General features: G+C 71.5%; 103 protein-coding genes and 1 pseudogene (1 of these 104 running past the window's edge). 48 read left to right on the forward strand and 56 right to left on the reverse strand.

Going from position 1 to position 111,095, the window contains the following annotated elements:
* A pseudogene (locus B9O00_RS33125) lies at window positions 1-308 on the forward strand (IS481 family transposase); the annotation flags it as partial.
* Between the two features lie 52 nt (window positions 309-360).
* On the opposite strand, the gene B9O00_RS20645 reads toward B9O00_RS33125, so the two are convergent.
* The 12 genes from B9O00_RS20645 to B9O00_RS20700 all read right to left on the reverse strand — a co-directional run bounded on the left by B9O00_RS20645 (window position 361) and on the right by B9O00_RS20700 (window position 15,546).
* Window positions 361-1,869 carry an SRPBCC family protein gene (locus tag B9O00_RS20645; protein ID WP_085124627.1) on the reverse strand — a complete coding sequence of 503 codons (1,509 nt, stop codon included), beginning with the start codon at window positions 1,867-1,869 and terminating at the stop codon, window positions 361-363.
* A gap of 364 nt (window positions 1,870-2,233) precedes the next feature.
* Window positions 2,234-2,671 carry an SRPBCC family protein gene (locus B9O00_RS20650; protein WP_085124628.1) on the reverse strand — a complete coding sequence of 146 codons (438 nt, stop codon included), beginning with the start codon at window positions 2,669-2,671 and terminating at the stop codon, window positions 2,234-2,236.
* A 24-nt stretch (window positions 2,672-2,695) separates the two neighbouring features.
* Window positions 2,696-4,888 (reverse strand): flotillin family protein, encoded by a 2,193-nt coding sequence (locus B9O00_RS20655; protein WP_085124629.1) that lies wholly within the window; start codon window positions 4,886-4,888, stop codon window positions 2,696-2,698.
* 36 nt (window positions 4,889-4,924) lie between these two features.
* Window positions 4,925-5,758: a phosphoenolpyruvate hydrolase family protein gene (locus B9O00_RS20660; protein ID WP_085124630.1), complete on the reverse strand. Its 834-nt coding sequence runs from the start codon at window positions 5,756-5,758 to the stop codon at window positions 4,925-4,927.
* Window positions 5,759-5,762: 4 nt separating this feature from the next.
* Window positions 5,763-8,084 carry an ABC transporter permease gene (locus tag B9O00_RS20665; RefSeq protein WP_085124631.1) on the reverse strand — a complete coding sequence of 774 codons (2,322 nt, stop codon included), beginning with the start codon at window positions 8,082-8,084 and terminating at the stop codon, window positions 5,763-5,765.
* Window positions 8,077-8,796, reverse strand: coding sequence for an ABC transporter ATP-binding protein (locus B9O00_RS20670; protein ID WP_235017166.1), 720 nt, complete (start codon window positions 8,794-8,796; stop codon window positions 8,077-8,079). Before B9O00_RS20670 ends, B9O00_RS20665 begins: the two co-directional genes overlap by 8 nt.
* Before the next feature lie 127 nt (window positions 8,797-8,923).
* On the reverse strand, window positions 8,924-10,174 hold the full coding sequence (locus tag B9O00_RS20675; RefSeq protein ID WP_089229757.1) for an ABC transporter substrate-binding protein: 1,251 nt from the start codon (window positions 10,172-10,174) through the stop codon (window positions 8,924-8,926).
* An 85-nt stretch (window positions 10,175-10,259) separates the two neighbouring features.
* Window positions 10,260-11,306, reverse strand: coding sequence for a branched-chain amino acid ABC transporter permease (locus tag B9O00_RS20680; protein WP_085124634.1), 1,047 nt, complete (start codon window positions 11,304-11,306; stop codon window positions 10,260-10,262).
* Complete coding sequence (locus tag B9O00_RS20685) at window positions 11,306-12,355, reverse strand: branched-chain amino acid ABC transporter permease (RefSeq protein ID WP_322111209.1); 1,050 nt, start codon at window positions 12,353-12,355, stop codon at window positions 11,306-11,308. The genes B9O00_RS20680 and B9O00_RS20685 overlap by 1 nt, the downstream gene beginning before the upstream one ends.
* 11 nt (window positions 12,356-12,366) lie before the next feature.
* Window positions 12,367-13,683 (reverse strand): metal-dependent hydrolase family protein, encoded by a 1,317-nt coding sequence (locus tag B9O00_RS20690; protein WP_085124635.1) that lies wholly within the window; start codon window positions 13,681-13,683, stop codon window positions 12,367-12,369.
* Between the two features lie 108 nt (window positions 13,684-13,791).
* Entirely contained in the window at window positions 13,792-14,580 is a 789-nt protein-coding gene (locus tag B9O00_RS20695; protein WP_085124636.1) for an alpha/beta fold hydrolase, read from the reverse strand.
* A 60-nt stretch (window positions 14,581-14,640) separates the two neighbouring features.
* Window positions 14,641-15,546, reverse strand: a complete 906-nt coding sequence (locus tag B9O00_RS20700) for a fumarylacetoacetate hydrolase family protein (protein WP_085124637.1) — start codon at window positions 15,544-15,546, stop codon at window positions 14,641-14,643.
* A gap of 212 nt (window positions 15,547-15,758) precedes the next feature.
* Between B9O00_RS20700 and B9O00_RS20705 the strand changes: the two genes are divergently transcribed.
* Complete coding sequence (locus B9O00_RS20705; protein WP_159460277.1) at window positions 15,759-16,475, forward strand: FadR/GntR family transcriptional regulator; 717 nt, start codon at window positions 15,759-15,761, stop codon at window positions 16,473-16,475.
* 158 nt (window positions 16,476-16,633) lie between these two features.
* On the opposite strand, the gene B9O00_RS20710 is transcribed toward B9O00_RS20705, so the two are convergent.
* Window positions 16,634-18,001 (reverse strand): glutamine synthetase family protein, encoded by a 1,368-nt coding sequence (locus tag B9O00_RS20710; RefSeq protein ID WP_085124639.1) that lies wholly within the window; start codon window positions 17,999-18,001, stop codon window positions 16,634-16,636.
* 178 nt (window positions 18,002-18,179) lie between these two features.
* Between B9O00_RS20710 and B9O00_RS20715 the strand changes: the two genes are divergently transcribed.
* Complete coding sequence (locus B9O00_RS20715) at window positions 18,180-19,169, forward strand: NAD(P)-dependent oxidoreductase (RefSeq protein ID WP_085124640.1); 990 nt, start codon at window positions 18,180-18,182, stop codon at window positions 19,167-19,169.
* A gap of 239 nt (window positions 19,170-19,408) precedes the next feature.
* On the opposite strand, the gene B9O00_RS20720 is transcribed toward B9O00_RS20715, so the two are convergent.
* The gene (locus B9O00_RS20720) at window positions 19,409-20,164 is read right to left on the reverse strand and encodes an SDR family oxidoreductase (protein ID WP_085124641.1); all 756 of its coding nucleotides are present in this window, start codon (window positions 20,162-20,164) and stop codon (window positions 19,409-19,411) included.
* Between the two features lie 189 nt (window positions 20,165-20,353).
* On the opposite strand from B9O00_RS20720, the gene B9O00_RS20725 reads away from it, so the two are divergent.
* Genes B9O00_RS20725 through B9O00_RS20735 form a run of 3 tightly spaced genes read left to right on the forward strand, consistent with a single transcriptional unit; the run spans window position 20,354 to window position 24,755 of the window.
* On the forward strand, window positions 20,354-20,875 hold the full coding sequence (locus tag B9O00_RS20725; RefSeq protein WP_159460278.1) for a FecR family protein: 522 nt from the start codon (window positions 20,354-20,356) through the stop codon (window positions 20,873-20,875).
* Between the two features lie 3 nt (window positions 20,876-20,878).
* Window positions 20,879-21,913 (forward strand): OmpA family protein, encoded by a 1,035-nt coding sequence (locus B9O00_RS20730; RefSeq protein WP_085124643.1) that lies wholly within the window; start codon window positions 20,879-20,881, stop codon window positions 21,911-21,913.
* Between the two features lie 58 nt (window positions 21,914-21,971).
* Complete coding sequence (locus B9O00_RS20735; protein WP_159460279.1) at window positions 21,972-24,755, forward strand: CHASE2 domain-containing protein; 2,784 nt, start codon at window positions 21,972-21,974, stop codon at window positions 24,753-24,755.
* A 21-nt stretch (window positions 24,756-24,776) separates the two neighbouring features.
* Here the strand turns inward: B9O00_RS20735 and B9O00_RS20740 are convergent, their stop codons facing one another.
* Both B9O00_RS20740 and B9O00_RS20745 read right to left on the reverse strand, forming a co-directional pair.
* Window positions 24,777-25,274 carry a DUF2127 domain-containing protein gene (locus tag B9O00_RS20740; protein WP_085124645.1) on the reverse strand — a complete coding sequence of 166 codons (498 nt, stop codon included), beginning with the start codon at window positions 25,272-25,274 and terminating at the stop codon, window positions 24,777-24,779.
* 158 nt (window positions 25,275-25,432) lie between these two features.
* On the reverse strand, window positions 25,433-26,707 hold the full coding sequence (locus B9O00_RS20745; protein ID WP_085124646.1) for a metal-dependent hydrolase family protein: 1,275 nt from the start codon (window positions 26,705-26,707) through the stop codon (window positions 25,433-25,435).
* Window positions 26,708-27,051: 344 nt separating this feature from the next.
* Here B9O00_RS20745 and B9O00_RS20750 point away from each other — a divergent pair, with 344 nt between their 5' ends.
* The 12 genes from B9O00_RS20750 to dhaK all read left to right on the forward strand — a co-directional run bounded on the left by B9O00_RS20750 (window position 27,052) and on the right by dhaK (window position 37,537).
* Entirely contained in the window at window positions 27,052-28,383 is a 1,332-nt protein-coding gene (locus B9O00_RS20750) for an ABC transporter substrate-binding protein (RefSeq protein WP_085124647.1), read from the forward strand.
* 209 nt (window positions 28,384-28,592) lie between these two features.
* Window positions 28,593-29,558 carry a carbohydrate ABC transporter permease gene (locus tag B9O00_RS20755; protein WP_200808602.1) on the forward strand — a complete coding sequence of 322 codons (966 nt, stop codon included), beginning with the start codon at window positions 28,593-28,595 and terminating at the stop codon, window positions 29,556-29,558.
* On the forward strand, window positions 29,555-30,508 hold the full coding sequence (locus B9O00_RS20760; protein ID WP_085124648.1) for a carbohydrate ABC transporter permease: 954 nt from the start codon (window positions 29,555-29,557) through the stop codon (window positions 30,506-30,508). The genes B9O00_RS20755 and B9O00_RS20760 overlap by 4 nt, the downstream gene beginning before the upstream one ends.
* Window positions 30,505-30,744 (forward strand): hypothetical protein, encoded by a 240-nt coding sequence (locus tag B9O00_RS20765; RefSeq protein ID WP_085124649.1) that lies wholly within the window; start codon window positions 30,505-30,507, stop codon window positions 30,742-30,744. Before B9O00_RS20760 ends, B9O00_RS20765 begins: the two co-directional genes overlap by 4 nt.
* Before the next feature lie 4 nt (window positions 30,745-30,748).
* Window positions 30,749-31,867: an ABC transporter ATP-binding protein gene (locus B9O00_RS20770; RefSeq protein WP_085124650.1), complete on the forward strand. Its 1,119-nt coding sequence runs from the start codon at window positions 30,749-30,751 to the stop codon at window positions 31,865-31,867.
* Window positions 31,860-32,915: an ABC transporter ATP-binding protein gene (locus B9O00_RS20775; protein ID WP_085124651.1), complete on the forward strand. Its 1,056-nt coding sequence runs from the start codon at window positions 31,860-31,862 to the stop codon at window positions 32,913-32,915. Before B9O00_RS20770 ends, B9O00_RS20775 begins: the two co-directional genes overlap by 8 nt.
* Window positions 32,905-33,534, forward strand: coding sequence for a dihydroxyacetone kinase subunit DhaL (gene dhaL, locus B9O00_RS20780; RefSeq protein ID WP_085124652.1), 630 nt, complete (start codon window positions 32,905-32,907; stop codon window positions 33,532-33,534). The genes B9O00_RS20775 and dhaL overlap by 11 nt, the downstream gene beginning before the upstream one ends.
* Window positions 33,531-33,920, forward strand: a complete 390-nt coding sequence (gene dhaM, locus B9O00_RS20785) for a dihydroxyacetone kinase phosphoryl donor subunit DhaM (protein WP_085124653.1) — start codon at window positions 33,531-33,533, stop codon at window positions 33,918-33,920. Before dhaL ends, dhaM begins: the two co-directional genes overlap by 4 nt.
* Window positions 33,917-34,225, forward strand: a complete 309-nt coding sequence (locus tag B9O00_RS20790; protein ID WP_200808603.1) for an HPr family phosphocarrier protein — start codon at window positions 33,917-33,919, stop codon at window positions 34,223-34,225. Before dhaM ends, B9O00_RS20790 begins: the two co-directional genes overlap by 4 nt.
* Before the next feature lie 5 nt (window positions 34,226-34,230).
* Window positions 34,231-35,868, forward strand: a complete 1,638-nt coding sequence (gene ptsP, locus B9O00_RS20795; protein WP_085124654.1) for a phosphoenolpyruvate--protein phosphotransferase — start codon at window positions 34,231-34,233, stop codon at window positions 35,866-35,868.
* Between the two features lie 10 nt (window positions 35,869-35,878).
* Window positions 35,879-36,373: a hypothetical protein gene (locus B9O00_RS20800; protein WP_200808604.1), complete on the forward strand. Its 495-nt coding sequence runs from the start codon at window positions 35,879-35,881 to the stop codon at window positions 36,371-36,373.
* 162 nt (window positions 36,374-36,535) lie between these two features.
* A complete protein-coding gene (gene dhaK, locus B9O00_RS20805; RefSeq protein WP_085124655.1) occupies window positions 36,536-37,537 on the forward strand; it encodes a dihydroxyacetone kinase subunit DhaK in 1,002 nt (333 codons plus the stop codon).
* Between the two features lie 171 nt (window positions 37,538-37,708).
* Here dhaK and B9O00_RS20810 read toward each other — a convergent pair whose 3' ends face one another.
* Genes B9O00_RS20810 through B9O00_RS20850 form a run of 9 tightly spaced genes read right to left on the reverse strand, consistent with a single transcriptional unit; the run spans window position 37,709 to window position 47,149 of the window.
* The gene (locus B9O00_RS20810; protein WP_085124656.1) at window positions 37,709-38,440 is read right to left on the reverse strand and encodes an HAD-IA family hydrolase; all 732 of its coding nucleotides are present in this window, start codon (window positions 38,438-38,440) and stop codon (window positions 37,709-37,711) included.
* The gene (rpe, locus tag B9O00_RS20815; protein ID WP_085124657.1) at window positions 38,437-39,126 is read right to left on the reverse strand and encodes a ribulose-phosphate 3-epimerase; all 690 of its coding nucleotides are present in this window, start codon (window positions 39,124-39,126) and stop codon (window positions 38,437-38,439) included. The genes B9O00_RS20810 and rpe overlap by 4 nt, the downstream gene beginning before the upstream one ends.
* Window positions 39,123-40,067 carry a CbbX protein gene (gene cbbX, locus B9O00_RS20820; RefSeq protein ID WP_085124658.1) on the reverse strand — a complete coding sequence of 315 codons (945 nt, stop codon included), beginning with the start codon at window positions 40,065-40,067 and terminating at the stop codon, window positions 39,123-39,125. Before cbbX ends, rpe begins: the two co-directional genes overlap by 4 nt.
* Window positions 40,068-40,072: 5 nt before the next feature.
* The gene (locus tag B9O00_RS20825; RefSeq protein WP_085124659.1) at window positions 40,073-40,492 is read right to left on the reverse strand and encodes a ribulose bisphosphate carboxylase small subunit; all 420 of its coding nucleotides are present in this window, start codon (window positions 40,490-40,492) and stop codon (window positions 40,073-40,075) included.
* A gap of 35 nt (window positions 40,493-40,527) precedes the next feature.
* Entirely contained in the window at window positions 40,528-41,988 is a 1,461-nt protein-coding gene (locus B9O00_RS20830) for a form I ribulose bisphosphate carboxylase large subunit (protein ID WP_085124660.1), read from the reverse strand.
* 29 nt (window positions 41,989-42,017) lie between these two features.
* The gene (gene fba / locus B9O00_RS20835; protein ID WP_085124661.1) at window positions 42,018-43,097 is read right to left on the reverse strand and encodes a class II fructose-bisphosphate aldolase; all 1,080 of its coding nucleotides are present in this window, start codon (window positions 43,095-43,097) and stop codon (window positions 42,018-42,020) included.
* 14 nt (window positions 43,098-43,111) lie between these two features.
* A complete protein-coding gene (gene tkt / locus B9O00_RS20840) occupies window positions 43,112-45,130 on the reverse strand; it encodes a transketolase (protein ID WP_085124662.1) in 2,019 nt (672 codons plus the stop codon).
* 41 nt (window positions 45,131-45,171) lie between these two features.
* Window positions 45,172-46,047, reverse strand: a complete 876-nt coding sequence (locus B9O00_RS20845) for a phosphoribulokinase (RefSeq protein ID WP_085124663.1) — start codon at window positions 46,045-46,047, stop codon at window positions 45,172-45,174.
* A 16-nt stretch (window positions 46,048-46,063) separates the two neighbouring features.
* On the reverse strand, window positions 46,064-47,149 hold the full coding sequence (locus B9O00_RS20850) for a class 1 fructose-bisphosphatase (RefSeq protein WP_085124664.1): 1,086 nt from the start codon (window positions 47,147-47,149) through the stop codon (window positions 46,064-46,066).
* 156 nt (window positions 47,150-47,305) lie between these two features.
* Here B9O00_RS20850 and B9O00_RS20855 point away from each other — a divergent pair, with 156 nt between their 5' ends.
* The 3 genes from B9O00_RS20855 to B9O00_RS20865 all read left to right on the forward strand — a co-directional run bounded on the left by B9O00_RS20855 (window position 47,306) and on the right by B9O00_RS20865 (window position 49,166).
* Window positions 47,306-48,253, forward strand: a complete 948-nt coding sequence (locus B9O00_RS20855; protein WP_179243974.1) for a LysR family transcriptional regulator — start codon at window positions 47,306-47,308, stop codon at window positions 48,251-48,253.
* A 137-nt stretch (window positions 48,254-48,390) separates the two neighbouring features.
* Complete coding sequence (locus B9O00_RS20860; RefSeq protein ID WP_089229755.1) at window positions 48,391-48,978, forward strand: HdeD family acid-resistance protein; 588 nt, start codon at window positions 48,391-48,393, stop codon at window positions 48,976-48,978.
* Window positions 48,979-49,028: 50 nt separating this feature from the next.
* A complete protein-coding gene (locus B9O00_RS20865) occupies window positions 49,029-49,166 on the forward strand; it encodes a DUF3096 domain-containing protein (protein ID WP_085124666.1) in 138 nt (45 codons plus the stop codon).
* A gap of 9 nt (window positions 49,167-49,175) precedes the next feature.
* Here the strand turns inward: B9O00_RS20865 and B9O00_RS20870 are convergent, their stop codons facing one another.
* The 4 genes from B9O00_RS20870 to B9O00_RS20885 form a co-directional block, all read right to left on the reverse strand.
* Window positions 49,176-51,932, reverse strand: a complete 2,757-nt coding sequence (locus B9O00_RS20870; protein WP_085124667.1) for a sensor histidine kinase — start codon at window positions 51,930-51,932, stop codon at window positions 49,176-49,178.
* Window positions 51,932-52,180 (reverse strand): hypothetical protein, encoded by a 249-nt coding sequence (locus B9O00_RS20875; RefSeq protein ID WP_085124668.1) that lies wholly within the window; start codon window positions 52,178-52,180, stop codon window positions 51,932-51,934. Before B9O00_RS20875 ends, B9O00_RS20870 begins: the two co-directional genes overlap by 1 nt.
* A 69-nt stretch (window positions 52,181-52,249) precedes the next feature.
* Window positions 52,250-52,618 carry a response regulator transcription factor gene (locus B9O00_RS20880; protein ID WP_085124669.1) on the reverse strand — a complete coding sequence of 123 codons (369 nt, stop codon included), beginning with the start codon at window positions 52,616-52,618 and terminating at the stop codon, window positions 52,250-52,252.
* A gap of 78 nt (window positions 52,619-52,696) precedes the next feature.
* Complete coding sequence (locus B9O00_RS20885) at window positions 52,697-54,343, reverse strand: helix-turn-helix domain-containing protein (protein ID WP_085124670.1); 1,647 nt, start codon at window positions 54,341-54,343, stop codon at window positions 52,697-52,699.
* Between the two features lie 250 nt (window positions 54,344-54,593).
* Here B9O00_RS20885 and B9O00_RS20890 point away from each other — a divergent pair, with 250 nt between their 5' ends.
* The 5 genes from B9O00_RS20890 (at window position 54,594) to B9O00_RS20910 (ending at window position 59,785) form a co-directional block, all read left to right on the forward strand.
* A complete protein-coding gene (locus B9O00_RS20890) occupies window positions 54,594-55,937 on the forward strand; it encodes a substrate-binding protein (RefSeq protein ID WP_179243975.1) in 1,344 nt (447 codons plus the stop codon).
* Between the two features lie 141 nt (window positions 55,938-56,078).
* A complete protein-coding gene (locus B9O00_RS20895; protein WP_085124671.1) occupies window positions 56,079-57,095 on the forward strand; it encodes a branched-chain amino acid ABC transporter permease in 1,017 nt (338 codons plus the stop codon).
* Window positions 57,096-57,099: 4 nt separating this feature from the next.
* The gene (locus B9O00_RS20900; RefSeq protein WP_085124672.1) at window positions 57,100-58,263 is read left to right on the forward strand and encodes a branched-chain amino acid ABC transporter permease; all 1,164 of its coding nucleotides are present in this window, start codon (window positions 57,100-57,102) and stop codon (window positions 58,261-58,263) included.
* Window positions 58,264-58,268: 5 nt separating this feature from the next.
* Window positions 58,269-59,024 (forward strand): ABC transporter ATP-binding protein, encoded by a 756-nt coding sequence (locus tag B9O00_RS20905; RefSeq protein ID WP_085124673.1) that lies wholly within the window; start codon window positions 58,269-58,271, stop codon window positions 59,022-59,024.
* Entirely contained in the window at window positions 59,021-59,785 is a 765-nt protein-coding gene (locus B9O00_RS20910; RefSeq protein ID WP_085124674.1) for an ABC transporter ATP-binding protein, read from the forward strand. The genes B9O00_RS20905 and B9O00_RS20910 overlap by 4 nt, the downstream gene beginning before the upstream one ends.
* Window positions 59,786-59,804: 19 nt before the next feature.
* Here B9O00_RS20910 and B9O00_RS20915 read toward each other — a convergent pair whose 3' ends face one another.
* The 3 genes from B9O00_RS20915 to B9O00_RS20925 form a co-directional block, all read right to left on the reverse strand.
* Window positions 59,805-59,999, reverse strand: coding sequence for a hypothetical protein (locus B9O00_RS20915; protein WP_085124675.1), 195 nt, complete (start codon window positions 59,997-59,999; stop codon window positions 59,805-59,807).
* A 70-nt stretch (window positions 60,000-60,069) separates the two neighbouring features.
* Window positions 60,070-60,375, reverse strand: coding sequence for an ATP-dependent Clp protease adapter ClpS (gene clpS, locus B9O00_RS20920; RefSeq protein WP_085124676.1), 306 nt, complete (start codon window positions 60,373-60,375; stop codon window positions 60,070-60,072).
* A gap of 98 nt (window positions 60,376-60,473) precedes the next feature.
* Window positions 60,474-60,863: a winged helix-turn-helix transcriptional regulator gene (locus B9O00_RS20925; RefSeq protein ID WP_085124677.1), complete on the reverse strand. Its 390-nt coding sequence runs from the start codon at window positions 60,861-60,863 to the stop codon at window positions 60,474-60,476.
* Window positions 60,864-61,175: 312 nt separating this feature from the next.
* Here B9O00_RS20925 and B9O00_RS20930 point away from each other — a divergent pair, with 312 nt between their 5' ends.
* The 11 genes from B9O00_RS20930 to B9O00_RS20980 all read left to right on the forward strand — a co-directional run bounded on the left by B9O00_RS20930 (window position 61,176) and on the right by B9O00_RS20980 (window position 73,920).
* A complete protein-coding gene (locus B9O00_RS20930; RefSeq protein WP_085124678.1) occupies window positions 61,176-62,375 on the forward strand; it encodes an efflux RND transporter periplasmic adaptor subunit in 1,200 nt (399 codons plus the stop codon).
* Between the two features lie 31 nt (window positions 62,376-62,406).
* Window positions 62,407-65,571 carry an efflux RND transporter permease subunit gene (locus B9O00_RS20935; protein WP_085124679.1) on the forward strand — a complete coding sequence of 1,055 codons (3,165 nt, stop codon included), beginning with the start codon at window positions 62,407-62,409 and terminating at the stop codon, window positions 65,569-65,571.
* Between the two features lie 60 nt (window positions 65,572-65,631).
* Complete coding sequence (locus B9O00_RS20940) at window positions 65,632-66,609, forward strand: LysR family transcriptional regulator (protein ID WP_085124680.1); 978 nt, start codon at window positions 65,632-65,634, stop codon at window positions 66,607-66,609.
* Between the two features lie 119 nt (window positions 66,610-66,728).
* Complete coding sequence (locus tag B9O00_RS20945) at window positions 66,729-67,325, forward strand: glutathione S-transferase N-terminal domain-containing protein (RefSeq protein WP_085124681.1); 597 nt, start codon at window positions 66,729-66,731, stop codon at window positions 67,323-67,325.
* 92 nt (window positions 67,326-67,417) lie between these two features.
* Window positions 67,418-68,452 (forward strand): TRAP transporter substrate-binding protein, encoded by a 1,035-nt coding sequence (locus B9O00_RS20950; protein ID WP_200808605.1) that lies wholly within the window; start codon window positions 67,418-67,420, stop codon window positions 68,450-68,452.
* A 38-nt stretch (window positions 68,453-68,490) separates the two neighbouring features.
* The gene (locus B9O00_RS20955; RefSeq protein WP_085124682.1) at window positions 68,491-69,036 is read left to right on the forward strand and encodes a TRAP transporter small permease subunit; all 546 of its coding nucleotides are present in this window, start codon (window positions 68,491-68,493) and stop codon (window positions 69,034-69,036) included.
* On the forward strand, window positions 69,033-70,331 hold the full coding sequence (locus tag B9O00_RS20960; protein WP_085124683.1) for a TRAP transporter large permease: 1,299 nt from the start codon (window positions 69,033-69,035) through the stop codon (window positions 70,329-70,331). The genes B9O00_RS20955 and B9O00_RS20960 overlap by 4 nt, the downstream gene beginning before the upstream one ends.
* Before the next feature lie 46 nt (window positions 70,332-70,377).
* Entirely contained in the window at window positions 70,378-71,244 is an 867-nt protein-coding gene (locus B9O00_RS20965; RefSeq protein ID WP_085124684.1) for a fumarylacetoacetate hydrolase family protein, read from the forward strand.
* The gene (locus tag B9O00_RS20970) at window positions 71,241-72,374 is read left to right on the forward strand and encodes an Ldh family oxidoreductase (protein WP_085124685.1); all 1,134 of its coding nucleotides are present in this window, start codon (window positions 71,241-71,243) and stop codon (window positions 72,372-72,374) included. The genes B9O00_RS20965 and B9O00_RS20970 overlap by 4 nt, the downstream gene beginning before the upstream one ends.
* 13 nt (window positions 72,375-72,387) lie before the next feature.
* Window positions 72,388-73,281: a TauD/TfdA dioxygenase family protein gene (locus tag B9O00_RS20975; RefSeq protein WP_085124686.1), complete on the forward strand. Its 894-nt coding sequence runs from the start codon at window positions 72,388-72,390 to the stop codon at window positions 73,279-73,281.
* An 18-nt stretch (window positions 73,282-73,299) separates the two neighbouring features.
* The gene (locus B9O00_RS20980) at window positions 73,300-73,920 is read left to right on the forward strand and encodes a flavin reductase family protein (RefSeq protein WP_085124687.1); all 621 of its coding nucleotides are present in this window, start codon (window positions 73,300-73,302) and stop codon (window positions 73,918-73,920) included.
* 18 nt (window positions 73,921-73,938) lie between these two features.
* Here B9O00_RS20980 and B9O00_RS20985 read toward each other — a convergent pair whose 3' ends face one another.
* Genes B9O00_RS20985 through B9O00_RS21010 form a run of 6 tightly spaced genes read right to left on the reverse strand, consistent with a single transcriptional unit; the run spans window position 73,939 to window position 81,578 of the window.
* The gene (locus B9O00_RS20985; RefSeq protein ID WP_143598803.1) at window positions 73,939-74,451 is read right to left on the reverse strand and encodes a phasin family protein; all 513 of its coding nucleotides are present in this window, start codon (window positions 74,449-74,451) and stop codon (window positions 73,939-73,941) included.
* Between the two features lie 39 nt (window positions 74,452-74,490).
* Complete coding sequence (gene atzF, locus B9O00_RS20990) at window positions 74,491-76,320, reverse strand: allophanate hydrolase (protein WP_085124689.1); 1,830 nt, start codon at window positions 76,318-76,320, stop codon at window positions 74,491-74,493.
* A 23-nt stretch (window positions 76,321-76,343) separates the two neighbouring features.
* Window positions 76,344-78,011, reverse strand: a complete 1,668-nt coding sequence (locus B9O00_RS20995) for a dipeptide ABC transporter ATP-binding protein (protein WP_322111210.1) — start codon at window positions 78,009-78,011, stop codon at window positions 76,344-76,346.
* Window positions 78,012-78,031: 20 nt separating this feature from the next.
* Window positions 78,032-78,910: an ABC transporter permease gene (locus B9O00_RS21000; RefSeq protein WP_085124690.1), complete on the reverse strand. Its 879-nt coding sequence runs from the start codon at window positions 78,908-78,910 to the stop codon at window positions 78,032-78,034.
* Complete coding sequence (locus B9O00_RS21005; protein WP_085124691.1) at window positions 78,907-79,932, reverse strand: ABC transporter permease; 1,026 nt, start codon at window positions 79,930-79,932, stop codon at window positions 78,907-78,909. The genes B9O00_RS21000 and B9O00_RS21005 overlap by 4 nt, the downstream gene beginning before the upstream one ends.
* A 5-nt stretch (window positions 79,933-79,937) precedes the next feature.
* Window positions 79,938-81,578, reverse strand: a complete 1,641-nt coding sequence (locus tag B9O00_RS21010) for an ABC transporter substrate-binding protein (RefSeq protein ID WP_085124692.1) — start codon at window positions 81,576-81,578, stop codon at window positions 79,938-79,940.
* Between the two features lie 150 nt (window positions 81,579-81,728).
* On the opposite strand from B9O00_RS21010, the gene B9O00_RS21015 reads away from it, so the two are divergent.
* Entirely contained in the window at window positions 81,729-82,637 is a 909-nt protein-coding gene (locus B9O00_RS21015) for a LysR family transcriptional regulator (protein ID WP_085124693.1), read from the forward strand.
* Window positions 82,638-82,669: 32 nt separating this feature from the next.
* On the opposite strand, the gene B9O00_RS21020 is transcribed toward B9O00_RS21015, so the two are convergent.
* The 6 genes from B9O00_RS21020 to B9O00_RS21045 form a co-directional block, all read right to left on the reverse strand.
* Window positions 82,670-83,581 carry a substrate-binding domain-containing protein gene (locus B9O00_RS21020; RefSeq protein WP_085124694.1) on the reverse strand — a complete coding sequence of 304 codons (912 nt, stop codon included), beginning with the start codon at window positions 83,579-83,581 and terminating at the stop codon, window positions 82,670-82,672.
* Window positions 83,582-83,797: 216 nt separating this feature from the next.
* Entirely contained in the window at window positions 83,798-84,391 is a 594-nt protein-coding gene (gene fdh3B, locus B9O00_RS21025) for a formate dehydrogenase FDH3 subunit beta (RefSeq protein WP_085124695.1), read from the reverse strand.
* A 14-nt stretch (window positions 84,392-84,405) separates the two neighbouring features.
* Complete coding sequence (locus B9O00_RS21030; protein WP_085124696.1) at window positions 84,406-87,309, reverse strand: molybdopterin-dependent oxidoreductase; 2,904 nt, start codon at window positions 87,307-87,309, stop codon at window positions 84,406-84,408.
* 32 nt (window positions 87,310-87,341) lie between these two features.
* Window positions 87,342-87,560 carry a hypothetical protein gene (locus B9O00_RS33130; RefSeq protein ID WP_085124697.1) on the reverse strand — a complete coding sequence of 73 codons (219 nt, stop codon included), beginning with the start codon at window positions 87,558-87,560 and terminating at the stop codon, window positions 87,342-87,344.
* A 344-nt stretch (window positions 87,561-87,904) separates the two neighbouring features.
* Entirely contained in the window at window positions 87,905-88,564 is a 660-nt protein-coding gene (locus B9O00_RS21040; protein ID WP_085124698.1) for a TorD/DmsD family molecular chaperone, read from the reverse strand.
* A complete protein-coding gene (locus B9O00_RS21045) occupies window positions 88,561-89,154 on the reverse strand; it encodes a DUF3306 domain-containing protein (RefSeq protein WP_085124699.1) in 594 nt (197 codons plus the stop codon). The genes B9O00_RS21040 and B9O00_RS21045 overlap by 4 nt, the downstream gene beginning before the upstream one ends.
* Window positions 89,155-89,352: 198 nt before the next feature.
* On the opposite strand from B9O00_RS21045, the gene fdhD reads away from it, so the two are divergent.
* Window positions 89,353-90,261: a formate dehydrogenase accessory sulfurtransferase FdhD gene (gene fdhD, locus B9O00_RS21050; protein WP_218822903.1), complete on the forward strand. Its 909-nt coding sequence runs from the start codon at window positions 89,353-89,355 to the stop codon at window positions 90,259-90,261.
* Window positions 90,262-90,310: 49 nt separating this feature from the next.
* On the opposite strand, the gene B9O00_RS21055 is transcribed toward fdhD, so the two are convergent.
* The 5 genes from B9O00_RS21055 to B9O00_RS33135 form a co-directional block, all read right to left on the reverse strand.
* Complete coding sequence (locus B9O00_RS21055; RefSeq protein ID WP_085124700.1) at window positions 90,311-92,428, reverse strand: discoidin domain-containing protein; 2,118 nt, start codon at window positions 92,426-92,428, stop codon at window positions 90,311-90,313.
* The gene (locus tag B9O00_RS21060) at window positions 92,386-93,132 is read right to left on the reverse strand and encodes a glycosyltransferase family 2 protein (RefSeq protein WP_085124701.1); all 747 of its coding nucleotides are present in this window, start codon (window positions 93,130-93,132) and stop codon (window positions 92,386-92,388) included. Before B9O00_RS21060 ends, B9O00_RS21055 begins: the two co-directional genes overlap by 43 nt.
* A gap of 22 nt (window positions 93,133-93,154) precedes the next feature.
* Window positions 93,155-93,526 (reverse strand): TVP38/TMEM64 family protein, encoded by a 372-nt coding sequence (locus B9O00_RS21065; protein ID WP_085124702.1) that lies wholly within the window; start codon window positions 93,524-93,526, stop codon window positions 93,155-93,157.
* Between the two features lie 288 nt (window positions 93,527-93,814).
* Entirely contained in the window at window positions 93,815-94,972 is a 1,158-nt protein-coding gene (locus tag B9O00_RS21070; protein WP_085124703.1) for a putative sulfate/molybdate transporter, read from the reverse strand.
* Between the two features lie 284 nt (window positions 94,973-95,256).
* The gene (locus tag B9O00_RS33135) at window positions 95,257-95,430 is read right to left on the reverse strand and encodes a hypothetical protein (RefSeq protein ID WP_159460280.1); all 174 of its coding nucleotides are present in this window, start codon (window positions 95,428-95,430) and stop codon (window positions 95,257-95,259) included.
* A gap of 240 nt (window positions 95,431-95,670) precedes the next feature.
* Here B9O00_RS33135 and B9O00_RS21075 point away from each other — a divergent pair, with 240 nt between their 5' ends.
* From B9O00_RS21075 to B9O00_RS21085, 3 genes are all read left to right on the forward strand, one after another.
* The gene (locus B9O00_RS21075; protein ID WP_085124738.1) at window positions 95,671-96,957 is read left to right on the forward strand and encodes a nucleotide disphospho-sugar-binding domain-containing protein; all 1,287 of its coding nucleotides are present in this window, start codon (window positions 95,671-95,673) and stop codon (window positions 96,955-96,957) included.
* 175 nt (window positions 96,958-97,132) lie between these two features.
* The gene (locus B9O00_RS21080; RefSeq protein ID WP_085124739.1) at window positions 97,133-97,477 is read left to right on the forward strand and encodes a cupin domain-containing protein; all 345 of its coding nucleotides are present in this window, start codon (window positions 97,133-97,135) and stop codon (window positions 97,475-97,477) included.
* Window positions 97,474-98,997 carry an aldehyde dehydrogenase family protein gene (locus tag B9O00_RS21085; RefSeq protein WP_200808608.1) on the forward strand — a complete coding sequence of 508 codons (1,524 nt, stop codon included), beginning with the start codon at window positions 97,474-97,476 and terminating at the stop codon, window positions 98,995-98,997. The genes B9O00_RS21080 and B9O00_RS21085 overlap by 4 nt, the downstream gene beginning before the upstream one ends.
* Window positions 98,998-99,060: 63 nt before the next feature.
* Here B9O00_RS21085 and B9O00_RS21090 read toward each other — a convergent pair whose 3' ends face one another.
* A complete protein-coding gene (locus B9O00_RS21090; RefSeq protein ID WP_085124705.1) occupies window positions 99,061-99,798 on the reverse strand; it encodes a glucose 1-dehydrogenase in 738 nt (245 codons plus the stop codon).
* Complete coding sequence (locus B9O00_RS21095) at window positions 99,795-101,090, reverse strand: MFS transporter (RefSeq protein WP_085124706.1); 1,296 nt, start codon at window positions 101,088-101,090, stop codon at window positions 99,795-99,797. The genes B9O00_RS21090 and B9O00_RS21095 overlap by 4 nt, the downstream gene beginning before the upstream one ends.
* Before the next feature lie 122 nt (window positions 101,091-101,212).
* Here B9O00_RS21095 and B9O00_RS21100 point away from each other — a divergent pair, with 122 nt between their 5' ends.
* The 6 genes from B9O00_RS21100 (at window position 101,213) to B9O00_RS21125 (ending at window position 106,806) form a co-directional block, all read left to right on the forward strand.
* Entirely contained in the window at window positions 101,213-102,235 is a 1,023-nt protein-coding gene (locus B9O00_RS21100; protein WP_085124707.1) for an NAD(P)-dependent oxidoreductase, read from the forward strand.
* Window positions 102,232-103,101: a LysR family transcriptional regulator gene (locus B9O00_RS21105; RefSeq protein ID WP_085124708.1), complete on the forward strand. Its 870-nt coding sequence runs from the start codon at window positions 102,232-102,234 to the stop codon at window positions 103,099-103,101. The genes B9O00_RS21100 and B9O00_RS21105 overlap by 4 nt, the downstream gene beginning before the upstream one ends.
* On the forward strand, window positions 103,098-103,688 hold the full coding sequence (locus B9O00_RS21110; protein ID WP_200808609.1) for a GNAT family N-acetyltransferase: 591 nt from the start codon (window positions 103,098-103,100) through the stop codon (window positions 103,686-103,688). The genes B9O00_RS21105 and B9O00_RS21110 overlap by 4 nt, the downstream gene beginning before the upstream one ends.
* A 3-nt stretch (window positions 103,689-103,691) precedes the next feature.
* Window positions 103,692-104,576, forward strand: coding sequence for a transcriptional regulator GcvA (gene gcvA / locus B9O00_RS21115; protein ID WP_085124710.1), 885 nt, complete (start codon window positions 103,692-103,694; stop codon window positions 104,574-104,576).
* Between the two features lie 95 nt (window positions 104,577-104,671).
* A complete protein-coding gene (locus tag B9O00_RS21120; RefSeq protein ID WP_085124711.1) occupies window positions 104,672-105,487 on the forward strand; it encodes a crotonase/enoyl-CoA hydratase family protein in 816 nt (271 codons plus the stop codon).
* A 74-nt stretch (window positions 105,488-105,561) separates the two neighbouring features.
* Complete coding sequence (locus B9O00_RS21125; protein ID WP_235017167.1) at window positions 105,562-106,806, forward strand: MFS transporter; 1,245 nt, start codon at window positions 105,562-105,564, stop codon at window positions 106,804-106,806.
* Here B9O00_RS21125 and B9O00_RS21130 read toward each other — a convergent pair.
* The 5 genes in view from B9O00_RS21130 to B9O00_RS21150 are tightly spaced (at most 13 nt apart) and all read right to left on the reverse strand, a layout consistent with a single transcriptional unit that may run on beyond the window.
* A complete protein-coding gene (locus tag B9O00_RS21130) occupies window positions 106,803-107,786 on the reverse strand; it encodes a branched-chain amino acid ABC transporter permease (protein ID WP_085124712.1) in 984 nt (327 codons plus the stop codon). The genes B9O00_RS21125 and B9O00_RS21130 overlap by 4 nt on opposite strands.
* Window positions 107,783-108,661 (reverse strand): branched-chain amino acid ABC transporter permease, encoded by an 879-nt coding sequence (locus B9O00_RS21135; RefSeq protein WP_085124713.1) that lies wholly within the window; start codon window positions 108,659-108,661, stop codon window positions 107,783-107,785. Before B9O00_RS21135 ends, B9O00_RS21130 begins: the two co-directional genes overlap by 4 nt.
* Window positions 108,662-108,665: 4 nt before the next feature.
* Window positions 108,666-109,379: an ABC transporter ATP-binding protein gene (locus B9O00_RS21140; protein ID WP_085124714.1), complete on the reverse strand. Its 714-nt coding sequence runs from the start codon at window positions 109,377-109,379 to the stop codon at window positions 108,666-108,668.
* Window positions 109,376-110,176, reverse strand: a complete 801-nt coding sequence (locus B9O00_RS21145) for an ABC transporter ATP-binding protein (RefSeq protein ID WP_085124715.1) — start codon at window positions 110,174-110,176, stop codon at window positions 109,376-109,378. Before B9O00_RS21145 ends, B9O00_RS21140 begins: the two co-directional genes overlap by 4 nt.
* A 13-nt stretch (window positions 110,177-110,189) precedes the next feature.
* On the reverse strand, window positions 110,190-111,095 hold the 3' portion of the coding sequence (locus B9O00_RS21150; RefSeq protein WP_085124716.1) for an ABC transporter substrate-binding protein. The gene runs 420 nt beyond the window's last position; the window shows 906 of its 1,326 coding nt (coding positions 421-1,326); its start codon lies off the right edge, out of view; it ends in the stop codon at window positions 110,190-110,192.

The raw sequence follows: 111,095 nt of genomic DNA on the forward strand, positions 1-111,095 counted from the left end.
TCCCCGTCGAGCGCTACCAGCCCAGCCGGCGGGCCTTGCCCGAGCGCCTGCCGGCGATCGAGTACGAGCCCGAGGACGTCGTGCGCTGGGTCGACCAGAACGGCTGGATCAGCTACCGCGGGCGGCGCCGCAAGATCGGCAAGGCCTTCCGTGGCACCCCGGTCGCCCTGCGCCCCACCCAGATCGACGGACGCCTCGACATCTTCTTCTGCCATCAGAAGCTGGCGTCCCTCGACCTCACCGAGCAGACTGAGCTCAAACCCGTCCACAATGTCCCCGAACGGGTGTCCACTATGTCCCCGGTCTGAACAGCTTGTCGAAGGGCGAAGCGAATTGGGAGCGTGGAGGACCGTTGCCCCCCTACGGCAGCAGGATCGTCGAGCCCGTGGTCTCGCGTGCCTCCAGGGCGCGGTGGGCCTCGGCGGCAGCGCGCAGCGGGAAGGCGCGCGGTGGCTCGAGCTTCAGGATGCCGCGCTCCAGGGCCTCGAAGAGCCGGCCGGCGAGGCCGCGCAGCTCGGCGGGGTCGGAGGTGTAGTGGCCGAAGTTGGGGCGCGAGAGGCGCGCCGACTTCGCGGCATAGCCGGCGACGTCCTGGGGCGGGATCGGGCCGGAGGCCTGGCCGTAGGAGACCAGGTGGCCGCGGATCGCCAGGGCCTCGAAGGAGCGCGCCAAGTTGTCGCCGCCGACCGCGTCGTAGACCACGTCGCAGCCGCGGCCCCGGGTGATGTCGAGCACCGCCTCGACGAAGTCCTGGCGGCTGTAGACAATCGGGAAGGTGCAGCCGTTGGCCCGCGCGATCCGGGCCTTCTCGTCGCTGCCGACCGTGCCGATCACCGTGGCGCCCAGGTGGCGGGCCCACTGGCAGAGCAGCGTGCCGACGCCGCCGGCCGCGGCGTGGACCAGGACGGTGTCGCCCTCCTTCACCGTGTGCACCCGGTGCAGCAGGAACTCGGCGGTCATGCCCTTGAGCAGCACGGCCGCCGCCGTCGCGTCGTCGAGCCAGTCGGGCAGCGGCACCAGCAGGCCGGCGTCCATGGTGCGCAGGCGCGCGTAGGCGCCGGGCGGCGCGCAGGCGTAGCCGACCCGGTCGCCGGGCATCAGGCCGTGGACGCCCGGCCCGACCTCGGTGACCACGCCGGCCGCCTCCATGCCCAGGATGCCGGGCGGCTCGACCAGGCCGAAGTAGCCGGTTCGGCAGTAGACGTCGATGTAGTTGAGGCCGATCGCGCCGTGGCGCAGGCGGACCTGGCCGCGGCCCGGCGGCGGCACCGGAACCTCGCGCCAGGCCAGGGCCTCGGGCCCGCCGTAACGCTCCAGCACCACCGCCTCGGTCGTGCCCGCGGTGCCGGCGGGCGGCTCCGCGCGCGCCTCGGCGGGCGCCCGCCGGGGGGCCGGCGCGGGGGCCGGCCGCACGGCCCGCCCCGGCCGTCGCAGGCCGAGGCGCTCGGCGACGGCGCGGAAGCCGGCCTCGTAGATGCCCTCGCCGACCAGCGCGGTCAGCTCGCCAGCGCGCGCCGGCGGGCAGTCGAACTCGCTGCGCCATTCCCAGAAGGTGCGTCGGCCGTCGGTCACCGGCTTCAGGCGGACATGGGCGACGTAGCCCTCCAGCGGGATCGGCGCTTCGAGCAGGCAGTAGCTGAAGGCATGCTCGCGGTCGTCGAGCGCCAGCAGCTGCTCGCGGATCTCGCCCGAGCCGTCGGCCAGCGCGAAGAGCCGGACGCAGCCGACCTGGTCGCCGCGCCGGCCGCCCTCGATGACACTGCGCGCGACCGCGGGATGCCAGTCCTCGTGGCCGTTGAAGTCCCGGATCACCGACCAGACCGCCTCGACGGGGGCGTCGAGGACGGTCGACTTCACGACGCGGGGCATGGGGATGCCCCGTGATCTGCCGCTCCGCGGCCGCCGTCTGGGTCACCCTTCCCCCTGTCGTCCCCGCCTCTCTTTCCGTCATCCCTGCGAAAGCAGGGATCCAGAGGAAAGGGCCGTCCTCGCGAGCCTTCGGCCGTCCGTGCGAGCGGCGTCGTTCTCTGGATCCCTGCTTTCGCAGGGATGACGGCGGAGAATGTGGGGATGAGGCGGGAAAGGGTAGGCACGATGAAGAGAAGGCGTGCGATGACGGAAGAACAGCCGCCGAAGGAAGGGGCCGCTCCTCTGCGGCCCCGCCCCTCACCCGAAAGCCGCAAGCGGCTTTCGACCCCTCCCCCGAGGGGAGAGGTGACGGACCGCCCGATCCTCACCCGCCGAAGCGCTGCTTCAGGGCGTCGAAGCCGCCCTGGAAGACGCCGTTGCCGACCGTGGCGGCGAGCTCGGCCTCCTTGCCCGGAGGCGTGTCGAACTCGGCCGACCACTCCGCGAAGGTGCGGTTGCCGTCGGTCACCGGGGTCAGCTTCAGGGTCGCGACGTAGTTCGTGACGCCGAGCGGCGATTCCAGGATCGCGTAGGAGCAGGCCATGTCGAAGTCCGACAGGCTGAGCAGCCGCTCGCGGATGTTGCCGCCACCCTTCAGGTTGAAGTTGCGCACGCAGCCGATGCGGTCGCTCGGCAGGTCGCTCTCGATGCGGCTGTCGGCGATCGCCGGGTGCCAGTCCGGCAGGGCGTTGAAGTCCCGCACCACGCGCCAGACCTGCTCGGCGGGCGCACCGAAGACGCTCGAGACGTAGACCTTGATCATCGCTTCCTCCCCGATCCCGGTTGTTCACTCCTTCGGCTTTGTACCACCGTTGGCCGGTCCCAGGGCCGCGACCGGTCCGCCGACCGTCCCCAGCGGGTTGCTGAGCCGGCCGATGTCGCCGCCGTTGAGCCCGATCTCCTGCAGCAGCGAGTCGATCAGCGGCGCCTGGGCGCGGTAGCGCAGGGCCGAGTTGACGACCTGGTCGGAGAAGCCGCCGCCGCCGTAGTCGCCGCCGACGCCGCCGTGCCCGCCGCCGGAGCCGCCGCCGAGGCCGTCGACCTGGAGGATCTTGATGCCCTCGATCTTCTCCATCGGCTTGACGCTCTCGCGGATGATCGACTCCAGCTTGTCGATCAGGCGCAGGCGCGCCTCGGAGCCGCGCGACTGGTCGCTGAGCACGTTGAGCGCCTCGTTCATCTGGCGCCGGCCCTCGGCGTCGATCTCGTAGCGCAGCTTGGCGGCCAGCGCCCTGAGCTTCTCGGACTCGGCCTCGCCTTCGGCGAGCAGGCGCTGGGCCTCGGCCTTCTCGCCCGCGGTCAGCTTCTCGGTCTCGGCGGCCAGGCGCGCCCGGATGCCGTCGCGCTCGGCCTCCTGGCGGGCGACGACCAGCTCGATCGCCTTGCGCCGCTCGGCGATCTCCAGCTCGCGCGCCGAGAAGGTCCTCTCCTCGGCGACGATCGCCTTGGCGCGCACCGTCTCGGACTCGATCAGGGCCTCGGACTGCTCCCGGGACTTGCCGGCGATCTCGATCGTGCGGTCCAGCTCGGCGATCTCCAGGACCTTGCGGCGCTCGACCTCGAGGCGCCGGACCTCGCGATCCTGGACGATGCGCGCCTCCTCCAGCGCGGTCTCGGTCGCTATGCGCGCCCGCTCGACGTCCTCGCGGGCCGAGATCTCGGCCTCCTCCAGGGCCTGGCGGCGGCCGACCTCGAGGGACTGCAGCGCCTTCTCGCGGGCGATGCGGTCCTCCTCGAGCTGGCGGTCGCGCTGGATCCGCGCGCGCTCGACGGCGAGCAGGGCCAGCAGCGTCTCGCGCTCGGTCTCGGCATCGGCCTTGGCCTTCTGCCGGGCCTTCTCGGCCAGCGCGATGGCGCGGTCCTGCTCGGCCAGCTCGACGGTCTTGCGCCGCTCGATGTCCATCCGCTCGGTCTCGGCCTGGCTGGCGATGCGCTCCTCCTCCAGGGCCTTGTCGACGGCGATGCGGTCGCGCTCGGTCTCCTCGCGGGCGCGGATCTCGGCCTCCTCCAGGGCGCGGCGGCGCCGCACCTCCAGGGTCTGGGTGTCCTGCTCGCGCTCGATGCGGGCCTGGTCGAGCGCCCGCTCCTGCTCGATGCGCGCCCGCTCGGTGGCCAGGCGCGCCGAGATCTGCGCCTCCTCGGCCTCGTTCTCGCGCTCGGCGCGCTCGCGCTCGACCTCGGCGCGCTGGGCGGCGCGCCGCGCCTCGACGTCGCGCTGCTGCTCCAGCCGCGCGAACTCGCTGTCGCGCTCGATCTGCAGCGCCATCTTCTCGGCCTCGAGATTCTTGTTCCGAATCTCGATCATCGTGTCCTGCTCGATGTCGTTGCGGATCTTCTTGCGCCGCTCGATCTCCTCGGTCAGGCGCGTCAGGCCCTCGGCGTCGAAGGCGTTCGAGGGGTTGAAGTACTCCATGTTCGTCTGGTCCATGCCGGTCAGCGAGACCGCCTCCAGCTCCAGACCGTTGCCCGCCAGGTGTTCCGAGACCACGGTGCGGACGCGCTTGACGTACTCGCCGCGCTGCTCGTGCAGCTGCTCCATGGTGAACTCGGCGGCGACCGAGCGCAGGGAGTCGACGAAGCGGCCCTCGACCAGCTCGCGCAGGGCGTCCGGCTGCATGGTGCGCCGCCCCAGGGTCTGGCCGGCGAGCGAGATCGCCTGCTTGCTCTGGGCGACCCGCACGTAGAACTCCGCGACCACGTCGACGCGCATGCGGTTCTTGGTGATCAGCGCGGCCTCGCGGTCGCGCCGCACCTCCAGGCGCAGCGTGTTCATGTTGATCGGGATGACCTCGTGGACGATCGGCAGCACGAAGGCGCCGCCGTCCTTGACCACCTTCTCGCCGCCCCAGCCGGTGCGCACGAAGGCCGTCTCCTTGGTCGAGCGGCGATACAGCCAGTTGAGGAGCCACACCACCACGCCGATCACGACCACCAGGACGATCAGCCCCAGGACGATCCATCCGATCGTTGCACCCGACATCCTACCCTCCCTCGTACATGCGCGGCCGCGGCGGACTCAGCCGCGGCCGATCGCCTTGAACCTCTTGGTCTGCTCGGTCAGCGCCACCTCGGTCGGCAGCCGCTCCATCGAGGAGGCGCCGTAGAAGCCGTGGCATTCCCTGCAGTGCTTCAGGATGAACTCCGCGTCCCCGGGCTGCGCGATCGGTCCGCCGTGGCACAGCACGATCACGTCGCGCCGCGCCTTGAGCGCCGCCTCGGCCCAGGCGTCGATCTTCGGCACGCAGTCCTCCAGGGTCAGCGCCGTCTCGGCGCCGATCGCGCCGCCGGTGGTCAGGCCCAGGTGGCAGACCACGATGTCGGCGCCGGCCTTGGTCATCTCGGCGGCGTCGTCCTCCGAGAAGACGTAGGGCGTGGTCAGCAGGTCGAGCGCGCGGGCCTGGCGGATCATGTCGACCTCCAGGGCGTAGCCCATGCCGGTCTCCTCCAGGTTGGCCCGGAAGGTGCCGTCGATCAGCCCGACGGTCGGGAAGTTCTGCACGCCCGAGAAGCCGAGCTCGGCGAGCTGCTTCAGGAAGGGCCCGGTCAGCATGAAGGGGTCGGTGCCGTTGACCCCGGCCAGCACCGGCGTCGACCGGACGACCGGCAGCACCTCGCGGGCCATCTCGACGACGATCTCGTTGGCGTTGCCGTAGGCCAGCAGGCCGGCCAGCGAGCCGCGCCCGGCCATGCGGTAGCGCCCGGAGTTGTAGATCACGATCAGGTCGATGCCGCCGGCCTCCTCGCACTTGGCCGAGAGGCCGGTGCCCGCGCCGCCGCCGACGATCGGCCGTCCCTGGCGGATCATCGTGCGGAACCTGTCGAGGATGGCGCGGCGTTCGATTCTGGGCACGGGCTCAGCTTCCGGTGGTGGTTGCGGGACGGGTGGAGGCCGGACGGGCGGAGGTCGGACGGGCAGAGTCGGGGCGCGCGCGGCCGCGCGGCCCGGCGATCTCGCGGAAGGCCTCGACCAGGGCCCTGGAGAAGGCCGGGTCGTTGAGGTTGTGGGGCAGCCTGACCAGGCGCCGGTTGGCCGAGGGCCGGAAACCGCGCTCGATCGCCTGGAACAGGGCCTTGTCGGCCTCGGGGTCCCAGAAGGCCTGGCCCGGCGCGTCGAGCAGCGAGACGCCGCCCTCGGGGATCAGGAAGCGCAGAGGCCCCTCGCAGCGGTTCAGCCGCTCGGCGATCCAGCGGCCCAGCTCGGCGTTCTCCTCCGCCGTGGTCCGCATCAGGGTGACCTGCGGGTTGTGCTCGTAGAGGGTCCGGCGCCGGAACCTCTCCGGCACCGTGTCGTGGGCACCGAAGTTGACCATGTCGAGCGCGCCGCAGGAGCCGACGTAGGGGATGCGGCTGCGCGCGATCGCCCCGAAACGGTCCTCGGTGGCGGCGAAGACGCCGCCGACCAGCAGGTCGGCGACCTCGGTCGTGGTGATGTCGAGCACGCCGGCGAGCAGCCCGGAATCCGCCAGCTTCTCCATCGACTGGCCGCCGGTGCCGGTGGCGTGGAAGACCAGGCAGTCGAAGTCGCCCTCCAGGGCCTGGGCCACGGCCTGCACGCAGGGCGTCGTGACGCCGAACATGGTCAGGCCGATCGCCGGCTTCTCGTCGGCCGGCTCGTCGCGCCCGGCGCCGGCGATCATGCCGGCCAGGGCATGGGCGGCGTTGCCCAGGACCTGGCGCGAGATGCGGTTGATGCCCTGCACGTCGGTCACCGAATAGATCATGCAGATGTCGGTCGGCCCGACGTAGCGCCCGACGTTGCCCGAGGCGACGGTCGAGACCATGACCTTCGGCAGGCCGACCGGCAGGCGCTGCATCGCCGGGGTCGCCAGCGCCGTGCCGCCGGAGCCGCCGGCCGAGATCACCCCGCCCAGGTCGCGGCGGGTCGGCAGGAAGCGCGCGAAGGCCTCGGCCATGGCGGCGACCGACTGGCCGCGGTCGCCCGAGAAGACCGCCTGGCTGCCGCGCGGATGGTGGAAGGCGACCTCCTTCGGCCCGACGTCGGCGGTCGAGGGCCGGCCGCTCGTCGAGAGGTCGACGGTGACGACGCGCAGGCCGGCCTGGCGCAGGGCGCGCGCCAGGAAGCCGAGCTCGGTGCCCTTGGTGTCGAAGGTGCCGACGACGTAGGCGGCCCGGTCCAGGGCCTCGGCGGCGGAGAGGCGCGGCGCCTCGGGCGGCGCCTGGTCGAGGCGGTTGCGGCCGCCGTCGACCCAGCGGTCGCGCGGGTCCGGCTCCGGCGCCGGCGGGCGCGCCAGGGGGTTCGCCTGGCTCCAGCGCGTCGGCGCCGGCGTCGCCGGGGCGCCCGAGCCGGCGGCCAGGGACTCCGGCCCCTCGGCCCGGCGCACGCGGAAGACCCGGGTGCGCTCCTCGGCCGGCGGCGGTGCCTCGATCGCCGTGTCGGCCTCGCCCCCGTCACCTCCCAGGTCCCCGGCATCGTGGCGGCCGACGCCGAGCAGGCGCTGCTGCAGGGCGGTGTCGGCCTTCAGCTCGGCGGCCGGCATCTCGCGGGCGATGCGGCCGTTGATCATGACGCCGACGCGGCTCGCGATGTCGAGCGCGACGCCGATGTTCTGCTCGATCAGCAGCACCGCGATCTCGCCCTCGGCGGCGAGGTCGTGGATCATCCGCTCGACCTGCTCGACGATGACCGGGGCCAGGCCCTCGGTCGGCTCGTCCATGACCAGCAGCCTGGGATTGCTGAGCAGCGCGCGGCCGATCGCCAGCATCTGCTGCTCGCCGCCCGAGAGCTGGGCGCCGCCGCTGCGCTTGCGCTCGGCGAGGCGCGGGAAGGTCTCGTAGACCCGCTCGACGGTCCAGGCGGCGTCGCGGCCGCCGCGCGCGGCCAGGCGCAGCGTCTCGTCGACCGACAGCGAGGGCCAGACGCGGCGGCCCTGGGGCACGTAGCCGACGCCCATGCCGGAGATCTGATTGGGCGCGCGGCCGACCAGCTCGCGGCCCTGGAAGCGGATCGAGCCGGAGGTCGGGCGGACCAGGCCGGCGATCGCCATGCAGGTCGTGGTCTTGCCCATGCCGTTGCGGCCGACCACGGCGAAGACGCCCTCCTCGAGGGTCAGGTCGACGCCGTGCAGCGCCATGGCGTGGCCGTAGTGGACGACCAGCTCGCGGATCTGCAGCATCGGGGCCCTGGTCTTCGGCTCGGCGCCGGGATGCCTAGCCATGGCCGCCTCCCAGGTAGATCTGCTGCACCTGGGGATCGTTCTCGATCTCCCCGGGGGTGCCCTCTTTGAAGATCCGGCCGTTGTGCATCATCGTGACCCGGTCGACGACGCGCAGGGCGACGTCCAGGTCGTGCTCGATGATGATGTAGCCGATGTGCCGCGGCAGCGAGCGCAGGATCTCGATCAGCTCGCGCCGCTCGCGCGCCGACAGGCCGGCGGCCGGCTCGTCGAACAGCACCATGCGCGGCGCCCCGGCCAGCGCCATGCCGATCTCGAGCTGGCGCTGCTGGCCGTAGGCGAGGTTGGCGACGACGGTGCCGGCGACGTGGTCGAGGTGGACCAGATGGACCAGCTCCCGGGCCGAGCGCAGGGCCGCGTCGTCGCGGCGCGGCCGGCGGAAGGAGTAGCGGCCGCGCGAGACGCCGCGCACCGCGAGATAGAGGTTGTCGAGCACCGACAGGCCGCGGAACAGCAGCGAGTGCTGGTAGGTGCGCCGGAGGCCGCGGCGGATCCGCTCGTGGACCGGCAGGCTGGTGACGTCCTCGCCGAAGAACTGGATGCGCCCCGCGGTCGGCGGGAAGTCGCCGGTGATGGCGTTGAACAGCGTCGTCTTGCCCGCGCCGTTCGAGCCGAGCACGGCGCGGCGCTCGCCGGCCGTGACCTCGAGGTCGACGGCATCGAGCGCGACCAGCGCGCCGAAGTGCCGGCTCACGCCCTCCAGACGGAGGGCGTGAGCGACACCGGCCCCGGAAAGCCGGGCCCCGGAAAGCCCGGTCGCGGACAGGGACGACCGCTCGGCCATCACCGGCTCCTCGGGTTCCCGCGTTCCGTCCCGGCCGTCACGGGCAGGACGGGTTGTCGCGGCTGACCGGACCCATGGCCAGGAACTTGTCGCGGTCCATGCCCAGGGTCTGGTTCACCTGCGGGATGATCTTCACGACCTTGTTGAAGAGCTGGCCCTTGTCGTTCGCGGCCACCTCGGTCAGGAAGATGTCGGCGACCGCCTGGCGGTTCTGGTCCAGGTGGACCTTGCCGGTCGGCGTGTCGAACTCGTGGGTCGACATGTACTCGCGCAGCTTGGCCTGGTCGTTGGAGAGGTCACCCTTGACCGCGTCGAGGGACTCCAGGACCGCCAGGGTCGAGATGTAGTAGCCGTGCGCGAACAGCGAGGGGCTCGGGAAGCCGTCCGGGAAGGCGTCCTGATAGGCCTTCACGAACTTCTTCCATTCGGGATTGTCCCAGTTGTCGGCGATCGGGCCGGCCGAGGGCGTGCCGATCAGGTAGTCGCGCTTCTTGCCCTTGGTGCCGAGCACCGTCTGGTCGACGGTGATCGAGCCGCCGATCATCGGCTTGTCGCCGCCGGCCTGCTCGTACTGGGTCAGGAAGTTGACCGCGTCGGCGCCGCCCAGGGCGACGTAGATCGCGTCGACGTCGCTCGGGATCGAGTAGACGATCGAGGAGTAGTCCTTGTTGCCGATCGGCACCCAGAACTTGTCGACGACATGGCCGCCCAGGCGGCAGAAGTCGTTCATGAAGCCGAGCACCTGGGTGTAGGGGAAGGAATAGTCCTCGGCGACCGTGACGACCTTCTTGTAGCCCTTGTTCTTGAAGGCGTACTCGCCCAGGCCGGCCTGCCACTGGGCGCCGTCCGTCGTGAAGCGGAAGAAGTTCGGCGCCGGGTCGCGCAGCGTCGTGTCCTGGGCGGCCGAGGTGCCGTTGACGAAGCTCGTGCCCAGGTGCTCCTTGGCGTAGTCCTTGATCGCCAGGCCCTCGGAGCCCGACAGCGGGCCGACCAGGACGTCGACCTTGTCCTGCTCGACCAGCTTCTTGGCAGCGCGGATCGCGCTGTCCGGCGAGGCGTCGGACGAGCCCTCGATCAGCTCGATCTTCTTGCCGCCGGCCATGTAGTTGTGCTGCTGGAGCGCCAGCTTGACGCCGCGCATCGAGTCCTGGCCGAGCACCGCGAAGGCCCCTTCGAGGGTGGCCAGGGCGCCCATCTTGATCGTCTCCTGCGCCTGGGCCGGGCCCACGGCCCCCCAGGCCAGGACCGCCACCGCGGCGGCGGTCATCAGCGAACGTCTGGAAAGCATCGTCATCTCCTTGTTTCCTCCCTCCTCTGTGCACCGGCGGCGGCCGGGGTCTTCCGGCTTCTTCGTGGTCCGGCGGTCCTTCCGATCAGTCCCGTGGGCGGCGCTCCCTGGTCAGCGCGGCGCGCGCCTCCTCCCAGAGGCCGAGCAGGCCGTCGGGCGAGAACAGCACCACCGCCAGGAAGCAGAGGCCGATCACGGTGTTGAAGCGCTCGCGGTCGATCAGGTCGATCGCGAAGTTGTCGAGCAGCACGAAGGCCAGGGCGCCGACGAAGGGGCCGATCGGATGGCGCAGGCCGCCGAGCACGGCGATGATCAGGATGTCGATGACCGGGCCGACGCCGATCGTGCCCGGCGAGATCCGGGTGTTCAGCCAGACCAGCAGCAGGCCGCCGAGCGCCGCCATGAAGCCCGAGGCGGCGTAGGCCGCGACCTGGTGGCCGGTGACGTGATAGCCGAGCGCGCGCATGCGCCGCTGGTTGTCGCGCAGCGCCTGCACGGTCAGGCCGAAGGTCGAGCGGCGCAGATAGACGACGGCGGCGTAGCAGAGCGCCGAGACCACCAGGGTCAGGTAGAAGAAGGGCAGCGGCTGGCGCCAGTCGAGGCCGAAGAAATGCGGCGGCTCGACCTGGGCGAAGCCGTTGAAGCCGTTGAACAGGTCGTAGTTCTGCCGGGTGAAGTAGAAGAAGGCGACGGCGATCGCCAGGGTGATCATGATCGTGTAGATGCCGGCGGTGCGCGAGGCCAGCAGGCCGATCATGGTGGCGAAGGCGGTCGCGATCAGCAGGCTGAGCGGCAGGGTCAGCCAGGCGCTCCAGCCCAGGCTGATCGCCTCGGCCGAGCTGTGGCCCAGGATCGCGAAGAAGTAGGCGGCGCAGCCGGCGACCGACATCTGCGCCAGGCTGACCATGCCGCCGTAGCCGGCCAGGAACATCAGCGACAGCGCGATGATCCCGAGGATCATCGAGTAGGCGCCGATCTGCACGATCCAGAAGCCGTTGGCATAGAGCGGGAAGGTCAGCAGGACCAGGGCGAGCGGCAGGTAGGCCCAGCCCTTCGGCAGCCGCAGCGGCGCCCGCTCGACGGCGGCGCCGGGCGCCGCGGCACGCGCGCGGTCGTCGGAGATGCTGGCCATCAGCCGCCCCTCCCGAGCAGGCCCTGGGGCCGCCAGACCAGCACGCCGACCATGATCAGGAAGGTGTAGACCACGCCGTAGGTCGGGCTGTAGACGAGGCCGAGCTGCTCGGCGAGGCCGATCAGCACGGCGCCGACCGCGGCACCGGTGACGCTGCCCATGCCGCCGACGATGACCACGATCAGCGAGGCCAGCAGGTAGCGCGTGTCCTCGCCCGGGGCGATCGACAGCGCCGTGCCGCCGACCACCCCGGCGAAGCCGGCGAGCCCGGCGCCGACCGCGAAGACGACGCAGAAGACCAGCTGCACGTTGACGCCCGAGGCCGCCAGCATGTCGCGGTCGTCGACGCCGGCGCGGATCATCGTGCCGACCTTGGTCTTGTTGAGGAACAGCCAGAGCCCGACGCCGATCACCACGGCGGCCAGGAACAGGATCAGGCGGTACTCCGAATAGCCCATGCCGACCATCGGCAGCCTGACCGTGCCGTCGATCCAGTCGGGCGGGATGAACTGGTAGGTCTGGCCGCCCCACTGCCAGAGCATCAGGTCGGCGAGCACGATCGACAGGCCGATCGTGACCAGGGTCTGGCGCAGGTCCTGGCCCTCCATGCGGCGGAACACCAGGAGCTGCAGCGCCAGGCCGGCCAGCGCCATGGCCAGGAAGCCGATCGCGACGCCGAAGAACCAGCTGCCGGTCGCATCGGCCGCCGTCCAGCCGATGTAGGCGCCGGCGAGATAGAGCGAGCCGTGCGCCAGGTTGACGTTGCGCATCAGGCCGAAGACCAGGGTGAAGCCGCTGGCGACCAGGAAGTAGAGCGCGCCCAGGGTCAGGCCGTTCAGCACCGTCGCGATGAAGCGCTTGTCCTGGCCGGTCAGCTGCCACCAGCCGGCGCCGAGGCCGACGAGGAAGACCACGGCGACCAGCAGCGCCGCGAGCACGGCCGCCGCGATCCAGCGCTGTCGCCGGGTCAGCGGCAGCCGCCGGGGACCTGGAAGCCCTGGCGCGGAAAGGCCGCGCGGCAGGCCCGGATCTCGTGCGATGTCGGCCAAGGGAGGCTGCCTCAGCTGGCCCAGCGGATCTGCCGGCTCTGGGACGAGACCTCGGGCGCCCGGTGGAAGCTGCCGTCCTTCATCACCGCCAGGATCCGCTTCCGGTCCTGCAGGATGCGGATGTTCGACAGCGGGTCGCCGTCGACCAGGATCAGGTCGGCGAGGAAGCCCTCGCGGACCTGGCCCAGCTCGTCCGGCTTGCCCATGATCTGGCCGCCGTACCTGGTCGCCGAGACGATCGCCTCCATCGGCGACATGCCGATCATCTCGACGAAGTACTCCAGGTCCTTGGCATTGGTGCCGTGGGGCGTCCAGGCGAAGCCGTAGTCGCCGCCGGGCAGCACGCGGATGCCGCGGCGGTGCATCTTGCGCATGGTCTCGACCGCGGCCTCGAGCTCGCGCTTGTACATCAGCGCCAGCGGCCCGTTCGGGTCGATGCCCCACTTCTCGGCGTGGCTCGAGGTCATGACCAGCCAGGCGAGGCCGGGGGCGACGAAGAAGCGGTCCTTCTGCGCCTCCAGCATGTCCAGCGCCTCCTCGTCGGCGAAGGAGGCGTGGTAGACGATCTCGATGCCGTGGCGGACGCACATCTTCACCGATTCTGCCGAGCGGGCGTGGGCGCAGACCCGCTTGCCGCGGCGCCTGGCCTCCGAGACCGCGACCGCGGCCTCCTCGTCGGTCATCGGCGTCTCCTCGGCGCCGACGCCGGCGATCTCCTCGCCCGAGAGGTTCAGCTTCAAGAGGTCGACGCCGTACTTGATGAAGCGGCGCACGACCGCGCGCATCTCCTCGGCGCCGCTGACCACGACGCCGAACGACAGCTCGGGGATGTCGATGTGCGGCGGCGAGGTGTCGCCGAGGCCGCCGAGCGTGGCGATCTCCTGGCCGTTGGCGAGGTAGCGCGGCCCCGGGATCGTGCCGGCGTTGATCGCGTTGCGGATCACCACGTCGAGCCGCGGCTTGGCGGCGGCGGCGCCGACCGCGCTGGTGAAGCCCATGTCGAGGTAGGTCTTGGCGACGCCGGCGGAGAACAGGGTGTGCTCCTCCGGCGGCATGCGCTGGATCGCCTCCAGGCTGTCCTGGTCGTTCCAGCTGAAGTGGGCATGGGCGTCGCACAGACCCGGCATCAGGGTCGCGCCGGCGCCGTCGATCACAGTCTGCCCCCCAGATCCCCCGACGCCTCCGCTGCGGGCGCCGCCGGCCATGCCGCCATAGCCGCCGCGGCTGACCCGCCTGATGCGGTTGCCCTGAACCAGGACCTCGCCGGTCGCCGGCGCGTCGCCGCTGCCGTCCAGGATGCGAACGTTGGTGAACAGAACCTCGCCCATCCTCTCCTCCCTCCGCGCGCACCGGGGCGCGCTGCTTGGATCTTTTCCGTGCCGCCGGTCTGTCGCCGGCTTGCGGCACGCGCCCGAGCGGGCGCCCGTCCCTGGCGCCTAGCGCACCCGGGCCAGGAAGCTGCCGAGCTCGCGGCTGCACTCGGCCGCCTTCTCGATCGGCGTCCAGTGGCCGCAGCGGCCCAGCACCGTGGCGCTGCTGTCCTTCAGGGCCTGGTCCATGGCCCTGACCGTCGCCGGCGGCGCCACCCGGTCCTCGTCGCCGGTCATCAGCAGCACCGGGCAGCCGATCAGCGACAGGTCGGCGGCCTTCGCCTCGGCCAGCGCCTCGCAGGTCGCGCCGTAGCCCTCACCGGGCTGGCGCATCAGGCTCTCCCGCACGAAGGCCGCCGCCGCCGGGTTGTCGCTGCGCGTCGCCGCGGCGGTCGAGGCCTGCAGCGTCGCCTCGGCGATCTCCGCCATGCCCTCCCGGCGCGCCTTGGCGCCGCGCTCCCGGAGGCCCTGGCGATTGGCCTCGGGCGGCTCCGGGAAGGGGCCGAACAGCGCCAGGCTGCGGACCAGCGAGGGCCGGCGCGCCGCCAGGTGCTGGCAGAGGATCGTGCCCATCGAGTGGCCGACCAGGTGGGCGCGCGGCGCGCCGAGCACGCCGAGCAGCGCCTCCAGCTTCTCGACCAGCGCGTCGACCGTCAGCTTGCCGCCCTGCCCCGCCGGCAGCGGCGAGCGGCCGGAGCCCGGCAGGTCGGGGCGGATCATGCGGTAGCGGCCAGCGAGCGCCAGGACCTGCGGCGTCCAGCTGTTCGAGGTGCCGCCCAGGCCGTGCACGAAGAGCACGGGGTCGCCGGCACCCTCGACCTCGACGGCCAGGCCTTCGATCGTCTGCGTGCCCACTCGGCTCCCTCCCCTTCCCGCTCTCGTCTCTTGCCCGCCGGTCTCTTGCCCGCCGGCCGCTCAGGCGGCGGCCGAGGCCCTGGCGGCATCCCAGGCGACGACCGGGTTCTCCAGCTCGCCGATGCCGTCGATGGCGATGCGCACGCTGTCGCCGGCCTGGAGATAGCGCGGCGGGTCGAAGCCGATGCCGACGCCGGCCGGCGTGCCGGTCGCGATCAGGTCGCCGGGCTTCAGCGTGATGCCGGCCGAGATCGTCTCGATCAGGGTCGGCACGTCGAAGATCAGCTGCCTCATCGCCGCCTCCTGGCGCAGCTCGCCGTTGACCCAGCAGCGGATCATCGCGTCCTCCAGGTCGAAGGCGTCGGCGGTCGTCGCGACCGGGCCCATCGGGCAGAAGCCGTCCTGGGACTTGCCGATCAGCCACTGGCTGTGGCGGCCCTGCAGGTCGCGGGCCGTGACGTCGTTGACGATGGCGTAGCCCCAGACGTGGTCCAGCGCCTCGGCCTTGGGGATCGCGCGGCCGCCGCGGCCGACGATCACCGCCAGCTCGGCCTCGTAGTCGATCGCCTGCGAGACCTTCGGGTCGATCGGGATGCCGGCGCCGTGCGGCACGACGCAGTCGGGCAGCTTCGAGAAGACGATCGGCGCCTTCGGCACGGCGCCGGCGGCGGCGCTGGAATCGAAGCCGCTCTTCGAGAACTCCTCGGCGTGGTCGTAGTAGTTCTTGCCGACGCAGAAGATGTTGCGGATCGGCCGCGGCACGGCCGGCAGCGGCCGCAGCGACGCCGTCTCCAGGCGCTCGCCGGTCTCGGCGACCGGCCGTCCGGCGAGCTGCCGGTCGATCACCGCGAGCACGCCACGCGCCGCCTCGGCGCCCGGCAGGTCGAGCGGATGGACGGCCGCCGCGTCCTCCGACAGCCGGCCGACGCCGGTGGCCCCGGCCCTCTCGAACACGACGTAGCGCATGGCCCCTCCTCCCTCGGCATCGAGGCCGTTCCGCGCCGCTCCCGGCAGCTTCGCCTCGATTGAGCCAATTGATCCAAAACTGAACCAATTGCCCCCGTTGTTCGCCAGATACTCCAGACGAGCGGAATATCTGTCAATCAGATTCATCCTCAACGGAATTTTATTGCGGCGCAGCGGACCTTGGATCAGTATTGGTTCAGATGGAGATTGCCATGACCGATCTCGTGCTCGGCCGCTCGGCCGCCAAGGTGCTCGACGGCGTGCGCCAGCGCATCCAGGCCGGCGAGCTGACCGAAGGCGCGCAGCTGCCGACCGAGCGCGAGCTCGCCGCCGCCTTCGGCGTCGCCCGCAACACCGTGCGCCAGGCGCTCGACCGCCTGGAGAGCGACGGCATCCTGGTCCGCCAGGTCGGGCGCGGCACCTTCGTGCGCCAGGGCCTGCGCGGGCAGGCCTCCGCCCCCGCCCCGGCCCAGAGCCAGGGCGTCACGCTGAGCCAGCGGATGCGCGAGGCGAGCCCGGCCGACCTGATGGAGGTCCGCCTGATCATCGAGCCGCAGTCGGCGGCCCTGGCGGCCAACCGGGCCAGCTCCAACGACCTCGAGCGGATCCGCGAGGCGCTGCGCGCCTCGATCTCGGCGCGCGGCCTCGCCGAGTTCGAGCACTGGGACGCCCAGCTGCACCTGCGCGTCTTCGAGGCGACCAAGAACGCCGTGCTGATCGACTACTGCCGGGCGATCAACCGGGTGCGCGACGAGCCGGCCTGGTACCAGCTGAAGAAGCGCACCGTGACGCCCGAGCTGCGCACGGTCTACGACCGCCAGCACTCGAGCCTGGTCGAGGCGCTCGCCGAGCACGACCCCGAGGGCGCCCGCGAAGCGATGCGCGCGCACCTGCTGCGCGTCCGCCAGAATATGCTGGGCGAGGGGTAGCGCCCTTCGATTTCCCTCTCTGCCCCTCCGGGGCGGAGAGGGTCAGGGAGAGGTGGGGGTTGGGCCCTCTCCGGCCGCACCAGCGCTGGACGCGTGTCCCCCTCACCTCTCCCCGACCCTCTCCCCTCCCCAAGGGGAGCGGAGAGGGAGCTTCAGGGTCAGATGATCTCGAAGTAGCGCTGCAGCTCCCAGTCGGTGATCGCCTTGCGGAACTCGCGCTCCTCCCACTCGCGGGACTGGGCGTAGTGCTCGACGAAGTCGTCGCCGAACAGCTCGCGCGCGGCCTTCGAGCGGCGCAGCCGGCCGGCCGCCTCGTAGAGCGTCGCCGGCAGGCCCTGCTTCGCCGGCGTCTTGCGTGCGTAGGCGTTGCCCTCGAGCGGCGGGGTCGGCTCGATCCTGTGCTCGATGCCCCAGAGCCCCGAGCCGATCGCCGCGGCGATGGCGATGTAGGGATTGATGTCGGCGGCGGCGATCCGGTACTCGACGCGCTGCGACTTCGGCGCGCCGGGGATCGCGCGCAGGGCACAGGTCCGGTTCTCGACGCCCCAGGTCGCCGAGGTCGGCGCCCAGAAGCCGGGGATGAGGCGGCTGTAGCTGTTCACCGTCGAGGCGACCATGGCCAGGATCTCGGGCATCAGGGCCTGCTGGCCGCCGATGAACCAGCGCATCGTGTCGGAGATGTTCGAGGGCTTGGACGGGTCGTGGAACACCGCCTTGCCGCCCTTGCCCTTGAGCGAGATGTGGATATGGCCCGACTGGCCCGGCCAGTCGGGCGACCACTTGGCCATGAAGGTCGCCATCCAGCCGAGGCGCTGCGCCAGCACCTTGGTGAAGGTCTTGAAGAGCGCCGCCTTGTCGGCCGCCTTGAGCGCCTCGTCGTAGAGCAGCGCGGCCTCCAGCACGCCCGGGCCGGTCTCGGTGTGCAGGCCCTCGATCGGCATGTCCATGGCCACGCAGAACTCCAGCAGCTCGGCATAGAACTCGGCGTGCACCGAGTTGCGCAGCATCGAGTAGCCGTAGAAGCCCGGCGTGATGTTGGTCAGGTCGCGGTAGTGCTTCTCGCGCACCGAGTGCGGCGTCTCCTCGAACAGGAAGAACTCGAACTCGCAGGCGGCGCTGGCGGTGAAGCCCATGTCCTTGGCGCGGTCCAGGACCCGGCGCAGCAGGCCGCGCGGACAGAGCGCCTCGGCCCGGCCGGTGAACTCGGCGAGGAACAGCAGGGTCTCGGGCTCGAAGGGCAGCTCGCGGCAGGTCTCGGGCAGGATGCGCACCAGGGCGTCCGGGAAGGCGGTGTGCCAGCCGGTGAACTCCGCCGAGTCGTAGAGCTGGTCGTTGCTGTCCCAGCCCAGCACGACGTCGCAGAAGCCGAAGCCGCTCTCCAGCGCCGAGAGGAACTTGTCGCGCGCCATGTACTTGCCGCGCATCACCCCGTCGGCATCGAACACCCCGACCTTGAGGTACTTGAGGTCGCGCTCCTCGATGATCTTGCGGGCGTCCGCCGCGCTCTTCACTTCTCTCGCGTCCATCCCCTGTCTCCCCTTCTGCATCGCCCCGCGCGTACAGCCGGCCGCGGCGCAGCACTGTAGCGCGGCAGCACTGTAGCGCGATTGCCGGCCGCCGCCAGGGGGGTGCAGCAATACCTCACAGGACAGCCTGCCATTCCGCTCTTCCAGCGGGACCGTCGGCCGGCTATAGCCCGGCGCCATGACCCGCTGCCTGCTGACCGAGCCGATCCATCCCGAGGGCGTCGCCCGCCTGGAGGCCGCCGGCCTCGTCGTCGAGCGCCTGGCCGCCCCGGACCGCGCCCTGCTGGCCGAGGCGCTGCCGCGCGCCGAGGCGGTGATCACCCGGATCTTCGGCCTGACCGCCGGGGAGATCGCCCTCGCCGGCGGCCTCAGGGTGATCGGCAAGCACGGCGTCGGCTTCGACATGATCGACGTCGCCGCCGCCGCGCGCCGCGGCATCCCGGTGATCTTCACACCCGGCGCCAACGCCCGCAGCGTCGCCGAGGCCGCCCTCGCCTTCCTCTTCGCCCTGGCCCGCGAGCTGCTGCCGGCCGACCGGGCGCTGCGCGACGGCGACGCCGCCTACAAGGGCCGGGCCCGGCCAAGGGAGCTGGCCGGGCTGACCCTGGCGGTGCTCGGCTACGGCGCGACCGGCCGGACCCTCGCCGGCCTCGCCGCCGGTCTCGGACTGACGGTCAAGGTCTGGGCCCGACCGGGCCGCGCCGCGGCGATCGCCGCCGACGGCCACGCGCCCGCCGGCGACCTCGAGGCCCTGCTGGCCGAGGCCGACGCCGTCTCGCTGCACCTGCCGCTGACCGACGAGACCCGCGGCCTGATCTCGGCGGAGCGGCTGGCGCGGATGAAGCCCGACGCCTTCCTGATCAACACCAGCCGCGGCGGCCTGGTCGACGAGGCGGCCCTGGCCGCGGCCCTGACCGCGGGCCGGCTCGGCGGCGCCGGCCTCGACGACCTGACGCCGGCCATGGCCGCGCCCGGCTCGCCGCTGCTGCGGGCGCCGAACTGCCTGGTCAGCCCCCACACCGCCGCCTCGACCGACGGCGCGCTCAGGGCCATGAGCCTGGCCTGCGTCGAGCAGGTTCTGGCGGTGCTGGCCGGCCGGCGCCCGAGCCATCTCGTGGTCCCGGCGGTCTGGCCCGAGGGCGCTGAGGGTCCGCGGCCGGTCGGGTGAGCGGCGAGACGATCCGGCGCGAGCGGCCCCCTCACCCTCCCACGCTTCGCGTGGGCCCCTCCCTCTCCCCGAAGGGGCGAGGGATCGACAAGGGCGCTCGGTGCGTACCCTCGCCCCTCGGGGGAGAGGGAGGGGCCCGCGGCCGTCAGGCCGTGGGAGGGTGAGGGGGCCGCCGGCTACTCCCCGGCCAGCTCCAGCACCGCCTCCGCCTTGCGCCGCGCCCGCCTTCGCCGAAGCGCTCAGATCGTCCGCCCGCCGTCGACCGGGAAGACCACGCCGGTGACCATCGAGGCCTCGTCGGAGGCGAGGTAGAGCGCGGCGTTGGCGATGTCCTGGGGCTTGCTCATCCGGCCGAGCGGAATGGTCGCCAGGAACTTCGCCCGCAGCTCCGGGCTGTCGCCGCCCATGAAGGTCGTCGTCAGGCCGGTCTCGCCGATCACCGGCGCGATGCAGTTGACCCGGATGTTGTCCTTGGCCAGCTCGGCCGCCATCGACTGCGACAGGGTGTTCACCGCGCCCTTGGTCGCGTTGTACCAGCTGAGCCCCGCGCGCGGGCTGATGCCGGCGGTCGAGCCGATATTGACGACGACGCCGTGGCCCCGGGCGCGCATCACCGGCAGCGTCGCCCGGGTCATGTGGTAGATCGACTTGACGTTGACCGCGAAGACCTTGTCGAAGCTGGCCTCGTCGACCTCCAGCATCGGCTGGTTGCGGTGGCTCCAGCCGGCATTGTTGACGACAATGTCGACCCCGCCGAAGGTCGCCAGCATGCGCTCGACCGCGGCGGCGACCGCCGGGCCGGAGGTCACGTCGCACGTGATCGCGAGCGCCTTGCCGCCGTCCGCGGCGATCTCCGCGGCGACCCGCTCGGCGCCGGCCTTGTCGATGTCGAGCACCGCGACCTCCGCGCCCTCGCGCGCGAAGGTCTTCGCGATCGCCTCGCCGAAGCCGGACGCGGCCCCCGTGACCAGTGCCGTCTTGCCCTCGAGCCGCATGCCGCCGCCTCCCTCGCTCCGCTTGTGATGCGCCGTTCTACAGCGGGAAGTGCCGCGGGATCACCCCCCTCCGTCAGGGGCAGGCGAAACGGCGACCGGAGGTGGCGGTGGCGGCGGAAGGCAGCGCGGCGCCCCGGCCCGCAGGGCGCGAGACCGACCGGAACGAAACCCGGGACGGTCGAAGGCCGCTTGCCCGGCGCCGCGATCTGCGTCACGGTGCCACACAGGATGGGTGGGGGAAATCAACTTCTGCGCGCCGCCGCGGCGGCCTTCTTGGTGGTGGCATGCCTTTGGCAGCCGGTCGTCGATGCGCGCGCCGACAGCCTGCCGATCGGCGTCGTCAAGACCGCCCAGGGCAAGGTCGAGCTGCTTCGCGGCAGCGACTCTATCGTCGCCGAGGTCGGCTCCGACGTTCACCTGAAGGATCGCCTGCGCACCGGAGCGGACGGGTCCGTGGGCGTGACGCTCGACGACGGCACGCTGATCTCCCTCGGGCCGAACTCGCTCTTCGAGTTCAGCGAGTTCGAGTATGCGCCGCAGCGCGGAGCCTTCGGCTTCCTCGGCTCGGCACTCGGCGGGACCATGGTCTATTCCTCCGGCAAGGTCGGCAAGCTGGCGCCCGAGAAGACCCGGATCCGGACGCCGATCTCGGTGATCGCGGTCCGCGGCACGCGCTTCGCCGTGCGCCTGCCGGAAGCCTCGGGGAACTGAGCGATGGCCGGCGGCTCGCCCAGGCGCTCCGGCTTCGCGGCGCTCGTCGCGGCTCTCGCCCTGTCCGCCTGCACCGCCGGGCCGTTCGATGCCGGCCGCCTGGCGACCGCCAAGCCGCCCGAATCCGCTTTCGACCGCGTGCTCGTCCAGGAGTACGTCCAGCTCGGCGACCTCGAGCGGGCGGAGGAGGACTGGCAGGACGCGGCGGGCTTCTACCGGCGGGCCGAGCAGGTCGCCGCGGCCGAGCGCGTCGAGCCGGAAGCGCTGGAGGCGCGCGATCTCCCGGCGGCCGACCGACCGGTGCTGGCGGCGGCGCGCGACCGCCTGACCCGTGCGCTCGCGGGCGGCGCCCGGGCGCTGACCCCCGAGGCGGCGGCACGGGCCCAGGCCGGCTTCGACTGCTGGATGCAGGAGCAGGAGGAGGCGCACCAGCCCGACGACATCGCCGCCTGCCGGCAGGCCTTCGAGACCGCCATGGCGGAGGTCGAGCGGAGCCTCAACGGCGCGGTCGTCGTGCTGCTGGCCGATGCCCACGGCGCGGTCGGCGCCGTCGACCTGAGCAATGCCCGGGGCTCCGTGACGCTCTCGTCCCTGCGCGCCACCGCGGTCGTCCCGGGCGCCGGCGCGGCGCCGGACGCCGCCGGCACTCTCGCATCGCAGGACGTCGAGGAGATCTTCGGCCGCGCCCTTGCCGCCCAGCCGGCGGCACCGGTCACGGTCCGCCTCTACTTCGAGACCGGGACCGACCGCCTGACGCCGGCGTCGCAGGCCGAGCTGCCGGCGATCCTCGACCTGATCCGCAAGCGGGTCGTGCCCGGCGTCGAGATCGCCGGCCATACCGACCGGGTCGGCTCCGCGACGATCAACGATCGCCTCGCGCTGCGCCGCGCCGAGCTGGTCCGGGACATGGTCCTGAAGCTGGGGGTTCCGTCCCGCCTCGTGCGGGTCGAATCCTTCGGCGAACGCGATCCGGTGATACCGACCGCGGACGGCGTCGACGAGCCGCGCAATCGGCGTGTCGAAATAACCGTGCGCTGACCGGCCTGTCGTGATGCGGCGGCTCCAGCGGCGCATCCGGACCGACAGCGCGCCGGGCATGCCTGCCGCGCGGGCCGGTGCGTTCGGTCCCGAGCCGCCGCCGGTCACCCCGAAACGCAGCCCCCTGGTCGGCGCTGCGTTGCTGGCGATTCTCCTGCTCGCCTGGTCCGCCGACCTGACGCCGATCGCCGCCCTGCGGCTCTGGGGCTTCGATCTCGCCTCGTCGCTGCGCCCGGAAGCCGCCGGGAACCCGCAGGTGGCGGCGGTCGAGATCGACGACGAGAGCCTCGCCAGGGACGGCCGGTGGCCCTGGCCGCGCGACCTGCTCGGCAGGGTCGTGGCACGGCTGGCCGAGCAGGGCGCCGCCGCTGTCGTGCTCGACATCCTGCTGGCCGAACCCGACCGCCTGGGCGAGCGCGACGCCTCCCTGGCGTCGGCGATGGCGCTCCTGCCGGTGGTGTCGGGGGCCGCGGTCCCGGCCAGCCTTCCCCTGTCGGCGGAGCGCGACCCGATCGTCGGACGCTTCGCGACCCGCGGCGTGCCGGATCTCGCGCGCCTGCCCCACGCGAGCGCCATCCTGCGCGCCCTGCCGGTGCTCGAGGGCGCCGCCGCCGGCGTCGGGCTGGTCAACCTCTATCCGGATCTCGACGGCGCGACCCGGACGGTGCCCGGCGCCGTCGCCGTCGGCGCGAGGCTGGTCCCCGGCCTGGCGATCGAGGCGGTGCGCGTCGCCGCGGGCGCGCCGAACCTGATCCTCGAGATGCCGACGCGGCTGGGCGCGGAGGGCATAGCGATCGCCGGCCACCTGGTGCCGACCGACGCCCGCGGCCGGATCTGGATCGATTCCCGGAACCCCGACCGGATACCGGTCGTCGCCGCGCACCGGCTGCTGTCGGGCGAGACGCCGGACGCCGAGGTCGCCGGCCGAGTGGTCGTGCTGGGCGTCTCGGCCTCCGGCATCGCGGCCACGCTGCGGACCGCGTCCGGCAAGGGCGTGCCGAGCTCCCTGTTCCAGGCGATGGCGGTGGATTCGATTCTGTCCGGGACCGTGATGGAGCGGCCGCCGGTCATGCCGCTCGTCGAGGCCGGCGTCGCCGTGGCGCTCGGCTTGGCGATCGTGGCGGCCTCACCCTGGCTCAGCCTGCCCCTGCTCGCCGCGCTCGCCGCCGGGCTGGCGGCAGGGCTGGCGGCAGGGGCGGCCGCGCTGGCGCTCGGGACGGGCCTGCTGGCGGACGCGAGCTTTCCCCTGCTCACGGGCCTGGTGCTGACCGGCCAGGTCGCCGTCGTCCGGCTGCGCGAGCAGATCCTCATCCGACGCCAGCAGTCGGCGATCCTGGCGCGCCAGGATGCCTACATGCGGCAGGTCGTGGACGCGAGCTTCGACGCCATCGTCACGGTCGATGCCGAGGCCCGCATCCTCACGGCGAACGCCGGCGCCGAGCGGCTGTTCGGCGTCCCGCTGCGCGACCTGCCCGGCAGGCGCATCGACGAGCTGCTCACCGGCTTCTGGGCCGAGGCCATGGGCGACCAGGCCGACCAGCGGGCCCTGGGCGACGCGGCCCGCAGCCGGCAGGTGATCGCCGCGACCGCCGTCCACTCGCAGGGCGCGCGGATACCGGTCGAGATGACCATTGCCGAGACCGAGATGGAGCAGCCGGTCTTCGCGATCGTGCTGCGCGACATCAGCGCCCGGATCGGCGCCGAGGAGGCGGCGCGCCGGGCCGGCGAGCGGCTGCACGACGGCGTCGGGCGGATCACCGACGGCTTCGCCCTGTTCGGACCCGACCGGCGCCTGGTGGTCTGCAACGCCCGCTTCGTCGCGATGCTCGGCGAGGCCGGCGCCGACGCCGCGCCCGGCGTCCGCTACGACAGCCTGATGGCGCGCTACGCGCGCAGCGCCGGTGCGCCGGTTGATGCCGCGGCGCGGACCGACGCCTGGCTGTCGGAGCGCATGGAGGCCTTCTCGACCGGCCGACCGCCTCGGATCCAGGAGTGCCTCGACGGCCGCTGGTTCCGAATCGACGAGCGGCCGACCGCCGAAGGCGGCCTCGTCGGCGTCTATTCCGACATCACGGAGCTGAAGCGCCACGAGATGGAGATGGCGGAGGCCATGCACCGCGCCGAGGCCGCCAGCTTGGCGAAATCGGAGTTCCTGGCGAACATGAGCCACGAGCTGAGGACGCCGCTCAACGCCGTGATCGGCTTCGCGGACCTGATGAAGCGGGAGCTCTTCGGGCCGCTCGGCAACGAGCACTACCGCTCCTACGTGGCCGACATCATCGAGAGCGGCTCGAAGCTGCTGGCGATGATCGAGTCGATCCTGGAATTCGCACGGTCCGAGCAGAAGGAGCTCACCAGGCCTGCGGGGCAGAGCCGGCTGGACGAGGTCGTCGGCGCGGTGCTGCGCGACCTCCATCCGACGGCGCTGGAGCAGCGGGTCGATCTGCAGACCGACCTCGACGACGGCCTGCCGGCCCTGGCGGTCGACGCCTCGGTCCTCTACCAGATCCTGCAGAACCTGGTGTCGAACGCGATCAAGTTCTCGAAGCCCGGAACCGCGGTCCGCGTCCGGACCTTCGTCGATGCCGACGGCGGCCCCGCGATGGCGGTCAAGGATCGCGGGATCGGGATCCCGGCGGAGCTGATCGACCGGCTGACCCAGCCGTTCTGGCAGCGCCAGAGCGCGCTGGTCCGCTCCCACGAGGGCGTCGGACTGGGCCTCGCCATCGTCAAGTCGCACGTCGACAACCTGAAGGGAGAGCTGGTGTTCGAGAGCCGGGTCGGCGAAGGCACCACGGCGACCGTGCACCTGCCGGCGACCTGCCTGGCCGAGCCGGTCTGAGCGTGCGGACGGGGCCGCGGATCATCCGCCTCGCCGCGGCCCGGCCGGTGCCGCCGGATGCCGCCGCACCAGCCGCCACTCGTGCCAGATCAGCGCCATCACGAAGAGGTCGAAGACCGTCAGGACGATCAGCCCGAGCGAGTGGCTGTAGGAGTAGCGGTAGAGCTGGTAGGCGATGAAGCCCGCCAGGGCGGCCAGCGACGCCGGGTAGGCCCAGAGCCGGTTCCGCAGCAGCCCGACGACCAGCAGGATCTTCACCAGCCCGTGGCCGAGCAGATAGGCGGCATAGAAGGACTTGGTGCCGAGCGACAGATGCTGGGCCATCTCGAGCAGCCGGTTCGCCACGAAGTCGCGCGGGTCCTCGATCAGCTCGTCCTGGGTCAGCCGGCCGACCCAGTCGGCGATGGTCGCGGTGCTGACCAGATAGAGCGCGATGCCGCCCAGGCACTCGATCAGCGCGTGGGCGCCCTTGAGCAGCACGCTGATCTCGAAGACCTGGTGGATGCGGCGCTCGTTCACGGCCCGGCCTCGGCTATCGCCTCTCGAGGGCACACCGGCAGCCGCGGCGAGGCGGGAGCCTCCCGCCACGCCGCGCCCGCCCGCGACTCCTCGAGGCGAGCCTAGCCGACCCGCGGGCCGCGCCGAAGCGCCCGCGACGATCCGCGGAAGGCCGCCCCCTACTCCGCCGCGGCCCACTGGGCGCGGCGCGCGGCCGGGCGCTTGTGGAACTGGCCGTCCTTCATGATCGCCAGCAGCCGGTCCCTGTCCTGCAGGATCGAGACGTCCTTCGAGGGATCGCCGTCGACCAGCAGCAGGTCGGCCAGCCAGCCGTCCTTGACCAGGCCGATCTCGGCGCCGAACAGCTCGCCGCCGAACTTCGTCGCCGCGACGATCGCCTCCATCGGCGTCCAGTCCATGAGCTTGACGAAGTGCTCCAGGTCGCGGGCATTGGTGCCGATCGGGTTCCAGGCGAAGCCGTAGTCGCCGCCGGGTAGCACGCGCACGCCACGCCTCTTCAGGGCCTTCATGTTCTCGACGCCCTTCTCCAGCTCGGCGGCGAAGAAGCGCGCGACCGGGTGGTTCTCGTCGATGCCGTAGCCGCGGCCCTCGCCGATCGCGGTCACGTAGGCCATGCCGGCGGTCGGCGCGACGAAGACCTCGTCCTTGCGCGCCTCCAGCATGTCCAGCGCCTCTTCGTCCGACAGGGTCGCGTGGTAGACGACCCGGACGCCCTGGCGGCAGCACATCTTGACGCTCTCGGCCGAGCGGGCGTGGGCCGCGACGTTCTTGCCCCGGCTGCGCCCGACCTCGCAGACCGCGGCGACCTCGGCCTCGTTCATGATCGTCTCGTGGGCCCGGGCGAAGGGGATGAACTCGTCGCCGGCCGGGTTGATCTTCAGGGTGTCGACGCCCTCTCGCACCATGACCCGGGCCATCTTGCGGAACTCGTCCGGGCCGTCGCAGGGGATCGCGAAGGTCTCGCGGTGCATGTGCCAGCGGCGCACGTCGCCGAGGCCGCTGGTCGGCGTCAGCTCGGGGCTGGCGGCGCGCATGCGCGGACCCGGGATCTCGCCGGCGTCGATGGCGTTGCGGATCACGACGTCGAGCCGCGCCTTGGCCGCCGCCGCCGAGAACAGCGCGGTGAAGCCCTGGTCGAGCATCACCTTCGCGTACTTCATCGACTGCAGGGTGTGCTCCTCCGGCGGCACGTCGCCGAGCGACTCCAGGTCCGGGGTGTTGCAGAAGCTGATGTGGGCGTGGGCCTCGATCAGGCCCGGCATCAGGGTCGCGCCGCCGCCCTCGACGGCCTCTGCCCCGGCGGCCTCTGCCAGGGCCTCCCCGGCCCTGGCGACCTTGCGGATCCGGTTGCCGCGCACCAGCACCTGGCCGTCGAAGGGCTCAGCGCCGCTGCCGTCGATGACGCGCACCCCGGTGAACAGAACGTCGGTCATGGCTCTCCTCCTCCCGCCGCGGGAAGTGCGCCGCAGGTGCGCACAACCTCACTAAACTTTTCATTCCCTTCGCATTGCTGCGATGCAACGCCGATCCGCTGCATTGCAGAAATTTTCCTGCGTAGTCGCAAATCTTTCGCCCATCTTGCCACATAAATGAGCCAGATTACGCAGCTTTCTGTCGTTCCGACGCGCCGGAACGGTTGACAGAAGTTTAGTTCGAGAGTTTAGTTCGACTAAACCGGTGGGGAGAATCAGGGCCGTTCGGGGGTTCCGCCGGGTGCGCCTGCCTCGAGGCAGGCGCCGACAACAAGAGCCGGGACGGCCGATGATGGGAGGAACACATGCGGACAATGAGGGCCTGTCTCGCCGCCGCGCTCACGGCGGCCGGTTTTTTCGGCGCCGGCATCTCGGGCGCCGCCGCGCAGGACAAGCAGATCACCCTGTGCTGGGCTGCCTGGGATCCGGCCAACGCGCTGGTCGAGCTGTCCAAGGACTTCACGGCCAAGACCGGCATCCAGATGAAGTTCGAGTTCGTGCCCTGGACCAACTTCGCCGACCGCTTCCTCAACGAGCTCAACTCGCACGGCAAGCTGTGCGACCTGATGATCGGCGACAGCCAGTGGATCGGCGGCGCGGCGGAGAACGGCAACTACGTCAAGCTGAACGACTTCTTCGAGAAAGAAGGCATCAGCATGGACAACTTCATGCCGGCGACCGTCCTCGGCTATTCGGAATGGCCGAAGAACACGCCCAACTACTGGGCCTTGCCGGCCATGGGCGACGCCGAGGGCTGGACCTATCGCAAGGACTGGTTCTCGCGGCCCGAGCTCAAGGCCGAGTTCAAGAAGCAGTACGGCCGCGAGCTCGCCGTGCCGAAGACGCTCGACGAGCTGACCGACATCGCGAAGTTCTTCCAGGGCCGCGAGATCGACGGCAAGAAGGTCTACGGTGCCGCCATCTTCACCGAGCGCGGCTCGGAAGGCATCACCATGGGCGTCTCGAACTTCCTCTACCCCTACGGCTTCAAGTACGAGGACCCGAAGAAGCCCTACCACATGGACGGCTTCGTCAACTCGGCCGACTCGGTTAAGGGGCTCGAGGCCTACAAGAAGCTCTACGACTGCTGCACGCCGCCGGGGCACTCCAACGCCTACATGCAGGAGGATCTCGACGCCTTCAAGTCGGGTCAGGTGGCGCTCCAGATGAACTGGTTCGCCTTCTTCCCGGGGCTCTACAAGGACCCGAACGTCGGCGGCGACAAGATCGGCTTCTTCGTCAATCCGGGCGAGAAGACGGTCGGCTCCCAGCTCGGCGGCCAGGGCATCTCCGTGGTCGCCTACTCGGACCACAAGGAAGAGGCGCTGCAGTACATCAAGTGGTTCGCCTCCGACGCCGTGCAGAAGAAGTGGTGGCAGCTCGGCGGCTACTCCTGCGCCAAGTCGGTGCTCAACGATCCGAACTTCCCCAGCACGGCGCCTTTCGCCGCCGACTTCCTGAAGGCGATGGGCCAGGTGATCGACTTCTGGGCCGAGCCCTCCTACGCCCAGCTGCTCCAGGCCGAGCAGAAGCGCGTCCACGACTACGTGGTCGCCGGGCAGGGCACGGCGCAGGAGGCGCTCGACGGGCTCGTCAAGGACTGGACGGAGGTCTTCCAGGAGGACGGCAAGCTCTGACGCGACGACCGCGACAGGGGCTTCCGGGAGCCGCAGTGCCACGGCATGCGGCCCCGGAGCCCCGGCGGACCCGGGATGAAGCCCGCGCGGCGGCGATGCGACCGCCCTCCCCGGCTCCGCCAGCGGCCGGCCGGGACGATGGGGCAAGCAGGACCGCGCCCGCTCCCGCCCGGAGCGGGGCGAACGACCGAGATCGAAGCCAGGCAGCGATGATGGACGAGCTGAGCAATTCCCCGACGATCGCGCTCAAGGCCGCCGCGGCGACGCCCGACAGGGTCGCCCGCCGGCTCCAGGGACTTTCGGACCGCACGCTCGCCTGGCTGTTCATCTCGCCGACGGTCCTGCTGCTCCTGGCCATCAACATCTTCCCGCTGTTCTGGACGGTCTACCTCTCCTTCACGAACTACCGGGCCAACCGGCCGAACGCGCCGCTGCGCTGGTTCGGCGCCGAGTGGTACCACAGGATCCTGAGCGACCCCGACATCTGGGCGGCGATGCAGGTGACGGCGCGCTTCGTGGTCGCGACGATCGTCATCGAGACCGTGCTCGGCTTCGCGCTCGCCTGGCTGATCGACAAGAAGTTCCGCGGCCACGGCTTCTGGACCACGATGATCCTGCTGCCGATGATGCTGTCGCCGGCGGTGGTCGGAAACTTCTGGAAATTCCTGTACCAGCCGCAGATCGGGCTCTTCAACTACGCGATCTCGTTCCTGACCGGGGTCGATCCCTCGTCGTTCCAGATGCTGGGCGACGTGAGCCTCAGCCCCTGGGCGATCGTCATCGTCGATGTCTGGATGTGGACGCCCTACGTCATGCTCATCTGCCTGGCGGGGCTGCGCTCGATCCCCGACTACCTCTACGAGGCGGCCGAGGTCGACCGGGCGTCCAGCTGGCGCCAGTTCTGCTCGATCACGCTGCCCATGGCGCTGCCCTTCATCATGCTCGCCGTGCTGTTCCGCGGCATCGAGAACTTCAAGATGTTCGACATGGTGAACCTGCTGACCGGCGGCGGCCCGGGCTCGACGACGGAGGTCGCCTCCATCACCCTCAAGCGGCAGGCCTTCGAGGCCTGGCGCACGGGCTATTCCTCGGCCTTCGCCGTCATCCTGTTCGTGGCCGTCTTCGGGCTCGCCAACATCTACGTGAAGGCTCTCAACAGGGTGAAGAGCCGATGACCTCCGCCAACGCCGCCCACTCCGTCGTCGCGCCGCGGCCGCTCACCCAGCGCCTCGCCGGCGCGGCCGTCATCCTCTACGCGCTGGTGACGATGATACCGCTGGTCTGGATCGGGCTGACGTCGTTCAAGTCGCCGGAGGACTCGATCTCCTATCCGCCGAAGCTGCTGTTCCAGCCGACGCTCGAGGGCTACTGCAACCTCTTCACCACGCGCACGCGCCAGACGCCGGAGTTCATCGCGAAGCTGCCGCCGGCGACGAGCACCTGCGAGGTCATCTCGCGCTCGCGCAACATGGTCATCGCCGGCCCGTCGAACTACGTGCCGCGCTTCGTCAACTCGCTGATCATCGGCTTCGGCTCGACGGTTTTCGCCGTGGCGCTCGGCACCTTCGCGGCCTACGGCTTCTCGCGCTTCAAGGTGCCGCTCGCCGACGACCTGCTGTTCTTCATCCTGTCGACGCGGATGATGCCGCCGATCGCCGTCGCAATCCCGATCTATCTCATGTATCGCGAGCTCGGCCTCTCCGACACCAGGCTCGGGATGGTCCTGCTCTACACCGCGGTCAACGTCTCGCTCGCCGTCTGGCTGCTCAAGGGCTTCATCGACGAGATCCCGCGCGAGTACGAGGAGGCGGCGATGATCGACGGCTATTCGCGGCTCCGGGCCTTCTGGAAGGTCGTGCTGCCGCAGGCCACGACCGGCATTGCCGCAACGGCGATCTTCTGCCTGATCTTCGCCTGGAACGAGTACGCCTTCGCGGTGCTGCTCACCTCGGGCAACGCGCAGACGGAGCCGCCCTTCATCCCGATCATCATCGGCGAGGGTGGGCAGGACTGGCCGGCGGTGGCGGCCGGCACGACGATCTTCCTGGTGCCGATCCTCGTCTTCACCATTCTCCTGCGCAAACACCTGCTGCGCGGCATCACCTTCGGGGCGGTGCGCCGATGATCGGCCTGCCGACCCCCAGCGACCGCCCGACCGCCCTCGACCGCCCGGCGCCCGCCGCCCGCCGCTGGCCGCGCTGGCTGCGCCGCGGCCCGATGGAGGGCCTCGCGACCGCCCTGATCGCGTTCGGCATCTTCATGCTGATGCAGCCCGTCTCGCTGGCCCTCTACGGGCACTCCTTCGCGGTCATCCTGACCGGCACGCTGGCCTTTGTCGTGGTCAGCCACTTCCCGGAGTAGGACGATGGCCGAGATCCGCATCGAGCAGCTGCACAAGGCCTTCGGCGAGTTCGTCGCGGTCCGCGAGTCGAACTTCACCATCGCGGACGGCGAGTTCTTCGTCATGCTCGGCCCCTCGGGTTGCGGCAAGACGACGACGCTGCGCATGATCGCCGGGCTCGAGCTGCCGACCTCCGGGCGCATCCTGCTCGACGGCGAGGACGTCACCTTCCGGCGCGGCTCCGAGCGCGACATCGCCTTCGTGTTCCAGCTCTTCGCCCTCTATCCCCACATGAACGTGCGCCAGAACATCTCCTTCCCGCTGCGCGTCCAGCGCCTGCCGCGGCGCGAGGTCCGGCAGCGCACCGAGGAGGTCGCGCGCCTGCTGCGCATCGACCAGCTGCTCGAGCGGCCGGTCGGCGGGCTGTCGAGCGGCGACCGTCAGCGCGTCGCGCTCGGCCGGGCGATCGTGCGGCGCGCCAAGGCCTTCCTGATGGACGAGCCGCTCGGCGCGCTCGACGCCGAGTTCCGCGAGCTGATGTGCGAGGAGCTGCGCCTGCTGCACGGCCGGATCGGCGCGACCACGGTCTACGTCACCCACGACCAGATCGAGGCCATGTCGATGGCCGACCGGATCTGCGTCATGGACCGCGGCGAGGTGCTTCAGGTGGCACCGCCGATGGAGGTCTACGAGCGCCCGGCGACCCGCTTCGTCGCGGGCTTCATCGGCAGCCCCGCCATGAACTTCCTGCCGGCCCGGGGGGCGCTGGCACCGGGCCGCGACAGCATCGCGGTCAGCGGCCACGAGGTCCCCATGCCGCGCCTGCACGAAGGCCTGGTCGGCCCCGATGCCGTGCTCGGCGTGCGCCCCGAGCATATCCGGATCGGCGGCCCCGAGGGCCAGGACGCCCCGCTGCGCGGCCGCGTCTTCGGCGTCGAGTACATGGGCACGCGCCAGCTCGTCACGGTCGACACCGACGCCGGGCGGCTCAAGGTGCGCGCGCCCAACACCCTGAAGGTCGGCGACGGCGAGCTGGTCGGCCTGGCCTTCGAGCGCGAGCGCCTGGTGGTCTTCGATCCGGCCACCGACCGGGCGCTCAGGAGCGACCTCCACGCCGGCGCCGCGGGAGCCGCCCATGGCTGAGGTCCGCCTGGAGGGAGTCGGCAAGCGCTTCGGCGAGACCCAGGCGATCGCCGGGCTCGACCTGACCGTCGGCGACGGCGAGTTCGTCGTGCTGCTCGGCCCGACCGGCGCCGGCAAGACCACGACCCTGCGCCTGGTCGCCGGGCTGGAGCGGCCGGACGAGGGCCGGGTCGCGATCGGCGGGCAGGACGTCACGGGGGTCGCGCCGGCCGAGCGCGACGTCTGCTTCGTGTTCCAGCAGTACTCGCTCTATCCGCACTACAGCGTCTACGACAACCTGGCCTTCCCGCTGCGCGCGCCGGCCCGCCGCCTGCCGGCCGGGGAGATCGACAAGCGGGTGCGCGAGGTCGCCGAGCTGCTGCGCATCGGCGGCAAGCTGAAGAACCGGGCGACCCACCTGTCCGGCGGCGAGATGCAGCGCGTCGCGATCGGCCGGGCCCTGGTGCGGCGCCCGGCGATCTACCTGATGGACGAGCCGCTGTCCTCGCTGGACGCCAAGCTGCGCGAGGACCTGCGCATCGAGCTGAAGCGCATCCAGCGCGACCTCGGCGCGACGGTGCTCTACGTCACCCACGACCAGCTCGAGGCGATGACCCTGGCCGACCGGATCGGCGTGCTGGCCGAGGGCCGGCTGGTCCAGATCGGCACGCCGCGCGCGGTCTACGAGCGGCCCGACAGCCTCTACGTCGCGCGCCGCCTGGGCAGCCCGCAGATCACCGTGCTGCCGGCCGGCAGCCTGGGGGTGACCCGCCTGCCGCCGGGCACCGACCGGATCGGCGTCCGGGCCGAGGACCTGCTGCTGCACCAGCCGGGCGGCCTGGAGGCCGAGGCCCTGACCGTCGAGCACCTGGGGGTCGAGACGGTCGTGCTGCTGCGCGTCGGCGAGCTGCAGGTCCACGCCCTGCTCGGCGGCCAGGCACCGCTGCAGGCCGGCGAGCGCACGACCGTGGCGGTGCGCCCGGGTGCCGCCCTCGCCTTCGACGCCGAGGGCCGGCGCATCGAGACCCGGGGCAACGACGAGACACGGGAGGCCGCCTATGGCACCTGACGACCTCCGCGACCTGATCGCCCGCAGCGCCGCGACCATCGCTGCGCACGAGGAGGAGCTGACCAGCCTCGACCGGGCGATCGGCGACGGCGACCACGGCGCCAACATGAAGCGCGGCTTCTCGGCCGTCGCCGAGCAGGCCGACGCCCTGGCCGGGCTGCCGCTCGGCGAGGCGCTGCAGAAGGCCGGCATGACCCTGATCATGAAGGTCGGCGGCGCCTCCGGCCCGCTCTACGGCTCGCTGCTGATGGCCATGGGCAAGGCCCTGCCCGACGGCGGCCCGGCCGACCTCGCCGGGGTCGCCGCCATGCTGGCGGCCGGCGTCGAGGCGGTGAAGGCGCGCGGCAAGTCGGACGCCGGCGCCAAGACCATGCTCGACGTGCTGGTGCCGCTGGCCAGGGCCCTGCAGTCGGCGGATGCCGGGACCGCGGCCGCGGCGGCGATCGCGACGGCGCGCCGCACCGCCGACGAAGCGCTGGCCGCGACCCGCGACATGAAGGCAACCAAGGGCCGCGCCTCGTTCCTGGGCGAGCGCTCGATCGGCCACCTCGACCCCGGGGCGCGCTCCAGCGCCCTGCTCGTCCACGCCGCCTGCGACTTTCTAGAGGACCGTTCATGACCGACTGCGTCGCCATCGTCATCGTTTCCCACTCGCTCGACGTCGCCAGGGGCGCCGCCGACATGGTCCGCGAGATGGTCGGGAACGAGGTGCCGGTCGCCTTCTGCGGCGGCAATCCGGCGGGCGGCCTGGGCACCGACGTCGCGGCGATCCAGGCGGCGATCGAGTCGGTCTACCGGCCGAAGGGCGTCGCGCTGCTGGTCGACCTGGGCGGCGCCGAGACCAACAGCGAGGTCGCCATCGAGCTGCTGCCGGAGGCGATGCGCGGCCACGTCACGATCTGCAACGCGCCGATCGTCGAGGGCGCGGTGATGGCTGCGACCGAGGCCGCCGGCGGCGCCAGCCTGGAGACCGTGCGGGCGACCGCCGAGGAGTTCCTGTCGTGACCGAGGGCGCCGGCGGCGCGGCCGCGGCCACCCCGATCGCCGAGGGCAGCGCGACCCTCGGCGACCCGACCGGCCTGCACGCCCGGCCCGCGGTCAAGCTGACCAAGCAGGCCAAGGGCTTCGAGGCCGAGGTCCAGGTCCGCGCCGGCGAGGCCGGCACCTGGGTCAACGCCAAGTCGCCGAACGCCGTGATGAAGCTCAAGGCCGGCCATGGCGAGCGCCTCTTCTTCCGCGCCGACGGCGCCGATGCCGAGGCGGCGGTCGCCGCCCTGGTCGCGCTGGTCGAGCGCGACTTCGCCGGATAGCGCCGATGGCCCGGACCACCGAGGGGGCCGCCGAGACGGTGTTCGCCGGCCAGCGCGCCGCCGAGGGACTGGCGGTCGGCCGCCTGCTGGTCGAGCGCGCGGCCGCGGCCGAGGTGGCGCGCGCGGCGGCGTCTCCGGCCGAGGAAGGCCGGGCCTTCGAGCAGGCCCTGGAGCGGGCGCGCGGGCAGATCGCCGCGCTGGTCGAGACCGCCGACGCGCTGGGCGCCGAGATCCTGGAGTTCCAGGAGGCGCTGCTGGAGGACGACGAGCTGCTCGATCCCGTGCGGGCGGCAATCGACGCCGGGCAGTCCGCGGCGGCGGCCTGGATCGGCCACCTCGACGGCGAGATCGAGACCTACCGGGCCGGCGACGACGAGTACCTCTCGGCCCGCGCCGAGGATCTCGCCGACCTGCAGCAGCGGGTGCTGCGCGCCCTCGTCGCCGCAGGCGAGGCCGCGGGCGGCGAGACGCAGCCGGAAGGCGCGATCCTGGTCTCGGCCGACCTCACGCCCTCGCGCTTCCTGGAGCTCGACTGGAGCCGGCTCGCGGGCGCCGCGATCGCCGGCGGCAGCCCGACCAGCCACGTCTCGATCCTGGCGCGCGCGCGCGGCGTGCCGCTGATCGTCGGGCTGGAGGCCGACCCGGCACTGCTGCCGGCCGGTCGCCTGGCCGTGCTCGACGCCGAGGCGGCGCGCCTGATCGTCGAGCCGAGTTCGGCGACCCTCGACGCGGTCGAGACCCGGCTCGCGCGGCGCGCCGAGGAATCGAGCGTGATCGCCGAGCTGATCGGCCGGCCGGCGCGGACCGCGGCCGGCGAGACCGTCGAGCTGCTGATCAACGTCGACGAGCCCGGCCTGCTCGACTCGCTGTCGCCGGAGAGCTGCGACGGCATCGGCCTCGCGCGCACCGAGTTCCTGTTCCACGGCGGCCGCCTGCCCGACGAGGAGGCCCAGCGCGCCGTCTACCGCCGCCTGCTCGACTGGGCCGGCGGCCGGCCGGTGACGATCCGCACCCTCGACGCCGGCGGCGACAAGCCGATCCCCGGCGTGACGCCCGAGGACGAGGCCAATCCCTTCCTCGGCGTGCGCGGCCTGCGCCTGTCGCTGCGCCATCCCGAGCTGCTGCGCGTCCAGCTCCGCGCCCTGGCCCGCGCCGGCGCCGATCGGCCGCTCAAGGTCATGGTGCCGATGGTCACCGCCCCGGCCGAGTTCGAGCGCGCCCGGGCCCTGTTCGACGCGGTGCTGCGCGAGCTCGCCGACGAGGGCCTGGAGCATGGCCGGCCGCCGCTCGGCATGATGGTCGAGGTGCCGGCCGCGGCGCTGACCGCCGAGCGCTTCGCCTGCGACTTCTACTCGATCGGCTCCAACGACCTGGTCCAGTACACGACGGCCTGCGCGCGCGACAACCCGGCGCTGGCCGAGCTCGCCGACCCGGCCAGTCCGGCGGTCGTCGAGCTGATCGCCCGCACGGTCGCCGCCGCCGGCCGGCGCGGCGTCGAGGCCAGCCTGTGCGGCGACATGGCATCGGATCCGCGGCTGGTGCCGGTGCTGCTGGAGTGCGGCCTCAGGCGCCTCTCGGTGGCCCCGGCCCAGGTCGGGCGCGTCAAGCTGGCGATCCGGCGCTATGGTGGCGCCCCGGAATGACCGCAGAGCCATGACCGACCAGCCCGACCTGCGCCCCGAGACCCGCCCCGAGACCCGCCCCGAGCCCCGCGGAGAGACCCGCGCCGAGACGCGCGCCGAGAGCGAGCAGGCGATCGCCGCCTACAAGCGCATCCTCAAGGCCTGCCTCGACAAGCGGCCCTCGGGCACGCGCCAGCGCCTGGCGCTCGCGCTCGGCACCCACAAGTCCTTCGTCTCGCAGATCACCAGCCCGACCTACCGGGTGCCGCTGCCGGCCCAGCACCTGCCGACGATCTTCCGGCTCTGCCACTTCTCGCCCGACGAGCGGCGGCGCTTCCTCGAGGCCTACCGCCAGGCCCATCCCGGCCAGGCGCTGCCCGGCGAGGCCGCGGGCGAGCCCGGCAGCCGCCTGCTGGAGATCGAGATTCCGCCCTTCGACGACCCGCGCCGCCAGCAGGAGCTGGTCGAGGCGATCCGCGAGACCGCCCAGCGCATGATCGCGCTGGCGCAGCACGACAAGGACTAGAGGAGGAGGCCGGTAGGCGACGCCGGTGCCCGATCGGGCTTCGCCCTTCGACAGGCTCAGGGTGAAGCCCGTCCCTGAAACCGGGGGCGACCTTGTCCGTCGCTTCATGGTGAGCCTGTCGAACCACGAAGCGTGAAGGCACCGCCCAGGGGGAAACAGCCCATGAAGAAACTGATCAACGGCATCGACGGCATCCTGAGCGAGAGCCTGCGGGGCTTCGGCGCGGCGCACGCCGACCTCGTCGCGGTCAGCCTCGACCCGAAGTACGTCCTGCGCGCCACCCCGAAGGCGCGCGGCAAGGTCGCGCTGGTCTCCGGCGGCGGCTCGGGCCACGAGCCGCTGCACGCCGGCTTCGTCGGCGCTGGCATGCTCGACGCCGCCTGCCCCGGCGAGGTCTTCACCTCGCCGACGCCGGACCAGATGCTGGCCGCCGCCCAGGCGGCCGACGCCGGCGGCGGGCTGCTGTTCGTCGTCAAGAACTATTCCGGCGACGTCATGAACTTCGAGATGGCCGCCGAGATGCTGGCCGACGCGCCGGGCGGCGTCGCGACCGTGCTGACCAACGACGACGTCGCCGTCGAGGACTCGACCTTCAGCCAGGGCCGCCGCGGCGTCGCCGGCACGGTGATCGTCGAGAAGATCGTCGGCGCCGCCGCGGAGCGCGGCGCGGACCTCGCCGCCTGCCAGGCGCTTGGCGAGCGGGTCAACAAGGCGACCGGCAGCCTCGGCGTCGCCCTGACCAGCTGCACCGTGCCCGCGGCCGGCCGGCCGACCTTCGACCTCGGCGAGGACGAGATGGAGCTCGGCGTCGGCATCCACGGCGAGCCCGGCCGGCGCCGCGTGCCGCTGATGCCGGCCGACGAGATCGCCGAGGCGATGGTCTCGGCGATCTGCGAATCGACCGGGCCGAAGCCCGGCGAGCCGCTGCTGCTGCTGCTCAACGGCATGGGCGCCTCGCCGCAGATGGAGCTCTACCTGATGTACGAGGCGGCCCGCCGGCTCTGCGAGGACCGCGGCCTGGCCGTGGCGCGCAGCCTGGTCGGCAACTACTGCACCTCGCTCGACATGGCCGGCTGCTCCCTGACCCTGACCCGGATGGACGAGGCGCTGCTCGACCTCTGGGACGCGCCGGTGCACACGGCGGCGCTGCGCTGGGGCATGTGAGGGTCCGAGCGGTCAGGACTCGCGTCACCCCTCACCCTCCCACGGCCTGACGGCCGCGGGCCCCTCCCTCTCCCCCAAGGGGCGAGGGTTCACCTGAGCGCCCTGTTCAATCCCTCGCCCCTTCGGGGAGAGGGAGGGGCCCACGCAAAGCGTGGGAGGGTGAGGGGTACGCTACGCGAGGCCCACAACGGCTTGCGCCGGGACCAGCGCTTCCAGCTCTCCCAGCCCCACCGCCTCCAGCGAGGGCGCGACGAGCGACGCCCCCACGAAGTCCTGGCCGTCCGTATAGAGCCCTGGCGTCACCACCGTCGCCAGCCCGGCGCCGAGTGCCGCCTTCAGTCCGTTCGCCGAATCCTCGAAGGCGAGGCAGGCCCCGGCCGGCAGGCCGAGCCGGCCGAGGGCCAGGCGGTAGACCTCGGGATCGGGCTTCTTGCGGGCGACCGCATCGCCCGCCGCGACGACCTCGAAGAGCGCCGTCGCCGGCCGGCCGAAGGCGATGCGGATCAGCGCCTCGACGTTGGCCGGGGTCGTCGTCGTCGCGACCGCCAGGCGCAGGCCGGCGGCACGGGCCTCGCCGAGCAGGCGGCGCACGCCGGGGCGCAGGGCGCCGCCCTCGGCGGCCAGTAGGGCGTGGTAGCGCGCGGTCTTCTCAGCGTGGATCTCGGCGACCAGGGTGCGGCCGCGTTCGGCGGCGGCCGGCCGGTCGGTCTCGAGGAAATGCAGCAGCCGCTCCTTGCCGCCGGTGACGGCGAGCAGCGCCCGGTAGCGCTCGCGGCTCCAGGACCAGGGCAGGCCCCAGGCCCGGAAGGCGGCGTTGAAGGCGCGCCGGTGCAGCTCCTCGGTCTCCGCCAGCGTGCCGTCGACGTCGAAGATCAGCGCTTCCAGGGGCGCCCGGGGCCTCATGCCGCGCTGCGCCGGCGGGCGCCCTCGGCAGCGGTGCGCAGGGCCGCCAGGTTGCGGGCATAGGCCTCGCGCGTGCCGCCCTTGAAGACCGCCGAGCCGGCGACCAGCACGTTGGCACCGGCCTCGACGACCAGCGGCGCGGTCTCGGGCGCGACGCCGCCGTCGACCTCGATCTCGATCGGCCGGCTGCCGATCAGCGATCGCACGCGGCGCAGCTTCTCGACCACCGCCGGAATGAAGGCCTGGCCGCCGAAGCCCGGATTGACGCTCATCAGCAGCACCAGGTCGAGGCGGTCGAGGACGTACTCGATCACGCTCTCCGGCGTCGCCGGGTTGAGCGACACGCCCGCCTTCCGGCCGAGGTCGCGGATCGCCTGGAGCGTCCGGTCGAGGTGCCGGCAGGCCTCGGCATGGACCGTGATGACGTCGGCGCCGGCCTCGGCGAAGGCCGCGAGATAGGGATCGGCCGGCTCGATCATCAGGTGCACGTCGAAGGTCTTCGCCGAATGCCGCCGCAGCGCCTTCACGACCGGCGGCCCGAAGGTGATGTTGGGCACGAAGTGGCCGTCCATCACGTCGAGGTGGATCCAGTCGGCGCCGGCCGCCTCGACGTCGGCCAGCTCCCGGCCGAGCTCGGCGAAGTCGGCCGAGAGCAGCGAGGGCGCGAGCAGCAGCGGCCGGGTCACGACCCGCCCTCCCCGTCCCCGATCCGCTCCTCCGGAAGGCCGAACACCCGGCTGGCCAGGATGTCCCCGCCCGAGAGGGTGGAGAGCGCGGCGGCGTCGAGCGGCCCCTCGGCGGTCTCGAACAGGCGGCTGGCCTGGCGCAGGCGGGCGCGGTCGAGGGCGTTGCGGATCGAGCGGGCATTGGCGAAGTGCGGCTGGGTCCGGCGCCGCGGGATGTAGCGCTCGAGCGCCGCCCGCGCCTCGGGCGCCAGGCGGTAGCCCTGCCGCTCCAGGATCAGCTCGGCGATGGCCAGCAGCTCGCCGTCCCCGTAGTCGGGAAAGTCGACGTGGTGGGCGATGCGCGAGCGGAAGCCGGGGTTGCTGGCGAAGAAGCGCTCCATGCGGTCGGCGTAGCCGGCCAGGATCACCACCAGGTCGTCGCGCTGGTTCTCCATGACCTGGAGCAGGATCTCGATCGCCTCCTGGCCGTAGTCGCGCTCGTTCTCCGGCCGGTAGAGGTAGTAGGCCTCGTCGATGAACAGCACGCCGCCCATCGCCTTCTTCAGCACCTCCTTGGTCTTGGGCGCCGTGTGGCCGATGTACTGGCCGACCAGGTCGTCGCGGGTGACGCTGACCAGGTGGCCCCTGCGGACGTAGCCGAGGCGGTGCAGCAGCTCGGCCATCCTGAGCGCGACCGTCGTCTTGCCGGTGCCGGGATTGCCGGTGAAGGACATGTGCAGGCTCGGCGCCTCGTGGGCGAGGCCGAGCCGGCGCCGCGCCCGCTCGACCAGCAGCAGCGCCGAGATCTCGCGGATCCGCCGCTTGACCGGTGCGAGGCCGACCAGCGTCCGGTCCAGCTCCTCCAGCACCGCCTTGACGCCGGATTCCTCGAACTCGCGCCTGAGGTCGACGGCGGTCTCCGCCGCCTCGACCGGCTCCTCCCTGGCCGCCTCGCCCGCCATGGCCGTCAGCCGTAGCGCTGGCCGGCCGGCCGCTCGGTCGCGTAGCTGCGCGTCGTGTAGCGCAGGCGGCGGCCCTCAGCCTCCTCACGGACCAGGTGGAAGCCCGGCTCCTCGGCCGGCCGGCCGACGATGAAGGACAGGCGGATCGTCTCCCAGCCGTGGCTGGCGTCGAAGGCCGAGAGGCGGATGTAGCGCTCGCCGAAGACCTTGCGGCACTCGGCCAGCTCCAGCATGACGCCGGCCGCGTCGGCGACGTCGAACATCGGCTGGCCCCAGAGGTCCCAGTAGGTGTTGCGCGGGTGCGGGTCGTCGGTGGTCTCGATGTTGACGGCCCAGCCCTGGTCGAGGGCGTACTGGACCTGCCGGGCGATCTGCGCGTCGGTCAGGTCGGGCAGGAAGGAGAAGGTGCCTTGGGTCAGTCTCATGGGGTCTCTCCCTGGTACGGGCGCCGTTGCGGGCGTCACTCGGCCGCCGTGGCGGTCGGCACGAAGTCGGGCGTGTCGGTCGAGGCGTAGTCGAAGGTCACGTCCTTCCAGGTCTCCAGCGCCGCGGCCAGGGGCGTGCAGTGGCGCGCCGCCGCCGCCAGGATCTCCGGGCCCTCGGCCAGGTAGTCTCGGCCCTCGTTGCGGGCCAGGATCATCGCCTCGAGCGCGACCCGGTTGGCCGTGGCGCCGGCGGCGATGCCCATCGGATGGCCGATCGTGCCGCCACCGAACTGCAGCACCACGTCCTCGCCCAGGTGGTGGATCAGCTGGTGCATCTGCCCCGCGTGGATGCCGCCCGAGGCGACCGGCATCAGCTTGTTGAGGCTGGCCCAGGGCTGGTCGAAGAAGATGCCGTTCTCCAGGCGCATCGGATTGAAGTCCTCGCGGCAGATGTCGTAGTAGCCGCGCGTCGTCGCCGGGTCGCCCTCCAGCTTGCCGACCACCGTGCCGGCGTGGATGTGGTCGACGCCGGCGAGGCGCATCCACTTGGAGATCACCCGGAACGAGACGCCGTGGCTCTTCTGCCGGGTGTAGGTCGAATGGCCGGCGCGGTGCAGGTGCAGGATCATGTCGTTGCGCCGCGCCCACCTGGCCATCGACTGGATCGCCGTGTAGCCGATCACCAGGTCGATCATGACGACGCAGGAGCCGATCTCCTTGGCGAACTCGGCGCGCTCGTACATCTCCTCCATCGTCGCCGCGGTGACGTTGAGGTAGGTGCCCTTCATCTCGCCGGTCTCGGCCTGGGCCTTGTTGACCGCCTCCATGCAGTAGAGGAAGCGCTCGCGCCAGTGCATGAAGGGCTGCGAGTTGATGTTCTCGTCGTCCTTGGTGAAGTCGAGCCCGCCCTTCAGGGCCTCGTAGACGACGCGGCCGTAGTTGCGCCCGGACAGGCCGAGCTTCGGCTTGACCGTGGCGCCGAGCAGCGGCCGGCCGAACTTGTCGAGCCGCTCGCGCTCGACGACGATGCCGGTCGCCGGGCCCTGGAAGGTCTTCACGTAGGCCGTCGGCAGGCGCATGTCCTCGAGCCGCAGCGCCTTCAGGGGCTTGAAGCCGAAGACGTTGCCGATGATCGAGGCGGTCAGGTTGGCGATCGAGCCGGGCTCGAAGAGGTCCAGGTCGTAGGCGATGTAGGCGAAGTACTGGCCCTCGGCGCCGGGCACCGGGTCGACCCGGTAGCACTTGGCCCGGTACTTCTCGCAGGCGGTCAGGCGGTCGGTCCAGACCACCGTCCAGGTCGCCGTCGAGGACTCGCCGGCGACCGCCGCGGAGGCCTCGACCGGGTCGACGCCGTCCTGGGGCGTGACCCGGAAGACCGCGATGACGTCGGTCTCCTTCGGCTCGTAGTCGGGCTCCCAGTAGCCCATCTTCTTGTATTCCATGACACCGGACTTGTAGCGGTCCTTGCCGGTGACGGTCCTGGCTCGGTCGTCCATGGTGTTTCCTCGCTTTCTCGAAGTCGTTGTCAGGCTGCGCGGGCCGCGGCGACCCGCGGGGCGAGCGCGCCGGCGGCGTAGCGCCGGGCCATCTCGTCGAGCGGCAGCGGCCTGATCTTCCCGGCCCGGCCGGCGGCGCCGAACTGCTCGAAGCGCTCGCGGCAGAGCGCGGACATCGCCTCCATCGCCGGCTTCAGGAACTTGCGCGGATCGAACTCGGCCCGGTTCTCGCTGGCGACCTTGCGGAACATGGCGGCCATCGCGAGGCGGCAGTCGGTGTCGATGTTGATCTTGCGCACGCCGTGGCGGATGCCGCGCACGATCTCCTCGACCGGCACGCCCCAGGTCTGCGGCATCTCCCCGCCGTAGGCGTTGAAGAGGTCCTGCAGGGCCTGGGGCACCGAGGAGGAGCCGTGCATCACCAGGTGCGTGTCCGGCAGCTTCTGGTGGATCGCCTCGATGACGTCCATGGCCAGGATCTCGCCGTCCGGCCGCCGCGAGAACTTGTAGGCGCCGTGGCTGGTGCCCATGGCGATGGCCAGGGCGTCGACCTGGGTGCGGGCGACGAAGTCGACGGCCTGGTCGGGGTCGGTCAGCAGCTGCTCGCGGGCCAGCTTGCCCGCGGCGCCGTGGCCGTCCTCCTGGTCGCCCTCGCCGGTCTCCAGCGAGCCGAGCACGCCGAGCTCGCCCTCGACCGAGGCGCCGACCGCGTGCGCCAGCTCGGCGACCCGCGCCGTGATCGCGACGTTCTCCTCGTAGCCGGCCGGCGTCCTGCCGTCGGCCTTCAGCGAGCCGTCCATCATCACCGAGGTGAAGCCGTGGCGGATCGCCGAGAGGCAGGTCGCCTCGCTGTTGCCGTGGTCCTGGTGCAGGCAGAGCGGGATGCCCGGGTAGAGCTCGACCAGGGCATCGACCATGCGCGCCAGCATGACGTCCTTGGCGTAGCTGCGCGCGCCGCGGCTGGCCTGGATGATGACCGGCGCCTCGACCGCCTCGGCGGCCGCCAGGATCGCCAGCGCCTGCTCCATGTTGTTGATGTTGAAGGCCGGCACGCCGTAGCCGTGCTCGGCGGCGTGGTCCAGCAGCTGGCGCAGGGTGATGCGGGCCATGGCGTCCTCCTCGATCAGGCGTGGCAGAGGCCGCGGGCGGCCTCGGCGACCGCCTCCGCGGTGATGCCGAAGTGGCGGTAGAGCGCGCCGGCCGGCGCCGAGGCGCCGAAGCCCGGCATGCCGACGAAGCGGCCGCCCTCGCCGAGCCAGCGGTCCCAGCCGAAGCGGGCCGCGGCCTCGACCGCGACGCGCGGCGCATTGCCCAGGACCAGGGCCCGGTAGGCCTCGTCCTGCTCCTCGAACCGCTCCCAGCAGGGCATCGAGACGACGGCCGCGGCGATGTCCTCGGCGGCCAGCAGCTCGGCGGCCGCGAGCGCGATCGCGACCTCGGAGCCGGTGGCCAGCAGCGTCACGTCTCGGCCCCACTCGGGCTGGCGCAGAAGATAGGCGCCGCGCGCCGAGCGGTTGGGGGAGTCCGCCTCGGTGCGCAGCGCCGGCAGCCCCTGGCGCGACAGGGCGAGCACCGAGGGCCGCTTGCGATCGGCCAGCGCGAGCTCCCAGCATTCGACGGTCTCGACCGCGTCCGCCGGGCGGTAGACCGCCAGGTTCGGGGTCGCCCGCAGCATCGCCAGGTGCTCGACCGGCTGGTGGGTCGGGCCGTCCTCGCCGAGCCCGATGGAGTCGTGGGTCATCACGTAGACCACGCCCCGGCCCATCAGGGCCGACAGGCGGATCGCGCCGCGGGCGTAGTCGGAGAAGACCAGGAAGGTGCCGCCGTAGGGGATGAAGCCGCCGTGCAGCGACAGGCCGTTCATGACCGCCGCCATGGCGTGCTCGCGCACGCCGTAGTGCAGGTAGCGGCCGGCGAAGCGGCCCGGCGCGACCGGCTCCAGCCCCTTGGTGATGGTCAGGTTCGAGTGGGTCAGGTCCGCCGAGCCGCCGACCGTCAGGTCGGTCGCGCCGTTGATCGCGGCCAGCGCCAGCTCGGAGGCCTTGCGGGTCGCGAGCGCCGGCTTCTCGTCGGCGAGCCGGCGGCGCAGTCCGGTCAGGGCCTCGCCGACCTCGTCCGGCAGCCGGCCGGCGACGGTCCGCTCGAAGTCGGCGCGGCGCGGCGAGCGGGCCAGCCGAGCCTGCCAGGCCTCGCGGGCGTCGCGGCCGCGCCGCGTGGCGGCGCGCCAGACGTCGCGGATCGCCTCCGGCACCTCGAAGGCCGGCCAGGGCCAGCCGAGCCGGTCGCGGGCCGCGGCGACCTCGTCGGCGCCGAGCGGCGCGCCGTGGGTCGCCTCCGTGCCCTGCTTGCCGGGGGCGCCGTAGCCGATGATCGTGCGGCAGGCGATCAGCGACGGCCGCTGGCTGCGCCGGGCGCGCTCCAGGGCTGCCGCGACCGCCTCGGGATCGTGGCCGTCGACCCGCGCGACCTGCCAGCCGGCGGCGCGGAAGCGCGCCAGCTGGTCGGTCGAGGTCGACAGACTCGTCGAGCCGTCGATCGAGATCGCGTTGTCGTCCCACAGCACGACCAGCCGGCCGAGGCGCAGGTGCCCGGCGAGGTCGATCGCCTCGTGGCTGATGCCCTCCATCAGGCAGCCGTCGCCGGCGATCACCCAGGTGTGGTGGTCGACCAGGCCGCGGCCGAAGCGGGCCGCCATCATGCGCTCGGCGAGCGCGAGGCCGACCGCCGTGGCCAGGCCCTGTCCGAGCGGGCCGGTCGTCGTCTCGACGCCCAGGGTGTGGCCGTACTCCGGATGGCCCGGCGTCTTCGAGCCGAGCTGGCGGAAGCGTTCGAGCTCCTCGATCGGCAGGTCCGCGTAGCCGAGCAGATGCTGCACCGCGTACTGCAGCATCGAGCCGTGGCCGGCCGACAGCACGAAGCGGTCGCGGTCCGGCCAGTCGGGCCGGCTCGGATCGAGCTTGGCGAATCGCGTGAACAGCACGGTCGCGACGTCGGCCATGCCCATCGGCATGCCGGGATGGCCGGAGTTGGCCTGCTGCACCGCGTCCATGGCGAGCGCCCTCAGGGCGTTCGCAACGTCGCGCGGGCCGGCCACGGCGAGCGGGCCGTCGAAGGCGTCGAGGTCTGGCGCATAGAGGCTCATGGCGGCTCCCATTACGGTTCGGACGTGCATCGGACGCCCCATCAGACGGCCCGGCGCCGACGCTCGACGAGGCGCTGGATCATCGGCGTCAGGATCAGCTGCATGGCGAGGTCGAGCTTGCCGCCGGGGATGACGATCGAGTTCGCCCGGGACATGAAGCTGTCGTGGATCATCGAGACCAGGTAGGGGAAGTCGATGCCGCGCGGGTTGCGGAAGCGGATCACGACCAGGGATTCGTCGGCGGTCGGGATCCAGCGGGCGATGAAGGGGTTCGAGGTGTCGACCGTCGGAACCCGCTGGAAGTTGATGTCGGTGTTGGTGAACTGCGGGCAGATGCAATGCACGTAGGCGTGCATGCGCCTGAGGATCACGTCGGTCACCGCCTCGGTCGAATAGCCGCGCAGCGCCTTGTCGCGATGGATCTTCTGGGTCCACTCGAGGTTGATCACCGGCACCACGCCGATCTTCAGGTCGGCCTGGTCGGCGATCTTGATCGTCTCCGTCGAGACGGCGCCGTGCAGCCCCTCGTAGAACAGCAGGTCGCTGTCTTCCTCGAAGGGCAGCCAGTCGGTGAAGCAGCCCTCGGCGACGCCGTAGCGCGCCGCCTCCTCGGCGTCGTGGACGTAGTGCCGGGTCTGGCCGCAGCCGGTCCCGGCGTAGTCGCGGAACACCCTCTCCAGCGCCGCCAGGTCGTTGGCGTCGTAGCTGAAGTGGCTGAAGGTGTGGTCGCCGGCGGCGTTGCGCGCCTCGATCTCGCGCTTCATGCCCAGGCGGTCGTAGCGGTGGAAGGCGTCGCCCTCGATCGACACCGCCTTGACGTCCTCGCGCCGGAAGATCTGGTCGAAGGTGTGCTTGACCGTGGTCGTGCCGGCGCCCGAGGAGCCGGTGACGGAGATGATCGGATGGCGGACCGACATGCCCTCGCGCTCCCCGTCAGGCCCGGAACAGGCCGCGCCGGCCGAACAGCGGCGAGGCTTCGCCGAGGCCGGGCGGATCGCTGTGGTAGCGGGCGACCCGCTCGACCTTGTCGCGCGAGCCGAAGACGAGCGGCGTGCGCTGGTGCAGCGCGTGCGGCTCGATCGAGCGGATCGGGCTGACGCCGTCGGTCGCCGCCCCGCCGGCCTGCTCGACGATGAAGGCGATCGGGTTGGCCTCGTAGACCAGGCGCAGGCGGCCCTCGCCGTAGCCGGGGCGCGCGTCGCGCGGATAGAGGAAGATGCCGCCGCGCTGCAGGACCCGGTAGGCCTCGGCGACCAGGGAGGCGATCCAGCGCATGTTGAAGTTCTCGCCGCGCGGCCCCTCGGCGCCGGCGATGCAGTCGTCGATGTAGCTCTGGATCGCCGGATCCCAGAAGCGGTAGTTCGAGGCGTTGATCGCGTACTCGCGGCGGCCGAGCGGGATGGCGAGGTCGCGGCGGGTCCGGCGGAAGGTCCGCGCGGCACGGTCGAGGGTGAAGACCTGGGTGCCGGCGCCCAGCGTCACGGCCAGCGCCGTGTGCGGCCCGTAGACCACGAAGCCGGCGGCGAGCTGGCTGCTGCCCGGCTGCAGCAGCGGATGGCGCGCCGCGCCCCCGAGCGCCGTCGGGGTCGCCGCGGGCAGGGCCGGCAGGATCGAGAAGATCGTGCCGACCGAGACGTCGGTATCGAGGTTCGAGGAGCCGTCGAGCGGGTCAATGGCGACGGCCAGCGGCGCGTCGGGCCTGAGCGCGATCGGCGACTCGCTCTCCTCCGAGCCCAGCCAGGCGACCGGCGCGCCGGCGAGGGCGGCCAGTACCAGCTCGTGCGCCTGGAGGTCGAGCGTCGCCTGGCTGTCGCCATCGGCGTTGCGCCCGACGGCCCCGCCGAGCGGACCGTCCAGCTCGCCGCGGCCGAGGCGCTCGGCGATCTCGACGATCGCCTGTCCCAGGACCTCGACCGTCTCCGCGACCGCCCGGCGCAGCGGATCGTCGCCGCTCCAGCCCGCCAGGTACTGGGCCAGGGTCGCTGGATCGGTCGCAGGATTGGTCGCAGGATCGCTCATTGCCGCCCTCCTCCCGCATCCGGGCCCCGCCGCGCGGGTCCCGCTGCCGTTCATTGGCGGTCGTCTTGCCGCCTTTCCTGTCGGAGGGCCTGCCCTCCCACGACAGCGAGGCTGACGGCCTTGGCGGCTTCAGTAAATTTGAATATTCTGTTGGTGATGAAAGATAATCTAAAAGTCGACCTGCGCAGCGTCACCCTCAAGCAGCTGCGCGCCCTCGCCGGCCTGCAGCGCAGCGGCTCGGTCAGCGCGACGGCGCAGGAACTGGGCGTGACGCCGCCCGCCGTCACCATGCAGCTGAAGCAGCTCGAAGCGGCGGCGGCGTTGCCGCTGGTCGAGCGCTCGGCGCAGGGCTTCGCCGTGACCCAGGCCGGCGCCGAGCTGGTCGAGACAGCGCGACGCATCGAGGAGGCGCTGCGCGACGGCACCGAGGCCCTGACGCTGCTCAAGCGGGCCGGCGGCGGTCACGTCGCTGTCGGCGTGGTCAGCACCGCGAAGTACTTCGCGCCGCGCGTCCTCGCCGCCTTCGCCGCGATCCATCCCGGCGTCGAGATCCGCCTCGACGTCGGCAACCGCAGCGAGACCCTGGCGGCGCTGCGCGAGCACGAGCTCGACATCGCGGTCATGGGCCGGCCGCCGGAAGACTTCGAGATCGACCAGGCGACGATCGGCGACCATCCGCACATCATCGTGGCGCCGCCGGACCATCCGCTGGCCGAGGCCCGGGACCTGCCGCTCGAGGCCCTGGCCGGCGAGACCTTCCTGCTGCGCGAGGAGGGCTCTGGCACCCGCGCCCTGACCCTGCGCCTCTTCGCCCGGGCCGGCTTCGCACCGCGCTTCGGCATGGCGGTCAACAGCAACGAGACGATCAAGCAGGCGGTCATGGCCGGCCTGGGCATCGCCATGATCTCCGGCCACACGGTCGGCGCGGAGCTGGAGCACGGCCGGCTCTGCGCGCTCGACGTCGAGGGCCTGCCGGTGGTGCGCCAGTGGTTCGTCGCCAAGCGCCACGACAAGCGCCTGCTGCCGGCGGCCCGGGCGCTCTGGGACTTCTTCGCCGATCGGGGCGCGGGCTTCCTGCCCGAGGTCGCGACCCGGCGCGACTGACGCGCCCGGGCGGGCGCCGTCCCGCGGCGCCAAGCCCTGCAACAACCGCGCGGCTCGCGCGTTGTCGCGAATGATCTGTCATGCTGCCGGCGCCGTCGGAACGGCGCTCCCGTCGCAGCAGAAGGAATCGGAAGGCCATGAGCGGAGTCGACCCGAGAGACCCGGAGGCGCTGCGCGCGGCGATCGCCGCCGCGATCCGCACCCACTGGAAGCTCTATCTCGGCCAGGGCCTGTTCCTGATGCTGCTCGGCCTCGCCGCCGCCGCCCTGCCCCAGCTCTCGACCCTGGCGATCACCGTGCTGATCGGCGTGCTGTTCCTGGTCGGCGGCTCGGTGCGCCTGGTCGTGCTGACGAGAAGCCGGCACAGCCCGGGCCATCGCTGGTCGCTGCTGACCTCGCTGCTCGCGATCGTGCTCGGCCTGGTGCTGCTGATCGCGCCGCTGCAGGGCGTCCTGACCCTGACGCTGATCGTGGTCGCCCTGCTGCTGCTCCAGGGAGCGGCCTCGATCGCCGTCGCCCTGGAGTACCGGAAGCACCTGCGCAACTGGGGCTGGCTGCTGGTCAGCGGCCTGGTCGACCTGCTGCTGTCCTTCCTGATCTGGGCCGGCTGGCCGGCCACGGCGGCCTGGGCGATCGGCCTGCTGGTCGGCCTCTCGATCTTCTTCCTGGGCCTCGCGCTGGTCATGACCGCGCTGGCCGCCCGCACGCTCGGGCCTCCCGCCTGAGCCGCCGCCGCCGGCCGCAGCCGCCGGCCGTTCGAAGAGAAGGACCCGCCATGCCCTCCCCCCTGCTGCATCCGATCATCGCGATCATCGCCGGCATCCTGATCCTGATCCGGCCGGCGCTGCTCGCCTACATCGTCGCCATCTACCTGATCATCGTCGGCGTGCTCGAACTGGCGGTGATCTACTGAGCCGTCCGGTCACTCGCCCGCGCGCCGCTCCAGCTCGCCGGCCGGCGCCGCCTGGCCGCGGGCCAGCGGCAGGCTGACCCGGAAGCGCGCGCCGACGCCGCTGCCCGGCCGCCCGGCCGGCAGCAGCTCGACGTCGCCGTGCATCTTGCGGGCGATGGCGCGGCTGATCGCGAGGCCCAGGCCGGCGCCGGCGTCGCGCGGCCGCGACTGGGTCCAGGCGCGCGAGAACTTGGTGAAGATGCGGTCCCGGGCCTCGGCGGGCACGCCCTCGCCGTTGTCCTCGAAGGTCACCTGGTAGCGCCCCTCGGCGATCGCGCTGGACACGGTGACGACCGGCGCCCGGCTGCGGTTGTGCTTGATGGCGTTGGAGATCAGGTTGATGAAGACCTGATTGAGCCGGTCCTCGTGCCCCATCACCCGGACCGACCCGGCGCGCGGCCCGACGACGAGCTGCACGTCGGCCGAGGCGGCCATGCCGCGGCAGGTCTCGATCGCCCGGTCGAGCACTGCCTCGGCGTCGAGCGGCTGCAGGCTCCAGGCGAGCTCGCCGCGCTCCAGGTGGCTGAGGTCGAGGATCTCGTCGAGCAGGCGGGTCAGGCGCAGCGTCTCGTCGTGGATGATCGACAGGAAGCGCGTCGCCTGCTCGCTCTCCAGGTCCCGGGTCTCCAGCAGGATCTCGGAGAAGGAGCGGATCGAGGCCATGGGCGTGCGCACCTCGTGGCTGACCTGGCTCAGGAAGTCGTCCTTCTGGGCGTCGAGCAGCCGCAGGCGCTCGTTGGCCTCGCGCAGCTGGCGCGCCGTGACCTGCAGCTGCTGCGACTTCTGCTCGAGCTGCTGGCTGTACTCGATGACCTGCTGGGTCTCGTCGACCAGGCGCATCATCTCGCCGAGGCTGATGGTCTCGCCGGTCACCACCTGGGAGATCATGACCCGGGCCGAGGCGGCGCCGATCGAGCCGGCGAACTGGCGCTCGAGCTGGGCGATGAACTCGGTCGAGGGCCGCGGCAGCCCCTCCTCGATGCCCTGGCGCCGGGCGTAGTCGCGGAACAGCAGGTAGGCCTGCTCGGCGCCGAGGATGCGCTGGGCCAGGACGAAGAGGTCGTCGATCGCCGCCGAGCGATGGATGAAGCGCGATTCCTTGTCGGCCGGGTTGCGGAAGACGTCGACGAACAGCGTCGACTGCAGCCGCTCCAGCGGGTTCTGGTCCTTGATCAGCGAGATCAAGACGAACAGGCCGGCGTTGAGGCTGAGGCTCCAGAACAGGGCGTGGACCAGCGGGTCCATGCCGCCGGCGCCGAACAGTGCCTCGGGCCGCAGCAGCGCGATGCCCCAGGGGCCGTCGCTGAACAGGCTGGCCGGCACCGCGCCGCCCTCGAAGCTGGGCAGCAGCAGGGTGTAGGCCCAGGTCACGAAGCCGATCAGCAGGCCGGCGAAGGCGCCGCCCTTGGAGGCGCGGTGCCAGTAGAGTCCGCCGATCAGGCAGGGCAGGAACTGGGCGACGCCGGCGAAGGCGATCAGGCCGATCTTGGCCAGCGCGTCGGAGTGGGCGCTGAACACGAAGTAGACGAAGCCGAGCGACAGGATGAGGGCGATCGAGATGCGTCGGCTGACCAGCAGCAGCGACTTGACGTCGCCGCTGACACCGCGCGACAGCCAGGCGAGGCGGAGCGCGATCGGCATGACGATGTGGTTGGAGACCATGATCGACAGCGCGATCGAGGCGACGATGACCATCGAGGTCGCCGAGGAGAAGCCGCCGATGAAGACCAGCAGCGAGAGCGCGCTGCGGTCGTGCAGCATCGGCAGGGTCAGCACGTACATGTCGGGATTCGAGCCGGCCGGCATGGTGGCCAGGCCGGTGATCGCGATCGGCAGGGTGAAGAGGCAGGTCAGGAAGAGATAGAGCGGGAACAGCCAGGCCGCCGTCCTCAGGTGCTCCTCGTCGGCGTTCTCGACCACGGTGATCTGGAACTGCCGGGGCAGGCAGACGATCGCGGTCGCCGACAGGAAGGTCAGCGCCACCCAGCGCGGCCCGAAGACCTCGGCGCCGAGCACCTTGGCGCTGGCCGGCAGCGCGAAGACCTCGCCGACGCCGCCGCCGATCGCGAAGACGACGTAGAGGCCGACGGCGATCAGCGCGAAGAGCTTGACCAGGGCCTCGAGCGCGATCGCCGCGACGACGCCGTGATGGTGCTCGTTGGCGTCGATGTTGCGGGTGCCGAACAGGATGGTGAAGACCGCCATGCCGACCGCGACCCAGAAGCCGGTGCGGAGGTCGAGGTCGGCCTCGGGGATGCCGAGCAGCGCCGTGTGGGTGGTCGAGGCGACGACCTGGAAGGAGGTCGTCACGGCCTTGAGCTGCAGGGCGATGTAGGGCGTCGTGCCGATCACCGCGATGACCGTGACCAGCACGGCGAGCGACATCGACTTGCCGTAGCGCGAGGAGATCAGGTCGGCGATCGAGGAGGCGCGGTGCACCCGGCCGATGCGCACCAGCTTGCGCAGCAGGAACCACCAGCCGACGAAGACCAGGGTCGGCCCCAGGTAGATGGTCGCGAACTCCAGGCCGTTGCGCGCCGCCGAGCCGACCGCGCCGTAGAAGGTCCAGGAGGTGCAGTAGACCGAGATCGACAGGGTGTAGACGATCGGCGAGCGGACCAGGCCGAGCCAGCCGCGCCGCGCCCGCCGGTCGCTGAAGAAGGCGACGACGAAGAGCAGCGCGACATAGGCGAGCGCGGTGAAGAGGACGACGTTGGCCGAGAGCATCAGTCGGACTCGTCGGGACGCCGGGGCAGGCCCGGCAGATGGCCCTGGTCGGGCGGCAGGCGGCGCGCCAGCACGGCGGTGCCGACGATCAGCAGCAGCCAGACGCCGAACAGGTAGAGCACCAGAACCGGCACGCCGAACAGCTCGGCCGGCCGCACGAACAGCGAGATGACCGGCGGCATCAGCAGCCAGATGCCGAGCACGAGGAGCGCCAGCACGCTGTCTCCGCCCCGGCGCAGCGGTCTCATGACAGCGGTCTCATGGCAGCGGTCTCATGGCAGCACTCTCATGGCATCGGTCCCCACGAGGCCGTGTCCTCAGAGTCCCGCCAGGCGCTTGATGCGGTCGACCACGTCCCGGTTGGAGAAGGGCTTCGTGACGAAGGCATCGGCGCCGAGCTGCTCGGCGGTCTTGCGGTCTCGCTCCTGGCCCTTGGCGGTCAGCACCAGGACCGGGATGCCGGTCAGGCGCGGATCCGAGCGGATCGCCTTCAGCACGTCGAAGCCGTTCCGCTTGGGCAGCATGACGTCCAGCACCAGCACGTCGGGCAGGCCGTCGCGCAGGCGCTCCAGCACCGCCTCGCCGTCGAAAACCGCCGAGACCTCGCAGCCCTCCCGGCGCAGGATGAAGCTCAGCGATTCGACGAGATTAGGCTCGTCCTCGGCGATCAAGACGGTGGCGGCCACCCGTTTCCCCCATCACGCTCTCCACGACGGTCCGGCCGCGCGGCGGCCGCGTCCTCGGCGTTTTGCCGCAGTCTAGCCTCAAGAGGCCGTCCGCGGAACGTTCTCGTTCCGGGCATCCCCCGGCCGCAGCGAGCGGGCCGCGCTGACGATCGGCGCCTCGGCGCGATGCAGGCAGGACGGCCGCGGGCAGAGCCGGCAGGCCGGGCCGACCGGCGTCGCCGTCTGGGGCGCGGCCAGGTCGAGGCCGTCGGCGTAGACCGTGCGGTCGGCATGGATCTCCTCGCAGGCCAGCATCACGGCGTGCAGGAAGGGCTGCTCCTGGAAGGTCGCCGGCTGCTTGGTGACGGTGCGCGCGATGAAGAGGTAGCGCGAGCCGTCCGGGAAGGCCGCGAGCTGGCGCACGACCCGTCCCGGCGTCTGGAACGAGCCGTAGATCGCCCACAGCGGGCAGGCGTGGCCGTGGCGCGTCAGCGGCAGGCCGGGCAGCGGGAAGCGCTTGGTCGTGAAGCCGGCGGGATTGGCGCGCAGGAAGGCGAAGGGCACGCCCTCGCGGCCCGGCCGGCGCAGCGTCACCAGGCGGTGGCAGACCTGCTCGAAGGAGGCGTCGTAGCGCTGGCGCAGGATCTCGACGTCGTAGCGCGCCTGCTCGGCGTCGGCGTGGAAGCGCTCGTAGGGCAGCAGGAGGGCGCTCGCGACGTAGGAGGCGAGCGCCCGGAAGGCCTGGGCGCGGGCCGCGTCCGAAGGCAGCCGCGGATCGTCGGTCTCGCGCTCGAGCCGCTCGCGCCAGCCGAGCTCGGCGGCGAGGCGGGCGAGCTGGAAGCGCCGGGTCGAGATCGAGGCGTTGTCGAGGAACACCAGGGTGCGCGCCGCCGCGTCGAAATGGCAGAGGTTGCGGTAGCCCGACTCCGCCGCGCGGACGACCTCGTGCGGCGGCCGGCTGACCACGTCGACGTCGAAGCGCGAGCCGAGATAGTCGATCAGCGAGCTCATCGGCGTGTCGCCGCGGCCGCGCAACGCCTGGCGCAGCTCGTCGGCGGCGGCCTCCAGCGCCTCGAAGTAGTTGCCGCGCTCGATGATGAAGTCGTCGACCTCCTCGCCGGCGGTCACCGGCCGCGTGTCAGCCTGGCCGCTGCCGAGGAAGTCGGCGAGGCCCTGGGCGACGCCGGACAGGCGCAGGCTCTCCTCGGCGACGATCTCGGTGAAGCGGCGCCGGGCCTCGGGCTCGAGGTCCTCGACGCTCTGCAGGATCTCGGCGGTCGAGCGCAGGGTCGCGATCTGGCCGAGGATCTGGTGCAGCGAGTCGCGCAGGAAGGGGTCGCGCTGCAGCCGCTCGGACAGCGCGGAGACGGCCAGCGACTGCTCGCGGTGGGCACGGTGCAGGCCGAGCAGGGCCTGGGCCCAGCCCGGATGGCGTCCGACCAGGTCGCCGGCCGCGCGCTCGTCGAGGTCCCGGCCGCCGGGCAGCGCGCGGACCAGGGGATCGGCGGCCAGCTCGACCAGGTCGTCGACCAGGCGGCGCTCGCTGGCCCCGGTCAGCGCGTCGCTCTCGAGGCCCAGCACCTCGGCGATGCGGCGCAGCAGGCCGCCGGCGATCGGCCGCTTGTTGTGCTCGATCAGGTTCAGATAGGAGGCCGAGATGCCGATCTCGGCGGCCGCCGCGACCTGGCTGAGCCCGAGCTCGCGCCGCCGCTCGCGGATCCTGAAGCCGGCCATCTGCCGCGTCATGACTCCTCCCGCCGTCCCGCCCCGCCCCTCTCCCGAGGCGGGCGCGCCGGGCCATCCTTGTCACAACTTGACAGAGAGAGCAAGTTTCACAGCGGAAGTTTTACAAAAGATGCAAGCAATTCCAGTATCTTATTGACATATTTTCACAGCAGCTTAGCGTGTTCGCCATAACAGCAGACCGAACGAGACGGCCGCGCAGCGAACGAGGCCGCAGAACCGCCTTCGGCTCACTCAAACGGGAGGAAGAAAGATGCCGATCTTCGACGGTAAGTTTACCCGCCGCCGCGTGCTGCAGAGCGGCCTGGTGGTCGGCGCCGGCCTGGCGGCGCCGATGGTCATGCGCAAGCGCGCCTGGGCCGAGACGTTCCGCAACGATCCGGGCAACAACCCGAACATCGTGTTCGGCTGGAACGTGCCGCAGACCGGCCCCTATGCCGACGAGGGCGCCGACGAGCTGAAGGCCTACCAGCTCGCCGTCAAGCACCTCAACGGCGAGGGCGACGGCGGCCTGATGAACACCATGAAGCCCTGCTCGCTGAAGGGCAACGGCGTGCTCGGCAAGAAGGTCACCTACGTGACCGGCGACACCCAGACCAAGTCCGACGCGGCGCGCGCCTCCGCCAAGCGCATGATCGAGAAGGACGGCGTCATCATGTTCTCGGGCGGCTCGTCCTCGGGCGTCGCCGTCGCCGTGCAGTCGCTGGCCCAGGAGATGGGCGTCATCTTCATGTGCGGCCTGACCCACTCCAACGACACCACGGGCAAGGACAAGAAGCGCTACGGCTTCCGCCACTTCTTCAACGCCTACATGACCGGCAAGGCGCTGGGCCCGGTGCTCAAGGAAGAGATGGGCACCGACCGCAAGGCCTATCACCTGACCGCCGACTACACCTGGGGCTGGACCCAGGAGGAGTCGATCAAGGAGACCACCGAGGCGATGGGCTGGAAGACGGTCGCCGCCGTGCGCACCCCGCTCGGCGCCGGCGACTTCTCGCAGTACATCACGCCGGTGCTGAACTCCGGCGCCGACGTGCTGATCCTGAACCACTACGGCAAGGACATGGTCAACTCCTTGACCCAGGCGGTGCAGTTCGGCCTCAAGGACAAGATGGTCAACGGCAAGAAGTTCGAGATCATCGTGCCGCTGTTCTCGCGCCTGATGGCGCGCGGCGCCGGCGACGCGATCAAGGGCATCCTGGGCACGACCAACTGGAACTGGTCGCTGCAGGACGAGGGCTCGAAGGCCTTCGTGAAGTCGTTCGGCCAGGAGTACGGCTTCCCGCCGTCGCAGGCCGCGCAGACCTGCTACGTCCAGGCCCTGCTCTACGCCAACGCCTGCGAGATGGCCGGCACCTTCTATCCGCCGGAGGTCATCAAGGCGCTGGAGGACTTCCAGTTCGACGGCATGGGCAACGGCCCGACCCTCTACCGCGGCGCCGATCACCAGTGCTTCAAGCAGGTCCTGGTGGTGCGCGGCAACGAGAACCCGAGCAGCCAGTTCGACCTGCTGCGGGTGATCAAGGAAGTGCCGGCGAGCGAGGTCACCTACGATCCCAAGATCTTCGGTGGCGAGCTCGGCCCCTACAAGGTCTGATCTCCTTGTAACCTCCGTGCCGGCCGCCCCGGTCCGCCATCGTCGGGCCCGTGGGCGGCCGGCCGGTTTTCGGGTGATCGGGCTCCGATCCGATCGGCGCCCGGGTTAGAGTCGAGCGGAACAACCCGGACGCGGGACGCCATGGACGCAATCGTTCTCCAGATCCTCAACGGCCTCGACAAGGGCGGTGCCTACGCGCTGATCGCCCTGGGCCTGACCCTGATCTTCGGCACGCTGGGGGTGGTGAACTTCGCCCACGGCGCGCTCTTCATGCTCGGCGCCTTCTGCTCGGTCGCGCTGCAGAAGCTGCTGACCCTGTCGATGAAGGTGAAGGACCCGAGCGTCACCTTCTTCGACGCCTACAAGCAGATCCCCTATCTGGAGATCTGGCTGGGCGACACCGGCAAGGCGATCATCGACTACGCCGTGCCGCTGTCGATCCTGGTCGCCATCCCGGTCATGCTGCTGATCGGCCTCGCCATGGAGCGCGGCCTGATCCGGCATTTCTACAAGCGCAGCCACGCCGAGCAGATCCTGGTGACCTTCGGCCTGGCGATCGTGCTGCAGGAGATCGTCAAGCACTTCTTCGGCGCCAACCCGGTGCCGGTGCCGGCGCCCGCCACGGTGGCCGGCAGCGCCGACGTCGGCGCCCTGCTCGGCCTCGGCAGCTCGGTGATCTATCCCTGGTGGCGCCTGATCTACCTCGGCTTCTCGCTGGTCGTGATCGCCATCGTCTTCGCCTTCCTGCAGTTCACCACCTTCGGCATGGTGGTGCGCGCCGGCATGGCGGACCGCGAGGCGGTCGGGCTGCTCGGCATCAACATCCAGCGGCGCTTCACCATCGTCTTCGGCATCGCGGCGATCGTCGCCGGCCTAGCCGGCGTCATGTACACGCCGATCCTGCCGCCGGACTACCACATCGGCATGGACTTCCTGGTGCTGTCCTTCGTCGTCGTCGTGGTCGGCGGCATGGGCTCGCTGCCCGGCGCGGTGACCGCCGGCTTCCTGCTCGGCATCCTGCAGTCCTTCGCCTCGATGACCGAGGTCAAGTCCCTGCTGCCCGGCATCGATCAGATCATCATCTACCTCGTCGCGGTGGTGATCCTGCTGGTCAGGCCGCGCGGCCTGCTCGGCCGCAAGGGCGTGATGGAGGGCTGAGCCGATGCAGGACAACACCCCGCGCAACGACCTGATCCTGTTCGCCTGCTTCTCGATCGCCGTCCTGGCGATGCCGCTCTGGACCGCGCCGTTCGGCGCCGACTATCCGGACCTGCTGCAGAAGTTCGCGATCTACGGGATCTTCGCGATCGGCTTCAACATCCTGTTCGGCCTGACCGGCTACCTGTCGTTCGGCCACGCCGCCTTCCTGGGCGTCGGCTCCTACACGGCGGTCTGGGCCTTCAAGCTCCTGACCATGAACGTCCTGCCGGCGGTGCTGTTCGGCGTGATCTTCGCCGGCATCTTCGCCGCGGCGATCGGCTTCCTCAGCCTGCGCCGCACCGGCATCTACTTCTCGATCCTGACGCTCGCCTTCGCGCAGATGTCCTACAACCTCGCCTACTCGGTGCTGACCCCGCTGACCAACGGCGAGACCGGCCTGCAGCTCAGGGGCACCGACCCGCGCCTGCTCGACAGCCTGCTCGGCGTCGCGACGCCCGACGGCCTGCCGTCGCCGAACCTCTTCGGCTTCGAGCTGCTCGGCTATCCCTCCTTCTACTTCTGCGCCGTGATGCTGATCATCGCCTTCTACCTGGCGCTCCGGATCACCCGCTCGCCCTTCGGCACGATGCTGCGCGCGATCAAGTCGAACCAGAACCGGCTCAGCTACACCGGCGTCAACACCCGGCCCTACGCCATGGCGGCCTTCGTGATCTCGGGCATGTACGCCGGCCTCGCCGGGTCGCTGCTGGCGGTCACCGACCCGCTGGCCGGCGCCGAGCGCATGCAGTGGACGGCTTCCGGCGAGGTCGTGCTGATGACCATCCTGGGCGGCGCGGGCACGATGCTGGGCCCGATCCTCGGCGCCGGCATCATCAAGTACTTCGAGAACATCTTCTCGGCCTTCAACGACGCCACGCTGCACTCGATCTTCGGCTTCCTGCCGCACTGGCTGAGCGACCCGCTGGTCGCGGTGCTCGGCCTGTTCGTCGGCGACGGCTGGCAGCTGACCCTGGGCGCGCTGTTCATGGTCATCGTGATCTTCCTGCCGGGCGGCCTGATGGAGGGCGCCACCCGCCTGATCCAGCTGACGCGGCGAAAGCGCCCGGACGGCGGCTCGTCCGAGGACGCGGCCGGCTCCCGCCGCGCCTTCCACGCCGGGGAGTGAGCGCCATGTCGATCCTGCAGGTGCAGAACGTCAACAAGTCCTTCAGCGGCCTGCGCGCCCTCAACAACGTCAACCTGACGGTCGAGGAAGGCCACGTCCACGCGATCATCGGCCCGAACGGCGCCGGCAAGTCGACGCTGCTCAACTGCTTCGTCGGCCGCCTGACCCCGGACACCGGCACGGTGACCTTCAACGGCACCTCGCTGGTCGGCAAGAGCCCGCACGAGATCAACCAGGTCGGCGTCGCGCGCGTGTTCCAGACGCCGGAGATCTTCGGCGACCTGACGCTGCTCGAGAACGTCATGATCCCGACCCTGGCCAAGCGCGACGGCGCCTTCGCGCTCAACGCCTGGGCACGCGTCGACGGCGAGCGCGCGGTCATCGAGAAGGCCGAGCACCTGCTCGAGGACGTCGGCCTCGCCGACAAGCGGGACGTGCTGGCGAACTCCCTGTCGCGCGGCGACAAGCGGCGCCTGGAGCTGGCCATGTGCCTGGTCCAGGATCCCAAGCTGCTGCTGCTCGACGAGCCGACCGCCGGCATGTCGCGCGCCGACACCAACGCGACGATCGACCTGCTGAAGCGGATCGGCGAGCGCGGCATCACCAAGATCGTCATCGAGCACGACATGCACGTCGTCTTCTCGCTGGCCCACAAGATCTCCGTGCTCGCCCAGGGCACGGTGATCGCCGAGGGCAAGCCCGACGACATCAAGGGCGACCCGCGCGTGCAGGAAGCCTATCTGGGGGGCGCGCACCTATGAGCACCGTCGACACCGCGGCCGAAACCGGGGCGCGGCCGGCCGGCGCCGGGGCCGCGCCGGCGTTCTTCTCCGCCCAGGGCCTGCAGTCCTACTACGGCGAGAGCTATATCGTTCAGGACGTCTCCTTCGAGATCCGCAAGAGCGAGATCGTCGCCCTGCTCGGCCGCAACGGTGCCGGCAAGACCTCGACGCTCCGGACCATCGCGCGCACCGCCAACCCGGAGCTGAAGCACGGCACGATCACGCTCGACGGCGAGCGCATCGACACCATGAAGGACTGGCAGGCGGCGCAGCACGGTGTCGGCCTGGTGCCCGAGGACCGGCGCATCATCCCGGGCCTCTCGGTCGAGGAGAACCTGGAGCTGGCGCAGATCGCCGAGCCGAAGGGCTGGGAGCTGCAGCGCATCTACGACCACTTCCCGCGCCTCGCCGAGCGCCGCCGGCAGGAGGGCGTGACGCTCTCCGGCGGCGAGCAGCAGATGCTGGCGGTCGCCCGCGTGCTGGCCCGCGACGTCAAGCTGCTGCTGCTCGACGAGCCCTACGAGGGCCTGGCCCCGGTCATCGTCCAGGAGATCGAGAAGATCCTGCGCGAGATCAAGGAGCTGGGCCTGACCACGATCATCGTCGAGCAGAACGCCGTCGCCGCCCTGCAGCTCGCCGACCGCGCGCTGATCCTCGACATGGGCCAGATCGTCTTCGACGGCACCGCCCAGGAGGTGCTCGAGAACGTCGAGCTGAGGCACCAGTACCTGGCGATCTGACGGCACGAAGCCTCGACGGTCAGCGGCGCTCCTTCGGCGGCCGATGGATCCAGAAGGGCACCAGGAAGACCAGGCAGGCGAGCAGGAACAGCACGCTGGCGATCAGGCCGACCGTGTCGCCGGCGCGCAGGGTGCTGATGATGGAGGCGACCGCCGAGCCGGCGAACAGCAGCCAGCCGGCGAAGTTGAACGCCCATACGGTCCGCGGCGCCACGGTCGGGCCCTTCCGCCAAAACCGAACTCCCCAGCACTGGCCCGATGCCGGCCTGTCGGCAAGCCTCCCCCTACTCCTCCGGCTCCGTCGTGAAGAGCAGCGGGTAGCCCTGGCGCCGCCCCGCGTCGGTGGCGCTGGTCGCCTTGGTCTCGGCGACGTCCTTCGGGAAGACGGCGACGACGCAGGCGCCGCGGCGGTGGGCGGTCATCATGACGCGGTTGGCCTGCTCCTCGGCCAGGCGGAACTCGGCCTTCAGCACCGTCACCACGAACTCGCGGGGCGTGTAGTCGTCGTTGACCAGGATGACCTTGTGCAGCCGCGGCCGCTCGACCTTGAGCTGCGGTTTCGTGCGGGGCGTGGTCTTGACGTCACCCATCGCAGGGGCCGCTCCCGACGGCAGCGCTGAGGCGGGGCACGGCCCGCAGTCTGCCACGGCCGCGGGGCGGCCGTCCACGCGGCCGGACGACGGGCCCGTCAGGCGTCCACCCTCTCGCGCTTCGCCTCTTCCCGGGCCTCGTGGGCGCGGCGGCAGGCGTCGATCCGCTCGATGTGCTCCTGGCCCCAGGCGCAGAGCGGCGCCAGGGCGGCGCAGAGCGAGTGGCCGAAGGCGGTCATGGCGTAGTCGACGCGCGGCGGCACTTCCTTGTGGTCGGTGCGCGTCACGATGCCGTCGGCCTCCATCTCCTTCAGGTTCTGGATCAGCATCTTCTCGCTGATCCCCGGGATCTGCCGGCGCAGCTCGCCGAAGCGCAGCGGCCCGGAGCCGAGCGTCCAGAGGATCAGCACCTTCCACTTGCCGCCGACGACCTCGAGGGCCGCCTCCAGGCCGCAGCTGTACTGCCGGGGCTTCGAACCGTCGCCCATCGTCTCGTCCCTTCCCTTCCGGCTGCCGGGGCCTGCTGCAGGGAGACCACGCTCCCGAGCTTTTTCACACTTACCAGAAGGTAGGTATTTGCCCAAGGGAAATCACCCCCGACCTCTTGGATCCGAAGCGAGGCCCCTGCCCGACGCTTTGACAGGGCCCTTTTTGACAAGACTGGGCAAAAAACGGGGGGCATCGCGCTAAGCGGTCGCAGCGACCGCCGACATCTGAAGGGGCGCGCCGCCGCACCGGCCCGGCGCGCCGAGAAGGCCGGCCCGCCTCGGCGGGCCCGCGGGGTGAGAAGGGGTGATCCGATGACTTTCCGATTCCGTCGTCTGCTGCAGGGTTCCGCCGTCCTGGGCGCGGTCGCCGCGCTCGGCGTCGCCGCCGCCCTCCACCTCCTCCGGCCGGACGAGGCCGGCGGCAGAGCCGCGGCCGCCGCGCCGCCGCAGGCCGTGCCGGTCGCGGTGCGCACCCTGGAGCCTCGGAAGGTGCGCGCCTGGTCGGCCTTCTCCGGCCGCCTCCACGCCGTCGACGCCGCCGAGATCCGCCCGGAGGTCGGCGGCCGCATCACCGAGGTGCTGTTCGAGGACGGCCAGAACGTCGAGGCCGGCGACATCCTCTTCGTCATCGACCCGCGGCCCTACCAGGCGGCGGTCGCGCGCGCCGAGGCGGCCCTCGCCTCGGCCAGGGCCAACGTCGCCTTCACCAAGACGGACCTGGGCCGCGCCGCGGCCCTGGTCGGCAAGCACGCCGTCTCGCAGCGCTTCTACGACGAGCGCAGCAACGCCGCCCGGGTCGCCGAGGCGGCGGTCGAGACCGCCCAGGCGGAGCTCGACCAGGCCCGGCTCGACCTGGAGCACGCCTACGTGCGGGCGCCGATCTCGGGGCGCGCCGGCCGGGTCGAGCTGACCGTCGGCAACCTGGTCGCGGCCGGCCCCTCGGCGCCGCTGCTGACCAGCGTCGTCGCCGACAAGGCCGTCTACGCCGACTTCGAGGTCGACGAGCAGACCTACCTGGACTCGATCCGCGAGCAGGCCGTCGGCCGGGCCGCCGAGCGCGAGGTCCCGGTCGAGCTGTCGGTCGGCGAGGCCGGCGGCCGCGTCTACCGCGGCCACATCTACAGCTTCGACAACCGCATCGACCCGGCGAGCGGGACGATCCGCGCCCGCGCCCGCTTCGACAACGCCGACGGCACGCTGCTGCCCGGCATGTTCGTGACGGTGCGCCTGGGCGACGCCGCCGAGCGCGAGGCGCTGCTGCTGCCCGAGCGCGCGATCGGCTTCGACCAGAGCAAGACCTTCGTCTACCTCGTCGACGGCGCCGGCAAGGTCGCCTACCGCGAGGTCTCGCTCGGCCGGCAGATCGGCGCCGGGCGGGTCGTCCGCCGGGGCCTCGAGCCGGGCGACCGGGTCATCGTCGACGGGCTGCAGCACGTCCGGCCCGAGATGCTCGTCGCGGCCAGCGAAGCCCCCGCGCCGGCGGCGGCGCAGCAGGCCGCGGCCGCGAACTGAGCGCGCCGCCCTTCCGATCGGGCCCGAAGCCATGAACCTGTCCCGCTTCTTCATCGACCGGCCGATCTTCGCCGGCGTCATCTCGGTCGTCATCGTCCTGGCCGGCCTGGTCTCGCTGACCCAGCTGCCGATCTCGGAGTATCCCGAGGTCGTGCCGCCGACCGTGGTGGTGAAGGCACAGTTCCCCGGCGCCAACCCCAAGGTCATCGCCGAGACCGTGGCCTCGCCGCTGGAGGAGCAGATCAGCGGCACCGAGAACATGCTCTACATGTTCTCCCAGGCCTCGTCGGACGGCCTGCTGACCCTGACCGTGACCTTCAAGCTGGGCACCGACCCGGACCTGGCCCAGCAGCTGGTGCAGAACCGGGTCAACCAGGCCCTGCCGCGCCTGCCGGAGGTCACGCGCAGCCTCGGCGTCACCACGGTCAAGAGCTCGCCCGACCTGACCATGGTCGTGCACCTGACCTCGCCGAACCGGCGCTACGACATGCTGTACCTGCGCAACTACGCGGTGCTGAACGTCAAGGACCAGCTGGCCAAGATCCAGGGCGTCGGCAGCGTCCAGCTGTTCGGCTCGGGCGACTACGCGATGCGCATCTGGCTCAACCCGCGCAAGGTCGCCGAGCGCGGCCTGACGCCCCAGGACGTGGTCGCCGCGGTGCGCAGCCAGAACCAGCAGGTCTCGGCCGGCGTGATCGGCGGCCCGCCCTACGGCGAGGGCGTCGAGCTGCAGCTGCCGCTCAACGTCCAGGGCCGGCTCGACGACGCCGAGCAGTTCGGCCAGATGATCGTCAAGCGCGACGCCTCGGGCGCCGTGACGCGCCTCAGGGACGTCGCGCGCATCGAGATCGACGCCGCCCAGTACGGCCTGCGCTCGCTGCTCGACAACCAGCCCGCCGTCGCCATCCCGATCTTCCAGTCGCCGGGCTCGAACGCGATCGAGATCTCCGACCAGGTCCGCGCGACCATGGCGGAGCTGTCGAAGAGCTTCCCCGAGGGCGTCTCCTACTCGGTGGTCTACGACCCGACGGTCTTCGTGCGCGGCTCGATCGAGGCGGTGATCCACACCCTGCTCGAGGCGCTGGTCCTGGTCGTGCTGGTCGTCGTCGTGTTCCTGCAGACCTGGCGCGCCTCGATCATCCCGCTGCTCGCCGTGCCGGTCTCGATCGTCGGCACCTTCGCGGTCATGCTGGCCTTCGGCTTCTCGATCAACGCGCTGTCGCTGTTCGGCCTGGTGCTGGCGGTCGGCATCGTCGTCGACGACGCGATCGTCGTGGTCGAGAACGTCGAGCGCAACATCGAGAACGGGCTCGGCGCGCGCGACGCGGCGGTCCGCGCCATGACCGAGGTCACCAGCCCGATCGTCGCCATCACCCTGGTGCTCTGCGCGGTCTTCGTGCCGATCGCCTTCGTGACCGGCCTGACCGGCCAGTTCTATCGCCAGTTCGCCCTGACCATCGCGATCTCGACGGTGATCTCGGCCTTCAACTCGCTGACCCTCAGCCCGGCCCTGGCGGCGATCCTGCTGAAGCCGCACGGCGCGCCGAAGGACTGGCTGACCCGCGCCATCGACCGGGTCTTCGGCGGCTTCTTCCGCCGCTTCAACCAGGTCTTCCGGCGCGGCTCCGAGCACTACGGCGGCGGCGTCGCCCGGACCTTCCGCCACAAGGCGGTGGCGCTGCTGGTCTACGGCCTGCTGCTCGGCGGCGCCTATGCCGGCTTCCAGGCCGTGCCGCCGGGCTTCGTGCCGGTCCAGGACAAGCAGTACCTGGTCAGCTTCGCCCAGCTGCCGGACGGCGCCACCCTCGACCGCACCGAGCGGGTGATCCGCGAGATGTCGGAGATCGCCGACCGCGAGCCCGGGGTCGAGAGCGCCGTCGCCTTCCCGGGCCTGTCGATCAACGGCTTCATCAACAGCGCCAGCGCCGGCATCGTCTTCGTCACGCTGAAGCCCTTCGACCAGCGCCGCTCGGCCGACCTCTCGGGCTTCGCCATCGCACAGAAGCTGCAGGCCAGGTACGCCGGCATCAAGGACGCCTTCGTCGCGATCTTCCCGCCGCCCCCGGTCCAGGGCCTGGGCACGATCGGCGGCTTCAAGCTGCAGGTCGAGGACCGCCGGGACGTCGGCTACGAGGCGCTCGACACGGTCATGAAGCAGGTCGTCGCCAAGGCCCGCCAGGCGCCGGAGCTGGCCGGGGTGTTCACCAGCTACGCGATCAACGCGCCGCAGCTCTATGCCGATCTCGACCGCACCCGGGCGCGCCAGCTCGGCGTCGAGGTCGAGAATGTCTTCGCCGCGCTGCAGATCTACCTCGGCTCGCTCTATGTCAACGACTTCAACAAGTTCGGCCGGACCTACCAGGTCATCGCCCAGGCCGACGGCCAGTTCCGCGCGCATCCCGACGACATCCTGCGGCTGGAGACGCGCAGCAACGACGGCAGGATGGTGCCGCTCGGCGCGCTGCTCCGGGTCAGCAGCACGACCGGGCCGGAGAGCGCCATGCGCTACAACGGCTTCCGCTCCGCCGACCTCAACGGCGGCCCGGCGCCGGGCTACTCCAGCGGCCAGGCCCAGCAGGCGATGGTCAGGATCCTGAAGGAGACGCTGCCGCCGGGCATGGGCTTCGAGTGGACGGAGCTGACCTACCAGCAGGAGATCGCGGGCAACACGGCGATCATCGTCTTCCCGATCTGCGTGCTGCTGGTCTTCCTGGTGCTGGCCGCCAGGTACGAGAGCCTGCTGCTGCCGCTGGCGATCATCCTGATCGTGCCGCTCTGCCTGCTCTCGGCGATCGCCGGCGTCTGGCTGGCCGGCGGCGACAACAACATCTTCACCCAGATCGGCCTCTTCGTGCTGGTCGGCCTGGCCTGCAAGAACGCCATCCTGATCGTCGAGTTCGCCCGCGAGATCGAGGCCCGCGGCCAGAGCACGATCGCCGCAGCGGTCGAGGCGGCGCGCCTGCGCCTGCGGCCGATCCTGATGACCTCCTTCGCCTTCATCATGGGCGTCGTGCCGCTGGTCGTCTCGAGCGGCGCCGGCGCCGAGATGCGCCACGCCATGGGCGTCGCCGTCTTCTCCGGCATGCTCGGCGTCACGGTCTTCGGCCTGTTCCTGACGCCGCTCTTCTACGTCCTGCTGCGCGGCCTGGAGAAGCGGGTCACCGGCGAGGCGCGGGTGCCGGTGGCGGCGGAGTGACGGGCCGAGGGCGGATCCGGCCGATTGGATCGAAGCGGCCCCCCGTGCTTCACTCAGGCCATGGCCCTCCGCCCCTCGCTCGCCTCACGCTCGATCATCGGGCATCTCGCAACCTTCATCGCGGTCGCGGAGACCCGCTCGTTCCGGGCGGCGGCGGAGCAGATCGGGCGCTCGCAGCCGGCGGTGACGGCGCAGATCGCGCAGCTGGAGGAGCTGCTCGGGGTCAAGCTCTTCACCCGCACGACCCGGCAGGTCACGCCGACCCTGGCCGGGCGCGAGCTCCTGGAGCGCGCCAAGCGCCTGGTCGTCGAGACCGAGGAGCTGGTCCGCGACTTCCAGAGCGAGGACGCGCTGACCCGCGGCCGGGTCAGCGTCTCGGCCTCGCCGACCGTGGCGATCGGCCTGATGTCGCGCGCCCTGGTCCACTTCGAGCGCGAGTATCCCGGGATCTCCGTCTCGATCCGCGAGGACTTCGCCGACGAGATGTTCGAGGCGCTGCTGACCGGCCACGTCGAGATCGGTGTCGGGCCCTTCGCCCACGTGCCCGAGCGGCTCACCTTCGAGCCGATCCTGGAGCAGCCCTTCTACCTGATCCTGCCGCGCGGCCATGGCCTGGCCCGGCGCCGCCGGGTCCGCTTCGGCGAGATCGAGGGCCTGCCGCTGGTGCTGCCGGCCAAGGGGACGACCGCCCGGGCCCTGGTCGAGCGGACCGCCCGCCAGGCCGGCTTCCTGCCGCACATCAAGTGCGACGCCATGCAGTACCAGACCATCGCCACCATGGTCGCCGCCGGCCTGGGCATCACCGTGATGCCGATGGTCGACCGCCGCATGCTGTCGGCGCTGGAGCTGGTCGCGCTGCCCTTCGCCGACCTCGCCCCCTACCGCGAGGTCGGCATCCTGGCGCGGCGCAGCGAGCCCTGCTCGGCCGCGACCCGGGCCTTCCTGGACCTGCTGGGGCTGCTCTGCGCCAACCAGGCCGACCTCGGCGAGATCGGCCTCAGGCCGCTGTCCGGGCGTCCGACGGCGGCAGCCCGCTGATCGGATTTCCTGATCAATTAATCACCCTTTTGAGTTTGTCGCTGATCAGTAACCGCCCCTAAGCTTTCTCCAGTGAACCGACGGGCCGGCAGAGCCCGCGGCGGCCGGAGGAAGACTTCTTGCGATTCTACTGGAACGGCACCTCGCCCTTCGTGCGAAAGGTCTCGGTCGTGCTGATCGAGCTCGGCCTGTGGGACGCGGTCGAGCGCGTCCAGACCAATCCGCGCGACCAGGCCAGCGGCTTCTGGGACAGGAACCCGCTGGCCAAGGTGCCGGCCTTCGAGCTGGACGACGGCCAGGTGCTGTTCGACTCGCCGGTGATCTGCGCCTGGCTCGACGAGACCCACGGCGGCGGCCGGCTGTCGGGCACCGGCGAACGTCGCTGGCGCATCCAGACCCTGTCGGCGCTCGCCGACGGCGCCATCGAGGGCGGCCTGCTGGCGCGCCAGGAGACGATGCGGCCGGAGGGCGAGCAGTCGCCGGCCTGGATCGACAAGCAGCTGGCGATCGCCCAGCGCGGGCTGGACCGGCTGGACGCCTCGGTCGCGGAGCTCGCCGGCGAGCCGAACCTGGCGGCGATCGGGGCCGCCTGCGGCATCGCCTGGCTGGGCTTCCGTCATTCCCGGATCGACTGGCTGCAGGGGCGGCCCCGCCTCGCCGAATGGTACGCCGGCTTCGCCGAGCGCCCCTCGATGACCGGAACCCTGCCCGGCTGAGGCCGCGGCACGCAAGCAAACCACCAAGAGGCCGCGGACAGAAGCAACGGCCCGGACAAATCAGAACCGAACCAAGACGGGAGGAACGTCGGATGAAGAAGGTAGATCGCCGCAAGGTGCTGGCCGGCATGAGCGCGGGCGCGCTCGCGCTCGGCCTCGGGGCCCGCCCGCTGCGTGCCGCCAAGATCGAGGTCACGGTCGCGCACGGCAGCCCTCTGAAGCACGTCATCGCGGCCCAGGGCGTGCAGCCCTGGATGGACCGGGTGACCGAGCTGACCGGCGGCGCGGTCAAGTTCAACTACTACCCGGCCGGCCAGATCGCCAAGCTGAAGGAGCTGCTCTCGGCCCTGCAGAGCGGCGTCGCCGACTTCGTGCCGGTGCCGGTCGGCTACGTCTCCGACAAGCTGCCGCTCAACGGCGTGTCGATGCTGCCGGGCCTCGGCGGCTCGTCCCAGGCGATCGTCACGGCGCACAGCGACCAGCTGGCCGACGGCGGCGCGCTGGCCAAGGAGTTCGCCTCGCAGGACTGCGATCCGCTCTGGGTCATGGCCTTCCCGCCCTACCAGATCGTCTCCACCGGCGACCCGATCAAGACGGTCGACGACTTCAAGGGCAAGGTCATCCGCTCGGCCGGCGGCTCGATGAACCTGGTGATCAACGCGCTCGGCGCCTCGCCGGCCGAGATCCCGGTCAGCGACATGTACGTGGCCCTGGAGCGCGGCACGGTCGGCGCGACGATCTCGGCGCTGTCCAGCCTCAAGCCCTACAAGGTCGACGAGATCATGAAGGCGGCCAGCACCAACGGCTCGTTCGGCACCTTCGTCAACATCTTCTGCGGCAACGCCAAGAAGATGGCCAGCCTGCCGAAGGAGATCCGGGACGCCATGGTCCAGGCCGGCAAGGACACGCAGACCTCGGCCTCGACCTTCATGGACAACGAGGTCGGCGGCCTGATCAAGGAGTTCGAGGGCGCGGGCAAGACGATGTACGCCTTCGCACCGGACCAGCTGAAGGCGATCAACGCCGAGCTCGCCAAGGTCCAGGACGAGTGGGTCAAGCGGCTCGCGGACCGCGGCCTGCCGGCCGACAAGGTGCTGGCGAAGTTCCGCGAGCTGACCGCGAGCTGAGCGGCCGGCCCGATCGAAACGGCTGAGGCGAGGCGGCGATGGCCTACGCGCACTGGCACGCACGCACCGACCGGGTGCTCTGCGTCGTCGAGAACGTCGCGGCCGTCGCCGCCGGCGCCGTCCTGGTGGCGATCATGGTGCTGGTCTCGCTCGACGCGATCCTGCGCCATGCCTTCGCCGCGCCGCTGACCTTCCAGCTGACCCTGACCGAGGACTACCTGCTGGTCGCCATGGTCCTGCTGGCCCTGCCCTGGGGCTACCGCAAGGGCGGCGCGATCCAGGTGCGCCTGCTGCTCGACAGCTGCCCGGCGGCCTTCAACCAGATGGTGATCCGGCTCGGCCTGCTCGCCGCCGCGGTCTACCTGGCGGCGCTCGCCTGGTTCTCCTGGGGGCGCTTCCTCGACGCACTGGTCAACGACGAGGTGACCATGGGCGTGATCGACTGGCCGGTCGACTGGTCCTGGGTCTGGGTGCCGCTCGGGCTCGGGCTGCTGGCCCTCCGGGTGCTGCTCGACGCCGTCGCCCCGACCCTCAAGCCGATCGGCAGCGACCACGAGGTCGAAGAAGGACCTGAGCACCCATGACCATCCTGCTCGGTGTCGGCCTGCTGCTGGTGCTGATCGCCCTCGGCCTGCCGATCGGCTTCGCACTCGGCATCGCCGGCACGATCTGCCTGCTCGTCATCGCGCCCGCGCCGGTCGTGCCGGGGCTGATGGAGAGCGTCGTCCACCACACGACCGCGAACTTCGTGCTGCTGACCATCCCGATGTTCGTGCTGATGAGCGAGCTGCTCAGCGCCGGCGGCGTCGCCCGCGACCTGATGCTGGCCTGCGGCCGCCTGCTGCGCCGGGTGCGCGGCGGCCTCGCGGTCACCGCGGTCCTGGCCGGCGCCGTGCTGGCCGCCGCCTCGGGCAGCAGCACCGCGGCGGTCGCGGCGATCGCCCGCTCGACCTTCCCGACCATGAAGGCGCTCGGCTACAAGCCCGGCTTCGCGGTCGGCACGATCTCGGTCGCCGGCACGCTGGCGATCATGATCCCGCCCTCGATCGCCTTCGTCGTCTACGGCATCATCTCCGAGGAATCGATCGGCAAGCTGTTCATCGCCGGCATCCTGCCCGGCCTGCTGACCGCGCTCGGCTACATCGTCACGATCTCGCTCTGCGTCTGGCGCCGGCCCGAGCTGGCGCCGGCCCCGAAGGCCCGGCCGGCCTCGCTCGGCGCGGCGGCGGCGCCGGAGGAGCGCGGCCGGGTCTGGCCGGTGATGATCCTGATCGTCCTGGTGCTCGGCGCGCTCTACAGCGGCACGGCGACGCCCAGCGAGGTCGGCGCGATCGGCGCGATCGGCGCCCTGCTGATCACCGTGGTCATGGGCCGGCTCGACCGCCGCGCCTTCGGCGAGGCGATCGGCCACACGCTGCGCACCACGACGATGATCGTGACGATCATCTTCGGCGCCGTGCTGTTCGGCTACTTCATGGCCTTCACCCAGATGACCGGAGCGATCCTGGACTGGATCGCGGCCAGCAACCTGTCACCGCACGCCGTGCTGGCCCTGATCCTGGTCTTCTACGTGCTGCTCGGCATGTTCATGGACCAGTTCGCGATCATCGTGCTGACCGTGCCGATCACCCACGCCATCGCGACCGGCCTGGGCTTCGACGGCATCTGGTTCGGGGTGCTGATCGTCAAGACCGCCGAGATCGGCCTGATCACGCCGCCGGTCGGCCTCAACATCTTCATCGCCTCGGCCTCGACCGGCGTGCCGACGCGCCAGGGCTTCTCCGGCGTGCTGCCCTTCGTGCTGACCGAGCTGATCCTGCTGGTCGTCCTGGTCGCCTTCCCCTCGATCACGCTCACCCTGCCGAGCCTGATGCGCTGAGCAGCCGCGCCGTGCCCGTCCTCCCCGCCCCTTCAGAGAGTCCTTCATGAAGCTCGTTACCTACGAAGCCGCTGGCCGGATCCGGGTCGGCCTGTTGAACGCCGGTCAGGTCGTCGACCTCGCCGACCTGCTGGACCCGGCGCCGGCCGACATGCTGGCGCTGCTGCAGGGCGGCCTGGAGCGGCTGCGCGCGGTCGCCGCGGAGGCGCTGCCGGAGGGCGAGCCGCTGGCCGCCGTCAGGCTGCTGGCGCCGGTTCCGCGGCCTGGCAAGGTGATCGGCGTCGGCCGCAACTACGGCGCCCACGCCGCCGAGGGCGGCCTGGAGGCGCAGGAGCAGCCGCGGCTCTTCACCAAGGTGCCCTCCTCGGTGGTCGGGCCCGGCGCGGCGATCGAGAAGCCGGCCGCCGTCACCCGCCTGGACTGGGAGGCCGAGCTGGCCGTCGTCGTCGGCCGCACGATGCGCGACGTGCCGGAGGCCGAGGCGCTCGACTTCGTCGCCGGCTACACGCTGCTCAACGACGTCTCGGCGCGCGAATTCCAGTTCGACGTCAAGCCGCCGCAGACCAGCTTCGCGAAATCGATGGACGGCTTCTGCCCGATGGGCCCCTGCCTGGTCACGGCGGACGAGATCCCCGACCCCGGCCACCTGCAGGTCCGCTGCCGGGTCAACGGCAAAGTCATGCAGGACGGCAACACCCACGACATGATCTTCCCGGTGCCCACCGTGCTGTCCTACGTCAGCCGCTACCTGACCCTGGAGCCGGGCGACGTCATCGCGACCGGCACGCCCGAGGGCGTCGGCGTGTTCCGCAAGCCGCCGGTCTACCTCGTGCCCGGCGACCGGGTCGAGGTCGAGATCCCCGGGATCGGCGTGCTGGAGAACCCGGTGGTGCTGCGCGGAGCCGGGGCATGAGCGCCGCGGCCGAGACCCCGCGCTTTCCGGAGGGCGTGGTGCGCCGCCAGTGCGCGGCGATCCTCGCCGGCTGGGGCCTGGCGGGCGAGAACCTCGAGGCCAGCGTCGACGCCCTGACCGACTGCGACCTGCGCGGCATCGACACCCACGGCATCTCCCTGCTCGCGCTGATCTCGAACTGGATGAAGAACGGTGGCTACGACCTTGCAGTAGAACCGAAAATCGAGGCAGAAGGCCCGGCCCATGCGACGGTCGACGCCGGCAACGGCCTGGGCTTCCCGGCGGCCGCCTTCGCGACCCGCCTCGCCGTCCGCAAGGCCAAGCAGGCCGGCATCGCAGTGACCACGGTGCGCCGCTCGCATCACTTCGGCGCCGCCGGCTACTACGCGCGCCTCGCCGCCCGCGAGGGCGTGATCTGCCTGGTCGCGACCTCGACCAAGGTGGTCTGCGTCGTGCCGCCGGGCGGCGCCGAGCCGGTGCTCGGCACCAACCCGCTGGCCTACGGCATCCCGACCGCCGGGGGCGAGCCGATCGTCTTCGACATGGCGACCTCGACCGCGGCCGGCAACAAGATCCGCATCCACCACCTGCAGGACAAGCCGCTGCCCGAGGGCTGGGTCGTCGACGGCGAGGGCCGGCCGGTGACCGACCCGCACGCCGCCTACCGGATCATCTACGGGGGCGCGCCCGGCGGCCTGACCGCGCTCGGCGCGACGCCGGCGCTCGGCGTCCACAAGGGCTACGGCCTGGCTTTGCTCGGCCACTTCCTCGGCGGCAGCCTGGCCGGCGGCGCCTTCAACGGCGCGGCGCGGCAGACGGCCGGCAGCGAGGACAACATCGGCCACTGCTTCATCGCGATCGATCCCGCGCTGCTGCGCGGCTTCGAGGCCTTCACCGCCGACGTCGGCACGGTGGCCGGCCGCCTGCGCGGCGCGGCACCGGTCGATCCCGGGCGCCCGGTGCTGATGCCGGGCGACATCGAGAACCAGGTGCGCGCGGCGCGCCTGAAAGAGGGCGTGCCGCTGGCGCCGGCGCTGCTGGCCCAGCTCTCGGCGATCGCCAAGGGCCTCGGCGTGCCCTTCCACCTGACGCCGGAGGCCGCGCTCTCCGACCGACCCGCAAGCCAGTAAGGGAGCCTCGAAGGTGTTCGACATCGTCCCGACCGGTGAGATCCTTGGCGCCACGATCGAGGGGCTGGACCTGTCGCAGCCGCTGACCGACGCCGACTTCAGGGGCCTGCTCCGGGCCCTCGGCCGCCACGGCGTGCTGCGCTTCCCGCGGCAGTCGCTGGACCCCGCCGCCCACAAGGCCTTCGCCTCGCGCTTCGGCACGCTGGAGGTCAACGTCGCCGGCAGCTTCCAGGTCGAGGGCCATCCGGAGGTGATGATCCTCTCGAACATCGTCGAGGAGGGAAAGCCGATCGGCATCGCCGACGCCGGCCAGGACTGGCACACCGACATGTCCTACAGCGCGGTGATCTCGCTGACCAACGTGCTCTTCGCCCTCAAGGTGCCGCACGACGAGGCCGGCAATCCGCTCGGCAACACCCAGTTCGCCAGCATGCAGGCCGCCTACGACGACCTGCCCGACGCGGTGAAGCGGCGCCTCGAGGGCGCCACGGCCGAGCACGACTTCAACAAGTTCTGGGAGATGATGCGCCGCGAGAAGGGCAGCACCCGGCCGCCGCTCAGCGAGGAGCAGCGGCGCAGGAAGCCGCCGGTGCACCACCCGGTCGTGCTGACCCACCCGATCACCGGCCGCAAGGTGCTCTACGCCAATCCCGGCTACACCGTCCGGATCGACGGCTGGCCGCAGGCCGAGAGCGACGAGATGCTGGACGTCCTGTTCCGCCACCAGCTGCAGGAGAAGTACATCTACACGCACCGCTGGACCGAGGGCGACGTGCTGATGTGGGACAACATCGGCTGCCTGCACAACGCCATCGCCGACTACCGGGCGGACCAGCCGCGCTACATGCGGCGCTGCCAGGTCATGGCCGACTGGATCTTCGAGCACCCGCTGGCCGGGGCCGCCTGAGCGACGAGGGAGCGAGGCATGCACTTCTACGAGCCCAAGGACGGCCACCGCCTGGCCTACGACCCCTTCAAGGCGATCGTGGCGCCGCGACCGATCGGCTGGATCTCGACGCTCGACGCCGAGGGCCGGCCGAACCTGGCGCCCTACAGCTTCTTCAACGCGATGTGCAGCCGGCCGCCGATGGTCGCCTTCTCCAGCGAGGGGCCGAAGGACTCGCCGCGCAACGCCGAGGCGACCGGCGAGTTCGTCTTCAACCTCTCGACCCTGCCGCTGGCCCGCCAGATGAACGCGACCTCGGCGATGGTCGAGCCCGGCGTCGACGAGTTCGCGCTCGCCGGCCTGACCGCGGCGCCCTGCCGCCTGGTCAAGGCGCCGCGCGTCGCCGAGAGCCCGGCGGCGCTGGAATGCCGGGTGCTCCAGGTCCTGCGCCTCGAGGACCTGGACGGCGGTGACACCGGCCAGATCGTCGTGCTCGGCCAGGTCGTCGGCGTGCACCTCGACGAGCGCTTCCTGAAGGACGGCTACTTCGACACGGCCGCCGCCCAGGCCCTGGCGCGCTGCGGCTACCGCGACTTCGCCGCGGTCACCGAGGTCTTCGCCCTGCTGCGCCCGGAGGAGGCAGCGGCGGCCGCCAAGTAGGGCAGCGCCGCCACCGGGCTATTCCACCAGCTCGGCGCTCTCCCTGGCCTCCTCCGGCCGGACCTCCTGCCAGCAGGCCAGGCCGCCACGGGCGGCCCGGCCGGCGAGATCCAGGAGCTGTCCGGCTTCGCTCGCATAGTCCTGCAGGGCGGTGGTGAACCAGCGCTGCTGCAGCGCCACCAGGTCGGGGACGTCCCGGCAGCGGGCGAGCGACAGCGGAAGCTCGGCGTCGGCCTGCAGCCGGGACGTCGTGAAGCGGAGGAGCTCCTGCTGCCAGGCCAGGCAGGTTCGGGCACAGTCCTCGCTGCCGCGCAGCACCGCATCGAAGGCGGTGGGGTCGAAGGCGAGGAACGGGGGGGCGGCGGCAGCATTCCCGGCTGCCGCGCTTCGGTCCTGCGTCGCTGGCTTCGGCATCGCGTTTCTCCCTGGATCGAGCCTCGGCGGCACGCCTCCCCGCGCCGCCCTTCCGACAGCAAAGGCGAGGTCGCGGAACCGGCCCTTGATCCAGATCAGGCTGTGGCGAAAGACCACAACCGGCGCGCTCTCTCGTCCCGCCGGGCGGCAACCCCGTCAGGGCGCCGCGGCGGCCGGCGAGGCCGCCTCCGCCAGATAGGCGCGCCAGCCGCCGAAGCCGGTGATGTCGCGCGCACCCTCGACGGCGACCGGCTCGCAGAGGAAGCCCTTGACCTGGCTGCCGTCCTCCAGGCTCAGCGTGCCGATGCCGAGCGGCTGCGGGACGGTCCGCATGAAGGCGCCGAAGGCGGACTCGGGCAGCGCCCAGACCTCGATCTCGATCGCCCCGCCCTGCTCGCTACGCACCAGGCCGGGCTTGAACGGCGGCCCGCCCGGCAGCGCGTAGAGCCTGTAGCAGGGTGCCGTGCGCGTGCGGCTGAGGAAGCGCGCGCCGAGCCGCGTCAGGTCGCCGTTCAGCGGCAGGCCGGTCATGTGCGCGCCGACCACGGCGAGCGCGATCTCGTCCTCCGCGGCCACCGCTGCCGGCGGCTCGGCCGGCGACAGCGGCCAGCCGGTCGCGCCGCCCGTGACGCCCGCCGTGACGCCGGCCTCGGCGTGCAGGCGCGCGGCCAGCCCGGCGGCCAGGTGGTCCCGGCCGGCCCTGGCCAGCAGGGTCAGGCTGCCCGGCCGGCCGTCGGCGCGCGGGGCGATCGGCACGGCGATGCCGCAGAGGTCGAGCAGGTTGACGAAGTTGGTGTAGGTGCCGAGCCGGCTGTTCGGGCCGATCGGGTCGGCCGCCAGCTCGGCCAGGCTGCAGAAGCCCGGGATCGTCGGCACGCAGAGCAGGTCCAGGCCGTCGAGCAGCGGCTCGATGCGGCGCTTCAGCCCGGCGAGGCGGTAGCTGGCGCGGAAGGTGTCGGCCGCCGAGAAGCCCTCGGCCTTGGCGATCACCTGCCGGGTCACGGGATGCAGGGCCTCCGGATCGCTCTGCAGCAGCGGTTCGACGACGGTGTAGCGCTCGGCGACCCAGGGTCCGTCGTAGAGCAGCGCCGCGACCTCGTAGAAAGGCTCGAAATCGAGCTCGACGAGCTCGCCGCCGAGGGCCGCGATGCGCTCCAGGCCGGCGGCGAAGCTCCCGGCCTGGACCGCGTCGCCGAAGAAGCGGCGGCTGGCCGGCGCCGGCACGCCGACGCGGAAGCGTCCGGCCGGCGCCGCCGGACCGCGCAGCGGCAGGCGGCGCGACCAGGGATCGGCGGGGTCGTAGCCGGCGGCGACGGCCAGCGCCCGCCAGGCGTCCTCGACGGTCAGCGCGAAGAGCGAGACCGTGTCGAGGCTGCGGCAGGCCGGCACGACGCCGCCGTTCGAGATCAGGCCGAGGCTCGGCTTCAGGCCGACGATGTTGTTGAGCGCCGCCGGCACGCGCCCCGAGCCGGCGGTGTCGGTGCCGAGCGCGAAGGTCACCAGGCCCTGCGCCACGGCGACCGCCGAGCCGGAGCTGGAGCCGCCCGGCGCCATCGCCGGGTCGAGGGCGTTGAGCGGCGGCGGAAAGGGCGAGCGCACGCCGACCAGGCCGGTCGCGAACTGGTCGAGGTTGGTCTTGCCGATGGCGAGCGCGCCGGCCCGGCGCAGCCGCGCGACGCAGAAGGCGTCCGCCGCGGGCTCGTAGGCATAGGCCGGGCAGGCCGCCGTCGTCGGCGCGCCGGCGAGGTCGATGTTGTCCTTGATCGCGAAGGGCACGCCCCAGAGCGGCAGCCCGCCCGCCGCCTGGAACGGCGGCAGGGCCGCCGCCTCGGCCAGCAGCTCGGCTTCGGGCCTGAGGTGGATGAAGATGCCCGGGTCGCCGAGCGCCTCGATGCGCCGGTAGACGGCGGCGACCACCTCGGCCGGCGAGACGCCGGCGGCATAGGCCGCGCGCAGGGAAGCGAGGTTCAGGGGAAGATCCGGCATGGTCGGGCTCATGGCAGTGCAGACTAGAGGGGAACGGCCCGCGGCGGCAGGCCCCGCGACCCGGCCTCGCCGCTCGGCGGCCGGGGCGCGGCCTCGAGCAGGCTGCGGGTGTAGTCGGAGGCGGGCGCCCCCATGACCTGCTCGGCCGGGCCCTGCTCGACGACCTCGCCGCCGCGCATCACGACGATGCGGTCGCAAAGCAGCCGCACGACCTGCAGGTCGTGGCTGACGAAGAGGTAGCTCATGCCGAGCCGCGCCTTGAGGTCGACCAGCAGGTTCAGCACGACCGCCTGGATCGAGACGTCGAGTGCCGCCGTCGGCTCGTCGAGGATCAACAGCTTCGGCTCCAGGGCAATCGCCCGGGCGATGCCGACGCGCGCCTTCTGGCCGCCGGACAGCTGGTGCGGGAAGCGGTCGAGCAGCTCGCCGGGCAGGCCGACCAGCTCGGCCAGCTCCTCGACGCAGGCGCGCCGCGCCCTGCGGTCGAGCCGCCCGAGCCGGGCCAGCGGATCGGCGATCGAGGCGCGTGCGCTCCAGCGCGGGTTGAGGCTGTCGGTCGCGTCCTGGAAGACCAGCTGCAGCTGGGCCCGGCGCGGGTCGCGGGCGAAGCGCCGGGCCGGCGTCTCGGCGAGGTCCTGGCCGTCGAACAGGATCGCGCCGGAGGTCGGGTCGAGCAGGCGCATGATCATCGCCGAGGTCGTCGACTTGCCGCAGCCGGACTCGCCGACCAGCCCGACGCTCTCGGACTGGCGGATCTCGAAGGAGACCCGCTTGACCGCCTGGACCGGGCCGTCGCCGGTCTCGAAGGTCTTGGTCAGGTTGACGACCTCGAGCAGCGGCCGGCTGCCGATCCGCGGCGGCGGCGCCGGGGTGCGTGCCTCCGGCGGCAGCAGCTCGCGCACGCCGACGCCCTGGCGCGGCGTCGCCGCGACCAGCTTCTGCGTGTAGGGGTGCTGCGGCCGGGCGAAGATCTCGGCGGCCGCGCCCTCCTCGACCAGCTCGCCGCGGCGCATCACCGCGACCCGGTCGCTGTAGGCGGCGGCCAGGCCCAGGTCGTGGGTGATCAGGATCGCCGAGAGGCCGCGCTCGGCGATCAGCTCGGCGACCAGGTCCATGACCGCCTTCTGGGTCGTGACGTCGAGGCCGGTCGTCGGCTCGTCGGCGATCAGCAGCTTCGGGTCGCAGGCCAGCGCCAGGGCGATGACGACGCGCTGGCACATGCCGCCGGACAGCTCGAAGGGATAGGCGTGGTAGCGCCTGCCCGCCTCGCGGATGCGCACCGCCTCCATCGCCTCGATCGCCCTGGCCCTGGCGTTCAGGCGGGTCGCCCGGCCGTGACGCAGCAGCACGTCCTCGATCTGCCGCCCGACCTTGCGGATCGGGTTCAGGGCGGCGCGCGGGTTCTGGAAGATCATCGAGATCTCGCGGCCCCGGATGTCGGCCATCTCGCGCTCGCCGGCGCGCCTCAGGTCGACCCCGCCGTAGGTCAGCTCGCCGGCCTTGATCGTGCCGCCGGCGTCGAGGATGCGCATCAGGGCGTAGGAGGTCACCGACTTGCCGGAGCCGGACTCGCCGACGATGGCGAGGGTCTCGCCGCGCGCCACCGAGAGGCTGACGCCCCTGACTGCCTCGACCGTGCCGCGTCGGGTGCGGAAGGAGACGGCGAGGTCGCGGATGTCGAGCAGCGCCACGGCGCCCCCTCCCCTCTTTTTCAGGTGCGCAGGCGCGGGTCGACCATGTCGCGCAGACCGTCGCCCAGCAGGTTGAAGGTGAAGACCGCGAGCATCAGCGCCGCGCCGGGGAAGACCGCCATCCACCACTCGCCCGAGACGATGTAGTTGGCGCCCTCGGCGACCATGATGCCCCACTCGGCGGTCGGCGGCCGGACGCCGAGGCCGATGAAGGAGAGCCCGGCGGCGTTGAGGATCGCCCAGCCGAGGTTGAGCGAGACCTGCACCATCATCGGTGGCAGGGCGTTGGGGAAGATGTGCAGGGCCAGCACCCGCCAGTCGGCGTTGCCCGACAGCCTGGCGGCCAGCGCGAAGCCGGCCTCGCGGCGGATGTTGACCTCGGCGCGCACCAGGCGGGCGTAGAACGGCACGTTGATGATCGCCGTCGCGTAGACGACGTTCTCGACGGTGTTGCCGAGCGCCGAGACGATGCCCATGGCCAGCACGAACAGCGGGAAGGCCATGATGGTGTCGAGCATCCGGCTGGTCAGCCGGTCGGTCCAGCCGCCCCAGTAGCCGGCCGCCGCCCCCAGCACCGAGCCCATGACGAAGGACAGCGCGACGGCCGAGACCGAGATCGCGAGGTCGAGGCGGCTGGCGACCAGGACCCGGCTGAAGACGTCGCGACCCAGGTTGTCGGTGCCGAACCAGTGGCTCCAGCTCGGCGGCTGCAGCGCCGCCGGCGCATCCGAGGCGTAGGGATCGTAGGGTGCGATCGCCGGGCCGAAGAGGGCGGCGACCAGCAGCAGCGCCAGCAGCAGGAAGGCGATCAGGGTCAGCGGGTTGGAGCGCAGGACGTAGGCGACGTGGCGCAGCGCGCTCGGGCGCGGCGCCGGGCGGTCGACGGCGAGGTCGGTCATCGCTTCTCGAACCCGATGCGCGGATCGACCAGCGTGTAGGCGATGTCGATCGCGAGGTTGAGCGCCACGAAGAGCAGCGCCATGGCGAGCACGAAGCCCTGCACCGCCGCGTAGTCGGAGACGACCAGCGCGTCGACGGCGTAGGAGCCGATGCCGGGCCAGGCGAAGACCTTCTCGACCAGCACGTTGGCGCCGAGGCTGAAGGAGAAGACCATGCCGAGGGTGGTCAGCACCGGCAGCAGCGCGTTCTGGAAGGCGTAGCGGTAGACGACGGTGCGCCCGGTCAGCCCGGCCGCCCTGGCCGTGCGCACGTAGTCGGAGGAGAGCGCCTGCAGCATCGAGGCGCGGGTGATCCGCGAGATCGGCGCCAGGGTGAAGAGGCCCAGGGTGATGGCCGGCAGGATGATCTGGCGCAGCGCGCCCAGCCAGGTCTCCCAGTCGCCGGCCAGGGCCGCGTCGATCAGGAAGAAGCCGGTGACCCGCTCCGGCTCCAGGTAGAGGAAGTCGAGCCGGCCGATCGGCGTCGGCGCCAGGCCGAGCAGGTAGTAGAAGAGATAGATCAGCGCGAGGCCCGTGAAGAAGGTCGGCAGCGAGACGCCGGCGGTGACCAGCACCCGGCAGAGATGGTCGACCCAGGAGCCGGGCCGGGTCGCCGCCAGCACGCCGAGCGGCACCGCCACCGAGCAGGACAGCAGCAGCGCCAGCAGGGTCAGCTCCAGCGAGGCCGGCAGGCGCCGCGCCAGCTCGACCGCGACCGGCTGCCCGGTCGAGATCGACTGGCCGAGGTCGCCGTGCAGCAGCTGCCCGACGTAGAGGATGAACTGCTCCGGCAGCGGCTTGTCCAGGCCGAGGGCGGCGCGCACCTCGGCGATCGAGTTCTGGTCGGCCGAGGGGCCGGCGAAATAGACGGCCGGGTCGCCCGGCAGGGCCCGGGTCAGCAGGAAGGTGACGATCACCACCCCGACGACCACAGGCAGGGCCTGCGCGATCCGCGAGAGGATCGTCTTCGGGCGCCCGGCCATGCCCGTCAGCTCCGCTTTAGGCCCCGGACGTCGGGCACGCGATGGAACCAGTACTCGTAGCCGCTGACGCCGTTGGTGCCGACGTTGAGCGCCGGCTGCCACAGCGGGATGCGCGGCAGGTCGTCGATCGCGATCTCGAAGAGACGCTTGATCTTGGGCGCGTAGGCGGGGTTCGAGGTCTGCATGTCGAGCGTCTCGCCGACCAGCGTCTCGATCTCCGGGTTGTCGTAGTTCGAGGAGTTGAACAGGTGCCCCTTCTCGTAGGTCCAGTAGAAGTAGTAGCAGGGGTAGTTCAGCCAGCCGCCGAAGTTCTCCAGGTGCAGCGGCAGGCGCTTCTCGACCAGCGAGGCGGTGCGCCAGTTGGCGCCCGGGATCTTGTCGATCGTCGTCTTGATGCCGATCTTGGCCAGGCTCTCCTGGATCAGCAGGGCCGTCGGCTCCATCCAGTCGATGCCGAGGCTGATCGAGAAGGGCACCTCGAAGCCGCTGGCGAAGCCGCTCTTGGCCATATGCTCCTTGGCCTTGTCGAGGTCGGTGTCGTAGGGGAAGGGCCGCGGCCAGGCGATCGAATCGATCTCCGGCTTGCCGCCCCACATCGGCGTGCCCTGGCCGTAGGCCGCGGTCTCGAAGATCGCCTGGTAGGGGATCGCGCAGGCCACGGCCTTGCGCACGTTCGAATCCCGGAAGGGCTCGAACTTGTAGTTCAGGCCGACGCAGTTGATGCAGTTCTCGATCGGCGTCGAGGAGACCTGGACCTTGCCCGACCTGGCGAGCTCCTGGGCGTCCTTGTCGGGCATGCCGAAGGACACCTGGACGTCGCCGCGCTCCAGCAGGGCGCGCCGGTTCGAGGGGTTCGGGACCTCGCGGATGATGACCCGCTTGAGCCCCGGCAGCGGCCCGCCGGCCCAGTCGTCGTTGCGCTCGTAGACCAGCTGCTGGCCCGGATCCCAGCGCACCACCTTGAAGGCGCCCGAGCCGGCCGTCGTCTTGTGCAGGTAGTCCATCGCCCAGGGATCCTTGGCCGTGGCATGGGCCTTGGCGAGCTTCGAGTTGATGACGAAGGGCACCGGCACGGCGAGGTCCGGCAGGGTCAGCTTCGAGGGCCGCAGCAGGTGCAGCTTGAAGGTCTTCTCGTCGACCGCCTCGAACTGCTCGGGCTTCTCCAGCAGGCCGGCCTTCATCTGGACGGTCGGGAAGCCGCCGACGGTCACGGCGCGCTCGAAGGACCAGCGCACGTCCTCGGCGGTCACCGGCGTGCCGTCCCAGAACCTGGCCGCGGGCTTGAGGTGGAAGGTGATCGAGTCCTCGGCGATGTCCCAGCTCTCGGCCAGCTCCGGCACGATCTGCGAGTAGTCGTAGGACAGGCTGCCGTCGGGCAGCGTCTTGGTGCCGAAGGAGACCAGGCGGTCGTAGCAGTTGACCGCGACCTCGTAGCTCGGCCGGTTGGTGCCGGTCCGGTGCAGGTCCAGGCTGTTGATCGTGCCGCCGATCACCACCACGGCCGTATCGGAGGCGCCGGCCTGCACCGGCAGGACCTTGAGGAACGGCAGCAGGCCGGCGCCGGCGGCGGCCGCGCCCGTCATGCCGAGGAAGCCGCGCCGCGTCGTGCCGGAGCCCGCGTCGCCGCGTCGAGTGCCTTGCGTCATCCCGCTCTACCCCTCTGTTCGCGGCCGCCGCCGGAGATGCGGGCGGCCTGTTCTGGGCTCGACGCTAGGGAGGGCGACTGTTTCCGTCTTCTGCTATTGTCGAACCCTTCCGGTGAAAAAAATGCACCGGTCGTGAAAGAGGCCTTTGCCATGAGGCACTTGCTGACCTACCGCTACATCGATGCCATCTCGAAAGCCGGCTCGATCCGGCAGGCGGCCGAGGCGCTGAACATCACGCCCTCGGCGCTGAACCGGCGGGTCCAGGCCTTCGAGGAGGAGCTGGGCACGCCGGTCTTCGAGCGGCTGCCGCGCGGCGTCCGGCTCAACACCGTGGGCGAGCTGCTGATCCAGCACATCCGCAGCCAGATCTCCGACATCGAGCGGCTGAAGTCGAAGATCGCCGACCTGGAGGGCATCCGGCGCGGCCACGTGCCGATCGCCTGCAGCCAGGCGCTGCTGCCCTATTTCCTGCCGCGCCAGATCACCGCCTACCGGACCGAGCATCCGGCGGTGACCTTCTCGGTGCTGCCGCGCGACCGGACCGCCGCCGAGCAGGCGCTGCTCGACTACAGCTGCGACCTCGCCCTGGTCTTCGAGCCGGTGCGGCTCGCCGAGTTCCAGACCCTGGCCGTGGTCCGCCAGCCGGTCCATGCGGTGATGGCGCCGGACCATCCGCTGGCCGAGCGCGAGAGCCTGCGGCTGCGCGACTGCCTGCGCCATCCGCTCTGCCTGCCGACCGCGCCCTACGGCGTGCGCCAGCTGCTCGAGCAGGCGGCCGCGGCCAAGGGCCAGGCGCTGACCCCGCTGGTCCAGTCCGATTCCTTCGAGTTCCTGCGCCACTACGCCCGGGCCGAGCGCATCCTGGCCTTCCACATCCCGATCGGCCTGGAGCCGCCGCGCCACCCCGAGGACCTGGTCAGCCGGCCGATCGACGAGCGCGACGTGCCGGCCGGCCTGCTGCTGCTCGGCCAGCTGCGCCACCGCGCCCTGCCCGTCGCCTCGGCACGCTTCGCCGACCGGCTGCTGACCGCCTTCCAGGCCGAGTTCGAGGCCGCCTGACGGACCGGCTGGGGAAGCGGCCGGCCGGAGGCTCAGGCCGGAAAGCCCGTCGCCTTGGCGCCGTTGAAGTGGACCGTGCCGAGGCCGGAGACGTCGTAGCCGCCGTACTCGGCGACGCGCGCCTTGAAGGGCTCGGTGCGGCAGAAGGCGAGCAGCGCCTGCATCGGCGGCTCGAACCAGGCCCAGCGGTCGACCAGCAGGTCGAAGCGCTCGCGCACCAGCGGCACGAAGGCGAGGCGGAACTGCCTGGCCAGGGCGGCGATGCCGAAGGCGGCGTCGGCCTTGCCGTCGTAGACCGCCAGCACCGCCTCGGTCTCGGTGCGCATCGGCGGCAGGGGCGACAGAGCCTCCAGCGACAGGCCCTCGCGCGCCAGCAGCTGCAGCAGCAGGGTCTGGCTGCCGGCACCGGTCTGGCGCGGCGCCAGGCGCAGGCCCTTGAGGTCGCTCAGCGCGTGGACCCGCTCGGCGATCTCCGGCGAGACCGCCAGGCCGCGCTCGCGCCAAGCCCATTCCATCAGGATCACCGGCTCGCCGGCGAAGCGCCGGCGCACCGCCTCGACGTTCCAGCCGTCGCCCTCGGCGGCGGCATCGGCCGACGGCAGATGCAGGCCGGTCGCCAGCCCCTCGCCGCGGGCGAAGCGCTCGAGCCCGTCCTGGCTGCCGTCGAACCAGGCCGCGAGGCCGGAGCGCGACTCGCGCAACGCCCATTCGAGCAGCGGATCGTGGCTGCCCAGCACGACCTTCGGCCGCACGCTGGCCGGCTCGGCGACCTGGCCGGAGCTCTTGCGCGCCAGCCAGGCATCGACGGCACGGCGCGGGAACAGCAGCTTGCCCATGGCCCGCGAGCAGGGCAACTCGCCCGAGGACGCGAGCTCGTAGACCTTGCGCTCGCGGATCCGCAGCAGCGTCGCAAGCTCCTTCGCGGTCAGATACTCGCTTTCCACCGGCACCCTGCCACCTGCGCTCGGAGCGCGGCGCCGCCGCGACCCGGGACTGCAGAACTCGACGCTCCAGAGGGTCCAGAGATACCGCCTGGGTGCGGCCTGTCAATCGCCCGGGCTGCAGACGCGCAGAAACCCGCCCGGCAACAGGCGCCGCCGGACGGGTCCCGATCCCCCAAAGACCGGCAGGACGGCGAGCGCCCGGCCGGTCCACGCGCCCTAGCTGGCGCCGCCCTTGTAGGCGCTGCCCCAGCCCCAGGCGCCCGAGCCGAAGCCGCGGGCGACGACGCGCTCGCGGTAGATCGCCGACACCATGTCGCCGTCACCGGCCAGCAGCGCCTTGGTCGAGCACATCTCCGCGCAGATCGGCAGCTTGCCCTCGGCCAGGCGGTTGCGGCCGTACTTCTCGAATTCGGCGGCCGAGTTGTCCTTCTCCGGACCGCCGCCGCAGAAGGTGCACTTGTCCATCTTGCCGCGGGTGCCGAAGTTGCCGGCCTGCGGGTACTGCGGCGCCCCGAAGGGGCAGGCGTAGAAGCAGTAGCCGCAGCCGATGCACAGGTCCTTGGAGTGCAGGACCACGCCCTCCTCGGTCTGGTAGAAGCAGTCGACCGGGCAGACCGCCATGCAGGGCGCGTCGGAGCAGTGCATGCAGGCCACCGAGATCGAGCGCTGCCCCGGCTTGCCGTCGTTGATGGTGACCACCCGGCGCCGGTTGATCCCCCAGGGGATCTCGTTCTCGTTCTTGCAGGCCGTGACGCAGGCGTTGCAGTTGATGCAACGGTCGGCGTCACAGAGGAACTTCATCCTGGCCATCGTTCAGCTCCCCCTCAGGCTGCCCGGATACGACAGATCGAGACCTTGTTTTCCTGGATGTTGGTCACGGAGTCGTAGCCGTAGGTCATGATGATGTTGCCGGACTCGCCCATCACGTAGGGGCCGGTGCCGTCCGGGTACTTGCCGGACAGGTCCTTGCCCTGGAAGTGGCCGCCGAAGTGGTAGGGCACCCAGACGTTGCCCCGGGCGACCGTCTCGCTGACCCGGGCCTTGACCTTGATCGAGCCGCCCTCCGGGCTCTCGACGAAGACCATGTCGCCGTCCTTGATGCCGATGTTGTTGGCATCGCGCGGATTGATCTGGGCGAACATGTTCTGCTGCAGCTCGGCCAGCCAGATGTTGGCGAAGGACTTGGCGCCGCCGCCCTCCTGCTCGACCAGGCAGCCGGAGCTGAGCACCAGCGGGAACTCCTTGGAGAAGTCCTGCTTCTGGATCGAGGCGTACTTGATCGGCAGGCGGTACATCCGCGTGTCCTCGTAGGTCGGGTAGTCGGCCACGAGGTCGCGCCGCGGCGTGTAGAGCGGCTCGCGGTGCACCGGGATCGGATCCGGGAAGCCCCAGACCACGCAGCGGGCCTTGGCGTTGCCGAAGGGCGCGCAGCCGTGCTTGACCGCGACCCGCTGGATGCCGCCCGACAGGTCGGTCTTCCAGTTGGTCTTGTCGCCGGCCACCTTCTCGATCGCCGCCCGCTCGGCGTCGGTCAGGTCCTTGTCCCAGCCGAGCTTCTTCAGCATGGCCATGGTGAACTCGGGATAGCCGTCCTTGATCTCCGAGCCGAGCGGATAGGTCGAGCCCTCGACGCCGCCCTCGGCCAGCAGGTTGCCGCCGCCCCACTCCTTCGGCGCCTCGACGCCGAAGCGGGCGCGGAAGCCGAGGCCGCCCTGCGAGACCTCCTTCGAGGGATCGTAGAGGTTCGGCGTGCCGGGATGCTTCATCTCCGGCGTGCCCCAGCAGGGCCAGGGCAGGCCGTAGTACTCGCCGTCGCAGGGGCCGCCGTTGGCCCGCAGCGTCGTCTTGTCGAAGGTCTGCTGGTTCTGCATGTGCAGCCGCAGGCGCTCGGGCGACTGGCCGGTGTAGCCGATCGTCCAGAGGCCGCGGTTCATCTCGCGCAGGATGTCGTCGATGAACGGCTCGCTGCCGTTGACCTTGATGTTCTTGAACAGCTTGTCGGCATAGCCGAACTTCTGCGCGAAGAGGTACATGATCTCGTGGTCGGGCTTCGACTCGAAGATCGGCTCGACGACCTTCTCGCGCCACTGCAGCGAGCGGTTCGAGGCCGTGACCGAGCCGGTCGTCTCGAACTGGCTGGCCGCCGGCAGCATGTACACGCCGTCGGTGCGGTCGTTGATGATCGCCGACAGCGGCACGTAGGGGTCGACCAGGACCAGCAGCTCCAGCTTGTCGAAGGCCTTCCAGTGCTCGGGCAGCCGGGTCAGCGAGTTGACCGAGTGGCCCCAGAAGACCATGGCCCTCAGGTTGTCCGGCTGGTCGATGTCCTTCTTGTCCTGGAGCACCAGCTCGTACCAGCGCGACACCGGCGTGCCGGCCGTCTCCATCAGCTTCTGGTCGGCGAACTGGCCCTTCAGCCACTCGTAGTCGACGTCCCAGACCCGCGACCAGTGCTTCCAGGCGCCGGTCGAGAGGCCGTAGTAGCCGGGCAGGGTGTGGCAGAGCACGCCCATGTCGGTGGCACCCTGCACGTTGTCGTGGCCGCGGAAGATGTTGGTGCCGCCGCCTTCCTTGCCGACGTTGCCGAGCGCCAGCTGCAGGATCGGCATGGCCCGGGTGTTGCTGCTGCCGATGGTGTGCTGGGTCATGCCCAGGGTCCAGGTCAGGCAGACCGGCTTGCTGGTGACCAGCGTGCGGGCGACGCGGCGCAGCTGCGAGCCGGGCACGCCGCTGACGCGCTCGACCTCCTCGGGCGTCCAGCGCCGGACCTCCTCGCGGATGTGGTCCATGCCCCAGACGCGCTGGCGGATGTACTCCTTGTCCTCCCACTCGTTCTCGAAGATGTGCCAGAGGATGCCCCAGATCACCGCGATGTCGGTGCCGGGCCGCGACTGCACGTGCTCGGTGGCGTGGGCCGCCGTGCGGGTGAAGCGCGGGTCGACGACGATGAAGGCGGCGTTGTTCTGCTCCTTGGCCTTCAGGATGTGCAGCATCGAGACCGGGTGCGCCTCGGCGGGGTTGCCGCCGAAGGTGATGATCGCCCTCGAGTTGTGCATGTCCGGGAAGGAGTTGGTCATCGCGCCGTAGCCCCAGGTGTTCGCGACGCCCGCGACCGTGCTGGAGTGGCAGATGCGCGCCTGGTGGTCGGTGTTGTTCGAGCCCCAGAAGGCGGCGTACTTGCGGAACAGGTAGGCCTGCTCGTTGCTGTGCTTGGCCGAGCCGAGCCAGTAGACCGAGTCGGGACCGGACTCCTTGCGGATCTTCATCATCTGGTCGCCGATCTCGCCGATCGCCTGGTCCCAGGAGACCCGCTGCCACTTGCCGCCGACCAGCTTCATCGGATAGCGCAGGCGGCGCACCGAGTTGGTCTCGTCGCGCACCGCGGCACCCTTGGCGCAGTAGCCGCCGTTGTTGATCGGGCTGTCGAAGGCCGGCGCCTGGCGGATCCAGACGCCGTCCTGGACCTCGGCCTTGATGGCGCAGCCGACCGCGCAGAAGGTGCAGACGCTGTTCTTGACCTGGACCGGCGAGCCGCTCTCGGCCGGCGCCTTGGTCTCGGCCGAGGAGCGCACGCCCATCAGCGGCACCGAGGCGACGCCGAGGCCGGCGGCCGCCAGGCCCGAGCGCCTGAGGAAGGTCCGGCGGTCGATCGTGCCGCTCGCGAGATTGGCGATTACCGGTGCGAACCGCGTGCCGCGGGCCGTGCCGTCGCTGCGCTTCCTGAGCATCTCTGTCTCTCCCTTTCCCAGCGGGCCGCGGCCTAGAAGCGCGCGAGCTTGTAGTAGGTCTCGATGTGCGGGGTGACGCGGTAGCCCGTCGTCTCGCCGTCGGCTGCGCCCGGCGCGGCCGCGGCCGCGCCGGCGGCGAGGGCGCCGGCCGCTCCGGCGACGCCGGCGAGGGCCCCGAGGCCGGCGAGCTTCGCCAGTCCCCGCCTGCTGACCGGATGCAGACTGCTCCTGCTCACTTCCTTGGCGGACATGGATCTCTCCTCTCGGGGCGGCACCGGACGGACCCGGCGCCACGACGCGTCGATGGGAGGATCGGACAGGGGATGGAGATGCGCGGATCCGGATCGCCGGCCGACGGAGCAGCGAAAGACAGAATCGCTGGTCGGGCCCAAGGCCCGCGCGGCGTAACCCGATTGCCCGCTTGTCGCGTCGGCATGAGGCCGCTTCGACCCCCTTTTTTCCGAGTCTCGGCTTTTACCGCCGATTTCCTCCCTGCCCGCAGACTATCGGAAAGGTCGCAGGGTTTCTACATGAAACGACACAAAACGCAGAACACCGGTGGAACCGCAGCGGAATGCAGGACGCTCGCCGGACCTCAGCCTTCCAGGCCGAAGGCCTCGGTCTCGAGCGCGAGGAAGCACTCGCCCAGCCTGCCGACCGCAGCGTAGAAGCCGCCGGCCGGGGCCACCGACCGCAGGTCCGCGAAGAAGCGCGGCGCCCAGCCTTGCAGGTGACGCCGGAAGAAGGCGGCCTGGCTCGCGACCGCGGCCGGGCCCTCGCCGAAGGCACCGAGGATCAGCCCGGCCATCATCTCGCAGAGCAGCGCGATGTGGTCCTCCGGCTCGCCGACCGCGCCGCTGCGCGCGATGCCCAGGCGCGCCATGTCCTCGCGGAGCGCGAGCAGCGCCTTGCCGTACTGCCGGCCGGCCAGATACCAGGAGGCGTAGGGCCGCAGCTCCTTCTGGTCGAGCCGGACGAACAGCGCCTGGTATTCCTCGGCGACCGCCTCGGGATCGAGGCCGCGGGCACGCTCGCCGAGGGCCGCGACCGCGGCGGCGATGCTCTCCGCTTCCCCGGCGGCGCCCTCGGGCTCCGGCGCCAGGGCGCGGGCGACACGCAGCCGCTCCCCGTCCGGCGGCCCGATCAGCAGCAGCCCGATCAGCTGGTAGCCCTGGGCGCGCGCCAGCTCCTCCGGCTCCAGGTCCTGCCAGGCCGCCGCCGCCTCGGTCCCTTCGGGCACCGGCCCGGCGCTCATGCCTCCTCGCCTTCCGGACGCGGAACCGCTCGCTCGGACGGCGCCTCCCCGGCCTCGTCCGGCGGGCCGCCGGCGTCGTTCGCGGCGACCGCGGCGCGATCGGAGGCCGGCGCCTCGGCGTCCGCCCGGGGCGCCTCAGGCGGACGCTCGGGCGGCGGGCCCGACCGCTCCTCTCGGCTCATCAGGAACTCGCCGACGCGCTTCAGCGGGTCGGTCTTGTCGTAGTCGAGGTCGTAGTCGTTGAGGCCGTCGATGTTGGCCAGCACCGGGCTCGACGACCAGAGCTTGCGCAGCGCCAGGCGCTGCAGCTCCTCGGGCACGCCCTGGCGCAGGAACGGGGTGAAGTCCGATTCGTAGCCGAGGCTCTCGACGTCGGGCAGGGTCGAGAGGTCGACCTCCTCCTCGACCGCGTCCGGCGCGACGGGCTCCGCCGCCATGGGCGCGTCAGTCTCCGCCGGATCCCCGGCCGGCGGCTCGACCGACGCCTCCGCCGCCGTCGCGGGCCGCTCCTCGGTCGCCTCCCGGCGCTTCAGGCGCGACCAGCGCGCCAGGGCGCCTTCCCGCCGCGGTCCGTCCTGCTGCTCGGCCATGGCCCTGATCCTCCCCGGGTCGCGTGCGACGCCTGCCGCAACCCTGCATTTTGTTCAGAACCTTGCATATTTTCCGGAAACAGGCAAAGTCGAAGGCCCTGCCCGGCGCCTTCCGTGCCCTGGCGGGGCCCGTTCCCGAGGCGGCCCCCGCCTCGGGGAGATGCCTCCGGCAGGCGGACCAGCAGCGAGGTGCAGCGGATGTCCGATCACCAGGGCGGAGCGATCCGGGAGGAGCCGATGGCCGGCGAGAGCGAGGGCCTGCTGGCCGCCGAGCCCGCGGCGCGACGCGACGGACCGGCCAGCCGCGCCTGTTCGGTGCCCGCCCTCGGCCGCATCGCCGAGCCGCGCCGGCACGCCCGCGCGGCCGACCGGCCGGTCGAATGGCTGATCGCCGAGGAGGTGCCGGTCGCGATGGTCTACAACGGCCGCTCGCGCATGGTCATGATGGCCTCGCCGGCCGACCTCGAGGACTTCGGCATCGGCTTCTCGGTGACCGAGGAGATCATCACCCGGGCCGAGGACATCGAGGCGATCGAGGTGGTCAGCCACGACGACGGCTTCGCCATCGAGATGACCGTCGACATGGAGCGGGTCGCGAAGTGGCGGCTGAAGCGCCGCGGCATCACCGGCCGCACCGGCTGCGGCCTGTGCGGCGTCTCGACCCTGCGCGACGCGGTGCGCAAGCCACACCGGATCGAGGCCCCGCTGGCGGTCGGCCGCGCCGCCGCCGAGCGGGCGCTCGCCGCCCTGCCCGACTGGCAGCCGATGAACAGCGAGAACCGCTCGGTCCATGCCGCCGCCTGGTGCTCGCCGGACGGCGAGATCCTGGAGGCGCGCGAGGACGTCGGCCGCCACAACGCCCTCGACAAGCTGATCGGCAGCCTGCTGCGCAGCGGCCGCGATCCCTCGGCGGGCTTCGTCGCGCTGTCGAGCCGCTGCAGCTTCGAGCTGGTCCAGAAGGCGGCCGCCGTCGGCGTGCCCTACCTGGTGACTATCTCGGCACCGACCGTGATGGCGCTGTCGCTGGCCGAGGCCGCCGGCATGCGCCTCGCCGCCCGCGCGCCCGACGGCATCATCGAGTTCGACGGCGTCGCCCAGCGGAACTGAGCCTCCGTCCTTTCCGGAGATCGCGTCCAGGCGAACGGCCGGACCCTGCTCACCGGAAGCTCAGGCCTCGCAAGGTCAGGTAGTGCTCGTCACCGCAGTTCGAGAACATTCCGACCCGCAGATATCGCGCGGTGGCGGGTCCTGGAAGCGCGACGGTCCGCCACTGCTCCGAAGGCCGCCAACACGCCAGATCGCCCCGATAGACGTCGTGCCAGCTTCCGTCTTCGAGGCGCACCTCAATCACTATAGATCTCGGGGCACGACCCGGAAGACCGAGCTGCGGCAGAAACAGGATCCGGCCTATCGTCCGGACGCGGCCGAAATCGACGTCGAGCGACTGCGGATAGCCAACGGGCAACCGGGCATGCCAAGCCGGGCTCCTGGCCAGGAGAATTCCCCCGGGCCCGAGCCCGTCTATCTGGGACGAAGCGGTAATCCTGGCGCACCCGATGTCATAGACGCGGTAGCTCTTGCCCTGGAGCGCCGCCTTGTTCAGCCGGAAGGACTTCTCCGGCCACAGCACGTCGATGGCGAAGGCCGGCCCCGACCAGCCGTGGCCTTCCCTGAAATAGAACTGGCCGAACCACGGCAAGCTCTGATTGGCGGCGCAATCGTCCGCTATGCGGAAGTAGGCGTCCGGATGGCGCCCCGCGCCGCGAAGCCAATGCTCGACGGCGTCGGCGAGCGCCAGTCGCGGCGCCGAATAGCCATAGCGATAGAAGGTGGCGAGGCTTTGCGTCTTATAGGCGTTGCACAGCACCAGAATCGCCAGCAGGCCGTAGCTCGCCATCCTGCCGGCGGCCAGCAGGCGGTCCGTTCCGTGAAATGCGCCGGCGCGCGCCCGACCGGCGAGCGTCCTGGAGACCCCACTCCCGTCGAGAAACGCCAGGGCGATGCCGACAGCGATGATCAGTCCCGCGATGTAAGTGTAGTATATATTACCACCCAGGACATGGGATATGCCGCGCGGCACCGCGCGGCCGAACGCGATGACAAAAGAGTAGAGTCCCAGATAAACCAGAGAATAGAGACCTAGAAGAATCGGACTTTTCGCGACCGCGACAAGGCGACTCCGGCTCCGATACGCCAGCCCCGCCAGCAGCGCGACCAAGCCGACGGCCAAGATCAGATTGCAGAAAAATGCCACTCCCGAGAAATGAAAGCCGGTGAAAGAGGCCCGCGACAGGGCCTGAACATCGTAGGCAAAGGGGACCATCAGAGCCCCAAGCCAGAATGCGATCTGGAGGAGGGCGTACCATGCCGCCAGCACCAGGGCCCATGGCATCGGCGGCCCTCCCGCCGACGCGGCGCCGTGCACCCCCCTCAGATAGAGATCCGCGATGCTGAGAAGCGGGTACAGCAGCGTCAGGGCGAAGAACGCGAGACACAATGTCGCGTCGATGGACGAGGTACCTGCCGGGCGACGGCGCCTACCGCACAGCAGCCTCCACAGAAACAGGGCACAGAGCAGAAAGCTCAGCACAGCCCCTAGCTCGTAACAGAACTCCGACAGCCCGACCAGGAGGACGCCCAGCCACGCCAAGGCCCTGCTGCCGGATACCTCAGAGCGGATCAGGCAGAGAATTGCCAGAACGGCGAAAGCCGAGAAACTCAGGTATCCGGAAATATGGCTCCATAGCACGAGCTCGGCCGACAGGTACGAGCAGCCGAAGAGGGCGGCGATCAGGAACGGATAGAGCGTCCTTTTGAGCGAGCCCGTCCTCAGCAGCGCATAGAGTCCTAGAACGGCGACGCTGTGAATAAGCAGGCTGGCCAGCTGCCACAGGAAGGCGTCGTATCGAAATAAATAGTAGAACAAGCCAAGCTGCAGAAAGAGAAGCGGCCGATAGAGGAGCGCATCCCCGACGCCGATCCGATTCCACGATGGCGATGCCGCAATGATATCCCAGAAGCTGTGATACTGACCTATCTTGTGAAGGTAGATCAGCTGGTCAGCTCTCGGGAATCCGCCCCAAAGGCCGTTCCAGAAGGTGAACCAGACAACCCCGAGCAGAAGCGCCGCTTGGAAGACGGCACAGAGCCGACCGGCTGGCAGACCTTCGCGTGCTGCCGCCTGCCGGACAAGAAGGGCGCCGAGTCGCCGGGCCATGACAAAGCCGTGGATCAAGGTGTCGGATTTCGCGCTGATCGGGTCCGCCGAGGCCAATAGAACACAGCATCCCGGACAATCGACTTCAGCAGTATGAGAGCGCTCTTGTATTTTCCCAGAACGCCCGGATGAGCGCGACTTCCTTGCACGCCGATCCGGGGCGGCTCCGGGGATGAGATCTCCGTAATCTTCAGGCCATACCTCGCTCCCCGGGTCAGCAGCATGATCTCAGAGTGCTCGTTCCTGTGGCGGTCGATCCCGAGTTCGTAGAGGTGCGATTTCCTGAAGGCCTTGTACATGCCAATGCCGTCGGTATAGCGCGTGTCGAACAGGAGATTTATCAGTGCCGTGAAGATCCTGTTCGCGGCTCGGGACAGCACGTCGTCGTCTTCCGACCTTGCGGGACCCCGGTATCGAGAAGCGACGACGATGTCGTATCCGTCGGCCATCTTGTCGATCAGGCGTGGAATATCTTCGGGAATTGAATTCCCGTCCGGCGAGAACGGGATGATGACCTCTCCCCTGGCCAGCTCGAACGCCTCCCAAAACGCCGCCTTGATGCCCCTCGTCTGCTGCTCGACGACCTCGAAGCCGGCAGAGCGCAAGAACTCCCTGGAGCCATCCGTGGAGTTCCCGTCGAGGATCAGGATTTCGTCGCACCAGTCCCTCTTGATCCTCGGCATGACGATTTTGAGCGCGTCGATCTCATTGCGCACCGGCACGAACAACGTGACGCTCGGCTTTGCCTTCGGGCCCGTCATGATCCGTGACGCCCGAAGCCGATCATGAGCCGGCGCCTGGCTTCATCCCTGTCGGCGTGTCGCCGAGAACCTTCGAAGCGAATCTGAGCGCCACGAGAAACGACAGCCAACCGCCGAGCGTGGCTCCTATCGTCGAATAGGGTCCGCCGAGCACGCCGCCCCAGAAGTAGCCGGCGGCCAGATTGAGAGGAAGTGACGGCAGCGCGGCGACCACCGACGCCGCGTAGATCGAGAGGAAGAGCAACACCGCCCCGAGCGGATGGTGGTCCTTGTATTGCTCGATGGTGGCTGGGCTCAGTGCGCCGGAGCGATAGTGGCTCACGATAAGCGCCATGACGGCCGCAAATGCCCACAGGACAAGGAGGCGCCGCAAGCCGATGTGACGCTTCAGCATGTGCTGGCGCGGACTGTTACGCCGACGGATACGCCCGCGCCGAGCACGCTGCTGGACTGGCAACAAACGGTGTGCCGATGAGACGTCGGTTGATTCGACATGCGGCTGCCTCGTGCGCCAACATCCTGCCCAGCTCCCCATTACTGTGCAGCCGCTCACGTTGCTCCGATAGTCGCTTTTTTCCTAGTCGATCAGGGGCAGGAAGCGAGCAATCTTGTCTCTGCCGTCGTCAGGCGGAATGTCTGCCAAGGCCTCCTCCCCCCCGGGACATTCTCGGGCCGAGCCGCCCTAGCCCCGCAGATCCTCTCGCGAGCGGAGCAACAGCCGCAGGACGCCCCAGCGCAGCGCCTCGGCGACAGTGCCGGCGACGAGGCCGATCAGCGGGTTGAAGGCGACCGTGGCCAGCGCCGTCGCCAGGATCACCGGGCGGCAGGAGGGCCGGGCCTCGCGAAAGGCCGCGACCGGCAGCAGTTCCACGCCGGCGACCAGCAGCAGCACGCCGACGGCGGCCGGCGGCAGGGCCAGCAGGGCGCGGGCCGCCGGCTCCGCCGCGAACAGGCCGGCGGCGAGCAGCAGCAGGCCGATGGCCGCCGGCGCCAGCCAGCTGCGCGCGCCGAAGCGCACGTGCGCCGCGAGGCCGCCGGCGCCGTGGCAGAGCGGCAGGCCGCCGAGCGGCGCGGCGACCAGGTTCATCAGGCCGGTGGTCAGCGAGAGGCGCCGGATCGTGACCCGCTGCCCCCCGTCGGGGAAGTAGCGGCGCGCCAGGATCTCGGTCAGCAGGATCGCGTTGGTCAGGGTCAGCGGCAGCTGGGCCAGCGCCAGCTGCGGCACCGCCTTCAGGAAGTGCGCCAGGTCGGGCAGCAGCGGCAGGCCGCCGGCCGCCAGGCTCGCCGCCGGCTGGCTCGTCCCGCCGGCCAGCCAGGCGAAGCCGGCGCCGCCGAGCAGCACGGCGACCGGCGCCAGGGCGACGTTCCACAGCAGCGCCAGGGCGGCAAGGCCGGCGCAGGCGAGGCCGATCCAGGGATCGCTCAGGATCAGCCGGATCGCGGCCACGGAAAGGGTCAGGCCGAGCCCGGCCTGCAGGCCGTGGATCAGCGAGCGCGGCACCAGCCGCGCGGCCCGCTCGACGATCCGGCTGAGGCCGATCGCGGCGATCACCGCGGCGAGCACCAGGCCGCAGGCCGCCAGGGTCTCGGGATCGGTCGCCGTCGTCAGCACGATGGCGCCGACCGCCTTCATCGGCTGCACCGCCACCGGCAGGCGGTAGACGCCCGCGACCAGCAGGTAGGCGAGCCCGACCGAGACCAGCAGCCCGGCCGGACGGCAGAGGCCGAGCGCGATGGCGCCGGCGGCGAAGGGCAGCAGCGTGCCGAGGTCGCCGAAGGCGCCGCCCAGGTCGCCCGCCAGCGTCGGCCGCCCCCATCGCTTCCCAACGGACCCGATCATGCGCCTGCCTCGGCCGCCGTAACGCCTCGCGATCGAGAATAGGCCCGATCCCGCGCCGGGATCAAAGGCGACGCGGCGGGTGCGCAGCCGTGCCGGATGGGCGACAGTCGGTCCCGGACGACGAGCTCTGTGCAGGGACAAGGTTCGGTGAACCTGATGGCAGGACCGCGCCTCGCCGCATTGTGGGGACTTGCCGTCTCGACTATCGCGCCTCCCGCCGAGGCGTGAACGGCAAGAGCGGTCGGACGGGGCCGGCGGCGCGCGACGGCCGGGCCGCGACGTCGCTAGCGCAGGAGATGGCTCCACAGGCCGATCAGCACGGCCGAGGCGAAGACCGTGACGACCACGGCGACGACGCCGAGCGCCATCGTGCGGTTGCGCGCCCGTGCCCCGGCGACCAGGTCGTCACCGGTCCGCGGCGGCCTGGGATCGCTTTCGCGCGTGGCATCGACGGGCATGGCCGACAGGCTAGGCGCCGGCTCCCCCGGCGGCCATGCGGCGATCCGGCGCGCGCCGTCCGGACACGACAACGGCCGCGCAGCGTCGGGTCGCCGGCTCCGGACGGCCGGACCTCGGGCCGGCACCTCCGCCACCGGCCTCGGCCCAAGGGCCGACGGGCCGCCGGTTGCGCAAGGCGGCCGCCCCGACGCATGCTCGGCGCCGGAACACTTCAGCCGCAGCCGATGGAGAGCCCGCCGATGCCCGATGCCGCCGCCCCCAAGACCATCGCCTTCTTCCCCGAAGCGGCCTTCGGCCCGGCGCTGAACTCGGTCGGCATCGCCCAGGCCGTCGAGGCGCGCGGCCACAAGGCGGTGTTCCTGTCGGACCCTGGCTTCCTGGAGGTCTACCGGGGCTACGGCTTCGAGGCCCATCCGGTGAACCTCTCGGAGCCGATGCCGGCCGAGGAGATGGCGAAATTCTGGAGCGACTTCATCAACGGCCACATCCCGAACTTCCGCAAGAGCCCCTACGACCAGCTCGACAACTACGTGAAGGACTGCTGGACCGCGATCGTCGACAGCGCGCGCTGGGCGCAGAAGGACCTGCCGGGCGTGCTGGCCGGGATCCGGCCCGACGTCGTCTGCGTCGACAACGTCATCCTGTTCCCGGCGATCAAGCAGTCCGGCAAGCCCTGGGTCAGGATCATCTCCTGCTCGGAGAACGAGATCGAGGATCCCGACATCCCGCCGCACCTCTCGGGCTGCGGCGAGCAGGACCACGCCTGCCACGAGGCCTTCCGGGCCCGCTTCAACGAGGTGATCGGGCCGCTGCACGCCGAGTTCAACGCCTTCCTGAAGGACTGCGGCGAGGCGCCCTACCCGCTCGGCCAGTTCTTCGAGGCCTCGCCCTTCATGAACCTGCTGCTCTATCCCGAGCCGGTGAAGTTCCAGCGCCGCCACCCGCTGCCGCCCGAGCGCTTCCAGTACCTGGAGGGCTGCGTGCGCAAGGAGGCGCCCTACGAGGTCCCGGGCTTCGCCGCCAACGAGGGCAAGCCGCTGGTCTACGTCTCCTTCGGCAGCCTCGGCGCCGGCGACGTCGATCTCCTGAAGCGGATCATCGCGGCCGTCGGCAAGCTGCCCTACCGGGCCCTGGTCAACGTCGGCGACTACGCCGGGCAGTACGGCGAGCTGCCGGCGAACGTGCAGATCGCCGGCTGGTTCCCGCAGCCCTCGGTGATCGCCCAGGTCGACGCCGTGATCCACCACGGCGGCAACAACTCCTTCACCGAGTGCCTCTACTTCGGCAAGCCGGCGATCATCATGCCCTACGTCTGGGACGGCCACGACAACGCGACCCGGGTCCAGGAGACCGGCCACGGCTTCAAGCTCGACCGCTACGACTGGAGCGAGGCCGACCTGGCCGCGAAGCTGGAGGCCTGCCTGACCGATCCGGCGATCAGGCAGAAGCTGCTGGCGACCTCGACGCACATGCAGGCGGCGAACGGCCCCGAGAAGGCGGCGGCGATCATCGAGGGCCTGGCGTGAGCCCAAACGCCCGCCGATCCCGTCATCCAGGAGCCAAGGGCGCAGACGCCCCGGCCCGTCGGCCCTGGATCCCGGACAGCTCGCGTTGCCGACGGCAGCAGAGCTGCCGGGCAAAGCGGCTGCCGGGATGACGGATGACAGGAACGAGACTGTACAGCGACAGAGGATGCAGGAAGTGACCACACCGGTGATGCGCCGCCCCCTCGAACAGACCGACCTCGCCGACTGGGGCGCCGTCCCGACCATGATCGAGGGTCGGTCCCACACCAGCGGCAAGCTGCTGCACAAGGGCCCCGAGGGTCGCTCGGAGTGCGGCCTCTGGGTCTGCACGCCCGGCAAGTGGCACTGCCACGTCACGCGCGACGAGTTCTGCCACTTCCTGGAGGGCCGCTGCACCTACGTCCACGAATCGGGCGAGGTCATCGAGATCGAGCCCGGCACGGCGGCCTTCTTCCCCGAGGGCTGGAAGGGCGTCTGCACCGTCCACGAGACGGTCAAGAAGGTCTACATGATCCGGTGACCGCGCCCATGGAGCGCTTCGATCCGGCCGTCCCCGGCCACTTCGTCAATCCGTCCTACCGGGCGTCGGGCGGCCCGGCCCAAGCCGTGATCGACCCGGCGACCCTGGCCGAGGTCGGCCGGATCGCCGAGACCTCGGTGGCGGAGACCGAGGCGGCGCTGGACGGCCTGCAGGCCGCCCAGCGCGCCTGGGCGAGGCGCGACGCCAAGAGCCGGGCGACGCTGCTGCACCGCGCCGCCGACGCCATCGAGCGGAGCGACCACCGGCGCTGCGCCGAGCTGATGAGCCGCGAGATGGGCAAGCCCTATCCCGAGGCGATCGGCGAGATCGCCCACTGCGCCGGCGTGTTCCGCTACTATGCCGAGATGGCGCGCGACGAGGCCGGCAAGGTCGCCGGCACGACCCAGGCCGGCTCGTTCCAGTACGCCCGCTACGAGCCCTATGGCGTCAGCCTGCACATCATGCCGTTCAACTTCCCGGTCCTGCTGATGTGCTGGACCGTCGCCGCCTCGCTGGCGGCCGGCAACGCCTGCCTGGTCAAGCCGGCACCGGCGACGACGCTCTCGACCCTGGAGTTCATGGCCTGCTTCCGGGCCCTGCCCGAGGGCCTGGTCGCCTGCCTGCCCGGCGGCGCGGACCTCGCCCGCGCCCTGATCGAGTCGGACAGGACCCACGCCGTCGCCTTCACCGGCTCGGTCGCCGCCGGCAAGGCGGTCGCCGCGGCCGCCGCCGCCCGGCTTAAGCCGGCGGTGATCGAGGCCGGCGGCAGCGACCCGATGATCGTCACGGCCCACGCGCCGCTCGAGATCGCGGCAGCCGGCGCGGTCACCGCCGCCTTCCACCTGTCGGGCCAGGTCTGCACCTCGGCCGAGCGGCTCTATGTCGTCGAGTCCGTCCACGACGCCTTCGTCGCGGCCTTCGCCGCCGAGACCCGGCGCCTGCGCGTCGGCAACGGCCTGGAGCGCTCGGAGATCGGCCCGCTGGTCTCCGAGGCCGCGCGCGCCAAGGTCATCCGCCTGGTCGAGGACGCCCGCGACAAGGGCGCGGCCGTCGTGACCGGCGGCCGCATCCCGCCGGCGCACAACGTCGGCTGGTTCTACGAGCCGACCATCCTGACCGGGGTCGAGCCGGGCATGGCGATCCTGGAGGAGGAGTGCTTCGGTCCGGTCGCGGCTGTCTGCCGGGTGCCCGACTTCGAGGCGGCCCTGGCCGCCGCCAACGCCAGCCGCTTCGGCCTCGGCGCCTCGATCTTCACGACCGACCTCGCCGAGGCCCACGAGGCGGCGGAGCGGCTGGAGGCCGGCATGGTCTGGGTCAACAACCCGCTGATCGACAACGACGCCCTGCCCTTCGGCGGCTGGAAGGCCTCGGGCCTCGGCCGCGAGCTGGGCCGCCAGGGCCTCGACGCCTTCCGCCGCTCCAAGATGGTCGTGATCGACCACAGGCCGGTCCGCCAGGACTGGTGGTACCCCTACCCCGACGACTGGTTCTTCGGCGGCGGCGGCCGGAAGATCGGATAGGCGCCGCCCAGAAGCCGGCGATCAGAAGCCGGCGACCAGAAGCCGGCGGCCAGAAGCCGCCATTCAGAAGCCGCCGGCGACGCGCAGCACCGCGCCGGTGACGTAGGAGGCCTCGTCGGACAGCAGCCAGAGCACGGCCTCGGCGATCTCCTCCGGCTCGGCGAGGCGCTGCATCGGGATGCGGGCGCGCACGCGCGCCGGGCGGTCCGGCTCGCCGGCCCGGGCGTGGATCTCGGTCAGGGTCGAGCCCGGCGCCACGGCGTTGACCCGGATGCCCGCCGCCGCGACCTCGCGGGCGAGGCCCAGGGTGAAGGCGTCGACCGCCGCCTTCGAGGCGGCATAGTGGACGTACTCGCCCGGCGCTCCGGTGGTCGCTGCGACCGAGGAGAGGTTGACGATCGCGCCCCGGCCCCGCGCCGCAAAGTGGCGCACCGCCTGCTGGGCGCAGAGCAGGCTGCCGAGCACGTTGGTGTCGAGCACGCTGCGGAAGGTCGCGGGCTCGGCCTCGACGAAGCGGCCGATGCGGCCGGTCACGCCGGCATTGTTGACCAGGGCGGCGAGCGGGCCGAGCGCGGCTTCGGCGGTCTCGAACAGGCGGGCGACCTGGGCCTCGTCGGCGACGTCGGCACCCACGGCCAGGGCCGCGCCGCCGGCCGCGCGGATCTCCGCGACCACGGCCTCGGCCGCCGCCTCGTCCCGCAGGTAGTTGACGCAGACCGCGTAGCCGCGGCGCGCGGCGAGACGGGCCGTGGCGGCGCCGATGCCGCGGGCGGCGCCGGTGACGATCAGTCCGGAGGTCATGAGGTGCTCCCAGGTTCGCTGAGGTTTGCCGGCGCGGCGCCGGGTCGCTGCCGGGGCAGCCGCAGGGCGAAGAGCGCGGCGAGCAGGCCGCCGACGCCGAGGCAGGAGAAGGCGACGATCCAGCCGAGGCCGGCCGGCGCCGCGTCGCGCGCGAGACCGAAGGCGAGCGGTGCCAGGCCGCCGGCGCCGAAGCCCAGGATCGAGCGGATCGCGAGGGCCGAGCCGAGCGCCGAGGGCGCGACCGTCTCGGTGATCGCCGTCGACAGCACCGGCGAATCGCCGAGCGCCGCGAAGCCGTAGAGCGCGCCGAGCAGCAGCAGCGCGGCCGCCGGCGCCTCGCCGAGCCAGCCCATCGCGAAGGAGCAGGCGGCGCCGAACAGGCCGAGGCCGACCAGCACCGCCCGTCGTCCCAGCCGGTCCGAGGCGTGGCCCATGGTGAAGGCGGAGAGGCAGCCCGACAGGTGGATCGCGATGCCGATCCAGAGGCCCTGGGCCAGCGCGCCGGTCAGCGAGGAGGCCGCCAGGAAGGTCAGCAGGAAGGTCGGCAGCCAGGCCCACATGCCGAGCAGTTCCCAGCAGTGCGCCGTGTAGCCGAGGGTCAGCAGCACGGCCCAGCGCCGCTGCCGCGGATGCGGGGCCTCGTCGCCGGCGGTCCGGCCGCGCCGGTGACCGACCAGGTTCGGCCGGTCGCGCACCGAGCGCCAGGCCGCGAGGGCGGCGAGCAGGGGCGCGGCGCCGCACAGCAGGAAGGCCGCCTGGTAGCCGGCGATCTGACTGGCCGCCGTCGAGAGCGCGATCGAGCCGGCGTAGCCAAGCGAGGCGCCGGCGAGCAGCAGCCCGATCGCGAAGCCACGCCGGCCCGGCGCCACGCCCTGGGCGACCAGCATGATCGAGGGCGTGTAGGTGCCGCCCTGGGACAGCCCGAGCAGCGCGAACAGCAGCGCCCCGCTCTCGAAGGAGCGGGCGAAGCCGGCGACCAGCAGCGCCGCGACGGCGGAGGCGGCGCTCGACCAGAGGAACAGCCGGCGCGCGCCGAGCCGGTCGGAGAGCCAGCCGGTCAGCACCAGCGAGACGGCGTAGCTGACGTTGAAGCAGGTCTGGACGAAGCCGCCCTCGGCCGCCGTCATGCCCCAGGCCTGGATCAGATGCGGCAGGACCCCGGCGTACATCATGAAGGCGAGCGACACCGCAGTGCGGCTGGCGCAGAGCCAGGCCAGCCAGGCCCAGCGCCCGCGCCGCGACGGCGGCGCCTCGCCGCGCAGGCTCGCCTGGAATGCCTCCTCCGCTGCCATGCTGCTGCCGGTCCCTCGCGCCTGCGGGCGGCCAGCAGGGGGGCTGGCCTGATGCGACAGATAGCGTTATGATATCGAATAGCAGAGTCAATAGCGTTTTGTGATGATAACGTGACAGAGGCATGACAGCCGCACGTCCCAAGGTCGTGGTCTCCAGCCGCGTCGAGCCGGGCTCCCTCGAGCCGCTGGCCGGTCGCGCCGAGCTCGTCGTCAACGAGGCGGCCGAACCCTGGCCGCGCGGCGCGCTGCTGGCCCGCGCCGCGGACGCCTACGGCCTGATCGCCTTCATGACCGACAGCATCGACGAGGCGCTGCTGCAGGCCTGCCCCGCGCTGCGCATCGTCGCCGGCGCCCTCAAGGGCCACGACAACCTCGACGCCGGCGCCTGCAGCCGCCACGGCGTCTGGCTGACCGTCGTGCCCGACCTGCTGACCGAGCCGACCGCCGACCTCGCGGTCGGGCTGCTGCTCGCCCTGTCGCGCAACCTGGTCGAGGGCGACCGCCTGGTGCGCGGCGGCGGCTTCGCCGGCTGGCGGCCGCAGCTCTACGGCCGGGGCCTCGCCGGCGCGACGGTCGGGCTGCTCGGCATGGGCGCCGTCGGCCGGGCGATCGCCCGGCGGCTGACCGGCTTCGGCTGCCGCCTCGCCTATGCCGACCCGCGGCCGCTGCCGGCCGAGGAGGCGCGGGCCCTCGGCGCCGAACGCGGCAGCCCGGAGAGCCTCGCCGCCGGCAGCGACGTGCTGATCCTCGCCCTGCCGCTGACCGCGGCGACCGCCGGCCTGGTCGGCCGGCGCTTCCTGGAGCGGGTCCGGCCGGGCTGCCTGCTGGTCAACCCGGCCCGCGGCTCGCTGGTCGACGAGGAGGCGGTCGCCGACGCGCTGGAGAGCGGCCGGCTCGGCGGCTATGCGGCCGACGTCTTCGCCTTCGAGGACCGCGCCCGGCCCGGCCGTCCCGAGGGCATCCCGCCGCGCCTGCTCGCGGACGGCCGGCGCACGGTCCTGACGCCGCATCTCGGCTCGGCGGTCGCCGCGCTGCGCCGCGAGATCGTCGCCGAGGCCGCGCGCAACATTCTCGACTGCCTGGAGGGCCGGGTGCCGCGCGGCGCGGTCAACGCCCCCGAACCCCGGACCGGAGCCCTGCCATGACGCTCAACCTCGCCCAGGTCCGCGCCTTCGTCGCGGTGGTCGACAGCGGCGGCTTCCAGGAGGCCGCCCGCCGACTCGGCTGCGCCCAGCCGACCGTAACCCAGCTGGTGCGCAAGCTGGAGACCGGGCTCGCGGCGCAGCTGGTCGTGCGCGGCCGGCGCGGCGCCCTGCCGACGCCCGACGGCGCCCGCTTCCTGCCCCACGCCCGGCTGCTGCTGAGCGCCGAGCAGCGGGCCGTCGCCTCGGTCGCCGGCCGATCGCTGGCGATCGGCGCGAGCGGCAACGTCGGCACCTACCTGCTGCCGCCCCTGGTCCGGCGCTTCGGCGAGCTGTCCGGGCAGGGACCGGAGCTGGTCATCGCGACCAACCCGGAGATCGCCGAGCGGGTCGAGGCCGGCGAGGTCGACCTCGCCGTCATGGAATGGTGGGACGGCCGGCCCGGCTTCACCGCCGAGGTCTGGCGGCGCGAGCGCCTCGTGGTCATCGTCGCGCCGGACCACCCCTGGGCGCACGACGGGTCGATCCCGCGCGCCTGGCTGCTCGAGGTGGCGATGCTCGGCGGCGAGGCCGGCAGCGGCACCGGCCGGCTGCTGCAGGGCCTGTTCGGCGACGAGGCCGCCCGCGTCCGCGTCACCATGAACCTCGGCAGCACGGCGGCCGTGAAGGAGGCCGTGAAGGCGGGACTCGGGATCTCGCTTGTCTTCCTCTCCTCGGTGCGCGACGAGGTCCTGGCCGGCAGCCTCTGCGCGCTCGACCTGGACGGCGCGCCGATCGAGAAGGAGCTGTTCGTGGTGATGCCCGAGAACGTCCCGCCGACGGCCCCCTCGGCGCGCTTCCGCAGCCTGCTGCTGGAGCAGCGCCCGTGACCGGGCCCATGACCGGGCCCAACACCGGCCCCGAGGCCGCGCCCTTCGCGCCGCTGGCCGGAAGCCGCCTGCGGCTGCGCTGCCCGGAACCCGGCGACGCGGCCGCACTGTCCGCGCTGGTGACGCCGTCGGTCAGCCGCTGGATGGCCTCCTGGCCCTGCCCCTTCACGCAGGCCCTGGCCGAGTCGCGGATCGCCGCCGCGCGCTCAGCGGGCCTCGAGCGCCGCGGACTGCGCTGCCTCGTCGAGGCCGGCGGGACGATCGCCGGCTGGATCGAGGTCGAGCGCGACCGGGACGATCCGGCCGTCGGCGCCCTCGGCTACTGGATCGGCGAGGCCCACCAGGGCCGCGGCTATGCCCGTGAGGCGGCGGCGCTGCTGGTCCCGGCAGCCTTCGCCTTCCTCGATCTCGCCGTCATCGAGGCCGGCGCGCAGCCGGAGAACCTCGGCTCCTTCGCGGTGATGCGCGCCCTCGGCATGCGGCCGGCCGGCGAGCGGATGGTCTTCGCGGCGGCGCGCGGCCGCGAGGAGCGCTGCGTCTTTCACGCCCTCGAGCGCCCGCCGGCGCCCGCCTCCGGGACGGCCTGAGCCATGGCCCTGCGCCTGCCACCGCTGGCCTCGCTGCGGCTCTTCGAGGCCGCCGGCCGCCACGAGAGCTTCAAGCTGGCGGCCGAGGAGCTGCACCTGACGCCGAGCGCGGTCAGCCACGGCATCCTGGCGCTGGAGCGCTGGCTGGCGGTCACGCTTTTCGAGCGGCAGGGCAACGGCGTGACGCTGACCAGGGCCGGCCGGGACTACCTGGCCTTCGTCTCGGAGGCGCTGGCGATGATCGCGGTCGGCACGCGCCGCCTGCCCAACGCCCATCGCGCGCGGCGGGTCGCGGTCAGCCTGCCGCCGACCTTCGCGCTGCGCTGGCTGCTGCCGCGCCTGTCCGACTTCCGCACCCGCCATCCCGACATCTCGCTGACCCTCGACACCGCGCACCGGCAGGTCGGCTTCCCGGTCGACGAGGTCGACTTGGCCGTGCGCATGGCGCGCGCGCCCTGGCCCGACCTGGCCTCGACCTGCCTCTTCACCGAGACCCTGGTGCCGGTCTGCTCGCCCGGGTTCCGGGAGCGCCACGCGGCGGACGGCACGCTCGAGCTCGCCGGCCTGCCGCTGCTGCAGGTCGTCTCGGCGACCGAGGACTGGGCCGCCTGGCTGGACGCCGCCGGCCTCGCCGAGATCGACCTGTCGAGCGGGCTGAGCTTCGACACGGTGCAGATGGCCTGCGAGGCCGCCGCCGCCGGCCTGGGCGTGGCGATCGGCCGGCGCCCCCTGATCGACGCCGACCTCGCGAGCGGCCGGCTGGTCGAGGCGGCACCCGCCCTGGCCGCGACCACCGGCTACTGGCTGATCGAGGCCCGGGAGGCCGACGCCCGCGCCGAGGTCCGCGCGGTCCGCGACTGGCTGGTCGCACGCTGCCGGGCCGAGTGAATTTTCTTCATCTCGCCTGCAGCCTTCCTCGTTTGCCGACGCGCGGAGCCGCGGACAAGCTGGTCTCTCCCGAATGACGGACGAGGCCCGGCGCCATGGACATGAATCAGACCACTCTGCTGCGGCGCGACGAGAACGGTGTCAGCCTGCTGACGATCAACCGCACCGACCGGCTCAACGCGCTCGACTACGCGACCATCGACCGGCTGCTGGCGGCGCTCGACGAGATCGCCGCCGACCGCAGCCTCCGGGTCGTCATCCTGACCGGCGCCGGCGAGCGCGCCTTCAGCGCCGGCGCCGACATCTTCGGCCTGGCCTCCAGCCTGGCGCGCGGCGTCGACGTCGCGGTCCGCGAGTTCGTCGAGCGCGGCCAGCGCCTGACGGCGCGCATCGAGGCCTTCCCCAAGCCGGTCATCGTCGCGGTCAACGGCCTGGCCTACGGCGCCGGCTGCGAGATCGCCGAGGCGGCGCCGCTGACCCTGGCGAGCGAGCGGGCGAGCTTCGCCAAGCCGGAGATCGACCTCGGCTTCCCGCCGCCCTTCGGCGGCACCCAGCGCCTGCCGCGCCTGGTCGGCCGCAAGCGGGCGCTGGCCATGATCCTGACCGGCGAACCGATCCCGGCGGCGCGGGCCGCTGAGATCGGCCTGGTCAACCAGGTGGTGCCCCACGAGCAGCTGCTCCCCGAGGCCCTGCGGCTGGCCAGCGTGATCCGCGGCAAGAGCCCGGGCGCCGTCGCGGCGGCGCTGGCGGCGGTCACCCGCGGCCTCGACACGACGGTCGCCGAGGGCCTGGCGATCGAGGCGAGCCAGTTCTCGATGATGGCGCTGACCCCGGACGTCGATGCCGGCCTGCGCCGCTTCGCCGACCGGCGCCGCCGGGCCCACGAGCGCCTGCCCTTCCAGGGCGCCTGACCGCGCCGAGCCCGGCGCATCGCTGCAGACCGACGGGGGGCGCCGAGGCGCCCGACCGCCGGACAGGAGACGTCATGTCCTTCCAGAGCCAGGCCGGGCGCCCCGCCCGGATGAGCCGCCACGTCCTGCTGGTCACGCTCGCCGGCGCCCTGCTGATGAGCGCGGCGATGGGCGTGCGGCAGACCTTCGGCCTGTTCGTCGGGCCCTTCTCCTTCGACCACGGCCTGCCGGTCACCGAGATCGCCTTCGCCATCGCCCTGCACAACCTGGTCTGGGGCGTCGCCCAGCCCTTCGCCGGGGCCGCGGCCGACCGGCACGGCGCGGCCCCGGTCGTCGCCTTCGGTGCCGCGGTCTTCGCCAGCGGCCTGGCCGTCGCCGGGCTGTCGTCCTCGGGACCGATGCTGGTGATCGGCATGGGCATGCTGGTCGGCATCGGCATCAGCTGCACCAGCTTCGGCGTCGTGCTGACCGCCGTCGGCCGCGCCGCCTCCGCGGAGCAGCGCAGCCTGGCCATGGGCCTCGCCAGCGCCGGCGGCTCGCTCGGCCAGGTCGTGCTCGTGCCGCTGGCGCAGGTCGTCTCCGACCGCTCCGGCATCGCGACGGCGCTGCTCGCGCTGGCCGGCTGCATGCTGGCGGCCGCGCCGCTCGGGATCCTGCTGGACCGCGGCAGCGCCGCCGCGGCACCGCTGCGGGAGGCTGCGGCGCCGCCCCTGCGGGCCGCGCTGGCCCAGGCGCTGCGCCACCGCGGCTACCGACTGCTGACCCTCGGCTTCTTCACCTGCGGCTTCCAGCTCGCCTTCATCGCGACGCACCTGCCCAACTACCTGCTGCTCTGCCACATGCCGGCGGGCCTCGGCGCCACCGCGCTGGCGATGATCGGGCTGTTCAACATGGTCGGCAGCTGGGGCTGCGGCTGGCTCGGCGGACGCTTCCGCCAGCAGCACGTGCTCGGCTGGCTCTACCTGATCCGGGGCGCCGCCATCGCCGCCTTCTTCCTGCTGCCGAAGAGCGAGACCTCGGTGCTGCTCTTCGCCGGGACGATGGGCCTGATCTGGCTGGGCACCGTGCCGCTGACCAGCGGGCTGGTCGCCAAGGTGTTCGGCACCCGCCACCTCGGCACGCTGTTCGGCGTCTGCTTCCTCAGCCACCAGATCGGCTCGTTCCTCGGCTCCTGGCTGGGCGGCTACCTCTTCGACCTGACCGGCTCCTACTCGCTGGTCTGGAGCGCGACCGCCGCCGCCGGCCTGCTCGCCGCCCTGCTGCACTTCCCGATCCAGGACCGGCCGGCCGCCGCGCCGCGGGCCCCGGCCAGCGTCTAGGACTGCTTCGCCTTCGAGACGCCGCGCAGGCGCAGGCCGGCGAGGCCGCGCGGCAGCAGGACCACGAAGAGCACCAGGATCACGCCGAGGCCGATGTCGCGCCAGTCGCCGACCTCGCGCATGCCCTCGTCGGCCAGCATCAGCAGCGCGGCCCCGAGCAGCGGCCCCCAGACCGTGCCGAGCCCGCCGACGACCATCATCGACAGCAGGAACAGCAGGGTGGCGAGCGAGAAGACGATCGGGCCGACGACCCCGAACTGGACGCCGTAGAAGGCGCCGGCGAGCCCGGTGAAGAAGGCCGAAAGGCCGAAGACCCAGAGCTGGTACTTGAACTGGCCGACGCCGCGCGAGCGCGCATAGCCCGGGTTGTCGCGCAGCGCCTGGAAGGCGAGGCCGAGCGGACCGCGGACGATGGCGATCGAGAAGAGCATGGCCAGGGTCAGCAGGCCGAGGCCGACGTAGTAGTGCGCGACGTACCACTTCGACCCGAGCAGCGCGCGGAAGCCGAGGTCGCCGAAGCGCGAGAAGCCGCGCACCCCGCCGAAGAAGGGCATGCAGCCAGACGGCGGGTTGGTGAAGCAGTCGGTGTCGTTGACCACGACGAGGTAGAGCACCTGCGCGATCGCCAGGGTCAGCAGCGCGACGTAGGGGCCGCGCAGGCGCAGGCAGGCGAGGCCGACGACCAGGCTGACGGCGACCGAGACCAGCGCAGCCAGCGGCATGGCGACGACCATCGGCACGGCGAAGTAGTAGCCCAGCATCGCTGTCGCGTAGGCGCCGACGGCGAAGAGCGCCATCTGGGCCAGCGAGAAGATGCCGGCAACGCCGAACACCAGGTTCCACTGGCTGACCACGACCGCCCAGATGAAGAAGAGGGTCGACTGGGTGACGACGTAGCGCGTGCCGACGAGCTGCGGCAGCAGGGCCATCGCGCCGGCCAGCAGCAGGCAGACCAGCAGATCGCGCCGCCCCGCGCTCACAGCCGCACCACCTGGCGGCGCCCGAACAGGCCCGCCGGACGCCAGATCAGCACCGCGATGACGATCAGCAGCAGGATCGCAAAGCTGTACTGCACGCCGAGCAGGTATTGAATCAGCGCCTCGAGCAGGCCGAGCAGAAAGGCCGCCACGACGGCCCCGAAGACGTTGCCGAGCCCGGCCACGATGCAGATCACGAAGGCCTTGAGCATCGGGTCGCCGCCCATGTTGGGCAGCAGGCCCGACAGCGAGCTGATCAGGATGCCCGACAGCGCCGCCAGGGCGCCGGAGAGCGCCAGCACCTGGGCATAGACCCGGCCGATGCGGATGCCCATCAGCTGGGCCGCGTCGCGGTTCTGCGCCGTCGCCCGGATCGCCCGCCCGACCCGGGTCCGGCCGAGCAGCAGCGCGACCACGGCCATCATGGCGACCGAGACGAACAGGATCAGCAGGTTCTGGTAGGGCACGTAGACCTCGCCGAGCACCAGCGCGCCGTGCAGCGCCAGCGGCTGGGCGACCGGCTGCGGCCCGAAGCTGCGCTGGATGACGTTCCCCAGGATCGCTCCGATGCCGATCGTCGCGATGAAGATGCGGGTCTCGAAGCCGCCCGAGGCCAGCATCGGCCGCGCGGCGAGCTGATAGACGACGAAGCCGGCGAGGCCGCAGACCAGCATGGCCGCCGGCACGCCGAGCAGCCCCGGCAGGCCGAGCACGCCCATGACGTAGAAGCAGACATAGCCGCCCAGGGCCAGCAGCGCACCGTGCGCCATGTTCAGCATGTTGAGCGAGCCGTAGACCAGCGACAGGCCGATCGTCGAGAGGGCATAGATCGCCCCCAGGGTCAGGCCCGAGGAGAGGATCTGGATCGCGACGTTCATCCGCTCAGGCCCCCAGATAAGCCGCGAGGCTCTCGGGCCGCGAGAGCAGCTCGGCACCGCTGCCGGACCAGGCGAAGCTGCCGTTGTCGAGCAGGTGCAGCACGTCGGCCAGCTCGGCGATGCGCATGGCGTTCTCCTCGACGATCAGCACGCTGCGGCCCGAGGCGCGCAGCGTCGCGATCGCCTCGTAGATCTGGTCGATGACGATCGGCGCGAGGCCGAGCGAGGGCTCGTCGAGCATCAGCAGCCGGCCGCCGGCCATCAGGCCCCGGCCGATGCCGACCATGCGCCGCTCGCCGCCGGAGAGCGTGCCGGCCAGTTGCCCCTGCCGGTCGCGCAGCTTGGGGAAGAGCGCGAAGACTTCCTCCAGGCGCCGCGCCTCCTCCCGCGCCGCCTCGGGCAGGTAGGCGCCCATCCGCAGGTTCTCCAGCACGGTCATCTCGGGAAACAGCAGGTCGCCCTGCGGCACGTGAATGATGCCGGCCTCGACGATCTGGTCGGGACGCAGCCGGTCGAGCCGGCGCCCTTCCAGCGCGATCGTCCCGCCGCTCGGATGCAGCAGGCCGGAGATCGTGCGCAGCAGCGTCGTCTTGCCGTGGCCGTTCGGCCCGATCAGGGCGGCCAGCTGCCCCTCCCCGAGGGCGAGCGAGAGGTCGCGGATCACCTGCTGGTGCCCGTAGCCGGCGGAGACTCGCTCCAGGGTCAGCAGCGCGCTCATGCCCGGGCCTGCTCTTCCAGGGTGGCGGCGAGCCGGCGCGAGGCGCCCTCGCCGAGGTAGACGTCGACGACCGTGCGATCCTCGACCAGGCCCTCCGGCGGGCCCTCGTAGATGCTCTCGCCGTGATGCATGATCAGCACCCGGGTCGAGAGCTGCACCAGGAAGCGCATGACGTGCTCGATCAGCACGACGGCGACCCCGGCGGCGGCGACGCGGCGCACGGCCGCCTGCATCAGGTCGATCTCGCCGGGGCTGAGGCCGCCGACCGGCTCGTCCATCAGCAGCAGCTTCGGCCGCGTCGCGAGCGCGCCGGCCAGCATCAGGAGCTTGCGGTCGAGCACCGGCAGCGCGCCGGCGATGCTGCGGTCCTTGCCGACCAGCCCGACCGTCTCCAGCGCCTCGTCGGCGGCCGCCTCGGTCGCCCCGCCGAGGCGCAGGCCGGGCCACCAGCGCCGGTCGCGCCCGAAGTAGGCGGCGACCCGCACGTTGTCGCGCACCGTCAGGGAATCGAAGGCCGCGTTGAGCTGGAAGGTACGGGCGATCCCGGCGTGACAGATCGCCTCCGGGCTGGCCCGCGTGATGTCGGCGCCCTCGAACAGGACGCTGCCCGAGGTCGCCGGATTGAGACCCGAGACGACCTCGAACAGCGTGGTCTTGCCGGCCCCGTTGGGCCCGCCGATGCCGAGGATCTCGCCCGGCAGCAGCCGGAAGCTGAGCCCGTCGACCGCCGCCAGGGCACCGAACCGCTTGGTGACCTCTCGGCATTCCAGCAAGGGCGCGGCCGCGGGCTCAGCCATCCGCTGCGGCCCGTCAGACCTTGATCCAGGGCGGCATCACGAAGCTCGCCGTGTCGTAGGGCGGCGGCGCGATCAGGCCGGCGCCCTTGGTGTAGTCCTGGATCTGCAGGAACTGGTGGGGCATGCCGAGCGAGGGGTCCTTGGTCTGGGTCGGGTAGGTGTAGGCCGACTGCACCTCGGGATCGAAGCGGGTCGTGCCGGTGACGCCGCGCCAGATCATCGAGCGCATCCGGTCGGCGACCTTCCGGTTCTGGTCGTCGTCGCCGGGCTCACCGCTGCCGCCGGCGAGCGCCGCCGCGGTCGCCCAGACGTGGCAGCCGTCGTAGGGCTGGGCCCCGCTGTTGTGGCCGGCGTTCTCGCCGAAGCGCTTCTTGTAGCGCGCCTCGAAGTCGTTGCCGATCTCGTCCTGCAGCGCACCGACCAGCGTCGCGTAGAGCACGCCGTTGGCCGCCTCCTTGGCGATCTCCCGGAATGCCGGGATCGAGGGCCCGTACTGCATGTAGACCAGGCTCTGCGTCGGGTTCGGCATGAACTGGAGCATGAACTGGGCCAGGTCGGCCGGCAGGAAGTGGGTGATGGCGATCACCGCCGGCGGGTCCTCGCGCAGCTTGGCCAGGGTCGGTCCCCATTCGGAGATCGGCACGTTGACCGTCTCGAACAGGCTGATCTGCCAGCCGTAGCTCGCCGCCTGCTCCTTGATCGCGTTGGCGATGTTGGCGGCGTAGACGCCGGCCGAAAGGATCACCGCCATCTTGTCGTTGCCGCGCTTGTACTCGCCGCGCTCCTCGAGGCCCTGGAGGAACTTCAGGAAGCCGGGGCCGTACCAGTATTCGGCCGGGTCGCCCTGGAAGGAGCCGTAGTAGCGTTTCGGGTCGGACTTGATCAGGTTGTTGTGGCCGATGGTCGTGTCGTAGTGCAC

The organism is Tistlia consotensis USBA 355, from assembly GCF_900177295.1.
Classification (GTDB): domain Bacteria; phylum Pseudomonadota; class Alphaproteobacteria; order Kiloniellales; family DSM-21159; genus Tistlia; species Tistlia consotensis.

Excerpts from the sequence above, each read along its gene's own strand:
- B9O00_RS20855 (WP_179243974.1), top strand. The coding sequence starts at position 47,306 with ATGAAAGATAATCTAAAAGTCGACCTGCGCAGCGTCACCCTCAAGCAG.
- B9O00_RS20680 (WP_085124634.1), bottom strand. The coding sequence starts at position 11,306 with ATGGCCAGCATCTCCGACGACCGCGCGCGTGCCGCGGCGCCCGGCGCC.
- B9O00_RS20935 (WP_085124679.1), top strand. The coding sequence starts at position 62,407 with ATGAACCTGTCCCGCTTCTTCATCGACCGGCCGATCTTCGCCGGCGTC.
- B9O00_RS21005 (WP_085124691.1), bottom strand. The coding sequence starts at position 79,932 with ATGGCCGGGCGCCCGAAGACGATCCTCTCGCGGATCGCGCAGGCCCTG.
- clpS (WP_085124676.1), bottom strand. The coding sequence starts at position 60,375 with ATGGGTGACGTCAAGACCACGCCCCGCACGAAACCGCAGCTCAAGGTC.
- fdh3B (WP_085124695.1), bottom strand. The coding sequence starts at position 84,391 with ATGGCCAGGATGAAGTTCCTCTGTGACGCCGACCGTTGCATCAACTGC.
- tkt (WP_085124662.1), bottom strand. The coding sequence starts at position 45,130 with ATGAGCCTCTATGCGCCAGACCTCGACGCCTTCGACGGCCCGCTCGCC.
- dhaK (WP_085124655.1), top strand. The coding sequence starts at position 36,536 with ATGAAGAAACTGATCAACGGCATCGACGGCATCCTGAGCGAGAGCCTG.
- ptsP (WP_085124654.1), top strand. The coding sequence starts at position 34,231 with ATGGCCCGGACCACCGAGGGGGCCGCCGAGACGGTGTTCGCCGGCCAG.
- B9O00_RS20655 (WP_085124629.1), bottom strand. The coding sequence starts at position 4,888 with ATGTCGGGTGCAACGATCGGATGGATCGTCCTGGGGCTGATCGTCCTG.
- B9O00_RS20940 (WP_085124680.1), top strand. The coding sequence starts at position 65,632 with ATGGCCCTCCGCCCCTCGCTCGCCTCACGCTCGATCATCGGGCATCTC.
- B9O00_RS21145 (WP_085124715.1), bottom strand. The coding sequence starts at position 110,176 with ATGGCTGAGCCCGCGGCCGCGCCCTTGCTGGAATGCCGAGAGGTCACC.
- B9O00_RS20970 (WP_085124685.1), top strand. The coding sequence starts at position 71,241 with ATGAGCGCCGCGGCCGAGACCCCGCGCTTTCCGGAGGGCGTGGTGCGC.
- B9O00_RS20745 (WP_085124646.1), bottom strand. The coding sequence starts at position 26,707 with ATGACCGACGTTCTGTTCACCGGGGTGCGCGTCATCGACGGCAGCGGC.
- B9O00_RS21045 (WP_085124699.1), bottom strand. The coding sequence starts at position 89,154 with ATGGCCGAGCAGCAGGACGGACCGCGGCGGGAAGGCGCCCTGGCGCGC.
- B9O00_RS21125 (WP_235017167.1), top strand. The coding sequence starts at position 105,562 with ATGTCCTTCCAGAGCCAGGCCGGGCGCCCCGCCCGGATGAGCCGCCAC.
- B9O00_RS20760 (WP_085124648.1), top strand. The coding sequence starts at position 29,555 with ATGACCTCCGCCAACGCCGCCCACTCCGTCGTCGCGCCGCGGCCGCTC.
- B9O00_RS21065 (WP_085124702.1), bottom strand. The coding sequence starts at position 93,526 with ATGCTGAAGCGTCACATCGGCTTGCGGCGCCTCCTTGTCCTGTGGGCA.
- B9O00_RS20930 (WP_085124678.1), top strand. The coding sequence starts at position 61,176 with ATGACTTTCCGATTCCGTCGTCTGCTGCAGGGTTCCGCCGTCCTGGGC.
- B9O00_RS20910 (WP_085124674.1), top strand. The coding sequence starts at position 59,021 with ATGAGCACCGTCGACACCGCGGCCGAAACCGGGGCGCGGCCGGCCGGC.
- B9O00_RS33130 (WP_085124697.1), bottom strand. The coding sequence starts at position 87,560 with ATGTCCGCCAAGGAAGTGAGCAGGAGCAGTCTGCATCCGGTCAGCAGG.
- B9O00_RS20875 (WP_085124668.1), bottom strand. The coding sequence starts at position 52,180 with ATGAGACCGCTGCGCCGGGGCGGAGACAGCGTGCTGGCGCTCCTCGTG.
- B9O00_RS21015 (WP_085124693.1), top strand. The coding sequence starts at position 81,729 with ATGAGGCACTTGCTGACCTACCGCTACATCGATGCCATCTCGAAAGCC.
- B9O00_RS20890 (WP_179243975.1), top strand. The coding sequence starts at position 54,594 with ATGCCGATCTTCGACGGTAAGTTTACCCGCCGCCGCGTGCTGCAGAGC.
- B9O00_RS21070 (WP_085124703.1), bottom strand. The coding sequence starts at position 94,972 with ATGATCGGGTCCGTTGGGAAGCGATGGGGGCGGCCGACGCTGGCGGGC.
- B9O00_RS20755 (WP_200808602.1), top strand. The coding sequence starts at position 28,593 with ATGATGGACGAGCTGAGCAATTCCCCGACGATCGCGCTCAAGGCCGCC.
- B9O00_RS20900 (WP_085124672.1), top strand. The coding sequence starts at position 57,100 with ATGCAGGACAACACCCCGCGCAACGACCTGATCCTGTTCGCCTGCTTC.
- B9O00_RS21010 (WP_085124692.1), bottom strand. The coding sequence starts at position 81,578 with ATGACGCAAGGCACTCGACGCGGCGACGCGGGCTCCGGCACGACGCGG.
- B9O00_RS21060 (WP_085124701.1), bottom strand. The coding sequence starts at position 93,132 with ATGACGGGCCCGAAGGCAAAGCCGAGCGTCACGTTGTTCGTGCCGGTG.
- B9O00_RS20735 (WP_159460279.1), top strand. The coding sequence starts at position 21,972 with ATGCCTGCCGCGCGGGCCGGTGCGTTCGGTCCCGAGCCGCCGCCGGTC.
- B9O00_RS20825 (WP_085124659.1), bottom strand. The coding sequence starts at position 40,492 with ATGAGACTGACCCAAGGCACCTTCTCCTTCCTGCCCGACCTGACCGAC.
- B9O00_RS20650 (WP_085124628.1), bottom strand. The coding sequence starts at position 2,671 with ATGATCAAGGTCTACGTCTCGAGCGTCTTCGGTGCGCCCGCCGAGCAG.
- B9O00_RS20870 (WP_085124667.1), bottom strand. The coding sequence starts at position 51,932 with ATGCTCTCGGCCAACGTCGTCCTCTTCACCGCGCTCGCCTATGTCGCG.
- fdhD (WP_218822903.1), top strand. The coding sequence starts at position 89,353 with ATGTCCGATCACCAGGGCGGAGCGATCCGGGAGGAGCCGATGGCCGGC.
- B9O00_RS20955 (WP_085124682.1), top strand. The coding sequence starts at position 68,491 with ATGGCCTACGCGCACTGGCACGCACGCACCGACCGGGTGCTCTGCGTC.
- B9O00_RS20665 (WP_085124631.1), bottom strand. The coding sequence starts at position 8,084 with ATGGCTAGGCATCCCGGCGCCGAGCCGAAGACCAGGGCCCCGATGCTG.
- B9O00_RS20905 (WP_085124673.1), top strand. The coding sequence starts at position 58,269 with ATGTCGATCCTGCAGGTGCAGAACGTCAACAAGTCCTTCAGCGGCCTG.
- B9O00_RS20770 (WP_085124650.1), top strand. The coding sequence starts at position 30,749 with ATGGCCGAGATCCGCATCGAGCAGCTGCACAAGGCCTTCGGCGAGTTC.
- fba (WP_085124661.1), bottom strand. The coding sequence starts at position 43,097 with ATGGCCCGCATCACCCTGCGCCAGCTGCTGGACCACGCCGCCGAGCAC.
- B9O00_RS20800 (WP_200808604.1), top strand. The coding sequence starts at position 35,879 with ATGACCGACCAGCCCGACCTGCGCCCCGAGACCCGCCCCGAGACCCGC.
- B9O00_RS21000 (WP_085124690.1), bottom strand. The coding sequence starts at position 78,910 with ATGACCGACCTCGCCGTCGACCGCCCGGCGCCGCGCCCGAGCGCGCTG.
- B9O00_RS20895 (WP_085124671.1), top strand. The coding sequence starts at position 56,079 with ATGGACGCAATCGTTCTCCAGATCCTCAACGGCCTCGACAAGGGCGGT.
- B9O00_RS20810 (WP_085124656.1), bottom strand. The coding sequence starts at position 38,440 with ATGAGGCCCCGGGCGCCCCTGGAAGCGCTGATCTTCGACGTCGACGGC.
- B9O00_RS20860 (WP_089229755.1), top strand. The coding sequence starts at position 48,391 with ATGAGCGGAGTCGACCCGAGAGACCCGGAGGCGCTGCGCGCGGCGATC.
- dhaL (WP_085124652.1), top strand. The coding sequence starts at position 32,905 with ATGGCACCTGACGACCTCCGCGACCTGATCGCCCGCAGCGCCGCGACC.
- B9O00_RS21120 (WP_085124711.1), top strand. The coding sequence starts at position 104,672 with ATGGACATGAATCAGACCACTCTGCTGCGGCGCGACGAGAACGGTGTC.
- B9O00_RS21040 (WP_085124698.1), bottom strand. The coding sequence starts at position 88,564 with ATGAGCGCCGGGCCGGTGCCCGAAGGGACCGAGGCGGCGGCGGCCTGG.
- B9O00_RS20700 (WP_085124637.1), bottom strand. The coding sequence starts at position 15,546 with ATGCGCTACGTCGTGTTCGAGAGGGCCGGGGCCACCGGCGTCGGCCGG.
- B9O00_RS20865 (WP_085124666.1), top strand. The coding sequence starts at position 49,029 with ATGCCCTCCCCCCTGCTGCATCCGATCATCGCGATCATCGCCGGCATC.
- B9O00_RS21075 (WP_085124738.1), top strand. The coding sequence starts at position 95,671 with ATGCCCGATGCCGCCGCCCCCAAGACCATCGCCTTCTTCCCCGAAGCG.
- B9O00_RS20645 (WP_085124627.1), bottom strand. The coding sequence starts at position 1,869 with ATGCCCCGCGTCGTGAAGTCGACCGTCCTCGACGCCCCCGTCGAGGCG.
- B9O00_RS21100 (WP_085124707.1), top strand. The coding sequence starts at position 101,213 with ATGACAGCCGCACGTCCCAAGGTCGTGGTCTCCAGCCGCGTCGAGCCG.
- atzF (WP_085124689.1), bottom strand. The coding sequence starts at position 76,320 with ATGCCGGATCTTCCCCTGAACCTCGCTTCCCTGCGCGCGGCCTATGCC.
- B9O00_RS20675 (WP_089229757.1), bottom strand. The coding sequence starts at position 10,174 with ATGCTTTCCAGACGTTCGCTGATGACCGCCGCCGCGGTGGCGGTCCTG.
- B9O00_RS20710 (WP_085124639.1), bottom strand. The coding sequence starts at position 18,001 with ATGGACGCGAGAGAAGTGAAGAGCGCGGCGGACGCCCGCAAGATCATC.
- B9O00_RS21105 (WP_085124708.1), top strand. The coding sequence starts at position 102,232 with ATGACGCTCAACCTCGCCCAGGTCCGCGCCTTCGTCGCGGTGGTCGAC.
- B9O00_RS21090 (WP_085124705.1), bottom strand. The coding sequence starts at position 99,798 with ATGACCTCCGGACTGATCGTCACCGGCGCCGCCCGCGGCATCGGCGCC.
- B9O00_RS20960 (WP_085124683.1), top strand. The coding sequence starts at position 69,033 with ATGACCATCCTGCTCGGTGTCGGCCTGCTGCTGGTGCTGATCGCCCTC.
- B9O00_RS20965 (WP_085124684.1), top strand. The coding sequence starts at position 70,378 with ATGAAGCTCGTTACCTACGAAGCCGCTGGCCGGATCCGGGTCGGCCTG.
- B9O00_RS20775 (WP_085124651.1), top strand. The coding sequence starts at position 31,860 with ATGGCTGAGGTCCGCCTGGAGGGAGTCGGCAAGCGCTTCGGCGAGACC.
- B9O00_RS21030 (WP_085124696.1), bottom strand. The coding sequence starts at position 87,309 with ATGCTCAGGAAGCGCAGCGACGGCACGGCCCGCGGCACGCGGTTCGCA.
- B9O00_RS20830 (WP_085124660.1), bottom strand. The coding sequence starts at position 41,988 with ATGGACGACCGAGCCAGGACCGTCACCGGCAAGGACCGCTACAAGTCC.
- gcvA (WP_085124710.1), top strand. The coding sequence starts at position 103,692 with ATGGCCCTGCGCCTGCCACCGCTGGCCTCGCTGCGGCTCTTCGAGGCC.
- B9O00_RS20705 (WP_159460277.1), top strand. The coding sequence starts at position 15,759 with ATGACCGATCTCGTGCTCGGCCGCTCGGCCGCCAAGGTGCTCGACGGC.
- B9O00_RS20750 (WP_085124647.1), top strand. The coding sequence starts at position 27,052 with ATGCGGACAATGAGGGCCTGTCTCGCCGCCGCGCTCACGGCGGCCGGT.
- B9O00_RS33135 (WP_159460280.1), bottom strand. The coding sequence starts at position 95,430 with ATGCCCGTCGATGCCACGCGCGAAAGCGATCCCAGGCCGCCGCGGACC.
- B9O00_RS20730 (WP_085124643.1), top strand. The coding sequence starts at position 20,879 with ATGGCCGGCGGCTCGCCCAGGCGCTCCGGCTTCGCGGCGCTCGTCGCG.
- B9O00_RS20850 (WP_085124664.1), bottom strand. The coding sequence starts at position 47,149 with ATGAGCGATCCTGCGACCAATCCTGCGACCGATCCAGCGACCCTGGCC.
- B9O00_RS21140 (WP_085124714.1), bottom strand. The coding sequence starts at position 109,379 with ATGAGCGCGCTGCTGACCCTGGAGCGAGTCTCCGCCGGCTACGGGCAC.
- B9O00_RS20885 (WP_085124670.1), bottom strand. The coding sequence starts at position 54,343 with ATGACGCGGCAGATGGCCGGCTTCAGGATCCGCGAGCGGCGGCGCGAG.
- B9O00_RS20690 (WP_085124635.1), bottom strand. The coding sequence starts at position 13,683 with ATGGGCGAGGTTCTGTTCACCAACGTTCGCATCCTGGACGGCAGCGGC.
- B9O00_RS20720 (WP_085124641.1), bottom strand. The coding sequence starts at position 20,164 with ATGCGGCTCGAGGGCAAGACGGCACTGGTCACGGGGGCCGCGTCCGGC.
- B9O00_RS20765 (WP_085124649.1), top strand. The coding sequence starts at position 30,505 with ATGATCGGCCTGCCGACCCCCAGCGACCGCCCGACCGCCCTCGACCGC.
- B9O00_RS20980 (WP_085124687.1), top strand. The coding sequence starts at position 73,300 with ATGCACTTCTACGAGCCCAAGGACGGCCACCGCCTGGCCTACGACCCC.
- dhaM (WP_085124653.1), top strand. The coding sequence starts at position 33,531 with ATGACCGACTGCGTCGCCATCGTCATCGTTTCCCACTCGCTCGACGTC.
- B9O00_RS21095 (WP_085124706.1), bottom strand. The coding sequence starts at position 101,090 with ATGGCAGCGGAGGAGGCATTCCAGGCGAGCCTGCGCGGCGAGGCGCCG.
- B9O00_RS20845 (WP_085124663.1), bottom strand. The coding sequence starts at position 46,047 with ATGTCGGTCCGCCATCCGATCATCTCCGTCACCGGCTCCTCGGGCGCC.
- B9O00_RS21135 (WP_085124713.1), bottom strand. The coding sequence starts at position 108,661 with ATGAACGTCGCGATCCAGATCCTCTCCTCGGGCCTGACCCTGGGGGCG.
- B9O00_RS20950 (WP_200808605.1), top strand. The coding sequence starts at position 67,418 with ATGAAGAAGGTAGATCGCCGCAAGGTGCTGGCCGGCATGAGCGCGGGC.
- B9O00_RS20715 (WP_085124640.1), top strand. The coding sequence starts at position 18,180 with ATGACCCGCTGCCTGCTGACCGAGCCGATCCATCCCGAGGGCGTCGCC.
- cbbX (WP_085124658.1), bottom strand. The coding sequence starts at position 40,067 with ATGGCGGGCGAGGCGGCCAGGGAGGAGCCGGTCGAGGCGGCGGAGACC.
- B9O00_RS20925 (WP_085124677.1), bottom strand. The coding sequence starts at position 60,863 with ATGGGCGACGGTTCGAAGCCCCGGCAGTACAGCTGCGGCCTGGAGGCG.